103 protein-coding genes, 1 tRNA gene and 1 pseudogene (2 of these 105 running past the window's edge) are annotated in these 115343 nt (G+C 57.6%); 33 read left to right on the top strand and 72 right to left on the bottom strand.

Features of this window, described 5'->3' with window-relative positions:
• The 8 genes from BXY39_RS07365 to BXY39_RS07400 form a co-directional block, all read left to right on the top strand.
• Nucleotides 1–554, top strand: the final stretch of a protein-coding gene (locus tag BXY39_RS07365; RefSeq protein ID WP_121938183.1) for a DEAD/DEAH box helicase. 778 nt of this gene lie to the left of the window's left edge; only the last 554 of its 1332 coding nucleotides appear in the window; its start codon lies off the left edge, out of view; the stop codon is at nt 552–554.
• Nucleotides 555–705: 151 nt separating this feature from the next.
• Entirely contained in the window at nt 706–1497 is a 792-nt protein-coding gene (locus BXY39_RS07370; protein ID WP_121938184.1) for an enoyl-CoA hydratase-related protein, read from the top strand.
• Nucleotides 1498–1602: 105 nt separating this feature from the next.
• Nucleotides 1603–2394, top strand: a complete 792-nt coding sequence (locus BXY39_RS07375) for an MlaE family ABC transporter permease (RefSeq protein ID WP_425458907.1) — start codon at nt 1603–1605, stop codon at nt 2392–2394.
• A 5-nt stretch (nt 2395–2399) separates the two neighbouring features.
• A complete protein-coding gene (locus tag BXY39_RS07380) occupies nt 2400–3179 on the top strand; it encodes an ABC transporter ATP-binding protein (RefSeq protein WP_121938185.1) in 780 nt (259 codons plus the stop codon).
• Nucleotides 3180–3181: 2 nt separating this feature from the next.
• Nucleotides 3182–4552, top strand: a complete 1371-nt coding sequence (gene radA, locus BXY39_RS07385) for a DNA repair protein RadA (protein ID WP_121938186.1) — start codon at nt 3182–3184, stop codon at nt 4550–4552.
• A gap of 42 nt (nt 4553–4594) precedes the next feature.
• Entirely contained in the window at nt 4595–5257 is a 663-nt protein-coding gene (locus BXY39_RS07390; protein ID WP_121938187.1) for a CvpA family protein, read from the top strand.
• Nucleotides 5238–6740 (top strand): amidophosphoribosyltransferase, encoded by a 1503-nt coding sequence (gene purF / locus BXY39_RS07395; RefSeq protein WP_245998997.1) that lies wholly within the window; start codon nt 5238–5240, stop codon nt 6738–6740. The genes BXY39_RS07390 and purF overlap by 20 nt, the downstream gene beginning before the upstream one ends.
• A 28-nt stretch (nt 6741–6768) precedes the next feature.
• A complete protein-coding gene (locus tag BXY39_RS07400; RefSeq protein WP_121938403.1) occupies nt 6769–7518 on the top strand; it encodes an SDR family NAD(P)-dependent oxidoreductase in 750 nt (249 codons plus the stop codon).
• A 3-nt stretch (nt 7519–7521) separates the two neighbouring features.
• Here the strand turns inward: BXY39_RS07400 and meaB are convergent, their stop codons facing one another.
• From meaB to BXY39_RS07420, 4 genes are all read right to left on the bottom strand, one after another.
• On the bottom strand, nt 7522–8541 hold the full coding sequence (gene meaB / locus BXY39_RS07405; RefSeq protein ID WP_121938404.1) for a methylmalonyl Co-A mutase-associated GTPase MeaB: 1020 nt from the start codon (nt 8539–8541) through the stop codon (nt 7522–7524).
• 14 nt (nt 8542–8555) lie between these two features.
• Nucleotides 8556–10715 (bottom strand): methylmalonyl-CoA mutase, encoded by a 2160-nt coding sequence (scpA, locus tag BXY39_RS07410; RefSeq protein ID WP_121938189.1) that lies wholly within the window; start codon nt 10713–10715, stop codon nt 8556–8558.
• On the bottom strand, nt 10712–12598 hold the full coding sequence (locus BXY39_RS07415) for a methylmalonyl-CoA mutase family protein (protein ID WP_147453503.1): 1887 nt from the start codon (nt 12596–12598) through the stop codon (nt 10712–10714). The genes scpA and BXY39_RS07415 overlap by 4 nt, the downstream gene beginning before the upstream one ends.
• 108 nt (nt 12599–12706) lie before the next feature.
• Complete coding sequence (locus BXY39_RS07420; protein ID WP_121938191.1) at nt 12707–13519, bottom strand: sulfite exporter TauE/SafE family protein; 813 nt, start codon at nt 13517–13519, stop codon at nt 12707–12709.
• 463 nt (nt 13520–13982) lie between these two features.
• Here BXY39_RS07420 and BXY39_RS07425 point away from each other — a divergent pair, with 463 nt between their 5' ends.
• The 3 genes from BXY39_RS07425 to BXY39_RS07435 all read left to right on the top strand — a co-directional run bounded on the left by BXY39_RS07425 (nt 13983) and on the right by BXY39_RS07435 (nt 20672).
• Nucleotides 13983–16052 carry a S9 family peptidase gene (locus tag BXY39_RS07425; RefSeq protein WP_170163690.1) on the top strand — a complete coding sequence of 690 codons (2070 nt, stop codon included), beginning with the start codon at nt 13983–13985 and terminating at the stop codon, nt 16050–16052.
• Nucleotides 16053–16593: 541 nt separating this feature from the next.
• The gene (locus tag BXY39_RS07430; protein ID WP_121938193.1) at nt 16594–19698 is read left to right on the top strand and encodes an autotransporter outer membrane beta-barrel domain-containing protein; all 3105 of its coding nucleotides are present in this window, start codon (nt 16594–16596) and stop codon (nt 19696–19698) included.
• Nucleotides 19699–20144: 446 nt separating this feature from the next.
• Entirely contained in the window at nt 20145–20672 is a 528-nt protein-coding gene (locus tag BXY39_RS07435) for an outer membrane beta-barrel protein (RefSeq protein ID WP_121938194.1), read from the top strand.
• Nucleotides 20673–20755: 83 nt separating this feature from the next.
• On the opposite strand, the gene katG is transcribed toward BXY39_RS07435, so the two are convergent.
• From katG to BXY39_RS07470, 7 genes are all read right to left on the bottom strand, one after another.
• Nucleotides 20756–23008 (bottom strand): catalase/peroxidase HPI, encoded by a 2253-nt coding sequence (gene katG / locus BXY39_RS07440; protein ID WP_121938195.1) that lies wholly within the window; start codon nt 23006–23008, stop codon nt 20756–20758.
• Between the two features lie 318 nt (nt 23009–23326).
• Nucleotides 23327–23403 (bottom strand) — tRNA-Pro (locus tag BXY39_RS07445).
• Between the two features lie 284 nt (nt 23404–23687).
• Nucleotides 23688–24239: a MerR family transcriptional regulator gene (locus tag BXY39_RS07450; RefSeq protein WP_121938196.1), complete on the bottom strand. Its 552-nt coding sequence runs from the start codon at nt 24237–24239 to the stop codon at nt 23688–23690.
• 197 nt (nt 24240–24436) lie between these two features.
• Complete coding sequence (locus BXY39_RS07455; protein ID WP_121938197.1) at nt 24437–24727, bottom strand: integration host factor subunit alpha; 291 nt, start codon at nt 24725–24727, stop codon at nt 24437–24439.
• A 156-nt stretch (nt 24728–24883) separates the two neighbouring features.
• Nucleotides 24884–25954: a phosphate acyltransferase PlsX gene (gene plsX, locus BXY39_RS07460; protein WP_245998999.1), complete on the bottom strand. Its 1071-nt coding sequence runs from the start codon at nt 25952–25954 to the stop codon at nt 24884–24886.
• A 155-nt stretch (nt 25955–26109) separates the two neighbouring features.
• Nucleotides 26110–26682: a DUF177 domain-containing protein gene (locus BXY39_RS07465; RefSeq protein ID WP_121938198.1), complete on the bottom strand. Its 573-nt coding sequence runs from the start codon at nt 26680–26682 to the stop codon at nt 26110–26112.
• Entirely contained in the window at nt 26679–27257 is a 579-nt protein-coding gene (locus BXY39_RS07470) for a ubiquinol-cytochrome C chaperone family protein (RefSeq protein WP_170163691.1), read from the bottom strand. Before BXY39_RS07470 ends, BXY39_RS07465 begins: the two co-directional genes overlap by 4 nt.
• Before the next feature lie 225 nt (nt 27258–27482).
• On the opposite strand from BXY39_RS07470, the gene BXY39_RS07475 reads away from it, so the two are divergent.
• The gene (locus BXY39_RS07475; protein WP_121938200.1) at nt 27483–27998 is read left to right on the top strand and encodes an outer membrane protein assembly factor BamE; all 516 of its coding nucleotides are present in this window, start codon (nt 27483–27485) and stop codon (nt 27996–27998) included.
• A gap of 117 nt (nt 27999–28115) precedes the next feature.
• Here the strand turns inward: BXY39_RS07475 and BXY39_RS07480 are convergent, their stop codons facing one another.
• From BXY39_RS07480 to rpiB, 11 genes are all read right to left on the bottom strand, one after another.
• A complete protein-coding gene (locus BXY39_RS07480; protein ID WP_121938201.1) occupies nt 28116–30203 on the bottom strand; it encodes a sodium-translocating pyrophosphatase in 2088 nt (695 codons plus the stop codon).
• Between the two features lie 231 nt (nt 30204–30434).
• Complete coding sequence (locus tag BXY39_RS07485) at nt 30435–30935, bottom strand: hypothetical protein (RefSeq protein WP_121938202.1); 501 nt, start codon at nt 30933–30935, stop codon at nt 30435–30437.
• Entirely contained in the window at nt 30925–31938 is a 1014-nt protein-coding gene (gene thiL, locus BXY39_RS07490; RefSeq protein WP_121938203.1) for a thiamine-phosphate kinase, read from the bottom strand. Before thiL ends, BXY39_RS07485 begins: the two co-directional genes overlap by 11 nt.
• 45 nt (nt 31939–31983) lie before the next feature.
• A complete protein-coding gene (gene nusB / locus BXY39_RS07495; RefSeq protein WP_121938204.1) occupies nt 31984–32466 on the bottom strand; it encodes a transcription antitermination factor NusB in 483 nt (160 codons plus the stop codon).
• Nucleotides 32463–32918 (bottom strand): 6,7-dimethyl-8-ribityllumazine synthase, encoded by a 456-nt coding sequence (locus BXY39_RS07500; protein WP_121938205.1) that lies wholly within the window; start codon nt 32916–32918, stop codon nt 32463–32465. Before BXY39_RS07500 ends, nusB begins: the two co-directional genes overlap by 4 nt.
• A 69-nt stretch (nt 32919–32987) precedes the next feature.
• Nucleotides 32988–34091: a 3,4-dihydroxy-2-butanone-4-phosphate synthase gene (ribB, locus tag BXY39_RS07505; protein ID WP_121938206.1), complete on the bottom strand. Its 1104-nt coding sequence runs from the start codon at nt 34089–34091 to the stop codon at nt 32988–32990.
• 3 nt (nt 34092–34094) lie between these two features.
• Complete coding sequence (locus tag BXY39_RS07510) at nt 34095–34709, bottom strand: riboflavin synthase (protein WP_121938207.1); 615 nt, start codon at nt 34707–34709, stop codon at nt 34095–34097.
• 9 nt (nt 34710–34718) lie between these two features.
• The gene (ribD, locus tag BXY39_RS07515; RefSeq protein ID WP_121938208.1) at nt 34719–35846 is read right to left on the bottom strand and encodes a bifunctional diaminohydroxyphosphoribosylaminopyrimidine deaminase/5-amino-6-(5-phosphoribosylamino)uracil reductase RibD; all 1128 of its coding nucleotides are present in this window, start codon (nt 35844–35846) and stop codon (nt 34719–34721) included.
• A gap of 5 nt (nt 35847–35851) precedes the next feature.
• A complete protein-coding gene (nrdR, locus tag BXY39_RS07520) occupies nt 35852–36328 on the bottom strand; it encodes a transcriptional regulator NrdR (RefSeq protein WP_121938209.1) in 477 nt (158 codons plus the stop codon).
• 21 nt (nt 36329–36349) lie between these two features.
• Nucleotides 36350–37645, bottom strand: a complete 1296-nt coding sequence (gene glyA, locus BXY39_RS07525) for a serine hydroxymethyltransferase (RefSeq protein WP_121938210.1) — start codon at nt 37643–37645, stop codon at nt 36350–36352.
• A 108-nt stretch (nt 37646–37753) separates the two neighbouring features.
• Entirely contained in the window at nt 37754–38197 is a 444-nt protein-coding gene (gene rpiB, locus BXY39_RS07530) for a ribose 5-phosphate isomerase B (RefSeq protein WP_121938211.1), read from the bottom strand.
• Between the two features lie 358 nt (nt 38198–38555).
• Between rpiB and BXY39_RS07535 the strand changes: the two genes are divergently transcribed.
• Nucleotides 38556–38975 carry a Ros/MucR family transcriptional regulator gene (locus tag BXY39_RS07535; protein WP_121938212.1) on the top strand — a complete coding sequence of 140 codons (420 nt, stop codon included), beginning with the start codon at nt 38556–38558 and terminating at the stop codon, nt 38973–38975.
• A gap of 174 nt (nt 38976–39149) precedes the next feature.
• On the opposite strand, the gene BXY39_RS07540 is transcribed toward BXY39_RS07535, so the two are convergent.
• The 3 genes from BXY39_RS07540 to BXY39_RS07550 all read right to left on the bottom strand — a co-directional run bounded on the left by BXY39_RS07540 (nt 39150) and on the right by BXY39_RS07550 (nt 41397).
• Nucleotides 39150–39374 carry a DUF6898 family protein gene (locus tag BXY39_RS07540; protein ID WP_121938213.1) on the bottom strand — a complete coding sequence of 75 codons (225 nt, stop codon included), beginning with the start codon at nt 39372–39374 and terminating at the stop codon, nt 39150–39152.
• Between the two features lie 20 nt (nt 39375–39394).
• Nucleotides 39395–40612 carry a 5-aminolevulinate synthase gene (hemA, locus tag BXY39_RS07545; RefSeq protein ID WP_121938214.1) on the bottom strand — a complete coding sequence of 406 codons (1218 nt, stop codon included), beginning with the start codon at nt 40610–40612 and terminating at the stop codon, nt 39395–39397.
• Between the two features lie 308 nt (nt 40613–40920).
• A complete protein-coding gene (locus tag BXY39_RS07550; RefSeq protein ID WP_121938215.1) occupies nt 40921–41397 on the bottom strand; it encodes a MarR family winged helix-turn-helix transcriptional regulator in 477 nt (158 codons plus the stop codon).
• A gap of 313 nt (nt 41398–41710) precedes the next feature.
• On the opposite strand from BXY39_RS07550, the gene hemB reads away from it, so the two are divergent.
• Nucleotides 41711–42700: a porphobilinogen synthase gene (gene hemB / locus BXY39_RS07555; protein WP_121938216.1), complete on the top strand. Its 990-nt coding sequence runs from the start codon at nt 41711–41713 to the stop codon at nt 42698–42700.
• Between the two features lies 1 nt (nt 42701).
• Here hemB and BXY39_RS07560 read toward each other — a convergent pair whose 3' ends face one another.
• From BXY39_RS07560 to BXY39_RS07585, 6 genes are all read right to left on the bottom strand, one after another.
• Entirely contained in the window at nt 42702–43289 is a 588-nt protein-coding gene (locus BXY39_RS07560) for a C-type lectin domain-containing protein (protein ID WP_121938217.1), read from the bottom strand.
• Nucleotides 43290–43414: 125 nt separating this feature from the next.
• The gene (locus BXY39_RS07565) at nt 43415–44173 is read right to left on the bottom strand and encodes an RNA methyltransferase (RefSeq protein WP_245999000.1); all 759 of its coding nucleotides are present in this window, start codon (nt 44171–44173) and stop codon (nt 43415–43417) included.
• A gap of 4 nt (nt 44174–44177) precedes the next feature.
• Nucleotides 44178–45545 (bottom strand): cysteine--tRNA ligase, encoded by a 1368-nt coding sequence (gene cysS, locus BXY39_RS07570; RefSeq protein ID WP_121938219.1) that lies wholly within the window; start codon nt 45543–45545, stop codon nt 44178–44180.
• Nucleotides 45542–46879 (bottom strand): glutamate--tRNA ligase, encoded by a 1338-nt coding sequence (gene gltX, locus BXY39_RS07575; RefSeq protein ID WP_121938220.1) that lies wholly within the window; start codon nt 46877–46879, stop codon nt 45542–45544. The genes cysS and gltX overlap by 4 nt, the downstream gene beginning before the upstream one ends.
• 79 nt (nt 46880–46958) lie before the next feature.
• Nucleotides 46959–48635: an NAD+ synthase gene (locus tag BXY39_RS07580; RefSeq protein ID WP_121938221.1), complete on the bottom strand. Its 1677-nt coding sequence runs from the start codon at nt 48633–48635 to the stop codon at nt 46959–46961.
• A 93-nt stretch (nt 48636–48728) separates the two neighbouring features.
• Complete coding sequence (locus tag BXY39_RS07585; protein WP_121938222.1) at nt 48729–50102, bottom strand: class II 3-deoxy-7-phosphoheptulonate synthase; 1374 nt, start codon at nt 50100–50102, stop codon at nt 48729–48731.
• Between the two features lie 261 nt (nt 50103–50363).
• Here BXY39_RS07585 and gph point away from each other — a divergent pair, with 261 nt between their 5' ends.
• Nucleotides 50364–51065, top strand: coding sequence for a phosphoglycolate phosphatase (gene gph / locus BXY39_RS07590; protein ID WP_121938223.1), 702 nt, complete (start codon nt 50364–50366; stop codon nt 51063–51065).
• A 17-nt stretch (nt 51066–51082) separates the two neighbouring features.
• Here the strand turns inward: gph and BXY39_RS07595 are convergent, their stop codons facing one another.
• The 4 genes from BXY39_RS07595 to BXY39_RS19460 all read right to left on the bottom strand — a co-directional run bounded on the left by BXY39_RS07595 (nt 51083) and on the right by BXY39_RS19460 (nt 54248).
• Nucleotides 51083–52156 (bottom strand): nucleotidyltransferase family protein, encoded by a 1074-nt coding sequence (locus BXY39_RS07595; protein ID WP_170163692.1) that lies wholly within the window; start codon nt 52154–52156, stop codon nt 51083–51085.
• A complete protein-coding gene (locus BXY39_RS07600; protein ID WP_170163693.1) occupies nt 52149–53030 on the bottom strand; it encodes an HprK-related kinase A in 882 nt (293 codons plus the stop codon). Before BXY39_RS07600 ends, BXY39_RS07595 begins: the two co-directional genes overlap by 8 nt.
• 71 nt (nt 53031–53101) lie before the next feature.
• Entirely contained in the window at nt 53102–53425 is a 324-nt protein-coding gene (locus BXY39_RS07605; RefSeq protein ID WP_121938226.1) for an HPr-rel-A system PqqD family peptide chaperone, read from the bottom strand.
• 70 nt (nt 53426–53495) lie between these two features.
• A complete protein-coding gene (locus tag BXY39_RS19460; RefSeq protein ID WP_211332123.1) occupies nt 53496–54248 on the bottom strand; it encodes a hypothetical protein in 753 nt (250 codons plus the stop codon).
• 1029 nt (nt 54249–55277) lie between these two features.
• On the opposite strand from BXY39_RS19460, the pseudogene BXY39_RS20105 reads away from it, so the two are divergent.
• The 7 genes and pseudogenes from BXY39_RS20105 to phoB form a co-directional block, all read left to right on the top strand.
• Nucleotides 55278–55997, top strand: a pseudogene (locus BXY39_RS20105) (sensor histidine kinase); the annotation flags it as partial.
• Nucleotides 55998–56132: 135 nt separating this feature from the next.
• Entirely contained in the window at nt 56133–57362 is a 1230-nt protein-coding gene (locus BXY39_RS07620) for a substrate-binding domain-containing protein (protein WP_121938406.1), read from the top strand.
• Nucleotides 57363–57410: 48 nt separating this feature from the next.
• The gene (gene pstC, locus BXY39_RS07625; RefSeq protein ID WP_121938228.1) at nt 57411–58790 is read left to right on the top strand and encodes a phosphate ABC transporter permease subunit PstC; all 1380 of its coding nucleotides are present in this window, start codon (nt 57411–57413) and stop codon (nt 58788–58790) included.
• Nucleotides 58791–58861: 71 nt separating this feature from the next.
• Nucleotides 58862–60130 carry a phosphate ABC transporter permease PstA gene (gene pstA, locus BXY39_RS07630; protein WP_121938407.1) on the top strand — a complete coding sequence of 423 codons (1269 nt, stop codon included), beginning with the start codon at nt 58862–58864 and terminating at the stop codon, nt 60128–60130.
• A 46-nt stretch (nt 60131–60176) separates the two neighbouring features.
• Nucleotides 60177–60953 (top strand): phosphate ABC transporter ATP-binding protein PstB, encoded by a 777-nt coding sequence (pstB, locus tag BXY39_RS07635; RefSeq protein ID WP_121938229.1) that lies wholly within the window; start codon nt 60177–60179, stop codon nt 60951–60953.
• 25 nt (nt 60954–60978) lie between these two features.
• A complete protein-coding gene (gene phoU, locus BXY39_RS07640; RefSeq protein WP_121938230.1) occupies nt 60979–61683 on the top strand; it encodes a phosphate signaling complex protein PhoU in 705 nt (234 codons plus the stop codon).
• Between the two features lie 86 nt (nt 61684–61769).
• Nucleotides 61770–62459 (top strand): phosphate regulon transcriptional regulator PhoB, encoded by a 690-nt coding sequence (gene phoB, locus BXY39_RS07645; protein ID WP_121938231.1) that lies wholly within the window; start codon nt 61770–61772, stop codon nt 62457–62459.
• Here the strand turns inward: phoB and BXY39_RS07650 are convergent.
• The 11 genes from BXY39_RS07650 to BXY39_RS19995 all read right to left on the bottom strand — a co-directional run bounded on the left by BXY39_RS07650 (nt 62456) and on the right by BXY39_RS19995 (nt 76630).
• Nucleotides 62456–64357 (bottom strand): XrtA/PEP-CTERM system amidotransferase, encoded by a 1902-nt coding sequence (locus tag BXY39_RS07650; protein ID WP_121938232.1) that lies wholly within the window; start codon nt 64355–64357, stop codon nt 62456–62458. The two genes, phoB and BXY39_RS07650, sit on opposite strands and share 4 nt — an antisense overlap.
• Entirely contained in the window at nt 64333–65931 is a 1599-nt protein-coding gene (gene xrtA / locus BXY39_RS07655) for an exosortase A (RefSeq protein ID WP_121938233.1), read from the bottom strand. The genes BXY39_RS07650 and xrtA overlap by 25 nt, the downstream gene beginning before the upstream one ends.
• Nucleotides 65931–67136 (bottom strand): TIGR03087 family PEP-CTERM/XrtA system glycosyltransferase, encoded by a 1206-nt coding sequence (locus BXY39_RS07660; RefSeq protein ID WP_121938234.1) that lies wholly within the window; start codon nt 67134–67136, stop codon nt 65931–65933. The genes xrtA and BXY39_RS07660 overlap by 1 nt, the downstream gene beginning before the upstream one ends.
• A gap of 14 nt (nt 67137–67150) precedes the next feature.
• The gene (locus BXY39_RS07665; protein WP_121938235.1) at nt 67151–68197 is read right to left on the bottom strand and encodes a FemAB family XrtA/PEP-CTERM system-associated protein; all 1047 of its coding nucleotides are present in this window, start codon (nt 68195–68197) and stop codon (nt 67151–67153) included.
• Nucleotides 68194–69048: an XrtA system polysaccharide deacetylase gene (locus BXY39_RS07670; RefSeq protein WP_121938236.1), complete on the bottom strand. Its 855-nt coding sequence runs from the start codon at nt 69046–69048 to the stop codon at nt 68194–68196. Before BXY39_RS07670 ends, BXY39_RS07665 begins: the two co-directional genes overlap by 4 nt.
• 8 nt (nt 69049–69056) lie before the next feature.
• Entirely contained in the window at nt 69057–70151 is a 1095-nt protein-coding gene (locus BXY39_RS07675) for an XrtA/PEP-CTERM system-associated ATPase (RefSeq protein WP_121938237.1), read from the bottom strand.
• A gap of 6 nt (nt 70152–70157) precedes the next feature.
• Nucleotides 70158–71666 carry a TIGR03016 family PEP-CTERM system-associated outer membrane protein gene (locus BXY39_RS07680; RefSeq protein WP_121938238.1) on the bottom strand — a complete coding sequence of 503 codons (1509 nt, stop codon included), beginning with the start codon at nt 71664–71666 and terminating at the stop codon, nt 70158–70160.
• Nucleotides 71667–71773: 107 nt separating this feature from the next.
• The gene (locus tag BXY39_RS07685) at nt 71774–72847 is read right to left on the bottom strand and encodes an XrtA-associated tyrosine autokinase (RefSeq protein WP_121938239.1); all 1074 of its coding nucleotides are present in this window, start codon (nt 72845–72847) and stop codon (nt 71774–71776) included.
• A 27-nt stretch (nt 72848–72874) separates the two neighbouring features.
• On the bottom strand, nt 72875–74503 hold the full coding sequence (locus BXY39_RS07690; RefSeq protein ID WP_121938240.1) for an XrtA system polysaccharide chain length determinant: 1629 nt from the start codon (nt 74501–74503) through the stop codon (nt 72875–72877).
• A gap of 117 nt (nt 74504–74620) precedes the next feature.
• Complete coding sequence (locus tag BXY39_RS07695; RefSeq protein WP_121938241.1) at nt 74621–75262, bottom strand: XrtA/PEP-CTERM system exopolysaccharide export protein; 642 nt, start codon at nt 75260–75262, stop codon at nt 74621–74623.
• A 438-nt stretch (nt 75263–75700) separates the two neighbouring features.
• On the bottom strand, nt 75701–76630 hold the full coding sequence (locus tag BXY39_RS19995) for a glycosyltransferase (protein ID WP_342779430.1): 930 nt from the start codon (nt 76628–76630) through the stop codon (nt 75701–75703).
• Between BXY39_RS19995 and BXY39_RS19680 the strand changes: the two genes are divergently transcribed.
• Nucleotides 76535–76885, top strand: coding sequence for a hypothetical protein (locus BXY39_RS19680; RefSeq protein ID WP_245999003.1), 351 nt, complete (start codon nt 76535–76537; stop codon nt 76883–76885). The two genes, BXY39_RS19995 and BXY39_RS19680, sit on opposite strands and share 96 nt — an antisense overlap.
• A gap of 25 nt (nt 76886–76910) precedes the next feature.
• On the opposite strand, the gene prsT is transcribed toward BXY39_RS19680, so the two are convergent.
• From prsT to BXY39_RS07720, 3 genes are all read right to left on the bottom strand, one after another.
• Entirely contained in the window at nt 76911–79829 is a 2919-nt protein-coding gene (gene prsT, locus BXY39_RS07710) for an XrtA/PEP-CTERM system TPR-repeat protein PrsT (RefSeq protein ID WP_147453506.1), read from the bottom strand.
• Nucleotides 79826–81214, bottom strand: coding sequence for a TIGR03013 family XrtA/PEP-CTERM system glycosyltransferase (locus BXY39_RS07715; protein WP_121938245.1), 1389 nt, complete (start codon nt 81212–81214; stop codon nt 79826–79828). Before BXY39_RS07715 ends, prsT begins: the two co-directional genes overlap by 4 nt.
• Nucleotides 81215–81306: 92 nt before the next feature.
• Nucleotides 81307–81918, bottom strand: coding sequence for a uracil-DNA glycosylase family protein (locus BXY39_RS07720; protein WP_211332125.1), 612 nt, complete (start codon nt 81916–81918; stop codon nt 81307–81309).
• Between the two features lie 208 nt (nt 81919–82126).
• Here BXY39_RS07720 and BXY39_RS19465 point away from each other — a divergent pair, with 208 nt between their 5' ends.
• Both BXY39_RS19465 and BXY39_RS07730 read left to right on the top strand, forming a co-directional pair.
• Entirely contained in the window at nt 82127–84451 is a 2325-nt protein-coding gene (locus tag BXY39_RS19465; RefSeq protein ID WP_211332126.1) for a hypothetical protein, read from the top strand.
• A gap of 366 nt (nt 84452–84817) precedes the next feature.
• Nucleotides 84818–85402: a YceI family protein gene (locus tag BXY39_RS07730; RefSeq protein ID WP_121938246.1), complete on the top strand. Its 585-nt coding sequence runs from the start codon at nt 84818–84820 to the stop codon at nt 85400–85402.
• A 146-nt stretch (nt 85403–85548) separates the two neighbouring features.
• On the opposite strand, the gene BXY39_RS07735 is transcribed toward BXY39_RS07730, so the two are convergent.
• The 15 genes from BXY39_RS07735 to BXY39_RS07805 form a co-directional block, all read right to left on the bottom strand.
• A complete protein-coding gene (locus BXY39_RS07735; RefSeq protein ID WP_121938247.1) occupies nt 85549–85950 on the bottom strand; it encodes a helix-turn-helix domain-containing protein in 402 nt (133 codons plus the stop codon).
• Nucleotides 85951–86199: 249 nt separating this feature from the next.
• Nucleotides 86200–88872, bottom strand: a complete 2673-nt coding sequence (pepN, locus tag BXY39_RS07740; RefSeq protein WP_121938248.1) for an aminopeptidase N — start codon at nt 88870–88872, stop codon at nt 86200–86202.
• A gap of 3 nt (nt 88873–88875) precedes the next feature.
• Complete coding sequence (locus BXY39_RS07745; protein ID WP_121938249.1) at nt 88876–89367, bottom strand: Lrp/AsnC family transcriptional regulator; 492 nt, start codon at nt 89365–89367, stop codon at nt 88876–88878.
• A gap of 123 nt (nt 89368–89490) precedes the next feature.
• Complete coding sequence (locus BXY39_RS07750; protein ID WP_170163695.1) at nt 89491–89943, bottom strand: DoxX family protein; 453 nt, start codon at nt 89941–89943, stop codon at nt 89491–89493.
• A gap of 10 nt (nt 89944–89953) precedes the next feature.
• Nucleotides 89954–90721, bottom strand: a complete 768-nt coding sequence (locus tag BXY39_RS07755) for an HvfC/BufC N-terminal domain-containing protein (RefSeq protein WP_170163696.1) — start codon at nt 90719–90721, stop codon at nt 89954–89956.
• Complete coding sequence (gene bufB, locus BXY39_RS07760) at nt 90714–91619, bottom strand: MNIO family bufferin maturase (RefSeq protein WP_121938252.1); 906 nt, start codon at nt 91617–91619, stop codon at nt 90714–90716. The genes BXY39_RS07755 and bufB overlap by 8 nt, the downstream gene beginning before the upstream one ends.
• 53 nt (nt 91620–91672) lie before the next feature.
• A complete protein-coding gene (locus BXY39_RS07765) occupies nt 91673–91948 on the bottom strand; it encodes a BufA1 family periplasmic bufferin-type metallophore (protein ID WP_121938253.1) in 276 nt (91 codons plus the stop codon).
• A 329-nt stretch (nt 91949–92277) separates the two neighbouring features.
• Nucleotides 92278–95400 carry a tetratricopeptide repeat protein gene (locus tag BXY39_RS07770; RefSeq protein ID WP_147453507.1) on the bottom strand — a complete coding sequence of 1041 codons (3123 nt, stop codon included), beginning with the start codon at nt 95398–95400 and terminating at the stop codon, nt 92278–92280.
• A complete protein-coding gene (locus BXY39_RS07775) occupies nt 95387–96136 on the bottom strand; it encodes an OmpA/MotB family protein (protein ID WP_121938255.1) in 750 nt (249 codons plus the stop codon). Before BXY39_RS07775 ends, BXY39_RS07770 begins: the two co-directional genes overlap by 14 nt.
• Entirely contained in the window at nt 96133–96822 is a 690-nt protein-coding gene (locus BXY39_RS07780) for a hypothetical protein (RefSeq protein ID WP_121938256.1), read from the bottom strand. The genes BXY39_RS07775 and BXY39_RS07780 overlap by 4 nt, the downstream gene beginning before the upstream one ends.
• 37 nt (nt 96823–96859) lie before the next feature.
• Entirely contained in the window at nt 96860–97507 is a 648-nt protein-coding gene (locus BXY39_RS07785) for a protein phosphatase CheZ (RefSeq protein WP_121938257.1), read from the bottom strand.
• A 216-nt stretch (nt 97508–97723) separates the two neighbouring features.
• Complete coding sequence (locus BXY39_RS07790; protein WP_147453508.1) at nt 97724–98386, bottom strand: MotE family protein; 663 nt, start codon at nt 98384–98386, stop codon at nt 97724–97726.
• Nucleotides 98387–98642: 256 nt separating this feature from the next.
• Nucleotides 98643–99101, bottom strand: coding sequence for a DUF6468 domain-containing protein (locus BXY39_RS07795; RefSeq protein ID WP_121938259.1), 459 nt, complete (start codon nt 99099–99101; stop codon nt 98643–98645).
• Nucleotides 99098–100288: a flagellar motor switch protein FliM gene (gene fliM / locus BXY39_RS07800; RefSeq protein ID WP_121938260.1), complete on the bottom strand. Its 1191-nt coding sequence runs from the start codon at nt 100286–100288 to the stop codon at nt 99098–99100. Before fliM ends, BXY39_RS07795 begins: the two co-directional genes overlap by 4 nt.
• A gap of 115 nt (nt 100289–100403) precedes the next feature.
• The gene (locus tag BXY39_RS07805) at nt 100404–100991 is read right to left on the bottom strand and encodes a flagellar basal body-associated FliL family protein (RefSeq protein ID WP_121938261.1); all 588 of its coding nucleotides are present in this window, start codon (nt 100989–100991) and stop codon (nt 100404–100406) included.
• A 423-nt stretch (nt 100992–101414) separates the two neighbouring features.
• Between BXY39_RS07805 and BXY39_RS07810 the strand changes: the two genes are divergently transcribed.
• From BXY39_RS07810 to flgH, 4 genes are all read left to right on the top strand, one after another.
• The gene (locus BXY39_RS07810; protein WP_170163697.1) at nt 101415–102161 is read left to right on the top strand and encodes a flagellar hook-basal body complex protein; all 747 of its coding nucleotides are present in this window, start codon (nt 101415–101417) and stop codon (nt 102159–102161) included.
• Nucleotides 102162–102258: 97 nt separating this feature from the next.
• Nucleotides 102259–103044 carry a flagellar basal-body rod protein FlgG gene (gene flgG / locus BXY39_RS07815; protein ID WP_121938263.1) on the top strand — a complete coding sequence of 262 codons (786 nt, stop codon included), beginning with the start codon at nt 102259–102261 and terminating at the stop codon, nt 103042–103044.
• A 30-nt stretch (nt 103045–103074) separates the two neighbouring features.
• The gene (gene flgA, locus BXY39_RS07820) at nt 103075–104076 is read left to right on the top strand and encodes a flagellar basal body P-ring formation chaperone FlgA (RefSeq protein ID WP_121938264.1); all 1002 of its coding nucleotides are present in this window, start codon (nt 103075–103077) and stop codon (nt 104074–104076) included.
• Nucleotides 104077–104109: 33 nt separating this feature from the next.
• The gene (gene flgH, locus BXY39_RS07825; protein WP_121938265.1) at nt 104110–104898 is read left to right on the top strand and encodes a flagellar basal body L-ring protein FlgH; all 789 of its coding nucleotides are present in this window, start codon (nt 104110–104112) and stop codon (nt 104896–104898) included.
• 286 nt (nt 104899–105184) lie between these two features.
• On the opposite strand, the gene dksA is transcribed toward flgH, so the two are convergent.
• Together dksA and BXY39_RS07835 are read right to left on the bottom strand one after the other, a co-directional pair.
• Complete coding sequence (gene dksA / locus BXY39_RS07830) at nt 105185–105616, bottom strand: RNA polymerase-binding protein DksA (RefSeq protein ID WP_121938266.1); 432 nt, start codon at nt 105614–105616, stop codon at nt 105185–105187.
• Nucleotides 105617–105863: 247 nt separating this feature from the next.
• Nucleotides 105864–106286: a flagellar assembly protein FliX gene (locus BXY39_RS07835; protein WP_121938267.1), complete on the bottom strand. Its 423-nt coding sequence runs from the start codon at nt 106284–106286 to the stop codon at nt 105864–105866.
• 348 nt (nt 106287–106634) lie between these two features.
• Between BXY39_RS07835 and BXY39_RS07840 the strand changes: the two genes are divergently transcribed.
• From BXY39_RS07840 to BXY39_RS07850, 3 genes are read left to right on the top strand one after another with little or no spacing between them, the layout of a single operon-like run.
• On the top strand, nt 106635–107687 hold the full coding sequence (locus BXY39_RS07840; RefSeq protein ID WP_245999004.1) for a flagellar basal body P-ring protein FlgI: 1053 nt from the start codon (nt 106635–106637) through the stop codon (nt 107685–107687).
• A complete protein-coding gene (locus tag BXY39_RS07845; protein WP_121938269.1) occupies nt 107687–108031 on the top strand; it encodes a rod-binding protein in 345 nt (114 codons plus the stop codon). The genes BXY39_RS07840 and BXY39_RS07845 overlap by 1 nt, the downstream gene beginning before the upstream one ends.
• A 1-nt stretch (nt 108032) precedes the next feature.
• The gene (locus BXY39_RS07850; protein WP_121938270.1) at nt 108033–108515 is read left to right on the top strand and encodes a hypothetical protein; all 483 of its coding nucleotides are present in this window, start codon (nt 108033–108035) and stop codon (nt 108513–108515) included.
• 377 nt (nt 108516–108892) lie between these two features.
• Here BXY39_RS07850 and BXY39_RS19145 read toward each other — a convergent pair whose 3' ends face one another.
• Nucleotides 108893–109201, bottom strand: a complete 309-nt coding sequence (locus tag BXY39_RS19145) for a hypothetical protein (protein ID WP_147453509.1) — start codon at nt 109199–109201, stop codon at nt 108893–108895.
• Nucleotides 109202–109216: 15 nt separating this feature from the next.
• Here BXY39_RS19145 and BXY39_RS07860 point away from each other — a divergent pair, with 15 nt between their 5' ends.
• Complete coding sequence (locus BXY39_RS07860) at nt 109217–110047, top strand: flagellin (protein ID WP_121938272.1); 831 nt, start codon at nt 109217–109219, stop codon at nt 110045–110047.
• A gap of 133 nt (nt 110048–110180) precedes the next feature.
• On the opposite strand, the gene pseC is transcribed toward BXY39_RS07860, so the two are convergent.
• The 5 genes from pseC to BXY39_RS07885 all read right to left on the bottom strand — a co-directional run.
• Nucleotides 110181–111404, bottom strand: coding sequence for a UDP-4-amino-4,6-dideoxy-N-acetyl-beta-L-altrosamine transaminase (pseC, locus tag BXY39_RS07865; RefSeq protein ID WP_121938273.1), 1224 nt, complete (start codon nt 111402–111404; stop codon nt 110181–110183).
• Nucleotides 111401–112417, bottom strand: coding sequence for a UDP-N-acetylglucosamine 4,6-dehydratase (inverting) (gene pseB / locus BXY39_RS07870; protein WP_121938274.1), 1017 nt, complete (start codon nt 112415–112417; stop codon nt 111401–111403). Before pseB ends, pseC begins: the two co-directional genes overlap by 4 nt.
• A 180-nt stretch (nt 112418–112597) precedes the next feature.
• Complete coding sequence (locus tag BXY39_RS07875; RefSeq protein ID WP_121938275.1) at nt 112598–113836, bottom strand: glycosyltransferase; 1239 nt, start codon at nt 113834–113836, stop codon at nt 112598–112600.
• Between the two features lie 82 nt (nt 113837–113918).
• Entirely contained in the window at nt 113919–114818 is a 900-nt protein-coding gene (locus BXY39_RS07880) for a cytidylyltransferase domain-containing protein (protein ID WP_121938276.1), read from the bottom strand.
• A protein-coding gene (locus BXY39_RS07885; protein ID WP_121938277.1) for a hypothetical protein crosses the window boundary here: on the bottom strand, nt 114815–115343 show its 3' portion. Its footprint extends 455 nt past the window's final position; only the last 529 of its 984 coding nucleotides appear in the window; its start codon lies beyond the right edge, outside the window — the gene reads right to left on this strand; its stop codon occupies nt 114815–114817. Before BXY39_RS07885 ends, BXY39_RS07880 begins: the two co-directional genes overlap by 4 nt.

Below are 115343 nucleotides of genomic sequence, written 5' to 3' on the forward strand. Positions count from 1 at the left end.
CCTCGCTGTCGCGACATGATTTCAATGTGGGCCAGTTGCACGGCGACATGGCCCAGCCGGAACGGCTGAGCGTCCTGCAATCCTTCAAGGACAACAAGATTCAGCTTCTGGTCGCCTCGGATGTGGCGGCGCGCGGGCTGGATATTGCCGATGTCAGTCATGTTTTCAATTTCGACGTACCGTCCCACGCCGATGATTATGTCCACCGCATCGGACGGACGGGCCGCGCCGGACGTGAGGGCAATGCCTACACCATCGTGACCAAGGGCAAGGATGACCAGCGCTATCTGAAAGCCATCGAAACGCTGATCGGGCAGGAAATCCGCCGCGATGAAACGCTCGGCCTGGGGGACGACCAGGGCGACAGCGCCACACGACCGGCCGGCAAAACCGCTGCAAAGGCTGACAAGGCCCAGAAATCGGGCACCTCCCGCAAGCCCCGCCGTAGAAAAGCCGATGATGAGGCCGATGCCTGGCCAGAAGAGCCTGTCGTCGGGCTGGGGCCGAACATACCGGCCTTTCTGGCACGCCCGGTGAAACTGAAAAACCGGTAGGGACGTGTGCCATCCGGCCTTACAGCATGGCTTGCCGTCTTTCACCACACATTCTAAAGTCCCCGCGCCGGGTTGTGCATTGTGCTTATACTGCGCACGGGTCTCGGGAACTGACAGTCTTCTTTGACACGCAGGCAGGGAGGGGAATGCCATGAGCCGGTTCGAAACACTCATCTTCACCGTTGAAGACGGTCTGGCCACCATAACGCTGAACCAGCCGGACAAGCTGAATGCCATCAGCACGAAAATGAAGGCCGAGATGCTGACCGCCGTACGCGAGGCGGGCGCTCCCGGCAGTGGCGTCCGCGCCCTTATGATCACCGGAGCCGGGCGCGGTTTCTGCGCCGGCGCGGATCTGAGCGAGGGCGGTGTCGGCGGCACGACGGGCGATCCAGGCGCCAATCTGGTGGACAGCTATCATCCGGTTTTCCTGGAACTGGCGCATCTGGACATGCCTGTCATCACGGCCGTCAATGGCGTTGCCGCCGGTGCCGGCATGAGCCTCGCACTGACGGCGGATATCGTGATTGCCGCGCGGTCGGCCTTTTTCCTTCAGGCCTTTGTCAATATCGGTCTGGTGCCGGATGCAGGCAGCACATATCTGCTGCCCCGTCTTGTGGGAGAGGCCCGCGCCAAGGCCATGATGATGCTGGGCGAGCGTATTCCGGCGGAACAGGCCGCGGACTGGGGGCTGATCTATCAGGTGGTGGACGATGCCGCACTGACGGAAACAGCCACCACCATGGCCCAACGCCTTGCCAAGGGGCCGACACGGGCCCTCAGCCATATCCGCCATCTGGTCGCGGCGTCTGCGGGCAACGGCTATGAAAGCCAGCTTCAGGCCGAAGCCCTGGCACAGCGCGCGGCGGGACGGACAGATGACAGCCGCGAAGGGGTGCAGGCCTTTCTGGAAAAACGTCCGGCAGCCTTTACCGGCACATAAAACAGGCGGTCATTCGCCACCACCCGGCACGGGCCACACCTTTCAATACGGACAACACACGTGTCAACATCCCCTCCTTCGTCTGGAAAAACGGCTTCCGGCATTTTGCCGCCTGACAATCCCCTTGCCGCGATCGGTCGCGTGATTTTGGCCGGTCTGGCCGAGTTGGGGGCCATCGCCGCGTTTTTCGCCACAACGGTCACACACATGGTCCGCCCGCCCTTTTATGGACGCGCCGTGCTGCGACAGATGTGGCTGATCGGATACAACAGCCTGCCGGTCGTCGGCATGACCGCCCTGTTCACCGGGGCGGCCCTGGCACAGCAGATCTATGTGGGCGGCGGCCGCTTCAACGCTGAAAGCGTGGTGCCCGGTATTGTGGTCATCGGCATTGTCCGAGAGCTGGGGCCGGTGCTCGGCGGTCTCATGGTGGCGGGCCGGGTCTCCAGCGCCATGGCCGCCGAACTCGGTACCATGCGCGTGACGGAACAGATCGACGCTCTGGTCACACTGTCCACCGACCCGTACAAATATCTGATTGCGCCCCGTCTGCTGGCCTCTTTTTTGACCCTGCCCCTGCTGGTCATGGTGGCGAATGCCATCGGTGTGCTGGGCGGCTATATCATCGGTACGGAAAAACTGGGTCTGAATGCCGCTACCTATCTGCAGGTCACGGTGGATTTCCTGGAGCGTTCGGACATTGTTTCGTCACTGGTGAAAGCGGCGGTCTTCGGCCTGATTGTCGCGCTGATGGGATCATACCATGGATACCGCAGCCGCGGCGGTGCGCAGGGCGTGGGACGGGCCACGACAAATGCTGTGGTCTCCGCGTTTATCTCCATCCTGCTGGCCAATCTGATCATTACCGTGATTGTTTTCGGTGGCCCAGAAGGATGAGCGGCATGACGGAAGAGATACCGAAAATCCGCATGCGCGACGTTCATAAAGCGTTCGGGAAGAAGAAGGTTCTCAACGGCTTTTCCCTGGATGTGCCGAAGGGCGATTCCGTCGTGATTATCGGCGGATCGGGGTCGGGAAAGTCGGTGTCCATAAAATGTATTCTCGGCCTCCTGGAAGCCGACAGCGGTTCCATCCAGATCGATGGCCAGGAAGTCGCCCATCTGCACGGGTCCAAGCGGCAGAAAATGCTGTCCCGCGTGGGCATGCTGTTTCAGGGCGCCGCCCTGTTCGACAGCCTTCCAGTCTGGCACAATGTCAGTTTCGCCCTGATCGAGGGTCAGGGGATGTCCCGGCGTCCGGCACGCCTTAAGGCCATAGAAATGCTGGAGCGGGTCGGACTTGGAGAGGATGTCGCCGACCTGTCACCGGCCGAACTGTCGGGCGGCATGCAGAAACGGGTGGGACTTGCCCGTGCCATCGCCAATCAGCCGGAGATTATCTTCTTCGATGAGCCCACCACCGGGCTGGACCCGATCATGGCGGACGTTATCAACGACCTGATTGTCGAATGCGTGCGCGACCTGGGCGCTACAACCGTCACCATAACCCATGACATGGCCAGCGTACGCAAAATCGCCGATCAGGTCGCCATGCTGTATAAGGGTGGGATCATCTGGCAGGGACCAAGGGACGCCCTGGACCACTGCGGCAATCCTTATGTCGAGCAATTCGTCCATGGCCGGGCCCAGGGGCCGATCCGGATGGAGGTCAAACGGCGCTAGTCATGGCCAAAAGCAGTGCCACCTTTGTCTGCGCGGATTGCGGCGCCGTTTATCGCCGTTGGCAGGGCAAGTGCGAACAGTGCGGCGCATGGAACAGCATACATGAGGAAACACCGGCGGCGTCCGGTGCCCCCAAGGGATTAAGCGGCAAGAAGGGACGCACAGTTCCCCTTGTATCGCTGGACACACCCACACAGGCCCTGCCCCGGCTGAAAACCGGTATCGCGGAACTGGACCGCACCCTTGGCGGCGGCCTGGTGCCCGGCAGTGCCATTCTGATTGGCGGCGACCCCGGTATCGGCAAATCAACGCTGTTGCTGCAAGCCCTGGCCAAGCTGAGCCTGAACGGTACGTCAGCCGTCTATATATCGGGCGAAGAGGCCACGGCACAGGTACAGATGCGGGCAAAACGTCTGGATCTTGCCCAAGCGCCGCTGGAACTCGGCGCCGAGACCAATCTGCGCGATATCCTGACAACACTGGATACCGGCAAGCCGCCGGCCGCGATCGTTATAGACTCTATCCAAACCCTGTTCGCGGACCATATCGAATCAGCACCCGGAACCGTATCGCAGGTACGGACCTGTACGCAGGAACTGATCAGTTTCGCGAAGAAACGCGGCAGCGTGATGCTGATTGTCGGCCATGTGACAAAGGATGGGCAAATCGCCGGTCCGCGCGTGATGGAACATATGGTTGACACCGTCCTGTATTTCGAAGGGGACAGGGGACATCAGTACCGCATCCTGCGCGCGGTCAAGAACCGCTTCGGCGGCACGGATGAAATCGGTGTGTTCGAGATGACGGGCACCGGTCTGAGCGAGGTCTCCAACCCGTCCTCACTGTTTCTGACGGACCGCAACGCGCGTGCGTCCGGCTCGGTCGTCTTTGCCGGTGTTGAGGGAACGCGTCCGCTTCTGGTGGAAATTCAGGCCCTTGTCGCACGCACCAGCGCCGCCAACCCACGGCGTGCCGTGGTTGGTTGGGATGCCGGTCGCCTGTCGATGATTCTGGCTGTGCTGGACGCGCGTGCAGGCCTCGGCCTTGCCGGGTGCGATGTCTATCTGAATGTGGCCGGCGGTCTGAAAATAACCGAACCCGCCGCCGATCTGGCGGTTGCGGCCGCTCTGGTCTCAAGTCTGGGAGATGCCCCCCTGCCCCCCGGCACCGTCTGTTTCGGTGAAATGAGTCTGTCCGGTGACATACGCCCCGTCGCCCAGGATCAGGCCCGCCTGAAGGAAGCCGCCAAACTGGGCTTCGAAGCGGCCCTGGCGCCACGCCTTAAAACCGCCCCACCGAAAGCGATACTGGTCAAGACCATTGCCACTGTCGCCGATCTGGCGGCAACCATCATGGGCACGGATACGCCATGATGAAAGCTTGGTAACAGGCGGCGCAGGGAGTATAAGAACACCATGCAGGCAAGTGATTTTACAGCCTTCGACATCGGCATCCTGGTCATTGTAGGCCTGTCCACCATTTTCGCCTTCGCTCGCGGGTTTGCCACCGTGGCCCTCAGTTTCGCGGCATGGGCCGGAGCCCTTCTGGCAACCGTTTTCGGGTTTTCCCTGGCACAGCCTTATGGCCGTGACCTGATCAGCCCGCCGGAACTGGCCGATATTGCCACGCTGGCCATCATCTTTTTCGTATCGCTTTTCGTTCTGAAAGCGTTTGCCGACTGGTTCGGCACAAAGATCAAGGAAAGTCCCGTCGGCCTGTTGGACCGGTCGCTCGGGGCGTTGTTCGGTCTGTTGCGGGGAATGGTAATCGTCGGTGTTCTCTATTTGGGATTCATCAAGATATTCCCTGGCGAGGACGGACCGGATTGGGTACAGAATGCGCGCCTGAAACCCCTGGTCGCCTGGGGCGCCGAAATGCTGGAAGGTTTTGCCGCCAGTGCTCTTGGCCAGGATCCGACCGATGTGGGAACCGAATATTTACAGCGTGCGGCCGACAGTATTCCCAGCCAGTTTTCCGTAGAAGAACTGGAGAAGCTGGCCCCCGAATACGACCCGGCCATGCGCAGTGAACTGGAAGCCCTGATCAAGAAAAAAACGGATGAAGACGATGGCAATTGAGACGACGCTGACTCCCGCCCCTTTGGGCACCAATCCGTTTGATGACGATCATCTGCGCGAGGAATGCGGAGTATTCGGTATTTACGGCAGTCCGGACGCCACGGCGCATACCGCCCTTGGCCTGCACGCCCTGCAACACCGGGGGCAGGAAGCCGCCGGCATCACCGCCTTTGACGGCGAAGAATTTCACACCAAACGCGTCCTTGGCCAGGTTGCCGACAATTTCACCAGCCAGGGTGTGATCGACAGCCTGCCGGGGCACACGGCCATAGGCCATGTACGATATTCCACCACGGGTGAGACGGTCCTGCGCAACTGTCAGCCGCTGTTTGCCGAGTTTGCCTCGGGAGGGTTCGCGGTCGCGCACAATGGTAATCTGACAAATGCCATGCATCTGCGTCGTTCGCTGGTGTCAAGAGGGTCCATTTTCCAGTCCACATCGGATACGGAAGTCATCATCCACCTTATCGCCACCAGCCATTTTCGCACGCTTCTGGACCGTGTCGTCGATGCCCTGAGACAGGTGGAGGGTGCTTATTCCCTGGTCAGCCTGACACGCGAAGGCCTGATCGGCGTACGGGACCCCTTGGGTGTGCGCCCCCTTGTACTGGGCAAGCTGGACGGCGCGTATATCCTGTGTTCCGAGACCTGTGCACTGGACATCATCGGTGCGGACTATGTGCGCGATGTTGAGCCCGGCGAGGTGATCGTGATCACCGAAAACGGCATCGAAAGCCAGAACCCCTTTCCCGAACAGTCCCCCCGCCCTTGTGTGTTCGAACATGTTTATTTCGCCCGCCCCGACAGTTTTCTGGATGGTCAAAGCGTTTATGAGGTGCGCAAACGCATCGGCGCCGAACTGGCAAAGGAAAACCCCGTGGAAGCGGATGTTGTGGTCCCTGTTCCCGACAGCGGCACGCCGGCGGCCATCGGCTATGCACAGGCATCCGGGCTGCCCTTCGAACTGGGTATCATCCGCAATCATTATGTGGGCCGTACATTCATTGAGCCCAGTGACCAGATCCGCCATTTCGGGGTGAAACTGAAACACAATGCCAACCGATGGCATCTGGACGGCCGGCGCGTGATCCTTGTGGACGATTCCATCGTGCGCGGCACGACGTCGATGAAAATCGTCACCATGATGCGCGAAGCCGGCGCACGGGAAGTACACATGCGCATTGCCTCACCCCCGACGGCCCACAGCTGCTTTTACGGGGTGGATACACCCGAACGGGCCAAACTTCTGGCTGCCAAAATGGATGTTGAGAGCATGTGCCAGCATATCGGCGCAGACAGTCTTGCCTTTCTCAGCATCAACGGTCTTTACCGTGCCGCCGGACAGGGAGATGGCCGCAAGACCGCAAAACCTGCATTTTGCGACGCCTGCTTCACCGGGGATTATCCCACCTTTCTGACCGATCTTCAGGAACAGGAAGAAAAACAATCGCAGTTAAGCCTGATTGCCAACACAGGCGGATAATACACTTAATTTCAAAGGATTTTTCGACTTGGGCAAATTGCTTGAAGATCGCATCGCGCTTGTCACGGGTGCGTCGCGCGGGATTGGTCGGGCCGCAGCCCTGGCCCTGTCCGCAGAAGGGGCGCATATCGTGGCCCTCGCCCGTCCGCGCAGTCAGGGTGCACTGGAAGAACTCGACGATGAAATCCGGGCGGCCGGCGGTGCCGCCACGCTGGTGCCAGTGGACCTGACCGATGGGGCGGCCATCGATCAATTGGGGGCTGCCCTGTATGAACGATGGGGCCGAATTGACATTCTTCTCGGCAACGCCGGGATGCTGGGGCCCTTGAGCCCTGTCGGCCATGTGTCGCCAAAAGACTGGGACAAAGTGTTTCAGACCAATGTGACGGCAAATTACCGTCTGATCCGGTCCATGGACCCGCTTTTGCGCCAGTCCGGCAGCGGTCGGGCCATTTTCGTGACATCGGGGGCGGCACACAAGGCCAAACCTTACTGGGCGCCATACGCCGCCAGTAAAGCGGCACTGGAAGAACTTGTCCGGACATATGCGGCCGAAATGCAGGCAACACCGGTCAAAACCGCTTTGGTCGACCCCGGCCCCATGCGGACAGCCATGCGCAAAAAAGCAGTACCGGGTGAGAACGCGGATACATTGCCACCACCGGAAAGCATCGGTCCGTTGTTCGTGGAACTGGCCGGCGATGCGGTGTGGAGCGACACTCTCGAAACCGGTACGATCATCCGGTTCGCCGACTGGCAGCCCTTGAAAGCGGACTGAAGATTAAGGGCCGCCCGTCTCCTTGTCCGGCCGGGTCCATGCCGATAACAGGCTGTCCACAGCCGCTGACACGGTCCTGCGGCCAGCAAGGACGTCTTCCTCCAGATCTGACCGTATGGCTTTGACGGATGCATCCGCGTCGAAGTGTTCGACCAGACGGTCACGCAATTGGGTGTTCAGCCATGTCAGGCGCTGGGTGCGCCGCCTGTTGTCCCGTTCGCCACTGTCCGTGGTGATGCGGCGGTGCTTTTCCACAGTGCGCCAGAGTTCGGCCACCCCCTCGCCCGTCAGGCCTGAGCAGGCAACGACGGGCGGGTGCCAGTTGGGGCTGGCGTCAGTCAGAATGTGCAGGGCCGCCTTGTAGTCCCGCATGGACTGTTTCAGCTTGTCGGCGAAGACGTCCGCCTTGTTCAGGGCGATGATATCCGCGAGTTCCAGGATACCCTTTTTGATGCCCTGAAGGTCATCTCCCGCCCCCGGCAACATCAGCACAAGAAACAGGTCCACCATATCGGACACCATGGTTTCGCTTTGCCCGGTTCCCACCGTTTCAATGAGAACGACATCGAAACCGGCGGCTTCCAGTATAATCATGGCTTCCCGTGTGGCACGGGCCACACCGCCGAGTACACCGGCACTGGGCGATGGACGGATGAAGGCATTGGTATCGGTGGCCAATTTTTCCATCCGTGTCTTGTCTCCCAATATGGAGCCGCCCGTGCGTCCGCTGGATGGATCCACCGCCAGAACGGCAACCCTGTGCTCAACCCCTGTCAGATAGGTTCCAAGCGTTTCGATAAATGTGGATTTCCCGACGCCGGGCACACCGGAAATCCCGACACGCTGCGCTTTCCCACTGTATGGCAAAAGATGGTTGAGCAGACTTTGGGCCGCCGTCCAGTCATCGGCACGCCTGCTTTCAATGAGTGTCAGGGCACGGCCAATGGCAGACCTGTCCCCTTTCAGGACACCGGCGGCAAGCGCCTGCCAGTCACGCCGTCGGGGCGCCGGATCCGTGCGCACGCTCACAGGCGGGCTCAGGCCGCGAGAGGCGGATGACCGAGACTGGCGGCCAGACGGTCCACCAGATCCCCGGCCGCATCGGCAATCACCGTCCCCGGCGGGAATATGGCGGCAGCCCCGCTTGCGCGCAGTGCATCGTAATCCTGCGGTGGGATGACACCGCCGGCGACGATCATGATGTCACCGCGCCCTTCCCCGGCCAGGGCATCCCGCAGCGAGGGCACCAGCGTCAGATGACCGGCCGCCAGCGACGAGACACCGACGATATGTACGTCGTTTTCCACCGCCTGACGGGCGGCTTCGGCCGGTGTCTGAAACAGCGGCCCGATATCCACGTCAAAGCCAAGATCGGCAAAGGCCGACGCAATCACCTTCTGCCCACGGTCATGGCCGTCCTGTCCCATTTTGGCCACCAGAATACGGGGACGGCGCCCTTCGGCTTCAGCGAAAGCGTCGACCTTGGACCGCACGGCATCAATCTTTTTCTGATCCTTTGACATGCCGCGTGCATACACCCCTGTTACAGCACGAATATCGGCCTTGTGGCGGCCGTAGACCTTTTCCATAGCGGTTGTGATTTCACCCACTGTGGCCTTTGCACGCGCCGCAGCCACGGCAAGTGCCAGCAGATTACCCTCACCGCTGGAGGCGGCCGACGTCAAGGCATCGAGCGCCGCACGGGTCCCGTTTTCGTCCCGCATACCGCGGAGCTTTTCCAGTTTGGCAAGCTGGGCGGCGCGGACCGTGTCATTGTCCACCTTGAGAACGTCAACCTCCTCGGTTTCATCCAGGCGGAATTTGTTGACACCGACGACGGTTTGGGCACCGCTGTCAATCCGCGCCTGTGTGCGGGCCGCGGCTTCCTCAATCCGGAGTTTGGGCAGGCCGGCTTCGATCGCCTTGGCCATACCGCCCTCCCGTTCCACTTCATCAATGTGTTCCATCGCGCGGCCGGCCAATTCAGCCGTCAGACGTTCCACATAATAGCTGCCGCCCCACGGGTCGATCAGTCGATTGGTCCGCGTTTCCTCCTGAATGAAAATCTGGGTGTTACGGGCAATCCTGGCGGAGAAGTCCGTGGGCAGAGCCAAGGCTTCGTCGAAAGAATTGGTATGCAGGCTTTGCGTATGGCCCTGGGTCGCGGCAAATGCCTCTACCGCTGTCCGCGTCACATTGTTCATCACATCCTGGGCCGTCAGGGACCATCCCGATGTCTGGCAATGGGTTCGCAGAGCAAGGGATTTGGGATTTTTCGGATTGAATTGCCTGAGAAGGCGCGCCCACAATGCACGGGCGGCGCGCATCTTCGCCACCTCCATGAAAACATTCATCCCGATGGCCCAGAAAAAACTGAGACGCGGGGCAAAAGCATCCACATCCAGTCCGGCATCAATGCCCGCACGCACATAATCCAGCCCGTCGGCCAGCGTGTAGGCAAGCTCAAGATCGGCTGTCGCGCCCGCTTCCTGCATGTGATAGCCGGAAATGGAAATGCTGTTGAACTTCGGCATATTGTCCGCCGTATAGGCGAAAATATCGGAAATGATCCGCATGGAGGGCTGTGGAGGAAAGATGTATGTATTGCGGACCATGAATTCCTTGAGGATATCGTTCTGTATGGTCCCGCTCAGTTTTTCCGCCGCCACGCCCTGTTCTTCGGCTGCAACGATATACAGCGCCATGACAGGCAGAACAGCGCCATTCATGGTCATGGAGACTGACATTTGATCCAGCGGGATACCGTCAAACAGGGTTCTCATATCGAGAATGCTGTCAATCGCCACGCCAGCCATACCCACATCGCCGACAACACGGGGGTGGTCACTGTCATAGCCACGGTGGGTGGCCAAATCGAAGGCGATCGACAGACCCTTCTGACCCGCCGCCAGATTACGGCGATAAAAGGCGTTCGATTCCTCGGCTGTTGAAAATCCCGCATATTGCCGAATTGTCCACGGCCGGGTGGCATACATTGTGGGATATGGTCCACGGATATAGGGCGGCAGCCCCGGCCAGGTCTTCAGATGATCCAGATCCGTTACATCCCGAGGGCCATACTGCTCTTTCAGAGCAATCCCTTCAGGCGTCATGAACGACTGGCCGGTGCCCTGTGTAAGGGGTCCGATAGCGTCCGTCTCAAAACTGATCGTGCCAAAGTCAGGTATCCGGCTCATTGCGCTGTCTCCCCTTTTGATGCGGGAATGCCGGCACGGTCCAGTGCATCGCCAAGAACGGCGATGAAATCCATGCCTTCGTACAGACAGGCCGTCAGACCGAGACTTTTCAAATGTTCCTCGTCCTTCCTGCGGCCAGCGATATAAACGCCTTTTGCACCGGCACCCGCCAGAGCCGATATGACAGGACCGCCATCTTCGTCATAAAGGGTGTCCGGTCCGCTCAAAACAGCAATTGGCGCACCGGACGCTTTGAAAGCCCGGGCGATAGCGGCGGTGTTCATGCCGTCGCCGCTCTCCACCGTATGAAATCCGGCGGTGGCAAAGGCATTGGCCGTCCAGCGCGTGCGCGGTAAATGCCCGGTTTTGGGGCCCAGGGCCGCAAGGAAAACGGATGGTGCCGTCTCTTCCGCACGATGGCGCAAGCGTTCAAAGTCCTCCGCATCGCGGTGAAAGGGCAAAGGCTGCAACGTTTCCACCGCCGCAGGCAAATCATCCCGGCGAGGAGGTAATGGCGCAGGACCAAAACCCCGGGTTTTTTTCTCATCCAGCAGGGGAAAACTGGACACCCCTGTTACCGGGAGTGTCCGGCGGGCGACATCGCGGGCCCGGCTGGTCCAGCCTGCGATACAGTCGCGCGCAATCCTGCCGGACCGCAAAGCTGTCAAAGCCCCTCCTTCTTTCTCAATATTCTGAAAATATTCCCATGCTTTATGAGTTATTTTTGAAGTGATATCTTCAATTACGGACGCGCCGGCTGCCGGGTCGCGTACACGGTGCAAATGGCTTTCTTCCATCAGAATGACGGAAATATTGCGTGACAGCCGCCGCGCGGCAGCCCCCGGCAGGCCATGAAGCGTATCATGCGGTAACAGTGTCACACTGTCGGCACCACTCAAACCGGCACCGAAGGCGGCACTGGCCGAGCGCAGGATATTCACCCATGGATCGTATACCGTCATCATTCGCAGCGACTGGGTGGCGAACACACGCGCCGGGCCTGTATCCACACCGCACGCCTGAAGGACCCGCGTCCAAAGGCGCCGCAAAGACCGCCCCTTGGCCAGAGTTAAAACCCAATCCGCTTCAGCGACAAATCCCAGTTCGATCTGCGCCGATGCAGCGTCCAGGGACAGTCCTTCCGCCTCCATAGCCCGCAGATATTGAACCGCGGTGGCTATGGTCAGGCCGAGTTCCATCACCTCATCCGCGCCGGCGGTGTGATATACGGCAGGATCGACGGCAAATGCACGATAGCCCGGAACCTCATCCAGAAACCGTCGGGCAAAACCAGCTGCGGACGACAGGGCCTCTTCAGCCGATGTCAACAACCGTCCATTGCGGGCCAGCGCCGCCAACGGATCCGCGCCCAGGGCCCCTTTCGCCGCGCCCGTCAAGCCGCGCGCCTGTAAAATGGCCATCACCGCTTCGCCCGCAGATACGATTTCCTCGCCCGGCATCAAACGGAGATGGATCAGATCAAGCAAGACGTTCTCAAGGGCGCGATCCAGATCAACTGAAGCAATACCCGGAACCATCCCTGCCCTCAGGCGCAATTCCAGTGCTGTCGCACCGCCCTCAAGGTCGCTGAGGATTGCCGTATTGGCCTGTGCCGCGTCAGGGTCCCAGTGGCGTGCAACAATATCCCAGGCCCCTTGCCTGCCCGCCGGCTGCATTTCCGGGACAATCCGGCCCGGCACGCCGAGCGCATCAAAGGCTATGCCGCCGGGCGTCTCTGAGCGAAGCGCGCTTTCCACGCCGCGGCCTCTCAGCGCCTTTTCGGCAAGCGTGATCCAGTCCGGTTCGGCTTTTGTCTCAAAACCGGCTGACAGGTGCATGGTCCTGCCTGTCTTTTCGTCCGGGTCAGATATGGCCTCTGTCACGACAGCCTCCTCCAAACAAAGGGGTGATCTGCCGACCAGCCCCACAATTCCGCGCCCGCGACCCTATCCAATCACGGCAAAAATCGCAAATCCAATAGGGTCGGCGCTTTAGAGAACGGAGGACAGAAGCCGTGCCGTCGCGGCAACGAGGAAAAACCCGAAAACCAGGCTGAGCGCCCGTTGCGGCAGGCGGTGCGCGGCGGCAGCCCCATATGGCGCCGTCAATGCGGCAGCCGGTGCCACAATCAGTACGGACGGCACATGGATAAATCCCAAACTGCCCCAAGGTCTGCCCGCTACATCGCCGCCAATGAGATAACCGGCGCCACCGCTTAAACTGATGACAAACCCGATGAGCGACGCGGTACCCACTGCCCGCGTGATGGCCGTGCCATACAGGGTCATGTAAGGCACCGAAAAACTGCCGCCGCCGATACCAAGCACAGCCGAGAAAAACCCTATCAATCCCGGGGGAAGCATGCCGGAGAAACCACCGGGCAGTCTGGCCCCCAGGCGCCAGTGATCGATGGGCAGCAACATTTTTATACTTAAAAACGCCGCAAGACCGGCAAACAGAAACACCAGTTCGCGCGATTTCAACGAAGCGGCAAAAGCAGCACCGCACAGGCTGCCAAGTATGACCGCCGGCCCCCAGCGGCGGATCAGCGCCCAATCCACCGCACCACGGCGGTGATGCGCCCTGATGCTGGACAGGTTGGTCACGACAATAATGGCAAGCGAGGTGGCGATTGCCATATGCATGCGCCAGATATCCGGCGCGTCCGCGAGCGCACTGAACAGAACCGGCACGGTGATAATGCCGCCACCGATACCCAGAAGCCCGGCCAGAAATCCCGCCAGCAAACCGGCTACAAGCAGTGCGGCGATCACCGGGCCGTAAGACATAAGACTATCGATCATATAATGGTATCGCTATGAGCGTTCAGAACACTGCACTGCATTCGGCCCGCCGGGAACCCTCTGATGAGGAGGCGGAGCCGCAGGGTTCGACAGGCCGCAGCCCTCGGCGGTTGCCCCGTCACAGCAAGGGGCGACATTCATCTTGCAGTGGGCGCACTGGCCGTGACCATGGACCCAGATTATAGGAGCGACATGTCCGCAATTGAAGCACTGTGCCGGCTTTGCCATGATGGTTCCATCCTTTCCGGTCCGTTGAAAATGTCTCAAAATACCGTGTGGGTGTGGACAGGCCACATATCCGTCCAATGCAATACAGACCATGCTGACGGCTCATACGCCATCTGACAATATGAGACTTTTCAACTTCGACTGACAAGCTCGGCATCCTCAACTATAGTTACTCGCGCTCGCGCATGTGGTTTGAAACATGACGCAGCCCCGGAGGATCAAGTGGGAGGACACAATGAGGCTTTTGAGAATGATCGGCAGCGGCCTTGCTGCCGTCACTATGCTGACAGGCGGCATCCTTGCCGAAACCTTACAGCCTGAACACTGGCTGGACTGGGAGCGCGCCGGCGCTGCCCAGATTTCACCGGATGGAAACACCATCGTCTATACCCGATCCCGCGTCGATCAGATGAACGACCGCTGGGCATCGGAAATCTGGATGATGAATGCGGACGGCAGCAAACAGCGTTTTCTGACAAAAGGACGCGGTGTGCGTTGGTCACCCGATGGAACGCGTATCGCCTACATCGCAGATGGACATTGCAAAACCGATGGGCATTGCAAAAAGGAGGGTGCGCAGATTTTCGTACGCTGGATGGATGCCGAAGGCGCCACCAGCCAGGTCACTCATGTAAGACACGCACCGCGCATGCTGCGCTGGTCACCCGACGGGACCCGTATCGCTTTCCGCGCCCGGGTGCCGGCACAATCCGAATGGACCGTGAAAATCGCCACACCGCCCAAAGGCGCCGAATGGAACCGGAATGCCACGGTAATCGATACCCTGCACTACCGGCAGGACCGCGTCGGCATGATCAAGGGGTTCGATCATCTTTTCGTCGTCACGGCGGACGGCGGCACGGCCCGGGCCCTGACAGAAGGCCGCTGGCACACAAGCGCACGGTTTTCAGGCACGGTTCAAAGCTCTCCGTTCGCATGGACACCGGATGGCAGTCATATCGTTTTTGACGGCAACGGCCCGGACGGCGCTACGGACGAAGCCGCGCTGAGCAGTCATATCCATAAAATCAATGTCAACAGCGGCGACATCACGCAGTTGACATCAACGCCGGGCTTCTGGGCATCACCCGCCCTGTCTCCCGACGGGGAAACCGTTGTTTACGGCGGCAAGGTGGAGACGATTTCCACATATGGCCCGGATCAGATACGGCGTATTTCCGTCAATGGCGGCACGGAAACCGTCATCACCGCCGATTTACCGGCAGGCGCCGCCAACTTCCTGTTCACACGCCGTAACGACCGGGTTTATTTCAGTCTGAATGCCGAAGGAACGACGCAGATCATGCGGCTGAACATGAACGGCCGCATGGAGGCCGTGACCAGCGGCAACCACCGTCTAAGCCTGGACAGCATCACGTCGGACGGCGCCTTTGCCGGACGCGGCACCAATCCGTCACATGATTTCGATATCGTCACAGGGACGGTGACCCGTGGCAGACTGAGCCGCCTGACCGATCTGAACGCAGACATCCTGGAGGATGTCACCCTTGGCAATGTTGAGGAGTTCTGGACGGACAGCAGCGACAATACACGCGTTCAGGGTTGGGTCGTGACCCCGCCCGGTTTCGACCCCGACAAAAAATACCCCATGCTTCTGTATATCCACGGCGGACCGCATGCCATGTATGGGGTGAATTTCAATTTCGTGTTTCAAGCCATGGCCGCCAAGGGATATGTGGTGGTTTTCACCAATCCGCGCGGCTCTACCGGATACGGGGCGGCGTTCGCCAATGCCATCGACAATGCCTATCCGGGACGACGTGATTTCGACGACCTGATGGCCGGCGTCGATGCCGTGGTCAGCCGGGGCTATGTGGATGAAGACCACATGTATGTGACCGGCTGTTCCGGGGGCGGCGTCCTGACCACATGGGTAGTCGGCAACACCGACCGTTTCGCGGCAGGGGCAGCGCTGTGCCCAGTGATCAACTGGGTCAGTTTCTCGGGCACGGCGGACATTGTCGCCTGGTCCTACAAACGTTTTCACAAACCCTGGTGGGAGGATATGGAAACCTGGCTGAAACACTCCCCGCTGATGCGGGCGCCGCATATCACCACGCCGACCCTGTTCATGACCGGCGATAAAGACCTGCGGACACCGCTGGCCCAGGCTGAAGAGATGTATTCCGCCCTGAAAATGCTGGATGTGCCGACAAAGCTTGTCGTCATGCATGGCGAGTACCACGGCACCACGCGTATTCCGTCCAATATGCTCAGAACCATCGCGATACTGGATAAATGGTTCAAGGAATGGCCGGAAGCAGGTGGTGCGGAGCGCGAATAGATACATCCGACCCCACTAAAACGCATGACCCGCCAGTGCCATACTGGCGGGTTTTTTGTGACATAACCGGCGTTCGCGTAGCGCTGCCGCCGCTTTGTCGTATCGGTTTCCACAGGCACAAAAAAATTCGCAGGATTTTTCGTCAAACATCCGTATGATGGGAAAAGGGGCAGTATTTCAGTCAGGGCTTGTCAAAAAGCGAAACAAGGGTCAATTCAGGGAGAGATTTGTGACTCTGACATTTACCGGCGCGCCCACAGGACCAAGCCAGTGCGCGGCCTTTGACGTGACCCACGCGTTCAATACAGGCAGGCGGGGGACTTTTTGATGATTGTCCAGCGCCATTCCCATACAATCTGTCGCGTTCCACCGGGTGTCGGTTGCATTTTTTCCCCTGCTGCCCCAGAGGTTTCAGGACATATGTAGCTGCCCATCCCGGTGCCCTGCTCCATTCCCGCCGGAGGCACGACTGTTACGGACCGCTCATTCGGCGCGCCGCTTATCCACATCATTTTCCAATTATGAGACGATCGTTATCCGCATGATTCATTTATCCTATCGAACCGGCATCGCTGCCACCCTTGTCATGTCCCTGTTGCCGCAAAGCCATGCCCAGGATGCCACCATCGACGAAGAAGAAACGGCGTCCGTCTCGACCACGCAAAGGCTCGGCCAGGGTCCCGCCACCCTGACGATCACCAGTGAGGGCAGCATCAACGTGACCCAGGGAACGGCGCTGCGTATTGACGGACCGCATACACTGGACCTTAGCGGTGCACTGATCAGCAGCGCCGAGCGGGATGCAACCGGCCTTTTGATTGACGCGTCCGGTCAGGCCATAAACGCCGACCTGACCCTGTCAGGGTCCATGACTGTTGGAAATTCTGATTCAGACACGCGGGATTTGAGCATTTCGTCCCTGAATGTCGGGATCGACATTGCCGGAGGCGAAGGGTTTTTTGGCGACATAACGGCCAGCGGCAGTAACCGCGTGACAGTCTATGGCTCGGATGCGACGGGCATGCGCATAGGGACCGGTTTCAACGGTGATATCGTCATTGACGGCGCCCTCAGCGTTATCGGCAACCGCGGCATCGGTCTGGATATCCAGGCACCGGTGACCGGCGATATAAGATTGGATGGCACTGTTTCGGCCAATGACCTGGACAGTATCGGTGTACGGGTTGGCGGGCCGGTGACGGGAGCGGTGACCGTTGCCGGCACCGTTTCAATCGGTACCGCACCGCAGGTCGATGGAGATGGAAACAATGTCGATGGCATCTCCGGCCTCGCCGGGCTTCTGGTTGAACAGGACATCACCGGCGGGCTTCTGCTGGAAGGGGTGGGACGAAACAATACGGGCGTCGACGAAGACGGCGAGCGGTTCGGCCCCACGACCGACAGCGTTATCAACAGCAGGGGAAGCGGAACGGCGTTTCTGCTGGAAAATCGCAAAGCGGACACCAGCGATCTTGTCATCGGCCTCGTCAACGAAACCGACTATGGCCTGATCATGCGCGGCACCGTCTCGGCCACCCCGAGCGATCCCGGCGTGGACACCCTTGCCGCCCGTCTCACCGGGGGCGATGACGGCCGCCTGACGCGGGTCGAAGGGGGAATCTGGCTGGATACCGGGATTATCGACGCTGAATCCCTGGATGCAAACGCAACCGGGCTGATCCTCGGCAACGGATTTTCAACGCCCATATTGTTCAATGACGGCCGCATCCAGGGGGAGACGCTCCGCAGTGCCCAGCTGAATGACGACGGCGAAACCGTTTTCGGACCGGGCGGCAGTGCCTTCGGGCTGCTGATTGAGGAAACAGCAAGTCTGCCGGAGCTGGACAACAGAGGGTCGATTATTGCCATAGCGGCGGGGGACGACAGTTCCGCTGTCGCGCTGCGCGATCAGTCGGGAACACTGACGGAAATCATCAACAGAGGCACCATCGCCGCCATTATCCAGGAAGACGGCACGGGGAGCGCGATAGCGATTGACCTGGGTGCGAGCGATGCGGACTTACGGCTGGTCAACAACGGCGCCATCATCGGCGATATTTTCCTGGGGAGCGGCGACGACAGGGTCCGGTTCGCCAATGGTTCGCACGAAGGACGGCTGGATTTCGGGACGGGCAACGATACGCTAGTCCTGCGCGGCGAAACCGAACTGGAAGCGGTCGTCAGCTCCTCCGGCACGCTTCATCTGGATGCGGCGGAAACGTCCCTGACATTGCCGGCCTCGCAGCGGCTGACGGCGACCACCGGTTTCTTCGGCACGGACACGACGATAGAATTCCAACTGAACCCGCGCAGCGGCGAAAGCAGCCAGCTGGTTTTCACCGACACCCTGACACTGACCGATACCGTTGTGATCCGCCCCACTCTGAACAGCCTGTCACTGGACCAGCAATCTTTTGTGCTGATCGACGCCGGCACTATCGCGGGGGCCGGCGATATCACGGAATTTGTTGAAATCGATGCCCTGCCCTTCCTGTTCAATGTCGACTTTTCCCAGGAAACGGTCGACAGAACGCAACTGGTACTGGATGTGGAACTGAAAACAGCCGAAGAGCTTGGCCTGGACGCAAATTTCACCACGCTCTACAACGCGCTGACGACCGAGGGTATTCTTGAGGAAAGGCTGGATGAGGCTTTTGCCACGGTTGCGGATGAGGCGGCCACCAACATTGCGCTGACGAGTCTGCTACCGGATCTGACGAATGCCTCATTCGATCTGGAGGTCGAGCGGTTGCGGATCCATGAACAGAATATCAGCAACCGGCTGCGGACCTTTGTCACCGACCAGGCCTATGAAAGCGGGTTCTGGGCCCGGGAAACCATCAGCCTGTCCGACGTGAGCGACGCCAACAGCCTTCTGGACGGCGATATTCTGAATATCGATCTGTCGCTTGGCTATGACAGATCCATCAGTGACAGCCTTGCCGTTGGCCTGAGCGGTACGTTCACGCTTGCAGGGTTTTCACGCGACGAGGAGCTCGGCTCGGAGCTGAGCCGCATCGGCGGGGCCGTATCCGCCTATGGAATGTGGCGGAACGGCGGGCTGTATGCGGGTGTGGATGTAGGCGCCGCCTTCGCGACAACGGAGCGGGAGCGTCAGACCGTTGTCCAGTCGCAGGAAAGGCTATCCGAGGCGGACAATACCCTGTTCTCGGCACATGCCACAGCGGAAGTGGGCTACGATCTCAAGGTCGGCGGGCTGCATCTGGCCCCCTTCGGTCGGCTGACCACGATGATTGCAAACGAAGGCAGCTATACCGAGGAAGGCACCAACGCTCTCAACTATTCCGTTGAAAGCCGCGATATGACTTATATAGCGGCCACATACGGTGCCTATGCCGGCTATGATATCAAGTGGGATGCCAACAATATTCTGCGTCCGATGGTCTTTGCCCAGCGGACGGATCAGTTGAACAGCGATACGCTGGACCCGATCATCGCCACTGTTGTCGATACGGATGAAACCCTGACTTTCAATGCCGAGTTACTGGATGGAGGGTCCGAGAGCTTCGGCGGCGGCTTCTTCCTGTTTGGGGGCGCCTATTCAAGCTATATCGGGTATCGTCAGGACAAATTCGACACTCGCACGGTCCACAGCGGTACGATCAATTTCCGTCTGGAATTTTAGCCTGGACGACTGGTGGAGGCCTATAGGTTTTTCCATCAGTCGCCGCCTTGCGGCATCGCCGAAAAGGGGCAGACAAAAACGGCTTGTCGGGTTACAGACCGGCCCTGCTTTATAAAACATAAAACCGCTCGGTGACACTTGGCGGTTTTATGCTGGCGCCTCGTCACCATATCAGGAATAGCATGCCTTGTTGTCTCCGGCCCGGATGCGGATGCCGTTTCTTTATGGCTTTTCCTACCTTGCACTAAACATGACAGCGACAAAAACGGATCATGATCACGGGCGTCCTCTCCACGCGTCATGGTATGTAACTTACACCTAACTCATTGATTTAATGATATTAATTTAAAATAAGATCGCTTGACAGACGACCCGATATCTGTGCATGCCCTCGGTTTGACCACGCTAGTGTGGTCAATTCCGTATGGTTTTCAAAGGAATTCATTATGAAACACGCTCTTTTGGGTACTGTGTTGTCGGCACTGGTCGGTACAACCGCCATGGCCCAGGATACGCCAAAATATTTTGACGGATTTTTCGTCGGCGGCGACGCCGGCATCACCGATGATGGCGATTTTTATTACGGTGCTCATGGTGGCTACCGTGTCCAAACGGACAATGATTTCGTTTATGGCATTGAAGGAACGTTCGGCAGCATCGATGCCTCGGACTCGTTCGGACGGGTGAGCGCCGAAATCGACAATGTCTGGTCTGCCAGTGCTTTCGTCGGGCTGCCTTTCGGCAAGGACCGCAAGAATCTCTGGACCGTCGGCGGCGGATTTACCCAGATCAATGCAAGCGCCACCGCAGCCGGCATCGAGGTTTCGGAAGGGTTCAGCGGTTTTCGGGCCTCAACCGGGTATGAGCGCGTTCTGAGCGACACTGTACGTCTGCGTTTTCAGGGGAATTACGCCAATTACGAGCAAGGTGTCGATGGCCTGACCTTTACAGGCGGTTTTACCTTCGCCTTCTAGGGCGGATCGGGAAATTGTGGATGACCAATGGACTGAATGGCCGGGCACTGTGCCCGGCCATAACGTTTTTTGGAGGCTCGACCTTACATTTCGAAGCGGTCCAGTGTCATGACTTTGGTCCAGGCTTTGACAAAGTCCTTGACGAAGGTCTCCTGGCTATTGGCATAAGCGTAGTATTCCGCGACAGCCCGCAACTCTGAATTCGAACCGAAGACGAGATCCACTTCTGTCGCGGTCCACTTGAGTGCGCCGGACTGACGGTCAACGCCTTCAAAGACACCTTCGGCGGTCTCGGATTTCTTCCATGCCGTGGACATATCCAACAGGTTGACGAAGAAATCGTTTGAAAGCGCACCCGGCCGGTCGGTCAATACACCGTGCCTGGCGCCGCCGGCATTGGCATCGAGAGCGCGCATACCGGCAATCAATACAGACATCTCCGGAACGGTAAGCGTCAGCGTGTCGGCTTTGTCAATCAGCATTTCCGAGGGGGACCTGCGGGCAAGGTCACTCATATAGTTGCGGAAACCATCGGCAGCCGGTTGCAGATAGTTGAACGATTTGGCGTCTGTGTGCTGTTGGCCCGCATCGGCTCTGCCGGGAACGAAGGGTACGGTAATATCAACACCGGCCTTTTCAGCGGCGTCCTCGATAGCAACAGCCCCACCAAGTACGATCAGATCCGCCAGGGAGACCTTGCGGCGTCCCTTGTTGAAGTCCGCCTGAATTTCTTCAAGCGCCGCGAGAACACGCTCGAGAGAGGCGGGATCGTTCACTTCCCAGTCCTTTTGCGGCGCCAGCCGGATGCGGCCACCATTTGCCCCCCCGCGATAATCGGTATCGCGGAAGGTGGATGCGGACCCCCACGCGGCACGCACCAGATCGGCAGAGGCGATACCGCTTTTGCGGATGGCATCCTTGAGTTTTCTCGTATCACGGCTCCCGATGGTCTCGCCGTCAACTTCGGGAAGCGGGTCTTGCCACACGAATTCGTCGGCCGGCACTTCAAGGCCGACATAACGCGATTTGGGTCCCATATCCCTGTGCGTCAGCTTGAACCAGGCCCTGGCGAAAGCATCATCCATAGCCCCTTCCACTTCAAGAAAACGCTTGGTGATTTTGCCATATTCGGGGTCGTACCTCATCGCCAGATCGGTTGTGAACATGATGGGCTGATGCAATTTATCGGGATCAAAGGCGTCTGGAACGAACCGGGCGTCCTCGTCCTCGGGCACCCACTGTTTCGCCCCGGCCGGACTTGTCGTCAGTGTCCACTCAAAGGCGTACAGGTTTTCGACATAGTTATTGCTCCAAACCTGCGGGCTCGCGGTCCAGGCGCCTTCCAGACCACTGGTGACGGCATCAGGGCCGGATCCGGTACCACATTTGTTTTTCCAGCCAAGACCCTGCTCCTCGACACCGGCCGCTGCCGGCTCGGCACCGATACATTCGGATGCCTTGTGGGCACCATGCGCCTTGCCCAGGGTGTGACCGCCGACAATGAGAGCGGCGGTTTCTTCATCATTCATGCCCATGCGGCCGAATGTTGTGCGGATCGCCTCTGCCGCTGCCAGAATGTCCGGATTACCGTGCGGTCCCTCGGGGTTGACGTAGATCAGACCCATTTCGGAAGCAGCAAGGGGATTGTTCAGTGAGCCGTCCGCGTGGCGCTCTGATTCAAGAAATTTGGATTCCGGCCCCCAGTAGACGAGCTCCGGTTCCCAGTCATCGAGACGCCCTCCTGAAAAGCCGTACGTCTTAAAACCGGCACTTTCCAATGCGACATTCCCTGCGAGCACGATCAAGTCAGCCCACGAGAGACTGTGACCATATTTCTGTTTTACGGGCCACAGCAGCCGTCTCGCCTTGTCGAGGGAGGCATTGTCGGGCCAGCTGTTGAGAGGTTCGAAACGTTGTTGTCCCCCGTCAGCGCCACCGCGGCCGTCACCTGAGCGGTAGGTGCCGGCGGCATGCCAGGTCATACGAATGAAGAAACCCGCATACGTGCCGTAGTCCGCAGGCCACCAGTCCTGAGAGTCGCTCAGAACCGCCGTGATGTCCGCCTTTACGGCCTCCAGATCAAGCTGTGAGAATGCCTTGGCATAATCAAAGCCGTTGCCGATCGGATCACCGCTGTAGGCGTTTTTGCGAAGCTCGGAGAGGTCCACACGATCAGGCCACCAGTAATTCACAGACTTTGGTTTTTCGTCCCCGTGGGCACGCATCGGCACTTGTCCCATCGACGGCTCGTTAAACCCAGGAGGCGTCGCATTGGCGCCTCCGATGAATGCCAGTGACGATGTCACCAGCAACATAGTTTTCAGCGTTTTCTTCATTTCCTGCTCTCCTATATCTCTGACAGAAATATACCCGCTTTATCTGGCGCGATAACCGATATCGGGAACGATCCCGGCGCCAGTGACTTTCCCATTTATCCAGCGACTCTCACGGTCGGTGCGATATCGGTCCACCTGACCTGCCAAAACGGTGAATGCTTTGGCGCCATGAGGGAAATTGAATGACTCAATGTAAAAAATCGGGAAAACCAATCAGACGGAATTTCCCTGTTTCAGGCGGTCCGCCGCCCCGGGAAAACCCACAGGCCCTGAATCAGAAAGGCCCCGGCAGTGAAGCTGCCGGGGCCTTCATTTCATTGGTCGGGGAGACAGGATTCGAACCTGCGACCCCTGCGCCCCCAGCACAGTGCTCTACCAGGCTGAGCTACTCCCCGATGTTCGATAGATCGCTTTGGCCAAGGCCAATGGGGCGTCAGGCGGGCGCGACTATAGCCACAGCATACCGTGCACGCAAGCGGGCATTTCGCCTTTCTCCGCCCGTTTTCCCGTCGGTTGGGTCTGCCTGACGTACGGGAACCCTGATATGAGGCATGTGGCCGCCGACCAAGGCGGATGCTGCGGAAAGCAGTGGGGAAGATTGCAGGCGAGATGGGGCACGTCCGGCGGTAAAACCCAATGATGTCGCACCAATGCCGCAGTGGTGAAACAGACCCCGGCCTTAATCCAAACTGGCCCTGAGGGCCCTCAATTCGGCGAGCAGACGGATAAGAACGGATTTCTCATGACCATCAAGGAGCGGGATCCCATCCGCCTCTGCTTGAACGTCATGGTCGTTATCGGGACCGGCAGGGAGTGCGGTTTGCGTATCGGGACCGATAGAGGCCCCTTCCGGACCGGTGGCAGGGGCCGGTACCCGTCCGGCGTCAGCCGGAACGGCAGGAGCATGACCGCCGCCGCGCAACATGACGCCTTCATCCGCCTGGGCAAGCGTGGCCTTCAGGCCCTGTTCCTTGAACAGCTTCTGCACCCCACGGATCGTATAGCCGTCACCGTGCAACAACTGCTTGATAGATTTCAGGACCCGGATATCGGCCGGGCGGTAGTAACGGCGGTTACCGCCACGCTTCAAAGGCTTCACCTGAGGAAACTTGCTTTCCCAGAACCGCAGGACATGTTGTGGCAAATCGAGGGATTCCGCCACTTCCGAAATGGTACGGAACGCTTCCTGCGCTTTTGCCGCGCGTACCGGTTCGTCTTGCGTATCGTCCATAATTGCCCCGAAACTGCAAACCCGTGCCGGTGTCCCGCCCGCCATTCCTGAATGCGTTATCGTACCATATCCGATTGAAAAAGGCGGCCATGTCAGCCGGGACCGAGTTTCCCGTGAGAGTCCGGCCAGATTATGGCCAAACCGTAAAGCAGGACCAAAAACAGACCCCCGCCACAATGATGAAGGCGAAATACCGGTCAGGCGTTGATACGGTCTTTCATCACCTGGCTTGGGCGAAACACCAGAACACGCCGGGGCTCAATCGGCACTTCCTCACCCGTTTTCGGATTACGGCCCATACGACCGTTTTTATGGCGGACGAGAAAACTGCCGAAGGAAGAAATCTTCACATTCTCCCCGGAGACCAAGCAGTCGGAAATTTCATCCAACACGGATTCCACCAATGTCGCGGACTCATTGCGCGACAAGCCGACCTCGGCATAAACAGCCTCTGTCAGGTCCGCCCGGGTGAGCGTTTTATCAGTCATGCCCCTTGTCCTTTCCGGAACATTATGTCCATCAGCCCAAGAAAACATACTATGGGCATTACCGACCCATGTCAACGATGAGGGGCATTTTCAGTCTTATATTTAAAGGCTTATGACAATTTCTTGAAGCCGGAAACGCCGCCGTCCCCTGCCCTGTCAGGATGCCTGCGCGCTGCTTTGCACGGGCTCAGCCCCATCAAGGGTTTCATCAAGATGGGGAATGTTTTCCAGATCCTCGCGGATCAGGCGGATCAGGTCATTGCCCGCCATGTCTATGGCGGTGGAAATGGCCGTGGCAAAACCATTGGCATTGGCACCGCCATGGCTTTTCACCACAAGCCCGTTCAATCCCAGAAAAACGCCGCCATTGTGATTGTTCGGGTCCAGATGGTCCCGCAGTGACTGGAAACCCTGCCGTGACAGCAGATACCCCAGTTTGGATGAACGCGACGACCGGAAGGCCCGCTCGATCAACTGGCCGAGAAGTTTGGCCGTGCCTTCCAGCGTTTTCAGGGCCACATTGCCGGTAAAGCCGTCAGTGACGATCACATCGGCCTCACCCGCCATGATCCCGTCCCCTTCGACAAAACCGGTAAACTCGATGGGCAGGTGATCCGCCTGACGCAACAATTCCGCCGCTTCGCGAATGCTGTCCTTGCCTTTCAGTTCCTCGACCCCGACGTTCAGCAGGGCCACGCTCGGACGGCTTTGCCCGAGGACAGTGCGCACATAGGCAGACCCCATGACAGCGAATTGCGCCAGATTGCCGGCATCGCATTCCACATTGGCGCCAAGGTCCAGGACCACACTCTCCCCCTTCAGCGTCGGAACCGGAGAGATCAACGCCGGACGGTCAATGCCGGGCATGGTGCGCAGAATAAATTTGGCCAGGGCCATCAGCGCCCCTGTATTGCCGGCGGAGATTGCAACATCCGCTTCACCGTCCTTGACGGCCTGAATGGCAAGTCCCATGGACGAATCACGGCCCCGTCTCAACGCCTGGGAGGGTTTGTCGTCGCCGGCTATGCTCTTGTCGGTATGGCGCAGGTCAACGGCAGGCTTCAGGGCGTCATGCTCGTCCAAAAGGCCGTTCAGACAGGCTTCGTCGCCAAACAGCAGAAACCGCGTTTCAGGATATAAAATCCGTGCCTGGGCCATGCCAGCCACCACCATGTCCGGCGCTTTATCGCCGCCCATGGCATCAATGGCGATGGTAATCTTGCTCACAAACTAGTCCATTTTCCTAAAAATACGCGGTACCGCCATAGCAAAATGGCGTTTTGAACCCGCCGAAACCATAACGTTTTTTACCTGCCGCGCAAGGGACGCATCATGGTGCAGTGCACAGAGACCCTACGTTTTGCAAACCCTTGCCGGACCGACTAGTCCGCTTTTCCGGATCGTTTGCCATCCGGTGATTTCAGTCCCTCCAGAACGCTGAAAGGGTTTTTCTTTTGTAACGGCGGGGCATTAATCGCCACACCATGGGTTGAAACATCCAGTATGCCATTCTTGCGGGGATAGGGGTCCATTAAAAGCGCCACGGTCTGGGCCGCAATTTCCCCAACCGGCACAATGCCCTCATCATCGATCACATCATAATCGGCAACAGCGGGATCGGCATAAGCCTCTTCGGCGTCCAGCGTGTCCGCGACATCCGCCGTGACCAGATCCAAAGTAAAGGGCGCATCGATCTCTTCCGGCATTTCCTCCATGCTGGCAACGCAGACACGGGTCAGGGACGCCTTAACCTCCCCTGTGATGTGCACACTGCCAGGACTTTTCCCTGCCGTCAGGGCCACCGTAACGGTCAAGGCATTAACGGACGGTATATCAAGACGCCCGGCCAGAGCTTGCAGATCGGCCGGGTCGCATGCGAGCGTCATGGACAGGCCGCCAGCCGGGATATCGTCACGTGCGATCCGCGTTTCAAGTGCGAACTGTCTGCTGTTCATGTTCGTATCTTCCTCTCTGCCGGACGGGGCGGCGCAGGCAGCGCGATGCGCCAGGCCCGGATGTCCTGTGTCGCGGCACCGTCAATCGCCTGTTTCACATCCCGCACATATCCGGCCAGAAGCGCGATGACATCAGCCGGCACAGCGGTCCTGCCGTCCGTGTCGTCAACACCGGCGCCTTCCTCCTGGCGGTACAGGTTACGTGCAAGCACATCTTCCAGTGCCTGAGGCGCCGCGCCCCTCTCCAAGGCGGTTGAATAAGCGTCCAGACGTCCCAGCCAAGCAGCCCCCATCTTCTTGATCTGTTTGCCGACACTGAGATCCCCGACCCCCATTTCCCGAAGGGACCGGTCCATATCCTCGATCATCACTTCCTGCAGGCGCCGGGCGAACAAAAGATCATCATCGCCAACGTCCACCCCCTTGCGCAGGCGGTCCACCACCAGCGCCATGTGCAGAAGGATCAGGTCAAAACGGCCATCAAGCGTATCCGGCACAGCGAAACCGCTGTGAAATACCTCCTGCCGGGCCGCCCGGACAATAGAAGTATAGACCATATGAACAGCCGGCAACATGCGGCGTTCTCTTAGCCAACGCAGAATCATGAGATGATGCCTTATCTTCCATTCGTCCGGCCGCCCGCTTCATACCCGGCCAATCCGGTTGACGCCTGGCGGTCCGGACCATCGACAATCACAATTGAGCGGTGCCGTAACATGGAGGCTTGCCTGACGCAATGGCATGACGATACACTGCCGCGCCATATGGCACAGTTTTGCTTCATTTAAGGACGATCCGCCATGAGTGCGAAATCCGGACAGGTTTCCTGCAAACACCTGTTTCGCCTGGCCATCCTCGGGCTGGGCGTGGCCGCTGTCAGTGCCTGTGCCACAGGCAGAAGCGTGCGCGGCTATGTATTTGACCCCCAGCTTGCCGATGCCATTCAACCCGGTGTCGACAACCGGCGATCCGTCAACTCGACCCTGGGCACACCGACACTGAGCGCGACATTTTCCGATGATGTCTGGTATTATGTGTCGACCACGGTACAGATCCGCCCCGTTTTCTGGCCGGAGCCGCAAGAACACCGCGTTCTGGCGATTTCCTTCAATGAACGTGGCGTTGTCTCGAATGTCGAGAATTACGACCTGGCGGATATGCGCACGATCAACCCGGTGGGCGACAAAACGCCGACCCGCGGTCGTGAACTGGGCTTTTTCCAGCAGATTTTCCAGAATGTCGGCCGTTTTGCCGGTGCACAGCCCGGTGGCGGTCCCGGACCGACCGGCGGTGGCCCCGGCCCGAACGGCAGTTGACGCGCGGTCATCTTGTCCCATTGATACATCAGCAGATGAAAAAACCCCGGCCGGCAGCCGGGGTTTTCTTTTTCAGACTGTGAACCTGTATCCTGACGCAGAGCGCGCAGACAACAGTCAGTGGGCCAGCATGGCAAGAAGCAGCAGGGCGACAATATTGGTGATTTTGATCATCGGATTGACCGCAGGCCCGGCCGTATCCTTGTAAGGGTCCCCGACCGTATCGCCGGTCACGGCTGCCTTGTGGGCCTCCGAGCCTTTGCCGCCATGGTTGCCGTCTTCGATATATTTCTTGGCGTTATCCCAGGCACCGCCGCCCGCAGTCATCGAAAGCGCAACGAACAAGCCACCGACGATCACACCCAGCAGCAGAGCCCCCAAGGCCGCAAAAGCCGCTGCCTGCCCCGCAATCGCCTCAATCACAAAATAGATGACCACGGGGGCGGCAACAGGCAGCAGGCTCGGCACGACCATTTCACGGATCGCCGTTTTCGTCAGCAGATCGACGGACCGGGCATAATCCGGTTTGGCCGTTCCTTCCATGATGCCGGGATTCTCACGGAACTGGGCACGCACTTCTTCAACCACCTCGCCACCGGCACGACCGACGGCCGTCATCCCCATGGCCCCGAAAAGGTACGGCAGTAGCGCCCCGACAAACAATCCGACCACCACATAAGGATTGGACAAGTCGAAGTCGACACGGACGCCGGTGAAATATTCGCGCAAATCGGCGGTGTAGGCCCCGAACAGAACCAAGGCAGCAAGGCCGGCTGATCCGATAGCATACCCTTTTGTGACCGCCTTGGTGGTGTTGCCGACAGCGTCGAGGGCATCGGTACGGCTGCGCACATCATCGTCAAGACCGGCCATTTCGGCGATACCACCGGCATTGTCCGTCACAGGTCCGTACGCATCCAGTGCCACAACCATACCTGCCAGGGCCAGCATCGCGGTCGCGGCAAAGCCTAGGCCGAGGATGCCTGCAATCTCGTAAGATGCGATGATACCAATGCAGATGACCAGCGCCGGCAAGGCCGTTGCCTCCAGCGAGATGGCAAGGCCCTGAATCACATTGGTGCCATGACCGGTTTCGGATGCCTTGGCGATGGAACGCACAGGGCGATAATCCGTTCCCGTATAATATTCCGTGATCCAGATGATAACACCGGTCACGACAAGGCCGATGAGACCGCAATAGTAAAGATCCTGCCCTGTCACCATCATATCACCGGCGGCAAAACCGCGGTTCATGTCACCCCCGAGGGCAAAACTCATGGCGAACCACATGGCAATCGCCGACAGAACAGCGGTGACGATAAACCCCTTGTAAAGGGCGCCCATGATCGACTGGCTTTTGCCGAGACGGACGAAATAGGTCCCGATGATAGAGGTGATGACACAGGTCCCGCCGATGATCAGGGGCAATTGCATGATGTCCCCGGCACCTGAGGTGATAAACAGCGCCGACAGCACCATGGTGGCACCGACCGTGACCACATAGGTTTCGAACAGGTCTGCGGCCATACCCGCACAATCGCCGACATTGTCGCCCACATTATCGGCAATCACCGCCGGGTTTCTCGGATCATCCTCCGGGATGCCGGCTTCCACCTTGCCGACCAGATCGGCCCCCACATCAGCGCCCTTGGTAAAAATACCGCCGCCAAGACGGGCAAAAATGGAAATGAGTGATGCCCCAAACCCGAGGGCGACAAGGGCATTGATCACCTCGCGGCTCGTAGGATCAAACCCCAGGCCGGCGACAAGAATGGCAAAATAACCGGCCACCGCCAGAAGGGCGAGACCGGCCACAAGCATACCGGTGACAGCACCGGCCCGGAACGCAATGGTCAGCCCCTGCTGAAGGCCGCTGCGTGCGGCCTCGGTCGTGCGTACATTGGCCTTGACGGAAATCAGCATGCCGATATAGCCGGCGGCGCCGGACAGAACGGCACCGATGACAAACCCGAGAGCCGCCAGATAATCAATCGCCACAAACAGAGCAATGGCGACGATCAGACCGACAACGGCAATCGTCCTGTATTGGCGGTTCAAATAGGCTTTTGCGCCGGTCTGTATGGCATCGGCGATGCTTTGCATCGTCTCGGTTCCCGCAGCGGCGCTCAGTACGGATTGCCGGGTAAAAATACCATACAGAACGGCCAGAAAACCGCATGCTATGGCGATGAGTGTGACTGTCATTTACGTCCCCCCTGAAGGTGATTCCTTATGACCGGGGGCAAGTTCTCCCCAAAACACACTCCTGACACGGGCGTCCCCCGGCAACCGGCGGCCATTCCCGAATAAGCTGAACGGCACACCCGTGTCGATCACTCTAGGAAGCTCGCCATGACTTTACAAGCGTGAGGGTCAAGCGGCTTCAACGGAGCGTCAGGACCGAGAAACAGCCGGGAGACGGCTTTGAGGCGAGATTCAGTTGGGAACCCGGAGCGCACTGGAGACCAGAACACTGTAGACCGTGCCCTCGCCCAAGGTTTCGTTCGCAGCCTGTTTCAGGATGTCGGCGGCCTTGTCCAGATCCAGCTCCAGCGGCTGATCCTCACGCATCAGGTCGGTCTGACTGATGGCCCGGATAAAAGCATGACGCAGTCGTGGCAGGGACGCCTGAACGCGGCTCTGATTTTCCGAGCCGCTGACTTCGACCGTCAGATTGAGAAAATAGTTCCCGATATAAACGGAGCGTTCCTTGCGCCGTGCGTAAATCGGCACGGCAACCCTTTCAAGAGTTACCGTCGACAGGTTCGTCGGCATCGGCTCCGGGGCGGCTTCTTCCTCCATGGCGCTATCGGGTTTGCCGCCGCCGAAGCTGAGATAGCCGGCTCCGATCCCGAGACCGAGACCGACAAGCAGTCCCATCAACAGCAGTGCCTTGCCCGCCGAACCGCCTGTATCGTGCAAATCGTCATCCGTCATCGCTGCCCCCTTTGCCCGCGACCATGCCGGACGCAAAATGATCGTAGCCCATGCCTTCAGTTTGCACAGGCCGACCGGCCCGATCAACCAGGGTAACGCCGCTGCCTTGCACAATGCGACCGATCCGGTGAAACGGCACACACAGCCTGTCCGACAAACGCATGACGGCATCAAGCGCGGCAGGCGGTACGGTGAACACAAGTTCATAGTCATCACCGCCGAACCATATGCACGCCCGGCCTTCCGGCCAACGGTCAATCAGCGCGCGTGCGGCATCGCACACCGGCAAGCTCCCGTCATCGATCACGGCCCCGACACCGGACGCCGCGCAGATATGGCCAAGATCGGCGAGTAACCCATCAGAAATATCCGCGGCCGCCGATGCCAGACCGGCCAAGCCCTGCCCGACGGATATCCGGGGTTCGGGATACCGATACCGCTGCACCAGTATGGGATCGCCCTCGACCGCGCCGCGCCGGATGGCAAGCCCAAGAGCCGCAGCGCCCAAATCGCCCGTCACCATGACAATATCGTCTTCCCGCGCGCCGGAACGGCGTATCATACCGGCCCCGGGCGCATAGCCTATCGCCGTCACGCTGATCATGTACGGCCCCGGGCTGGCCGTGGTATCCCCGCCTGCAAGCCGGATGGAAAAACGCTGCTGAAAGGTGAATAAAGCATCCGTGAACCCGTCCAGCCACACTGGATCGATCGGTTTCGGCAACCCGAGTCCGAGAAAATAGCAAAAGGGTCGAGCACCTTTGGCGGCCAGGTCGGATAAATTGACCGCGAGCGCCCGGTGACCGACGCTGTCAGCCGGATCATCGGGGAAAAAATGCACATCCTCGATCAGCAGATCCTTGGTGACCACCAGATCGCCGCGGGCGGTGAGCAAGGCGGCGTCATCGATCAGGCCAAGTCCCTCCGGGCCGCTCAGAGGCGCGAAATAACGTGCGATCAGATCAAACTCACCAACGGGTTTTCCGGCTACTGCCCGAGGCATGGCGACACGCCTTCCGATCAGATATTAAAATTTCATTTCAATGATTTAACGAACGTCTTTCGCAATTTTGTCAAGAATGCCATTCGCAAAGGAAACTTCCGAGCGATCAAAAAACGCGTGCCCGACATCCATATATTCATTGATCACAACCGCCGTGGGCACATCTGGACGCGCGGCCAGTTCATAGGTACCGGCTCTTAGAATAGCCAGCAACACGGGCTCCAGGCGCTCCAGTGACCATTTCTCGCTGAGACGGGCGCTGATGTATCCGTCCAGTTCCTCACGGCGCCGCCAGGCGCCGCTGGCAATATCCGCAAACAGCGCCTTGTCGGCGGCCACATACTGGTCGCCTTCAATTTCGGCACCAAGACGGTGCTGCTGATATTCTTCAATAACCATGGGCAAAACCGCGTCCGCATCCATGGCAAGCTGGTACAATGCCTGTACGGCCGCCAGGCGCGCCGCGCTGCGGGGGCTGCCATCAGGCCTTGGTTTTGTCTTGGCCGCAGTCCTGTTCGGGTGCGTCATCGGGCAGCACTCCCGGCACGGGCAAAACCGTGTTTCAGCGCCACCATGGCAAGGGCCGCTTCCGCTGCACCGCCCCCTTTGTTTTTCTCTGACATGAGGGCACGGGCCATGGCCTGATCACGATTTTCCACCGTCAGGATACCGTTACCGATGCACAGCCCCTTGTGAACACTGAGGTCCATCAGACCGCGCGCGGATTCACCGCAGACATAGTCATAATGCGTGGTCTCACCCCGGATTACGCAGCCCAGGGCAACATATCCGTCGTACAAACCGTTGGCCTTACTATCCGCCAGGGCGATGGCGCCGGGAATCTCAAGCGCGCCGGGGACCGCAATCCGGTCCGCCGTGGCACCGGCAGTCTCAACCGCCGACAGAGCGCCGTCGGCCAATTCATCGGCGATATCGGTATAGAAACGGGCCTCGACTATCAGCAGGTGCGGAGCGGACATTGCGTAATCCTTTGGCTAGCGCCGCTGCAATCGGGCGCACATCGGGGATCGTAAGATTTGCCGTCAGCCCTAAAGGCTGTCCGGAATGGCGCGGTGTTCTACAATATTGAGGCCATATCCATCAAGGCCGACGACATGGCTCGGTGTTTTCGACATGAGAATCATATCCGCAACACCGATATCGCGCAGAATCTGGGCACCAATACCATATTCACGCAGGGTGCCCTGCTCCTTCTCACCCGAATGACGGTTGAGAAGATAGGATGGCCGCATTGCAACCAGTCCAGGAAACAAAACGACGACGCCGCGCCCTTCCTGCTCGATATGGCGCATGGCCCGTTCAAGCTGACCGGTGCGGGGGTGATCCATACCCAGAATATCCTCAAACGGATTAAGGGAGTGCATACGCACCGGCACGGGGGCGTCAGGGCCGATCTGCCCCAGCACAAGCGCTGTCGTCTCCCTACGGTCGGCTGGCGACGTGTAGACGATGGCTCTCCATTTGCAGCCGGTTTTCCGGGTGAATTCCTTTTCCGCCTCGCGGCTGACAAGAATGTCATGTTTCAGCCGGTAAGCGATAAGATCGCGAATCGTGGCGACTTTCAATCCGTGTTCACGGGCGAAAGCAACAAGGTCCGGCAGACGCGCCATGGTGCCGTCGTCATTCATGATCTCGCAAATCACAGCGGACGGATTGAGACCGGCCAGCCGTGCGATATCGACCGATGCCTCGGTATGCCCCGCCCGAACCAGCACACCGCCGTCCTGGGCGATCAATGGAAAGACATGCCCCGGCGTCGCAAGATCTTCGCGCGTTTTGGTGGGATCAATGGCAACGGCAACAGTACGCGCCCGGTCAGCCGCCGAAATCCCCGTGGTAATACCGGTCTTCGCTTCGATGGAAACGGTGAAGGCGGTCTGATTGCGCGCCTCGTTATTGTCCGTCATCGGGGCGAGGTTCAGGTCTTCCGCCCGGTCACGGGTCAATGGCAGACAAATCAGGCCGCGACCGTATCTGGCCATGAAGTTGATGGCATCCGGGGTTGCCATCTGCGCCGGAATGACCAGATCACCCTCGTTCTCGCGGTCTTCGTCATCGACCAGAATGAACATGCGTCCGTTGCGGGCTTCCTCGATCACATCTTCGATGGGGGACAGGGCGATTTCCGACATGGCTCAGCTCCGCTGCGCGAGACGGGCCACATAGCGGGCCATGACATCGAACTCAATATTGACACGGGCACCGGCGGCACTCTCGGCAAAACCGGTTACGGCACGTGTGTGTGGTATCAGATTGACCGTGAAAACCGTCCCATCGGTATTGTCACGTACCGAATTGACAGTCAGCGACACACCGTCGACGGCGACGCTGCCCTTCTGTGCCAGTAAACGGCCATGGCTGGGCGGCACGCGCACGGACATGGTAACGGAATCACCGACATCGTCCCAACCGACGATGTCACCCACGCAATCCACATGACCGGTCACGATATGGCCACCCAATTCGTCACCGACCTTCAATGACCGTTCCAGATTGACGGGCGCTCCCTCTCGCCAGTCTCCAAGGGTGGTGACGCGCTCGGTTTCAGCCGATGCGTCTGCTGCAAACCAGCCGCGCCCTTTATCCGCGGGCGCTTTGTCCACGACCGTAAGGCAGATGCCGTTGCAGGCGATGGATGCCCCGGTTTCAACCGTGTTCAGATCATACACCGTTTCAATGACGAGGCGCAGATCGCCGCGTCGTTCAAGGGACCGGAGACGGCCCACATCTGTGACAATGCCTGTAAACATGATGCTCTGTTACCCCTCCGACACATAGCATGCAAGCCTGTCGGTCCCGATGCGGCGCTCTGTCGCCAGTCGAAAACGCGGAGCCCGTTCCAGAGCGCCCAATTCAAGAGCTCCAAAAGCCGGTCGTGCATCCCCACCCAGCAGGCAAGGCGCGTGAATTTGTACCAAACGATCGGCCAGCCCCGCCTTTAAGAATCCGGCCATAACCGTTCCTCCCCCTTCCACCAGAACGCGGGTCAAACCACGAGTGGCCAGACTGTTGGCCACACCGGCCAAATCGTGCGGGTCCGTGACCGGCACCAGGGTGACGCCAGCCTCCGCCAATGCAGGATCGATCTCTTCACCGGCCGCATGAACAAGCCATACCGGAACGGTACGCGCACTCTGTACCAGACGGCTACCGGCCGGCAAACGGGCATGGGTATCCAGCACAACCCGAATGGGCGAACGGTTTTCCAAACCGGGGATACGGCAGTCCAAAAGAGGATCGTCGGCAAGGGCTGTCCCGATACCAACCAGGATGGCATCATGGCTGGCGCGCAGCCAGTGCCCGTAGATACGGGCATGGCTGTTCGTAATCCACCTGCTGGTCCCATTGGCAAGGGCAATGCGGCCATCCAGACTGGCGGCCGATTTCAGGGTAAAAAGAGGACGCTGCATGGTCACCCGGCTCAGGAAACCGGCTGTGACACAACGGGCGTCTTCTTCCATGACACCGGTCACAGTTTCAATGTCCGCCTGCCGCAATATTGCCAAGCCCTTTCCAGCAGTGCGCGGGTCTGGATCGTCAAGAGCAATGACGGCCCGCGCAATGCCCGCTTCGGCCAGCAAACGGGCGCATGACGGCGTCTCGCCTTCATGGGCGCAGGGCTCCAGCGTTACGTAGGCCGTTGCACCCTGGGCGTCCCTCCCCGCCTGTGACAGGGCGACAGCCTCAGCATGGGGACGGCCACCAGGCCGGGTATAGCCGCGAGCGATAACGCGCCTCTGCCTGACCAAAACGCACCCCACCGCAGGATTGGGAGCAACACGCCCCAAGGTCCGCCGGGCAAGAGACAGCGCGTGCCGCATATGGAGACGGTCTTCCGAAAGGCGTGCCCCGGCGCCCCACACCGCGCTTTTACCGGCGTCGGACATGAGGATCAGGCCTGGCCGGCAAGATCGCTTTCCTCGCCGCTCATCTTGCCGAGGAAACGCTCAAAATCCGATACTTCACGGAAATTGCGGTATACCGAGGCATAGCGCACATAAGCCACCTGATCGAGACTGGCCAGCCCTTCCATGACGAGCTGACCGATCTGTTCCGATGTCACATCGCCGTCACCCATGGATTCGAGACGACGCACGATCCCGTTGATCATCCGTTCGACCCGTTCCGGTTCCACCGGGCGCTTTCGCAGGGCGATATCCAGGGACCGCTCCAGTTTGTGACGGTCGAATGGCACACGACGGTTGTTTTTCTTGACCACCATGAGTTCACGCAGCTGGACCCGTTCAAACGTAGTGAAACGGGCACCACAGGCAGGACAGAAACGCCTGCGCCGGATCGCCGACTTGTCCTCGGTTGGCCGCGAATCCTTTACCTGGGTATCTTCATTCTGACAGAAGGGACAACGCATCTTTTCATCCGCCCTTCGACATCAAAACCCGTCCGGATAAATCGGAAAATCAGTGCATAATGCGGCGACCCGTTTGCGCACCCCGTCCTCAACCAAGTCATTGTTTTCCGAGCCATTCTCTTTCAATCCATCGAGAACCTCGGTGATGAGATCGGCGATCAACTCAAACTCGGTGACACCAAAACCACGTGTCGTGCCAGCAGGCGTCCCCAGACGGATACCGGACGTCACAAAGGGTTTTTCAGGGTCAAACGGCACACCATTCTTGTTGCAGGTGATGTGGGCCCGTTCGAGCGCTTCATCGGCCGCCTTACCGGTCAGCCCCTTGGGTCTGAGGTCGACAAGAACAACATGTGTATCCGTGCCGCCCGAGACGATGTCGAACCCCTGCCCCTTCAGACGGTCGGCCAAGGCCCGGGCGTTTTCCACAACACGGGCGGCATAGCCGGCAAAATCTTCCTGCAGGGCTTCGCCGAAGGCAACAGCCTTCGCTGCGATGACATGCATGAGAGGCCCGCCTTGCAGACCAGGGAAAACAGCGGAATTCAGCTTTTTGCCGATGTCCGTGTCGTTGGATAGAATCATACCCCCCCGGGGGCCACGCAGGGTCTTGTGCGTCGTCGTGGTGACGACATGGGCATGCGGCAACGGCGAAGGATGCACCCCACCGGCAACCAGACCGGCAAAATGAGCCATATCCACAAGGAGATAGGCCCCAACGTTGTCGGCGATTTCCCGGAAACGACGAAAATCGATCACACGGGGATATGCGGATCCGCCGGCTATGATCAGGCTGGGTTTATGCTGAGCGGCCAGAGCGGCGACCTCATCAAAATCGATCAGGGCGTCGTCTCGGCGCACACCATATTGAACCGCGTGAAACCATTTGCCGGACTGGGCCGGCGGGGCGCCATGGGTCAGATGGCCGCCGGCATCAAGCGACATGCCAAGAATGGTATCTCCGGGCTTGGTCAGGGCCAGCATCACGGCACCATTGGCCTGTGCGCCGGAATGCGGTTGCACATTGGCGTAAGCGCAATCGAACAGCGCCTTCGCCCTGTCGATCGCCAACTGTTCCGCCACGTCCACATGGGCGCACCCCTGATAGTAGCGGCGTCCCGGATAGCCTTCGGCGTATTTGTTGGTCAGAACCGACCCCTGTGCCTCCAGTACCGCGCGGCTGACGATATTTTCAGAAGCAATCAGCTCAATCTGGTTCCGTTGCCGGTCCAGTTCGCCGGCAATCGACGCATACAGCGCCGGGTCCTTGTCGCTCAAAGACTGAGAAAAGAAGGTTTCGGGATGCCCATCCAACATAATTGCTCCTCAAACGCCGCGCGCATACTTATGCGGTCATGATCCGCATCTGAAATCATGAATGAAAGTGCCGGCTCACCCTCATCCGGCACAACAGATTGTGTCACCCTATCGTGCCGCGCCCAATTTATCGACCCGTTTTTGATGCCGGCCGCCTTCAAAATCCGTTGCGAGAAAGGCATGCAGACAATCGAGCGCTGTTTCTTCGCCGATGAGACGCGCGCCCAACACAAGGACGTTCGCGTCATTATGCTGGCGGGCAAGTCTTGCAGAGAGATTATCATGACACAGGGCCGCACGAACAGCCGGGTTGCGATTTGCAGCAATGGAAATACCGATACCCGATCCGCAAACCAAAACACCCTTATCCGCACGCCGGTCGGCAATCATCTCGGCGACGGCGCGGCCATAATCGGGATAGTCGACAGACTGCGGCCCGTTCGTGCCAGCGTCAATCACCGACCAGCCACGGCGCTCCAATTCCTGACTGAGCTTTTCCTTCAACACGAATCCGGCATGATCACTGCCTATGGCGATCGTCTTTTCCGACACGGTCCCTTTTCCTTTTCCTTCCGGCCGCCTCGCACCGTCAGGGAGGCCAGCTTTCAAAATGTTCTTGCACATCTATATCTGGATTATGCCTGTTCTGCGAGGGGCCTTGGCAAGCGAACAGATAGCATATTGTTGTTTTAGCGGGATTTTACCCCAAAAACCGTAACGGGGGGAGACAATAGCGGGTTTGCAATATCTTAATTTTTTGGAAATACCTTAAGGTGAATACTTTAAAACCTAGCGTTCTAATCACATTGAATATGTTTAATAGAAAATTGACGGCCTTTTAATGTTGAAATTCCAACTCAATGCTGCAATAACCCTCTTAAAGTGTACAAGAAATCGGAGCGACAATTAAATGTCGGAAAATAGCGGAAATTTGCAGAACTCAGAAAACGTTCTAGGTTTGGCAGCTGACATCATCACGGCTTATGTCAGCAATAATACCGTTTCAGCGAATGAACTGCCGGATGTGATTAAAACTGTCTACACGACACTTAACACTATAAACGGCACTGAAGAGGTTGTCGAAGAACGGCAAAAACCTGCCGTACCCATCAAGAAGTCTTACACCAAGGACTATATTATTTGTCTGGAAGATGGCAAAAAGCTGAAAATGCTGAAACGCTATCTTCGGTCCCGTTACAATATGTCGCCCGATGAATATCGCGCCAAATGGGGACTGCCGGCCGATTACCCGATGGTGGCACCCAATTATGCCGCCAAAAGATCAGAGTTCGCCAAGAAAATCGGGCTTGGAAAGCGCGGCCGGGGCTAAGGCGTCCAACGTCGCGTTATTTAATACGGCTGATCCGGCAGATTTTTCGATACCCTCTGCTGTCTCCGGTTTTGTCAATGAGTTCAAAAAGGGGGTATTGCGACACCCCCGCACTTTTGCGGCATGGATTGCACATCCCTGCCGTTCCTCCGATAGCGGCGGGAACAAGAGCGATCAGGCGAGGATACCGCCGGAACCGTCACTTCCCTTATCCGTATCGGCTTTCTTTTGCCGGACATAATTGAGTTTACGCAGGGCGAGAGCTTTCAGAGCCGCATCACCCACGCGGGGGTCACCCACAATACTGACTTCAAGGCCCGTCCGCACGCAAATGGCCGACACCTTGGCGACAGTGCCGTGGGACACGACTTCAAAAATAACCTGATCACGCTCAGGCATCGGGAAAAGGCTCCGCCCGGTCAGGCAACCCTGCGCGCAAGGTCAAGCCGGGACCAAACATCGGTCAAGGCTTCAATCAGCGCATCCATCAGGCTGTCATCATGCATCGGTCCGGGAGTAAAGCGAAGGCGCTCGGTCCCCCGCGGTACAGTGGGATAATTGATGGGCTGGACATAGATGCCATATTCATTCAACAGCAAATCCGATGCCGCCTTGCACTTCACAGGATCGCCAACGAAAACAGGTACGATGTGACTGACGGAGGGCATGACCGGCAGACCTGCACTTGCCATACGCTCTTTCAAGATCGCGGCACGTTCCTGATGCCGCGTGCGTTCGGTGTTGCTGGATCTCAAATGGCGGATACTGGCCAAAGCGCCCGCCGCCAGAACCGGGCTGAGGGCCGTGGTGAAAATAAAGCTGGGGGCGCAAGACCGTACCACATCGACCAATGTCTTCGATGCGGCGATATAACCGCCCATGACACCGAATGCCTTACCCAGCGTCCCTTCAATAATGGTCAGCCGATCGGCAACACCGTCCCGTTCCGCGACACCGCCGCCCTGATGACCATAGAGACCGACGGCATGGACCTCATCCAGATAGGTCATCGCGTTATACCGGTCGGCGAGATCACAGATTTTGCCGATAGGGGCAATGTCGCCATCCATGGAATAGACGGATTCAAAAGCGATCAGCTTCGGCGCCGCAGGATCGGCCGCAGCCAGTAATTCCTCAAGATGTTCGAGATCATTGTGGCGGAAAATATGTTTTTTCGCACCACTTTGACGGATGCCCTGGATCATTGACGCGTGATTGAGCGCATCAGAAAAAATTTCACACCCCGGTAAGAGCCTGGCAAGCGTGGACAATGTTGCCTCATTGGAGACATAGCCGCTGGTGAACAAAAGCGCCGCATCCTTGCGATGCAAATCGGCCAGCTCACGTTCCAGCAGTACGTGATAGTGGTTGGTGCCGGCTATGTTACGGGTACCACCCGCCCCTGCCCCGGTTTCATCCAGTGCGCGGTGCATGGCATCCACGACCTTGGGGTGCTGCCCCATGCCGAGGTAATCGTTTGAACACCAGACGGTAATCGTCCGCGCATTGTCACCGGCGTCAAAGCGGGTCGCTCGCGGGAAAGCCCCGCGTTGGCGAGCGATATCGGCGAAGACGCGGTATCTGCCCTCCTGGCGGATGGTGTCTATCGCATCGGCAAATATTTTCTCATAATCCATCGGTGGCAACCAGTTTCCTGACGGAATCCCCATTATTACCTGACGACGATGCACATCATGTGACCTGGATGGCGTGAACGCCAAACACCCCTGTTTATTACGCAAATGCATGCGCGGCGTCCAGAGCACATATGTCGCAGTATTGATGGAATATTCAAATTGCCATGATCGATTTTGCCTTGATATCGATCAATGGTGGCCATTTTAGCGCATATAAATTCGCGGTACCCGCCACGAAACAGAAAGCCGAAGGCCCTGTTTCGCCCGTACCTCCGGAGATTGGAAGAGCAGTACGATCATTCCCGAGCTTACATGCCAAAATGCAGCTTGTCCGACCAGAAACGCTCCAGGTTGCGCAAATTCCGGCGCAAAACCTTCAAATCATCGTCTGACATCAGCTCATCGGCCAGAAGCTCATCCAGATGTTTTTCATACAAGCCGTCAATCATATTGCGGACTTCGTGACCCTTGTCGGTCAAACCGATCCGGACCGCCCGTCGGTCGTAATCGGACCGCTCGTGGCTCAGATAGTCCATTTCAACCAGTTTTTTCAGATTATAGGACACATTGGAGCCCTGGTAATAACCGCGGCTTTTCAGTTCGCCGGCCGTCATCTCATGTTCACCGATGTTGTAGATCAGCAAAGCCTGAACAGGGTTGAGGTCCTCGCTGCCGATACGTTCAAGATGATTCTTGATCACGTCCAGAAGACGACGGTGCAGACGTTCCACCAGCGACAGAATATCCAGAAACAGCACCTTGGGATGATTGAAATCGTAAGTCATGTTTTTTCACCCGCCAAGCATAGCCTGATGGCTAGTTTTTGTTGAAATTTTGCGAAAATCTTCTACAGGGCAACACCCTAACGAGGAGTTAAAGTTAAAATTTTTTATAAAAAGTGATCGTAACAGCAGATAATCTGTAAAACTCAGAGAACATGACGGAGAAAACAGGACCAGACACACCCTCTCTAAAGCCGATTTCATTGAGAAATATCGAAAGGGGACCGGTTGTTTTATCAGTATGACTGTGCTTCCCTACGAAGCAGGATACCATGATTGGTATAAACCGTAACACCATATAGAGACTGCCGTTATTATGACCGCACGTTTTCCGAATACCCGCCTGCGGCGCCCACGCGCCACCAACTGGTCCCGCCGTATGATACGCGAAACCCGTGCCACCCCGGATGACCTGATCTGGCCCATATTCATCTGTGAAGGCAGGGACACACGCGAACCCGTTGCCTCCATGCCGGGGGTGGACAGAATCAGTATCGACCTTGCCGTCAAAGCCGCCGATGAGGCCAAAGCCCTTGGTATTCCATGCCTTGCCCTGTTTCCGTCAACACCGCGTGACAGGCGTAACGAGCGTGGTGACGAGGCCCTGAACAAGGATAATCTGATAAACCGGGCCTTGACAGCCATCAAGGCAGCCTGCCCGGAGATCGGTCTTCTGGCGGATGTAGCGCTTGATCCTTACACCAGCCACGGGCAGGACGGCCTTCTTGAAGACGGCGAGATCCTGAATGACGAAACCGTCGGCATTCTCGTGCAGCAGGCGGTTCTGCAGGCTGAAGCCGGTGCGGACATCATTGCCCCGTCGGACATGATGGACGGGCGGATCGGCGCCATAAGAGACGAACTGGACAAAGCGGGCTACGCCTCTGTTCAGATCATGGCCTACAGTGCAAAATATGCGTCCAGCTTTTACGGTCCCTTCCGCGATGCCGTCGGCAGCAGCGGCGTGCTTCAGGGCGACAAAAAAACCTATCAGATGGACCCCGCCAACCGGCTTGAAGCCTTACGGGAAGTGGAGCAGGATATCGAGGAAGGCGCGGACAGCGTTATGATCAAGCCGGGTCTGCCTTATCTGGACATTATCCACGCCGTCAAGGGCCGTTTTGGTCTGCCGACCTATGCCTATCAGGTGTCCGGTGAATACGCCATGCTCATGGCTGCGGCCGAAAAGGGCTGGCTGGACGGCGATGCCGCCATTTGGGAAGCCTTTCTCAGTTTCAAGCGTGCCGGGTGCGACGGGGTTCTGACCTATTTCGCCCCGCGCCTGGCGCGGATGATGGGAGCATAGCCTAGTCCACAGACTGTTCGCTCTGCCCGTCAGGCGCCGGAAACTCCACCATCATATATTTCAGATTACCGCCGGGTGCCATGGCTTGCCAACGCACGCCAAACTCGCTCGGCTCATAAAAAACCGGCACGGGGCGACCGCTGGAACGATGTGTGCGACACAATCCGCGAATTGTACCCGGTGCCGTGTCAATCCAGGCCCGAAAGGGTTGGGCATCCAGAGCCGGACCTTCAACCCAATGCGTGGTGATACGCTCGCCGCAATCCACATAAAGGCCGATCCACATACGTTGCTGATTCATCAACTGAAAATGGCTGAGAAGGAAAAAGTGGGTTTCCAAATCCGGGACATGCGCCAAACGTCCGTCACGTCCTTCGACCCTGTATCCACGCACCATCCTGTTGGCATGTGCCCATGTATGCGGAGGTTTGCCAAAAAACTCGAAAACCTGGAAATAACTGTCACTGGCCGAAAAAAATTCCGCCTTGCCCAGCGGGCGGGCAATCGCCGTTCCGGTGGCATCGGGCGTTGCCTGCATCAATCCGGCCAAGATGGACATAACGGCACCGATAAACGCTCCGGACAGCATGGCATTCCCCTTTTTCCCGTCAGTGCACGATCAGCCGTATCCCGGTCAGATTAACGCCGGCCCCGCAGTTTGCAAACACCCGCATCTCTCAACACCATGAGACATCGTATTCCTTGCCGCCGGCTTCAGAACCTGTCATTTTCACTGCCCCGTTCAGGGCGTGTCAGTGCTTTGACAATGCCACGGAACGTACGCACCTCCTGCGCGGAAAAAGACCCGCTTTGCAACAGATTGCGCAACATGCGACGCTGTGCACCATATCTGTCTTCACTGCGGAAAAATCCACGGGCGGCCAATTCGTCTTCCAGGTGCTGCATAAGGCCTATAAGATCCTCTTTAGGAGCGAGGCCGTCTTCATGCGCGGGCCGAACAGACGGTGTCGCGTCATAGGACTGGGCATATTCATACGCCGTGACAACCACTGTCTGCGCCAGGTTCAAGCTGCCGAAATCCGGATTGACCGGCACCGAAAGCACACTGTCCACCAGGGTGACATCGTCATTGGTGAGCCCGGAACGCTCCGGCCCGAACAGGATTGCCGGTTTTTGACCGTCTGTCAGTGCACTACGCATGCGCCGCGCCGCCTCGCGCGGGGTCATGACGGGTTTTGGCATATCACGGCCACGCATCGTCGTGGCAAAGACAAGATGGCAGTCGGCAATGGCATCCTCGACGCGGTCGAAGACCGCTGCCTTGTCCAACACCACATCCGCGCCGGAGGCCGCGGGACCGGCCGATGGATTGGGCCAGCCGTCACGCGGGCTTACCAGTCTCATATCCGTCAGGCCGAAATTCAGCATGGCGCGCGCCGCCATGCCGATATTTTCGCCAAGCTGCGGGCGTACCAGCACAATGGCCGGTTGGCTGTCACATACCTGCGCCACGGCCCTACCCTTCCCGGCGCCACGTTGTGCCGTCGGGGCCGTCCTCAAGAATAATATTGCTGTCGGCAAGCACGCCGCGTATCCGGTCGGCTTCCTGATAATCGCGGGCATCGCGCGCGGCCTTGCGCGCTGCGATCAGTGCCTCAATCTCATCGCCCGTGGGGCCTTCTGCCCCACGCCCGGAGGATGCCTGAAACCAGTCGGTCGCCGGTTGCAGCAGAAGGCCGACAAAACGTCCTGCCGCCAGCAGGTCGTCCGCCCCATCCGGTGTGGCCAATGCATCCATTGCGGCCAGCGCTTTCGGTGTATTCAGGTCATCGCATAATGCCTGTAAAACAGCCGGGGGCACCATTTCCGACGGCTTTACACCGTCCGTCAGACGGTACCAACGGTCGAGCCGGCGCTTTTGCTCGGCCACGTGGTCGAGGGAGAAATCAATCGGCTGGCGGTAATGAGCCGTCATCAGTGACAGGCGCAACGCCTCACCGGGAAACTGCCGGCACAGATCGCGTACCGTGTGAAAATTGCCCAAAGATTTGGACATTTTCTCGCCATCCACGGTCAGATAGCCATTGTGCATCCATGTGCGGACAAAGGGCTTCCCATGACAACATTCGCTTTGCGCGATTTCATTTTCATGATGGGGAAAAATCAAATCCAGTCCGCCACCGTGAATGTCGATCGTATCGCCCAGATGCTCTTCAATCATGGCGCTGCATTCCAGGTGCCAGCCGGGCCGTCCACGTCCCCAGGGGCTGTCCCAGCCGGGCTGCCCGGCGTCGGACGGCTTCCATAATATGAAATCCGCCGCATCGCGCTTATAGGGTGCCACTTCGACCCGCGCCCCGGCGACAAGTTCATCACGGCCGTGCCGGGATAATGCGCCATAGGACTCCATTGCCGGAACATGGAAGAGTACGTGACCGTCAGCGGCATATGCCACGCCCTTGGCGATCAGGCCTTCGACCATACGGATCATCTGCGGCAGGTGATCGGTCGCCTTGGGCGTCAGGCTCGGCGGCAATGCACCCAGTTCACCCATGTCTTGTGAATATGCCTTGGTAAAATGCGCCGTCACATCGGAGATGGACGTACCGTCACGCTTGGCCCGGTCCATGATCTTGTCGTCGATGTCGGTAATATTGCGGACATAGGTCACATGATCCGCGCCATAAAGGCGGCGCAGCAGCCGGAACAGAATGTCAAATACCACGACAGGGCGGGCATTGCCGATATGGGCAAAATCATAAACCGTCGGGCCGCACACATACATTCGCACATTTGCCGGGTCCAACGGGGTGAAACGCTCTTTTTCGCGGGTCAGCGTATTGTGCACCCAAAGTACGAGACGGTCCGCCGGCTGACCGGTCATGCCTTGCGCCCTTCAAGGCGGGCAGCCGCCTTATCCCGTCCGATCAGCGGAAGCAGAACAGACATGTCCGGCCCATGGCTCTGCCCTGTCAGCGCCTGTCTGAGAGGCAGAAAAAGAGCCCGACCCTTGGCACCGGTTTCCGCCTTTATGGCATCGGTCCATATTTTCCACGTCTCGGTGGTCAGATCCCCGTCCGGCAGAAGAGCGCGCACTTTTACCATATGATCGGCATTTTCAATGACGGGCACAACCGGGCCGTCAACAATGCGCCACCAATCAGTAACATCGCTCAATTTGGTCAGATTTGGCCTGACCGCGTTCCAGAATGTTTCGTCAACACCATGAAGATCAATGCGATTGCTTACGGCTCCAAATGGCATTTCATGAAGAATTTTGGCATTCAGCTGATCAAGTTCGGCAGGGTCCAAACGCGCAGCCGCGCGTGAAAACTTACCGAAATCGAATTGGCTGACCAGTGGGTCAAGCGTGGTGAAAGCCTCAATCGGGTCACTGGAGCCAAGCCGGGCCAGAAGTGACAGGATGGACATAGGCTCCAGGCCGGCTTCGTCGCGCAGATCGGCAATGGCCATTGCGCCGGATCGCTTGGACAAACCCTCCCCGCCTTTGCCGGTCAACAAAGCAAAATGGGCCATAACAGGGGGCGTTCCGCCCACTGCCTTGAAAATCTGTGTCTGCACGGCTGAATTGGTTACATGATCCTCGCCGCGTACGATATGGGTGATGCCATAATCCACATCGTCCACGACGCTGGGCAGAGTATAAAGATAGCTGCCATCTTCACGGATGAGGATCGGGTCCGAGACGGAGCCGAGGTCGATGGACACATCGCCACGGATCAGGTCGGTCCAGTCGACGCGGGCCGGCACATCAAGCTTAAAACGCCAGTGGGGCCGACGGCCCTCCGCCTCAAGTTTTTGCCGCTCGTCATCACTGAGCGTCAGGGCCGCACGGTCATAGACGGGCGGCAACCCCCGCGAAAGCTGGATTTTGCGCTTGATCTCCAGCTCTTCCGCCGTCTCATAGCAGGGATAGAGCAGCCCCTGCTCTTTCAACGTCTCAACGACACTGTTGTAGCGGTCAAAACGTTCGCTCTGACGGAAATGCGCATCCCATTCCAGGCCAAGCCATGTCAGATCGTCACGTATGCCCTGCTCATATTCCGCCGTTGAACGTTGCCGGTCGGTGTCGTCAATGCGGAGTATGAAATCCCCGCCCTGCTGCCGTGCGAAAAGCCAATTAATCAACGCGGCACGGATGTTGCCCAAATGCAGGCGGCCTGTCGGCGATGGAGCAAAGCGAACCTTGATGGTCATCGATATATTCTTTCAACCAAATATGAATGCACAACCCACTGCGAAACCGGCGGTTCCGCAGGCATGCCCTGCCAGGCTGTCACTCAGGACGGCGAGCGCTGCGGAAGCCGTTCGTAATCGGATACCGGCGGTCCCGGCCAAAATGCTTCGACGTAATCTTGACCCCCGGCGGAGCCTGACGCCGTTTGTATTCGGCGATGTACAGCAGATGCTCCACCCGCGCAACCTCCGCCCCGTCATGGCCATCGGCCACAAGGTCGTGGACGGCACGGTCTTCATCCACCAGCCCCTGCAATATCGCATCCAGCCGATCATAAGGCGGCAGGCTGTCTTCGTCGCGCTGATCGGGTTTCAGTTCCGCCGTGGGGGGTTTGGAGATGATGGTCTGCGGAATGACCGACCCCGCCGGGCCGAGAGCCCCTTGCGGGACAGCCGCATTGCGCCAGTGCGACAATGCGAAAACATCGGTCTTGTAGATATCCTTCAGCGCATTGTAGCCGCCACACATGTCGCCATACAATGTGGCATACCCAACCGATACCTCCGACTTGTTGCCCGTTGTCAGCACCATGCCGCCAAACTTGTTGGACAGAGCCATCAGCAGAACACCCCGCAAACGGGACTGGATATTTTCCTCGGTCGTATCCGGCTCGCGGTCACCGAACAGGGGCGTCAACATATGGTGAAACGCGGCAACGCCCTCTTCGATACCGATGATATCATAGCGGACGCCGAGGGCGTCGGCGCATGCCCTGGCATCCGTCAGACTGTCGTCCGAGGTATAGCGCGACGGCATCATAACGCAGTGCACCCGGTCGGCGCCCAGCGCATCGACGGCAATGGCCGTGGACAGCGCACTGTCGATACCGCCGGACAGTCCGATGATGACACCGGGAAACCCATTTTTGCCGATATAGTCGCGCACCCCCAACACAGCAGCCTGATAAATGCACTCCAACCTGTCTTCCGGCAGATAGACATCATGCATATCGCCGGTTTTAAGGGTGCCGGTCGCGGGATCAAAACAGATCAGCCTGCCATCCGCCTGCCAGGCATGCAGACGCATCGACAGACTGCCATCACTTTGCAGGGCAAAGCTGCCGCCATCGAAGATCAGCTCATCCTGCCCGCCCCACTGATTACAGAAGACAAGCGGTCGTCCACATTCCCGCACGCGGTCTTTTGCCTGTTCCAAGCGCGACGAGGACTTGCCGACCTCAAAAGGGCTGCATGTGGGAACAAGCAGCAAATCCGCCCCTGCTTCGCTTAAAGCGCGGGCGGTCTCGGGCAGCCACATATCCTCGCAGATCATCAGACCAAGGCTGACACCGCGGAACTGAACCGGGCGCGGATGTGGGCCTGCCTGAAAAATCCTTTTTTCATCGAAGACGCCGTAATTGGGCAGTTGCTGCTTGTAGCGAACGGCTTCGACGCTGCCGCCGGCACACAGGATGACGGCATTGTACAGAACGCCGTCTTCCATCCAGGGTGCGCCAATCACCAGTCCGGGCATATCTTCGCCGGCCGTTAGACGGGCCAGACCCTCCACGGCCCGGCGCGCTTCCCTTTGAAAAAAGGGCTGGAGAACAAGGTCTTCCGGCGGATACCCAATAACGGACAGCTCCGGTGTGACCACCAAATCGGCGCCTGCATCCACACCGTCGCCGTAAACCTGGCTGATCAGCTCGCCATTGGCGGCTATGGCGCCAACCGTGGGATTGATCTGCGCCACGTAGATATTCAGAAGCTCGGACATTTCCGCCCACCCCGGTCGCGTTTGTTTCAGAATTCACGGTCAAGATGTCCACGCACTGGCGGACCGATTCCCGACCGCACCAACCGTGTCCGATCAGGCCGCCGCGCCGGCCGCAATGGTCAGACGTTCCTCCTTCAGCAGTTCAGCAATGAGGAATGCCAGCTCAATTGCCTGATCGGCATTCAGACGCGGGTCGCAATGAGTATGGTAGCGGCTGGAAAGATTGTCTTCCGTGACAGCAATGGCACCGCCCGTACATTCCGTGACATTCTGCCCCGTCAGTTCCAGGTGAATGCCGCCAAGATAGGTCCCTTCCGCCCTGTGAACGGCAAAAACCTGCCGCACCTCCTGCAAGATACGATCAAAGGGCCGGGTCTTCAGACCCGAGGCGGCCTTGATCGTATTGCCGTGCATGGGATCGCACGACCAGATGACCGACCGGCCCTCTTCCTTCACGCGGCGCAAAAGACGCGGAAGGTATTTGTCGACACTCTCAGCGCCGAAGCGGGAAATCAGGGTCAGGCGGCCCGGTTCATTCGCCGGATTGAGAAGGTCCATCAGGCGGATCAGATCGTCCGGGTCGGTGGTCGGCCCGACCTTGGAGGCAATCGGGTTGGCGATACCGCGCAGAAATTCCACATGGGCGCCGTTCGTCTGCCGGGTACGGTCGCCGCACCACAAAAGATGGGCGGACGTATCATACCACTGACCGGATGTGGAATCGACGCGGGTCAATGCCTGTTCATAGCCCAGCAGAAGCGCTTCATGCGATGTGTAAAAATCAGTGCCCTGCAACTGGCTGACATTGGCCGGATTGACGCCGCAGGCCTCCATGAAAGCAAGTGCTTCACTGATGCGGTCCGCCAGTTCACTGTATTTTTCGCCAGCACCGCTCTGACTGACGAAATCCAATGTCCACCGATGTACGGACATAAGGTTGGCATAGCCCCCCTGGGCAAAGGCCCGGATGAGATTCAGCGTGGCCGCCGCCTGACTGTAGGCACGCAGCATGCGTCTCGGGTCAGGCACACGGGCATCGGCCTCAAAGACGATATCATTGATGATATCCCCACGGTAGCTAGGCAGTTCCACACCGTCCCGCGTTTCCACGCCACTGGACCGTGGCTTGGCGAACTGGCCGGCCAAACGACCGACCTTGACCACGGGGCAACTGGCGGCAAAGGTCAGAACCACGGCCATTTGCAGAATCACGCGAAAGGTATCGCGAATATTATCGGGATGAAATTCCGCAAAACTTTCGGCACAGTCGCCGCCCTGCAACAGAAAAGCGCGGCCCTCGGCGACATCGGCCAATTGCGCTTTCAGCTGTCGTGCCTCGCCGGCGAACACCAATGGCGGATAGCCGGACAATTCCTTCTCGACATCTGCAAGAGTTGTTTCATCCGGATAGTCCGGGACCTGGATGATGGGCATATCGCGCCAGCTATCCGGTTTCCACGCCGTCATGGGCCGTCCTTTCCTCGTCTTCCCGTCAGACACACAAACATATAATACACAAACCACCTGACCATAGACCACTACGCCCGTCATATGGCAAGCAGTTAACGCTGCACCGCAACACTGGCGACGGTGTTCAATACCATATGGCGTATGACCATCCGTCAGCCCGGTGTTTACCGGTCGGACAGGACATCTCCAATATTTTGACTCCAAGCATAAGCATGACCTATGTGCGGGACATTGTCGCGGCGGCAGAAAGGCACACCCATGACAGCGTTGACAGTTCAGCCCCCCTTTCGCGTCGGAAAGATCATCTTCGATCTGGACGGCACACTCATCGATTCCGCACCGGACCTGCACGCCGCGACCAATCATGTGCTGGAAACCATCGGCCGGCCACACATCACCCTCGGACAAGTGCGCCACATGGTCGGCCAGGGCGCCCGCAGGCTTATTGAAAAGGGACTGACGGCAACAGGCGGCCGGCAGAACCACAGCATAGACGATCTGTTGCCGGTTTTTCTGGAATATTACGGAAACAACCTGACACGCCATGGAACCAGCCTGTTTGCCGGCGGGGCGGATCTCCTGGATACGCTGAGTGCGACCGGGTTCGGTCTCGGGCTGTGCACCAACAAGCCCGTCGCGCTGACAAAACCATTGCTGTCGGCGCTGAAGATCGATCATCATTTCGGCGCGGTTCTGGGCGGCGACAGTCTGTCCGTCCGCAAACCGGACCCCCGCCACCTGATCGAGACAGCCGACCGCCTGTCCGGTAGTACCGGTGCCGCCCTGATGGTGGGAGACAGCAGCAGCGATATCGATGCCGCCAAAGCAGCCGGCTGGCCGTCCATCGCCGTCACATTCGGATACAGCGCCCGTCCGGTGCAGGAGTTGGGCGCCAGTCATCAGGTCGACAGCCTGCGGGAGATTGCCGGTCTCGTCCTTTTAAAAACGCAGCCGGTTTGAGGCGCTGGGCCCGTCCTTTAAGGCGCAGAGACGTCGCGCTGCCTTTTCCTGGTCAGGAAAGCGGAAAGCGACACCCAGCCCTTTGCCAAAGCATGCCGGATCAGAAGCGGCAGCGGCATGCGCAGCCAATGCCCCCTCGCCCACAGGAAAAACCGGGCCAAACGGTAAAAGGGGGCTTCCGTCAGCACCACCATCATCGCCCAGCGGGTCAGCAACAACGCCGGGTGCATATCCTGTTTGCGCAGTGTTTCATAGAGCTCCCGCGCATGCTGGCGTCCCGGCCTGCGCGCCAGGATCCACATGGCTGTCGTCACCGCCATGGCACCACCGACCTGTTTCAGGCGGCCCGGCACCGCACCGCGTCCGGACGGGCCAAGGGCCGTGAACAGGGCATCCAGTTCCAGAAGGCTCCTCAGCGGCGTGGCAAACTCGCCATCGGCAAGCGCGTGCGTGGCGGAATGAATGAAAAGGTCCACCATGTTCAACGCTCTGAGCCCACTGCCCGGAATGGGGACGCTGCCGGCAATCATGCCGGCCGTATCCAACTGGTGTCGTGCAGTCGGGGGGATCAGAGCATGATGGACATCCATCAGGGTTTTGCGGTTCCGATGACGCAGTGGCGGCAGCTCATGCATCCAGTTGCGGTAATAGGCCCTGTCATAAGCGTTATCGGTCTTTTCATCCGGCCGCCATCCTGCGGCGTGCAGGGCTTTCTCAAAATCCGGCAAGCAGCTTTTTTCGATCAGGATGTCCAGATCGCTGACACGCCGGCCCCTGGCAACCGCCAGGTCCAATGCCACGTAGGCCCCTCCCTTTAAAAGGACGGGCCGTATATCAAGACCGTAAAGTGCCCGTTCCAGCCTGTTGATTTCAAATTTCAACATTCTGCGGTCCGCCTCTGCCGGTACCGTCGCATTGGCGAGGATATCAGCCCGCTTACCATCCCTCCTGTCCTGAACGGCAAGTGCCAGCGCGGCCAAAACATGATGGCGGTCCGCCATACAAAACAGCCGGTCACAGGCAGCCTCGTCATCCGGCAGGACAGCGCGGCCCAGCAGACAATCCAACAAAGTCCCGACGCCATCAGCCATGCGTTTCATCCATGGCGACAGGGACCGTTGCGGTCAAGTCCTCTTCAATATGGCGGGCCGCGGCAAGGGCATCGGAGAAAGACAGTTCATATGCGCGCGCAAAACCGGTCAGTCGTTTCAGTGCCTCAAATCCCGTCCGCCCCAGAAGGTGATAATTCGTCGAACTGGCAACCAAACGCAGGAAGGCGTCGCTGCGGGGCACGGGAACAGCCGCCAAATCGCTACCCTGTTCATACTGCGGAAAAACAATAGCCGCAGCCGTCACGGCCTGGCCCGCCCCGGTCACATCCTCGGGCCTGACCCGGCGATAGGCAATGCTGCCCTTTGGTGTGTCATGATATGTATTGCTGAGCGCGCTCTCCCCCAGCCAGGCATGGGCCAGCGCCACGGACTCGTTCTTCAGTGAGACCGGGCGGGGATATCCGAGAAGCAGTCCGTCCGGCAGACGGAAAAGCGCGAATTCATCCGACAACAACCGCCAGCCCTGCGTCATCAAGGCCAATGTCAGAGTGCTTTTCCCGCCACCGGAAGGGGCACTGATCACCACGGCGCGGCCATTCTTTTCCACGACACCGGCATGCAGGATACCCAATCGCCAGCATTTCAGGGCCACGGCGGCATTCATCGCCATTTCCATAACAAGCGGCGCCATCGATACGGGCAAAGGCAGGGACGGCAGCGCAAAACCGGGGTCTGCGACAAGCTGATCGCGGAGCCAAAATCCGCGCATACTGCGCGGCCGGCGTATCGCCACATGAAAATCCGACAGACCGGGCACCAGCGATACCGGTACGGGCGCATACTGGTGAAACAGAAAATCGACAACAGGTTCCGGCGGCGCTTTCAACGCCATGACGAAAGGCCCCAGGTTCATCCTGAGGTGCCCTTTACGAAGCGCCCGGCACACCGAAACACGCGAACATTCGCCAAGAGGGGTGTCAATGGTCATTCAGCGGTTCCGGCCGCAATCGATTGCGGCGGTAACATGGGCTGAACGAGGCCCGCATGGTCCAGATCGTCAAGCGTCGCATCGACAAGGCGGGCGGGACATTCCCGAATAGACAATCCAAGACGTCCGGGTACTGCCGTGCGCAATTCACCCCTAGAGGCCGGAGCGTCGCGGAGACAATCCAGAACGGCGGCGGCAAGGATATGCAAAATATGCGTTGTGCCGGACAAATCCGCATAGGCCATGACCGCTTCGTCTTCCGGCAGGTCTTCAAGAATGAGAGGACCGGGCGACAGATGCCAAGAGACATCGTCACCCACTTGCGGCCCTGCTGAATACGGATGTGTCACCCAGGCAGCCTTAACACGTCCAGGAAATCAGGGCAGCGGATTATCCGCCCTGCTGATCAAAATAATTCAAGACGGAAACGATACAGGAAATACCGGGGAAATTCCCGGAATTGCCATACACCTCGGCATAACGGGTTGCCAGCAGAATGTAGAAACCGCGCTTGCCGTTCAGTTTCCAGTTCCCCTGTGCATCGACGCGCCTGGAGATCGGAAACTCAATGTCTCTCTTGTTGACAATGATTTTGTAGTTGCAGCTGACATCCTTGTTGCCATTGCCACCATCATCGTCGTCATCGTCGTCATCATCGTCATCATCGCCGCCGTCATCATCGTCATCCCACCACCAGTAATGGCGGCTGTTCTGGTCCTGAAAGGCATTCATGACGGGACGCAGATCATCCTCGTCATCGTCCCACCAACCATCATCGTCGTCGTCATCGCCCCAACCACCATCATCATCGTCATCGTCCCCCCAATCGTCATCGTCGTCGTCACAGCCTTTCGGGCGGCGATTTTGCGGTGCGGTTCCGGCGGGAAAGATGAAACTGGCGCTCGACTTGATCTCGTCGACATGGCTCTGCTTCACCTTGTTCGGGGCACTGCTCCAGCCCAGGTCGGCCATCCAGACCGCACCGGCCGCATCCACCAGAAAAACATAGCCCGCCGGCATACGAAACAGGCATGTCAATTGCGAAACCAGCGCCTGACTGGCGGAAGCACGCAGTGTCAAAACCGTAGGCACGGCCGCGGTGCCGAGAGCCAGAACCTGACGGCGCGCGGCATCAACGTCCACACGCCCCTTTTTTTCCGGTGCCTGACCTGTCCGGTCTGTCTTTCCTGTCTTCAAGATCGCCTCACCTGCCTGACGTCAATTTTGCCGTATCCATGGATTTTTACGACTTTTTAAATCATCTTTTACCGAACGGATAACCGACAACATGATTAATTTATTATTTACGGTATTTTAAAGTGGCAGGTCCAGTGCCGACACGCGTCATATCCGTCAATGTGGATCACTTTCGCAAACTGCCATGACCGGAATTGACCGGGGACGTTCAAACGCGAGTTTATACACATATGAAAAACAACCTAATTGTGCAGGGTTTCAAAAAATTGAAACATATATGCCATTAAGTCGCCCCCTCTATGGATCAACACGGGATGATACCCAGAGTCACACGGCCCTATGTCGCCGTGAAGCTGTGGTATATCTTCACGATGGCCAAAACCCATATTTGCCAACGGAAATACAATGAGCGGTCCGTTTCGTCGATATCGCAGTCTCTTGAATGAACGTACCGCCGTACTGGCCGTCGGCCTGCTTCTTCTGTTTCTGCAACTGCTCGGTCAGGTCACCTTTCTCGGGCTCGTGCTGGTGCTTGGTCTGGTTTTCACCCTTCTGATTCAGCTGGAAATAAAGCGCCGGATGGAAAACCTGTCCAACAGGCGCAGCGAGGTTCAGCAGCACAAAAGTGAGCGCACGCGCGGACTGCAACTTTTGCGGGCACATGCCCTGAACAGCCTGCCCTCCCCCATTCTGCTGATCGGCCAGGATCACAAGATCGTGTTCGCCAACGAAGCCGCGCGTGGTCTGCTGGGTACCGGCATTGTCGGCGAGGATGTTTTTCTGTACCTGCGTCAGCCGCATGCGGTTCAGGCGATTGACCAGGCACTGGCGGGACAAGGCGGGTCAACCGACTCGATCCGTTACACCACCAGCAAGGACCGTTCCTTCGACATGACCATCGCGCCCATTTCGGCGGATTTGCCGGAAGAGGAAACCCAGGCCATGGTCTTTTTCTATGAAGTGACAAGCCTGCTGCGGACCGAGCGGATGCGGGTCGATTTCGTGGCCAATGCCAGCCATGAGCTGAGAACCCCGTTATCCTCGCTGATGGGCTCCATTGAAACATTGCTGGGGCCGGCGCAGGACGACCCCGAAGCCCAGCAACGTTTTCTGCAGATCATGCAGAAAGAAGCCGAACGGATGGCGCGCCTGATCGACGATCTTCTGTCACTGTCACGGATTGAAATGTCACGGCACGTGCCGCCGAGCACCACTGTCGATGTCTCTCTGATCGTGGGCAACGCCATCAGTACGGTGCTGCCCATTGCCCGGCGGCGGGATATGCAGTTCAGCGCCGAATTGCTCTCCGCCCTGCCGAAGGTGCGCGCCGATGAGGACCAGATCACCCAGGTGATGCTGAACCTGCTGGTCAATGCTTCCAAATATGCCGACCAGGGCACGATCGTTCACATCAGCGGAGCCCTCAGCAACACCGGAAAACATGTCATTCTGAGCATTCGTGACGAAGGCCCCGGGATCGCAGCGGAGCATCTGGCCCGTTTGACCGAAAGATTTTACCGCGTCGATACCGCCCGGTCGCGCAAAATGGGCGGCACCGGACTGGGGCTGGCAATCGTCAAACACATATTGCTCCGCCATGAAAGCCAGCTGGACATCCGCAGCCAGCTCGGCAAGGGGACAACGTTCAGTTTCCGTCTGCCCATTGCCGCCGAAAAAACGCCGTCCGCAGCCTGACGGCAGGCCACGGACGTGTCATCACCCTGTCATAATGGCAAAGTAACGCTGGCGGCAGTGGTGGGCGGCACATTATCCTGCAGTGTGATACCTTGCAGTTTCCGGGCGCTGTCTTCGCCGATGGAGTTTCGTTTCATGGTGCGCTTGTTGGCAATGGCTGCCCTGGCAGGTTTTGCCCTGCTGACTGACGGCGGGCCCCTGTCCACAGGCGGCCCTGCGTTGGCCCAGCCACGCGATCAGATCCGGGTGACCGGCTCTTCCTCCATTTATCCCTTTGCAACGGTCGTGGCCGAGGAGTTCGGACGCAGTAGCGATTTTCGCTCCCCCATAGTCGAGGGCATCGGTACCGGCGGCGGTTTTGAGCTTTTTTGCGCCGGACTGGGAACCAAACACCCCGACATCGTCAACGCATCCCGCCGGATAAAACAGTCTGAAATCGAACGGTGCGCGAGCAATGGGGTCAGCGGTATCATTGAAATCAAATTCGGCAAGGATGGCATCGTGCTCGCCAATACAAAGGCAAGCACCCAGTTCACACTAAGCCTGAGGGAAGTTTTCCTGGCATTGGCCAAACAGGTTCCGGCCGACGGCACAACAGGCGGCCCAGGCAACATGATGCCAAACCCCTATACCCGCTGGAATGAGATCAACCCGTCCCTGCCGGATGAGCCGATCACGGTCATGGGACCGCCACCGACGTCCGGCACCCGCGATGCCTTTAATGAAACCGCGATGGAAAACGGATGCGACAGCTTTGCCGGCATTGCCACCCTCAAGGAGACCAACCCGCGGCAGCATTTGCAATTGTGCCACGCCATTCGTGAGGATGGCCATTATGTGGAAGCCGGGGAAAACGATAATCTTATCGTTCAAAAGCTTCAGTCAAACCCTCGTTCTTTAGGCATTTTTGCGTTTAGCTTTCTGGACCAGAACAACGATGTTCTACAGCCGGCGCAAATTCTGGGAGAAGACGGCAGGCCGGTCGAACCCAGCTTCGATGAAATTCTCAACGAGCATTACCCGGTTTACAGAAATCTTTATTTCTATGTCAAAAAAGCCCATATGCGCATTGTACCGGGACTGCAGGATTATCTTCGCGCTTTCATGAGCGAGGAAGCGGTCGGTGAATTCGGCTACCTGACAGACCGGGGGCTGATCCCGTTAAGATCCGAAGAACGCAGCCGCTACCGCAGTGCCGCCGAAAACATGCTGGATATGAAAAGCATGCGCACCGGGGCCCCGGCAGATCGGGGCGACGGCTCTCCAGACACGCCGCGCCCCCCGGAAAACACCCCCCACCGTTCGGCGACGCCTGCCGGGAATGCCACAGCGGGTGACATGACAGGCGGAAAACGGAATGTCTGACATGAATGCCCCGATACATCCCGCTTGCCGCGCACAGGCCGTGTTGTCATGACAATCAGCACCATATTTACCGTGATCGCAGTTCTGGCGCTGATCGGTTTCAGCGCCGCAAGACAGCGTTCCGTTGCCCTTGTCGGGGGGGACACCGCCAAGCTCCATTCCCTTCCCCGGCACTATGGATATTTCGGTACCGCCTGTGTGCTTCTGCCCTCCATTACGGTCTTCGTTCTCTGGCTGGTGTTCGGTCAGACCGTGGTCGAGAGTCTCATGCTTTCCGGCCTGCCCGACAAGGTTGTCGCGGCTTATGACGGTGAAATCCATATTTTGCTCAACCGTATCCGGATCGCTGTCGAACAGGGCAGCAGGATTGAGAACGATCCCGATATTCTGAACGCGGCTGAACACTATTTCAGGCTGTACAAAACGGGCTTGTGGGCCACCTTCGGACTTTCACTGGCAACCGGCCTGATGGGAATGGCTTTCGCAGTCAACAAGGCACACCCCTCTTTTCGAGCGCGCAACCGCTTTGAAAGTATCCTGATGGTCTGTCTGATGGTCAGTTCGGGAATTGCGATCGTCACCACCCTTGGCATTGTCGCGTCGCTTCTGTTCGAAAGCCTGCGTTTTTTTGCGGAAGTACCCGTCGGTGAGTTCCTGTTCGGTCTTCATTGGAGCCCACAGACAGCCCTTCGTGCCGACCAGGTGGGGTCGTCCGGAGCCTTCGGAGCCGTCCCACTTTTCGCCGGCACCCTTTTGATCAGTTTTCTCGCCCTTCTGGTGGCTGGACCGATCGGTCTTCTCTCGGCGATATATCTTACACAATACGCCAATACGACTGTGCGCAGTATTGTAAAACCGGTGCTGGAAATCCTCGCAGGCGTGCCCACGGTCGTCTACGGGTTCTTCGCGGCCATTACGGTCGCCCCGTGGCTACGGCGGACCGGCGAGGGATTTGGCATTCCCATCGCCGCGGAAAGCGCACTGGCGGCGGGGCTGGTCATGGGCATCATGATCATTCCTTTTGTATCGTCTCTGTCGGATGATGCGATCACCGCCGTTCCCAAAGAACTGGAGGAAGGCTCGCTGGCTCTTGGGGCAACCCGCTCGGAAACCATTACCAAAGTCATTCTGCCCGCCGCCCTGCCCGGTATTGTCGGCGCCTTTCTGCTGGCGATCAGCCGTGCCGTCGGGGAAACAATGATCGTGGTCATGGCAGCGGGCATGCGCCCGAACCTCACCGCCAATCCGTTCGAGGCCGTGACAACCGTTACCGTTCAGATCGTCGCGCTTCTGACGGGAGACCAGGCATTTGACAGTGCGAAAACGCTGTCGGCCTTCGCCCTTGGCCTGATACTGTTCATCATCACGCTGGGGCTGAATGTCGCCGCCCTCCGCCTTGTGCGGAAATACCGCGAGATTTACGAGTAAAGGGCCGTGCAGTGACGAATACAGAAACCGGCCATACCCTTTCAAAACCGACGGACTGGCAATCGACGGCCATGTCTAGGCGTGTACAGGCGCGTTATGTGCGCGAACGCATATTCAAAGTTTTCGGGCTGTTGGCAATTCTGACGGGAGCCACGTTTCTGTTTGTCCTGCTTTTCAATATCGTTTCCGACGGGATGGGCGGCTTTTATCAGGCGCGGATAAAACTTGAAGTCTCCTTCGACCCCGATGTTCTGGGGGACCCGTCGGTTCTGAACGAAGAGGATTTTGAAAGGTCGGTATACCAGGCCAACATGACGCAGCTCATCCTTGGTGCCTTGCAAAGGCAATTTCCGGATGTAAGGACATCCTCCGATCTCAGGCGGCTTGTCAGACTTGTGAGCCGGGGCGCCCGCTGGCAGTTGCGGCATATGGCGCTGAAAAATCCCGATCTTGTCGGAACCACCCGAGCCGTCGACCTGCTGGCTTCGGACGATATTGATCAGGTGATCAAAGGAAACATCAATATCGACGTGCCCGAAAGCGACCGTCGGGTCAAGGACAAGGAACTCGGCTGGCTGACCAGACTGCAGGACGCCGGACTGGTATCGAAGAAGTTTCACCACCTGTTCCTGACCAGCGGGGATTCGCGGGAACCGGAACTGGCCGGTATCTGGGGTGCGGTCATGGGGTCGGCACTGACGCTGCTGGTGACGCTGGTCATCGCTTTCCCCATCGGTGTCATGTCGGCCATTTATCTTGAGGAATTCGCCCCCCAGAACCGACTGACGGACCTTATCGAGATCAATATCAACAACCTTGCGGCCGTACCGTCCATCGTCTTTGGACTGTTGGGTCTGGCGGTTTTCCTGAATGTTGTCGGCCTGCCCAGATCAGCCCCGATTGTCGGCGGGGTGACGCTGGCCCTGATGACCCTGCCAACGATCATCATCGCGTCCCGTGCCGCCATCAAGGCGGTACCGCCATCAATCCGGGATGCCGCCCGCGGCCTGGGGGCGTCGCCGATGCAGGTCGTCTTTCATCATGTATTGCCCGTGGCCATGCCCGGCATACTGACAGGAACCATCATCGGCATGGCACAGGCCCTGGGAGAAACGGCCCCCCTGCTGATGATCGGCATGGTCGCCTTTATCGTCGACATCCCGAACAGCATAAACGACGCCGCAACGGTTCTGCCCGTGCAAATCTATCTTTGGGCTGAAAGTCCCGAGCGGGCCTTTGTCGAAAAGACATCGGCGGCCATCATGGTTCTGATGTTTTTCCTCATTTGCATGAATGGCGTCGCCATCTGGCTGCGCCAGCGCTTTGAGAAGAACTGGTAACCCGTTCGGCCGGTAGCATCGAGGACAAGGATCAAGCGGAACGCTCATGAGCACATCCCAACCCCACACACCAAAGATGACCGCCCGTAACGTGCATGTGCATTATGGAACCACGCATGCCATCGACGACGTCGACCTGGACTTGCATAGCGATGAGGTCACGGCCCTTATCGGTCCGTCCGGATGCGGCAAATCCACCTTTCTGCGCTGTCTGAACCGGATGAATGATTCTGTCGCCGGCTGCCGCGTTACGGGGAAGATCACGCTGGACGGTGTGGATGTATATGAGCCGAAAATCGATGTTGTACAGCTGCGCGCCCGTGTCGGCATGGTCTTTCAGAAGCCCAATCCGTTTCCGAAATCGATCTATGACAATGTCGCCTATGGACCGCGCATTCACGGGCTTGCCGACAGCCGCACAGACCTGGACGAAATTGTCGCCACATCGCTGGATAAAGCCGGGTTGTGGGATGAGGTCAAGGACCGCCTGGAACAACCCGGCACGGCCCTGTCCGGCGGACAGCAGCAGCGCCTTTGCATCGCGCGGGCAATTGCCGTCAATCCCGAAGTCATTCTGATGGATGAACCCTGTTCAGCCCTCGACCCCATCGCCACGGCCCGCGTCGAAGCCCTCATCGAGGAACTCAAGGGCCGTTATGCCATCGCCATCGTCACCCACAGTATGCAGCAAGCGGCGCGTATTTCGCAGAAAACCGCTTTTTTCCATCTTGGCGTGCTCGTCGAGCATGGCGATACAACACAGATATTCACATCACCGCAGGATGATCGCACGCGGGATTACATTACAGGCCGCTTCGGCTAATAATGTGCGAAGAGGCACGGAATTCATGACTGAGCATATTGTACGATCCTACGACACCGAACTGAAAGAGCTGCGCAGCATTGTCAGCCGCATGGGCGGCATGGCGGAAGAGCAGTTGGCAGACGCCATGAAGGCTCTGAACGAACTTGACATCAACCTGGCGAACACGATCCGCAAACAGGATCATCATATTGACGATCTGGAACTGAAAGCCGAACAGGCATCAATGTCCATGTTTGCACGCCGTGCGCCCGTGGCCGATGATCTGCGCGAAGTGGTGTCCGTCCTGAAAATGACAACGATGATTGAACGGATGGGCGACTACGCCAAAAACATTGCCCGCCGTACCATCGCCATCGCAGAAGATGGTGCGGTCGAACTGCCCGAGACCATGCAGCGCATGGCGCAGGATGCCCGTCACATGATCCAGGATGTCATCGACGCGTATGTACACCGCGACCCGGATGCCGCTGTAGAGGTATGGGAGCATGACGAAACGCTGGACAATATGCACAATGCCGCCTATCGGCAGATCATCGCTGCAATGATGGAAAATCCAAGTCAGATCAATGCATTGACGCATCTCTTGATGATTGCGAAAAATCTGGAGCGGATCGGCGATCAGGCCACGAACGTGGCCGAGCATGTCTATTATGCCATCACCGGTTTGCAGCTTGAAGACACGCGCCCCAAGGGGGATGCCACAAGCGATGGCGGGGCGGATGTCTGAGCTGAGGAAGTCCCCATAACACATGACCGGATAGCCGGCACCGAACAGTAAAACGATGACTAGTTGAAGGCTTGGGAGAAAACGTCGTGAAAACCCGGATCTTACTGATTGAGGACGACGAGAACATCACCGAACTTGTCCGCTACAATCTGGAACGCGCCGATTATGAGGTTGACTCAACCGCCGACGGCGAGGACGGGCTGATGCGCGCCAGCGAAAAAACGCCGGACATTATCCTTCTGGACTGGATGCTGCCCAACCTGTCCGGCCTGGAAATCTGTCGCCGCCTGCGCCGGGACAGTGATACAGCCAATGTTCCGATCATCATGCTGACAGCGCGGGCCGATGAACCGGATCGTATCCGCGGCCTGGAAACGGGGGCGGACGACTATGTCACCAAACCTTTTTCGCCAAAAGAACTGATCGCCCGCATTCAGGCTGTTCTGCGCCGTGTGCGCCCGGCACTGGCGGGAGCGCAACTGAGTTTTGAGGATATCACGCTGGACAATGTGTCACACCGTGTGACCCGTGGCGATAAACAGATCCATCTTGGGCCGACGGAATACCGGCTTTTGAGGCATTTCATGGAAAATCCGGGCCGCGTTTTCTCGCGCGAACAACTGCTTGATTCCGTATGGGGGCACGATGTGTATGTGGAGCCCCGAACGGTCGACGTACATATCCGCCGGCTGCGCAAAGCGATGAATGTGGATGGACTGCCCGATTACATCCGTACCGTACGGTCGGCGGGATACGCATTGGACAGCAGGCGTTAGATCCGCGCATCCAAATGCCTTAGGCTGGTATCCAACATCATCAGTGACCATAAGGTGCCGCCGTGATCACGGCGGCCTGACATATGGTCCTGCGTCAGTCGGGACAATGCCTGCGGTGCAAAAAGCTTTGTATCAAGCAACGCCTCGGACCGGGCAAGCTGTTGGCATCTGTCGCCAAGCTCGGTGCGGAACCAGTCACTGAGCGGCACGGAAAATCCTTTCTTGGCCCCTGACAGGACGGATGGCGGCAGCAAGTCTTTCAACGCCTCGCGGAACACAGCCTTACCCTGCCCGTTTTTCAACCGCCCGGACGCCGGAACGGCAAGAGCCTTTCCCACGAAAACATGGTCAAGAAGCGGGACACGCACCTCAAGGCCGACAGCCATGGATGTCCGATCCACCTTGGTCAGAATATCCCCCGGGATATAGGTCAGCAGGTCGATATACTGCACCTGCGTCAACGGATCCGCATCAGGCACCTCGCCGGCCAGTCTTTCAAACAGGTGCGCGGGATGGTACCCGTCAAGTTCGTCCCGGAAACGGCCAGTATAAAGAGTGTAACGGTCCCGGTCCGGAATACGCGATACCGCATTGAAATACGCAGCCGGCGCGGACCTGGCAATTCCCTCAAGCGTGGCCTTGGCACGCAGTGGTCGGGGCGCCCAATCCATTTTCGGCCACATACGCGACAAAGGGCCAAAGACATGGCGGCGGATGGGGCACGGTATTGCACGGCGTATCCGTTCTTCCGCCATATGGAAACGATACCGCCGATACCCGGCAAACAATTCATCGCCACCATCACCGGACAGGGCAACCGTCACCCGCTCACGCGCCAGGGCACTGACCCGATAAGTCGGCAAGGCGGAAGGATCGGCAAAAGGTTCGTCAAACATGAACGGCAACCGGTTGAGCGTATCTTCATCGCGTGGACTGGCAACGGCGCTGCGGTGCCGGGTGCCAAAGGTATCGGCCACCAAGGCCGCCATATCCCTTTCATCAAAGGCAGCCGTATCGCTGCCTATGGTACAGGTTTCCACCGGACCGGCTGACAGAGAACTCATCAGTGCGACAACGGCGCCGGAATCCATGCCGCCGGACAGAAAAGCACCCAGCGGTACATCGGCAATCATTCTGTGCTCAATGGCATCCCGCAAAGCCGGTATCAGATTGTCACCAGCCATATCCGCACCGACCATCCCCTCACCGGTGCCAATGGGGGGACGCCAGTATCTGTGCGGTGTCAACCGGGCTTCCCCCTGCCCGATCAGGGCAGTGTGCGCGGGCGGCAGTTTATAGATCCCTTCAAGAAGGCATTTGGGATCGGGGACATAGCCAAGAGCCAGATAATCGTCCAAGGCTGTCAGATCAATATGGCGCCGGACCTGCGGGTGCGTCAGGAGGGCCTTGAGTTCCGAACCGAACAGAAAGGTCCCATCCTGCAAACACGTATAATAAAACGGTTTGATCCCCAATCGGTCCCGCGCCAGGAAAAGAGTGCATTTGGCAGGGTCCCAGATGGCAAAGGCAAACATCCCGCGCAAATGTCTGACGCAGTCCACCCCCCAAGCTTCGTAGGATGCCAGCAGAACTTCCGTATCGGAACGTGTTTTGAATACATGGCCGAGAGACCCAAGTTCACGTGCCAATTGCCGAAAATTATAAATTTCTCCGTTGAACGTGACGACGGGCCCGCCGTCCCCACGCATCATGGGCTGGGCACCGCCTTCAATATCAATGATGGAAAGCCGACGGTGTCCCAGCGCGACACCGTCGCCCCAGTAAAATCCCTCGCCGTCAGGTCCGCGATGCGCGAGACTGCGCGTCATCGCTTTGACCATATCCCTGTCCGGCGGCCTGTCAGGTGATGATGTCAGGAGACCCGCGATACCGCACATGGCCGGCCCCTTTCTTCGCTGAAACGGATGAGTTCCGCGCCATATGCCGCATGCAACCCGCTTGCAAAATCGGCAAGCGCCTGTCTGGCAGCATCGGGACGTCGTCCCAAATGGATATCGCCTTCGACGAACAGCGTCACGACGGCCGCACGGCCGCCCTGCCCGTTAAAACGTGACAGAACAGTCCCCAGACGCGCGCCTGTGCCACTTTGCCATTGCCGTCCGCCGACAATAACGGACTGCCAATACAGACGCTGCTTATTGCCTCTCCAAGCCAGAAACTCCCTGAAATCATGGGTGTCAGCATCCTTTGCGGGGTTCAGAACAGCGGGCAGTCCCCGCCAACCACGCGTGAAGACGCCACTACCGGGACTGTCATATCGTTTGATCCCACCCTGAAAGGCAAAAACATCAATCTGCAGAAAAACCACCATGTCATCGCGGCGAAAAGCCATGCGAAATGTGTGATCGGCCATGCCTTCATGCGGCCAGGTCACGCCGGTGCCCTCAGGCAATGGGCGCCACCACGCATGATCCAGGCGATCCGGCGGCGGTAAACTGACAGGACAATCCATGGTCACACTGTCCCCCGACACACCATGGACAGGCGGCAGGATGAAAGCGGCAAACAGGGCCGTCACCAATGGCGTGAACAGCCAGATCCTCGCCAGCATGGCAGGCGACCGGCTGTCCTTTACCGCATCGGGCTGTGTGTCCGGCCGCTGCGGCGCCTGCCGCATACGTCCATCCGCCATACGATAGGCAATCAAGATCAGCAGCAGTAACATCAGGTAAAAGGCAACCATGCCGTAGATATAGTGCTTTACCCCCTGGGCAAGCGAGGCATCCAGCCATTCCGCCAACATCAGGGTTGTATAGACCCGTCCCGCATTGCCGATCACCGGCAACAGAACACCAAGGCTGAAAATCACCACCCGTTTCCACCACCGACGGCTGACCAGATGTGCAAGAAGAAGACCGGCGACAGCCCCGGCGAAAAGGAATTTCACCCCGGCACAGGCCTGCGCCACCTCATATGTACCGGTCGATGTGGTGATGAGCACCCCTTCCGACCGGATCAACACACCGCTGGCGTCCAGGGCGGCAACAACGGAACGGGCCGTAACGGTCTGGAGGACCGGCACCAGGCTTTCCCCGAAGGGAACGGCAAGCAGCAGGAAAGCCACAGGAAATGCGAGGACCCGCACTATTCCCAAGCCCAGAACGCTGGCCGCCACACCCTGGAACCCCATGAATAGGGCAATATGCTGGATCAATCGCACTTCCGCGACCGTACCGGCAAACCATAAAAGACTGGCAATCAGTAAATACAGACCACCCAACGCGGAAGGGCGTGGCGTATGCAGGGCCAATACGTCTTTTTGCCGCCACACCAGCCAGATGGCGATCAACGGCACCAGAAGCGCATGGGAATATGTGACATTGGCGGATACAAGCGCCAGCCAGTGAAAAAATGTATCATGCCATGCAACCAGCAAAACAAACCAGCCTGCGGCCACACCCAACAATGCATGCCGCCAGACAGGTGAAAGCGATTGCCATGCTGTCGGCATTACAGCCACCCCGCCAGAAGCATTTCGACCTTGGCCAGAGAGGTGGACCAGCTGTGTGCACGCATGACCTGCCGCCGTGCAGCCTGCCCCAATTGACGGCGACGGACAGGATCATCCCCCAAGGTCAGCACAGCCGAGACAAAAGCATCCGAACCGTCCGCCACCAGAAGGTGCCTGTCGGGAACCGCATCGATCCCCTCAAAAGCCTGCGGGCTGGCAATGACAGGTTTTGCCATTGCCATGCCTTCCAGAACCTTGTTCTGGATGCCACGTGCCGTGCGCAAGGGGGCAACAACGCATTCGGCGCGCGCCAGTTCCAATTCCATATCCGCCACATACCCCAAAACGGTGATCCCGGAGTCATCTGCTGCCAGAGCGGCAACCTTCGCATCGACCGGACCGCCGGCGATCACGAAGCGCGCTTCGGGTCTCTGCGCCCTGACATGTGGCCAGACATGCGCGGCAAACCACAGGACGGCTTCCACATTGGGGGGATATGTCATGGCACCGGTGAATAGAATGCGACCGGCTTCGGGAAGCTGACGCAGTCTCTCAGGGTCAAAGCGGTTGGTATCAACGCCGTTTGTGACAGCATGAACGCGAACCGCCAGCAAGGACGGCAAACGGTCGCGGTAGAGGGCGGCTTCGGCTTCACTGACCAGCAGGGTCGCCCGCGCGTAAGAGGTGAAAGCGATTTCCGCCCGCGCCAGCAGACGCGCTTCACGCCTGTACAGCCAGGCCATGATTCCGCCGGCCGATTGCGCATACGCAGCCCATTTGGCCGAGTCCACATCCACCAGATCCAGCAGAACCGGAATCCGCAGCCAGTCGTCTCGTTCCAGCAGGGCCGCGCCGGCCCCCGAATAGGCAATGATGAGATCGTATCCCTTGCGCCGTTCGGCCCGGATAAAACGCCGTATCGCATGGACAGGATATGCCGACAGGCTCAACGCCCTGCCCCGCAACAGGCCGAGCGCCGCCCCGATCGCCTGCCGCCAGCGCGGCAGAGAAACCGCTTTGACGGTGTCCAGCCTGGATTCCAGATAAGGAATATGCTCCCAGTCCCTCGGATCATCGATAAAACAGCCAAGGGATATGGAATGCCCGGCCTTGAGAAGATGTTCGATCATAGCCCAGGCGCGTATTTTATCGCCTTTGTTGGGCGGATAGGGAATGCGATGCGACAGGAAGAGGATACGGGCCATAACCGGCGCTTTCCCTAACCTAGATGACGGGCAAATACAGGGCCCAGGCGATTTGTCAGCAGCAAAGGCAAGCGGCGCCAGACGGCACTGGCAAAACCATACCCGCCGGCGCCCGGTGTTACATTGGGGGCCTTACGGCCTGGCGCGGTTCGTATCTCATAACCGAGAGGTGTCGGGGCGAAACCCCAGTTTCGCTTGAATCTATATGGCCCGCTATCGACCCGGCTGCGGCCGAAATCAAATAATACGCACCCGCGATCCGCCGCCCGTTCCATCAATGAAAAATACATGCCGTCATGCGCCGCGACCATGCGGGCAGACGGCGTGCCCCCTGCATAATACGGTCTGACCGTATCACCGTCGTAGAAACTGACCAGACTGGCAACCGCTTCACCGGCTTGTGTCTCAATAACGGCGAATTCCGCCTCATCGGGAAAAAGGTCGGCGATACCGGCAAAAAGGGCCTTCGGAAAAACCGGTGTTCCCAAATTACGAACACTGATGGCATAAAGCGCGTATGCTTGGCGCCAATTGGCATGCCCCAAACGGGTTTTCAGATTATTTTTCAAGGCTTTGCGAACGACTGCCCTCTGCTTTCGCGGGATTGCCTGAAGACGTGCGTCGGCGGTCGGGGCGATGGGGGCCTGAAAAACAGCGGACTGCCCCTCCAGAAGGGTCCAGTCCGGGTCATGTGCGTGGCTTGCCATGAGGCTGCGATATTCAAGAGCGGAAGCCCCCAAATCTTCGGCCAGGCGCCATGCGGCGTCATCCAGCATTGAAGCCGCCGCCGCATCATCAACGAGTGGTCCTCCATATACGGCAAAACTTGTCGAAATGAGGCTGCGGCCGAATAATAGGCTTTTGCGCAAGGACAATGGCAGGACCCCTGCAACCTGCCCTTTTTTTTCAGCGATCAAATAGGGACAGACCTGCCGGGCCGTTCGCTCCACCAGTGTTTTCCACCGAAACCCGTGCAACAATGTCCCATCCGGATGCGCGGTTACATAAGCATCCCAGCGTTCCGCATCATGGGGTTCAGCCAATCGCACGCAATAACTCATGCTGCCTCCGCCAGGGACAGCAACGCCTCGTCACGTAGGGATGACATGGTCTGCCATTGATGCTGACGCAACAGGTCGGCTACCTGCCCCGCCATACGTGACAAGCCGACCCGGTGTCGAAAACGCGATAGCATGGGTGCATCCGCTACATCCGGCTGTTCCGGGTCCAGCTCCCAAGGATGCATATAGAAGATACCGGCACCCGATTGGCGTATCCCCGCACCGAATGCCCAGCGCCCGAAAGGTTTTGGCAGCAACCGGAAATAACCACCGCCCGCCACAGGCCACCGACGACCGAAAAGCTCCAGAGCCGTCAACGGCAACTCAACAAGATCATGGTCTTTGACCGGGCGATAAGGCCGGCGGGAAGCGGTATCCTGTCCATAATGATCCGTCTTTACGGGATAGATGCTCGAAGAATACAAAAAACCGGTTTCCGCTAAAATACGATGCGCCCAGGCTGTTTCATCCGTCAGAGAGAAACTGGGAGCACGATACCCGGTGACGGCATACCCGGAAACATCCTCGAGGCTTTTCTTTGACCGGGTGATGTCTTCGGCAAACTGACCTGGTGTCAAGGTGTGAACGCGGGCATGGTCCAGCCCGTGACAGGCGATTTCATGGCCGGAATCCGCAATCGTCCTGATCACGTGCGGCGTATGCCCGGCCACCCAGCCAAGGCAGAAAAAAGTGGCTTTCACCCGTGCATCGGAGAGGAGGGAGAGAACCCGATCCACCTGCAAGGCGACACGGCTTTCAAGACGGTCCCAGCCATGACGGTTCAGGACGGTCTCGTAGGCACCGACCTGAAACCATTCCTCCACATCAACGGTGAAGGCGGGACGAAACATGGCCGGTTTCAGTCCTTATCCTTTGAGACCGCCCCGGTCTCCTTGTCATCTTCGTCAGGCGGTTCCTGCCCCTTGACCAACTGTCCCATCAGACTGGTCAACTGTTTCAGGGTTTGATCCTGCGACTGCATCATCCCCTCAAGCTGGTTCAGTCGGGTCTCCATACTTGATACCTTGTCATTACGCGCAGCCGCTTCCATTGGAACGGTGGGATCGTTAAGCGGACTAACAGGCGCGGTGGATACCGGTCTGGGCTTTTCCGCAGGCTTGATCGCGGAAGCGCTGCCCATCACATCGGCCTCCACGTCGGCGATCACTTCCGCAACGATTTTTTCGTCAATGGTGTGCGCCATTTCCAGGGCACCATACAGCAGAATACGGGAACACAGTGTGTTCAAACGCCTGGGGATACCCCGGGAATAATTGTAAATGGCCTGATAGGCACCCTTGGTGAAAACCGGATCTTCATTCCAACCGACCAGGGACAGTCGGTGCGTGATGTAAGGTTCGACCTCTTCCTCGTCCATCGGATCCAGATGGTGCGTGGCGATGACGCGCTGGCGCAACTGTTCCAGTTCCGGTGCCGTGAAAACCCGTTCGCGGAATTCATTCTGGCCGACCAGAAAGCTTTGCAGCAAGGCTGCGTCGCCGTCCTGAAAGTTGGACAGCATACGCATTTCCTCAAGCGCCGCATTGGACAGGTTTTGCGCTTCATCGACCACGAGGAGTGCACGCCGACCCGCGTTGTATTGTTCCCGCAGATACCGTTCCAGTCTGGCAAGAAGCTCGCCCTTGTCATCCGCCTGGGGGTCCAGACCGAAGGCCGCGACAACGCTTTTCAACAGGTCTTCGGCACTGAGCTGGGTACTGACGATCATAGCCGCGACATAGGCATTGTGATCCAGAGTATCAAACAGGTGGCGCACCAATATGGTTTTACCCGTTCCCGGATGGCCGGTGACGATAATGAACCCCTCGCCCTGATGCATGCCATATACGAGATATGCCATCGCCTTTTTATGCGTGCGGGAACTGAAATAGAAACGCGGATCGGGGGTCAACTGAAACGGACGACCGGTCAGATTGTAAAAGGTTTCGTACATAACGTCTTAAAAACGTGCCCTGAGAAACAGCGTCACCGCATTTTCCCGAAGGTCACCCCCTTCTGCATTCGAAAACCGTTGACTATAATTATATGTAATATCACCGAAAACATTCTGGGAAAATGTTTTACGGTAGGAAAGCGATGCGAGAATTGTCTGATCACGCCGGTCTCCTCCTTCGAAGTCGTTACTTCTGTAGCTGGCTTCGGCACGAAAATCGGAATTCCGGGTGATACGATGGGAATATCCGGTCCCTCCGCTCCATGAGACCGAGACACCACTATCATCATCAAATGTACGACGCTCGTAACTCGAATTCAAAAATACTTGATTGCGTTTGTCGCGCCAGTTGAGTGTCACATTGCCGGCCTGACGTCGGAAATCAATATCGGACAGGGTGAAGGGCTGGTCCACCTGGGTGATGGGTTGGCCACTGGGATCGACAATCCCAAGATTGTCGTCCCTGCTGAACCCTTCCAGCCCCAGATTGCCGACAATCGTATTGGCCGAGATACGATCAACATAGGTGGCCCTTATATCGACGCGCCGCGTCAACTGGTGGTTCAAGCTGACATCCCATAAGGGGCGATTGCCAACCCGCCCATGGCGCGCCTCAAACGCCGTACGCCGGCTCGGCACCCAACGGAACCCGCTTTCCCAGAAAAACCCCTCTTCCGCCAGGTCACTGTTCTGAAGATTGTTGTCCGTATAGCCCGCTGATCCGATCAGCCAGAAGCTCCGGGCCAGCCGGAACCAAACTTCACCAGACCAGCGGTCATTCCGGAAGCTCGGCACATCAAGCGATCGTTCAACCCTGCGCACACGACCGTCAGCCCTGAAACGGAGCCAGCCAAACCGCTCACCCGTATCCACCGTGATGTCGCCTTCATGGGACGTCGTATCGGAAAACCGGGTTGTGAAACTGTCGTCATCCAAATCATCAGCGCCACTCAGCGATACGCCGAAGCGGTATCTCAGGGTGTAATCCGCCACATTGCGTATCCGGCTGGTGAATTCGGCGCTGGCTGTATAGGTCTGTATAAGCTGCCTGTTGTCGCTGCGGTTGCCGATATTTCCAGACAGGCTTTGCTGACGGTCGATAAAACTTTGCTGTAAACTGCCACGGCCCGACAGGCGAAGGCGGTCGTCCAACCCGATATAGTCGATCACGGCCACACCGTTGGGACGGCTTTCCGTTGTGCCGTCATTAAGGAAGACAAGGTAATCGACCCAATAATCGACGGCGGCATCAAGATGGGCGCCTCTGGCCTGATAATTCAATCCAGGCGACAGGATCAGTGCTGTATCCGTGATTGTGTCCGTTTCGGTGAGAAGCACATTGTCTGTGACCGTAAAGCGCGTTTCCACACGCGGCTGAAGATCGAAAGTGCCGGCCTGGGCCTCATTGCCACCACCCGACAGCAGGCAAGACAACAGACAGGGAAATGCCGCCCACCGGCCCGCACGCAGTTGGCGAGCGTTTGCGCCCCCCTTATCCCTGAGTTTTTTCTTCATAGACCGGCTTTTTATGGGCCAGGCTCTTAATCGGCTTGGCGCTTTATCATTATTGGCCGGTACCACCGACCGTTTCTTAAGAAAGCCGGCATCACCCGACCATCGTCCTAACCCCCGTATCCGTAGTAGGTCGCGAATTTCTTGTTGCTGCCGCTAAAGCGGGTTTTGTTCAGCAAAAGATTGATGTTGGGACAGGCATTGATCATCGTCAGGCTTTCTTTCACCTGAGGTTCCGTGGTTTTTTCAGCCTCGATCACAAAAACCGTCTGGCCGGCGTACAGCGCCAGAACCGATGCCGCAGAACTGGCGAGAACAGGCGGCGAGTCCAAGAGAACCATACGGTCCGGATAACGGTTGGCTATTTCACTGACAATCGCATCCATCCGGTCGCTGGCCAGAAGCTCGGTCGTCAGATTGGACGGCCGGCCAGCCGGCAACAGAACCAGATTGGGGATATTGGTCCGCACCAGGCAATCCCCGATATCCAGGGACTTATCCGCCACGACATCCATCAGTCCCTTACCGCCGGCGACCCCCAAGCGGTCCAGAACTTCCGGCTTTGAAAAATCGGCATCCACCAGAAGAACGGTCGTATCCTGCTCGGTGGCGATGGATAGCGCCAGATTGATGGTACAGAAGGACTTGCCTTCTCCCGGGTTGGAACTGGTAACCAGCACCATGTTGCCATTTTCAACACGCCCGTCCCCCTTGGAAAAAGCATTCAGCAGCAGAGCACGCTTGATGATGCGGAATTCCTCCGACATGAGATTGGGCGGCATGTCAGGCGTCAGATATCCTGCCTCGCGCAATGCGACGAGGTCGATTTCCTCTTTGCGGACTTTATAAGCCTTCTTAGGGCCTGAGGCATTTTCAGCAGGCGTTCCGCCGCCCTGAGGGTTTAATGTGCTCGGATCAATCCGGCGTGCGGACCTTTCAGCACCGTAGGCCTCGCTTGACCCCGGTGTTCCGATGATGGACGGCTTACGCTGAACGGGTTTCAACGTATTTTCAACGGCAGCCTCAAGAAGCGACGGCGTCTTGTCCGCACGCTTTTCCGATTGCTCTGGCGGTGCGTCTGAGACATCCGGCGTTTCAGCGTTTTCGACAGCACGCTCGACAAGGCTGGCGTCTTTCTTGCGTTTTTCCGCAAGCTGTTTCGCAGCCCTTTCAATCAGATCCATACCAGATGATCCCTTACACGCGTTTCGTCAGCCGAACTGCGGCGAACCGAAAATGTCGAGTGCCACGAATAGGCCATAAACCATCAAAAGAGCGACGGACATGAAGGCAAAAGCCAGTAAATCCATATTGCGACGGCGGATATCCTCTTCCGATAGAGCCCGGGTCACATTGCCGAGAACCGGCATATCGAAATGGGAGCGCAACTGCTCGACCGTGACAACGACAGGGCGTAATTGCGACACGATCAGCGCTACGGCAACACCCGCCAGAAGCGCCCCGACAAGAACGGCTGTCAGATACAGAAGGCGCGGCGGACCGCTTGGAAACTGGGGTGTAACCGGTTGCTCGACAACCCTGAGGGAAACCGCCTGATCCGTGCCCTCCACATCAGTGCGCAGATCCAGGTCCTGCTTTTCCTGAACCAGTTCCGTATATTGACGACGGATCGTCTGATAGTCGCGCTTCAACTGCTTTTCCTGCGCTTCGATTTCAGGGACCCGTTTTGCTTTCTGCTCCATATCGGCGACGAGACGCGTCTGTTCCTGAGACCGTTTTTCCAATGTCGCCATTTCCGTTTTTTTATTGATCAGTTCAAGCATCAGTTGCTCATAAAGACGGTTGGGAGTCTCGGTGGTCGCCGTCGACGTGGCACCGCTGTTGGCCGAATCCGCCAATTCCTGCTGAATTTGTTGGCGTTTCTGTTCCAACTCTTCTTCAAGGGCGGCAATCTGGCGGCGTACATTCTGCACGTCGGGGTGCTGTTCCTTCATGCCGAGAGATTTCAGATTGTCGTACTTTTTCTGAAGGTCCTCGATACGAACCTCCAGCGGGTCCTTGGCACCACCCCGCCGTCCGCCAAGGCTTGTTGTCGGCTCGCGAATGGTGGGGGGAACATTCTCCAACTGCTTTTGCAGCGTTTCGACCGTCACGCTCAGTTCGGAAATCTGATTGCGGGTCCTGCGCAAATTGGTCTGGGCTGTTTCCAGTTTGGACAGAAAACTGCCCTGCCCGCCCAAATACTCCAGATTATCCTGCTTGAACTGAGCATGAGCGCGCTCGGCGTCTTCCAGCTGCCGGGAATAATTCCCAATCTGCTGGTCCAGAAAGTCCACGGCGCCTTCCGCCTTCAGCTGTCCTTCCTCGGTATTCCGCTCAAAGAAGAACGCCAGGAGATTGGTCACAACGACCTTGGACACTTCGGCGCGCTGGCGATCGCTCAATCTTCCATCGTCGATCGCAAATTCAATACGGAACATGCCTCCGTCCAGTGACAGGACACGGATATTGCGCTGCATGTAGGCAACCAGTTCATCCATATCCTTGTCAGTGCGGGCAAGGCGGTCCAGATAGTCCGATCTGCGGATGATCTTTTCCAGATTGGGCCGTGTCACCAATGTACGGCGCACCAGATCAACCTGGCGCGTCACATTCACGTTGATCCCCAGGTTTTTGGCGATTACCGGCAACAGGGTTTCCGTATCCACGAAAACCTGAGCGGTGGCCGTATATTTGTAAGGCATGGTGGACACCAGCGCCCACCCCATAAGACCCACGACCCACGCACTGACAAGCATATACCAGCGCTTGCGCCATATGCCGTAAGCAAGCGTCAGAAACTGCTGGTATAATTCCGGCAAACCCAAAGTCTGTGCCATCGCTGTCTCCTCTCGGGAACGGCTGCCGTTCACCGCGAAACCTTTATTTCCCTGCCCCCTGTAGTGCCGATACCCTCAGTTTTCTTTATTGTGGCGCACCGGCAAATCACGGTTTTTTTAGAGAATACTCTCCGGAATAATCAGCACATCGCCTGGCAATATCCGGACGTTTTTACTGACATCCCCATCCTTGATCAGAGCATCGACCTTAACAGAATACTCTTTTTGTTCTCCATCGACAAATCGTACCAGCGTTGCCCTGTCACCGTCGGCAAATTCCGTCAATCCGCCAACGTCAATCATGACATCGAGAAGGGTCATGTTTGCCCGATACGGAATGGATTGAGGATTGGCGGCTTCCCCCACCACGCGCACCTGCTGCGAAAAAGGACCGGTAAAACCCTGAACGATAACGGTCACAATGGGCTGCTGAAGATAAACGCCAAGGCGTTCTTCAATATCGCGTGCCAGCTGACTTGGCGTTTTACCGGTTGCCGGCAAGTCATCGATAAGCGGCATCGACAGCCGGCCGTCGGGTCGGATGGTAACCCCCACCGACAATTCCGGATTGCGCCACACAAAAACCGTCAGATCGTCCAAAGGGCCCACCAGATAATCCGGACCGGGTCCTTCATCCGGCGGCACAAAAGGCGCAGGCGGCAACTCAGGACGGTGATTTCCACAGGCGGAAAGTGTGAAAAGCACTGTCAAGAGAATGGCAATTCTGAGAAGCACATTCCGTCCCTTCGTTACAAGCATGATTGCAGAAGCCAACCACGAATATGGCCGCCCCTCATCTTCTGGATCAATGAAATTTGCCAAAAACACAACATTTCTCTTGGCAAAGCGCGGAGAAAAAAGAAGAAATTACAAAAATGCAACTTTTGGCTATGAGTATCGCGCACCAGTGAACACCGTGCCGATTTTCCTCCCGGTATTCAGTCCGGGGCCTTATTCCCGATCCGGACCACGGTTTGGTGCGCTCGCGTCAGGCGCCTCAGATCTTTGCGGTTTTTGCACGCGGCTTTTCCTGCTTTTTTCCGCCGTGTCACTGCCGATACCGGCCAACTCATCAAAAGGACCCTGGTCATCCTGCCAGAGCGCCCACCCGATAACCCCTGCGATCACCACACAGAAAAAGACGTAATAGAGCGTTTCTATCATGACATGATATATAGCACGGCACCGGCCGAGCCGTTAAGCGCAACGATCATGGCAATCAACAAGGCCCTGGAAAATATTCCATTGCCCGGCGGAGGTTTCCTCCCAGCCGAAACCTTCGGCAAAACGTCTGGTGTCTTCCCGCCTGGGCGGATCCCGAAGAATTTTTCCGACGGCATCGGCAACGGCATCGGCCGTACCCGCTGCGGCAATCCTACCGGCGGTATCTGACGTCACCAGATCAGCCCCGGCTCCCACATCACGGGTCACAACGGGCGTGCCACAAGCCATGGCCTCAAGCAAAACATTGGCCCACCCTTCACGATCGGAGGGCAACAACAAAACATCCGCCGCACTGTACAGAGGGGCAAGCTCTGCCGGTTTTTTGGCACCCAAAAAATACACTCTGTCGGCAATATTCAGTGCCTGGGTCTGTTTCTCGAGACGACCTGCGTCGGGGCCAGTGCCAACAATCAGTGTTGTCACCTGCGTATGCGCGGCCGTCGCTGCCAGAACAAGATCCAGGCGCTTGCGCGGAATCAACCAGCCCACATACAGCAAAACAGGCCCCCGCAAACCCAATGCGGCGCGCGTCTCAGCTCTTCGGGTCGGAGAAAAGCGCTGCAAGTCCACGCCGTTTCTCAGAACCGTGACCGTGGCAGGATCAACCCCTTTCGTCACCAAAGCCCGTTTCAGCGAACGCGATACGGTTATCACCCTGCCCGCAGCCTTGATCGCCTGCCGCATCTGCTTCCAGGCAAACGGATAATCAGCAATCTCAGTCACATCACTGCCACGGGCCGTCAGAACGAAGGGCTTCCCGAAATGACGGGCCACCCGTGCCGCGGCTACCCCGTCAGGATAAAGATAATGCGCATCGATAAGATCGGCGTCGAACCCTTGTTGTCTCAACCGTTCCATGGCACGTATCCCGGCCTGCGCGAGTGTCAGGGGGGTCAGACGCATACCCACTTTCGGCACCGCCAGAAAACGGGGATGATCTATTGTCAGGCCGGCTCTTTCCTCTTGCAGCGCTATGGCAGCCATGCGGCCATAGCGCCCGAAAATCTCTCCTTTCAAGGGGAAAAAGGGGACCGGGGCAATCACCCTGCAGTCGACCGGAAAGTGTTGGATCAAATGCCGCAGCCGGTTTTCAACAAAAATGCCAAGCGACGGCTCCTGCTCATTTGGAAAAAGGCTAGAAAACAGTATTGTTTTTAAAGAACTGCTCACCACACTTACAGCTTTACATCAACTGCTCAAGCTGGGAGCGGGCCGCATCGGCACCGTCAAAATCCGGGTCCAGACTTAGGGCTTTCTCCAACTGACGACGCGCCCCTTCCCGATCTCCACGCGCCACCAGAGCCATGGCATAATGATATTTATACCGCGCTTGCGCCGGGGCCCTGCGTGCGGCCGCGGCAAGAGCGGCGACAGCTTCGCCAACATCGCGTTCTGCCTGCAACTTCACCCAGCCGTACACATTCAGTACATAGGGGTCATCCGGCATCAATGTACGCGCGCGTTCCGCATATATGACACTTTCCTTCCTTCCGAGGTCGAGATAAACCTCGGCAAGGCGCGCGGAGACATTGGCATCGGCCAATCCCGCCGCCAGTATCTCTTCCAGTTGGCGTGCCGCCGACTGGGGATCACCCTGACGGCGATATATCTCGCTGAGCGCCAGACGCAGACGGCGAACGCCAGGCATATCATCCAGTGCATCGCGCAGAACCCGGACCGCAGTCTGATGGTCACCCGTGGCTTCCAACGCCCGTGAGAGGCCGAGAGCAAGCTCTGGATTCCGTTCTCCCGCCTCTTCCGCCCGGCGATATGCCGCAACCGCGTCTGTAGGGCGGCCGCTGGTCAGAAACGCATCGCCGAGCACCGCCTGCGACACGTCGTCCGGCCGGGCCGCGATCCGCAAATCAGGATAGCGTCTCAACGCTTCATCCAAGCGCCCGCCGCGCGCATCCGCCGCGAAAAGATACCAATTGAGACGCTGGCGGTCTTCCTGACCGGCACGCTCATAGGCACGGGTGAAGGAAAATCGTGCACCCGTTGTCAGCCCGGCCGCCAGCAAAGCCCGCCCGTGCAACTCATTGGCCGCGGGGTCGTCAGGGCGATAGGCCACATAACGGGACAGAATACGGGCCCCACGCGCCGGATCGCCGACATCCATCATAATCGCGCCAAGGCGTGCCAACAGTTCCGGCCTGTCAGATGCCATGGATACGGCACGGCTTGCCTGATCCCGGGCAACCAGGGTCCTGCCAGCCCGTGACAGTGCATCGGCATAATCAACCCTGACCTCGGCATCGGCGGGACGGGCCCGAACCACTTCGCGGAAATATTCGACCGCCTCTTCGGCACGATCGAGTGCGAAAAGACTCCGCCCCAACAACGCCTTGGCGCGAATATCGCCAGGCACGGCATCCAGCAGGGTTTCAAGATCCCGTACAGCACCATCCAGATCACCAAGCGCGAAACGGGCCAGAGCCCTGTTGCGTCTGGCGGTGTGATAGTCATCACGCCTGGAAAGAGCCGTATCAAAACTTTCCAGCGATGCCTGGAAATCCCCCTGAACATACCGGACCGTACCGAGCAGATTGTGGCCGAGAGCCCTTTCAGGCGCCACGGCCAGCAAACGTCGCGCGGTTTCCGCGGCCGCGTCCAAGGCACCGCTTCTGATCTGCATGCTTGCCAGAAGACTAAGGCCACGCACATCCCCTTCAGATGAGCGCATGCTGTTTGCCAATGTGGAAAGACCGGCATCCGCCCCATCAGCGACAAAACGCACCAAAGCCAGCTTACGGGTCAGTCCTTCCAAAAGGACACTGCCATTGACGGCATCAGCGGCAATATCGGTATCGGCAATATCAGCCAGCAGTTCTTCTCCCTCGGCCACATCGCCAACGGCAATTGCGGCAGTAGCCGAGAGTGCGGCGGCGAGCGGGTCGCGCCGATCTTCAACTGTCAGAAGCGGTGCCAGAATCTGGCGGGCCTGTCCGGGCCGACCCTGGCGGATCAGACTTGCCGCCAGCGTCAGTCTGGCTTCCCGGTTATCCGGACGCGCCGCCAGAACGCGTGACAATGCCCTTTCGGCGGCCGTATCCTTGCCTGTGGCGTAAGATACAAAGCCAAACACGTAAAGGGCGGGTAAATACCGGTCTACCAGGGTCCGGGTGCGCAGCAAAAGGGCTTCCGCACCGGTATAATCCCCTCTTCGTGCCAGAAGAACCGCATTCAGATACTGTGCGATCGGGTGGCCCGGCGCCGAGGCATAGACAATGTCCAAGTGATTTTCCGCCGCATCGTCCTGACCAGCGGCAATTTTCAGCGCGGCCAGCTCCAACTGCGCCAAAATATTGCCCGGGAAAAGGGCAGCGGCCCGCTCAAAGGCCACTCTGGCATCGTCAGGCCGCCCCTGGTAACGGGATATCAGCCCCTGAGTATACACCACCATGCTGCTATCCGGCGAAAGCCTAGCAGCCTCCTGCGCCAACGTGGCGGCCTTGTCATAGTCTCGCGCCTGCAACGCAAGACGGGCAAGGCCCAGATAGGCACGGTGATCTTCCGGCGCCGCGTCCCGGGCCAGGGCATAATAACGCTGGGCGTCCTGCAACTGCCGGCCTGCGAAATGCGCGTCCCCTTGCACGACAAGGGCCTCGGTGCGCTGACTTTCAGGGATCGACACACCGCGCAGAGCCCCCAGCGCTTCCAGTGCACGGCCCTGCATCAGATATGCCTTGGCCAGCATCACGGACGTGGCCGCGTAATCGGCCCCCAAATCGCGGGCCCGTCCGATCGCGGCCTCGGCGGTCACGCCCGCGCCGCTTTCCAGATAAGCCCGCGCCATCAGCAAATAAAGCGGTACGGATGCCTCGTCCCGGTCCACCATCGCGCTGAGAATGTCCAGCGCATCCGCCGGGCGACGGTCCTGCAGGGCGGCCTCCGCCAATTCCAGTGTAGGCAGGCCCGCTTGCGAAGGGTTCCCGGCGGTCTCCTGCCCCAGCGCCAAAGGTGCAGTGCCCAAGGTACCGATCAGGATTAGAAAGCCGGCGGACAGAACACGCACCCTGGACCCTGACGATGGCCGGGGTGATGTGGCATCCACCATGCTACGTGTCTTGAAACCAGACTGCTGAAGATCAGGAACCGTCATCGAACCCCCTGCGGAAAGATCACCACCCGGATCGTTTGTAAAACAATCAGAAAATCCAGAAACAGAGAGTAATTTTTGATGTAATAGAGGTCATATTCAAGCTTGCGGCGCGCGTCTTCGGCGGAGGCACCGTAAGAATAGCGCAGTTGCGCCCACCCGGTAATACCCGGCTTGACAAGGTGACGTTCAGGATACAATGGCAGCGCGCGTGCCAGTTCCTCGACGAAAAAAGGCCTTTCGGGACGCGGGCCCACGATGCTCATATCCCCTTTCAGCACATTGATGATCTGGGGAATTTCATCAAGCCGGGTCCGCCGGATGAAACGCCCCACCGGCGTGATGCGGGGATCGTTTTTCTGAGCCCATTGCGGCCCGCCGGATGCCTCGGCATCCTCACGCATGCTGCGGAATTTCAGCAATTCGAAGTCCTGCCCATCCAGGCCGACACGCGTCTGTTTGTACAGAACCGGTCCAGGGCTGGTGATCCGCACAGCGAACGCCGTTACAAGTGCAAAAGGGGCCGTCACCAACAATAAAGTCAGGGCCGTGGCAATATCGAATACCCGTTTGCCGGTCTTTTCCAATGGCGAGGGCGCGCTGAACCCCGAAACCGCGAGCCAAAAGGGGGCCACCGCCTTGAGGTCGAGACACCCCTGTGTCCGCTCGATAAAACTGGCCATATCGACCAGCTTCAAGCCCTGCATTTTAACCCGCAGGAACTGTGAGATCGGCAAACTGTCGAAAATCGTATTGTCGGCGATCAGAATCATTTCCGCATCACGCGCGCGGGCGAAGCTGAGCAAATCGGGCATCAGGGGCGGACCGGCGGCATCAGCCCCGCCGGTTTCCTTCAAACGTCCGGGGTCAACCGCCCCAACCGGCTCCAGGCCGGCGTCTCCGGCCTTTGCGATCACATCCCTGGCAAGAGAGACAGACGCCGGATCACCGACGATAACCAGACGTGTGGCCAACTGCGTGGGCCAGATCAGGAAAATCAGAAATGCATGCCAAAACGATACGGCGATCCCGCTCAGCACAATGGCAATCACCAACACCGACCGCCAAAGCGCGATGGTCGGAATGAAATACAATACCGCGGAAACCAACATCATACCGGCGCACAAAGCAACCGCGACACGCAGTAGCAAAACACGAAAATCACGAATGGCATCAATTTGATAGGCACCAAAAGCCAGCATGCACATGCTGATCAGCACGGCAAAGACAATCGATGTCGCAAGGCTGGCGCTCATGGGATCGACAGCCAGTCCAAGCCCGCGATAGCGCAACCATCCAGCAGCCCATGAGGCAAGCAGCAACAGCAGAAAATCACCGGTGATCAACACCAGTTTAATCGGCGAGATATGGTGTCTAAAAATCCGCATATCTCATTCAATTTTTCAGATTTCGGCTATACATTTCCGCCATCAAATGCGTTGTTTGCAGATCAACTTATTCGATGGGGACGCTAACGCCGTTATGGGGACTTTACAATCCTGTTGGAGGCATCGAGCACCTGTCTTACCCGGTTTTGCAAAACCGGGATTACCTCGTCCTCGAACCACGGATTTCGTTTGAGCCAGATGTTATTACGCGGTGAAGGATGCGGCAGCACAAAGATTTGCGGTGCATAGTCACGCCACGCCTTGACCGTTTCCGTCAGGCTGGCCTGACGCCGGTTTCCCAAATGGTATGACTGGGCATATTGTCCGATGACGAGAGTCAGCTCCGGCGGGGGCAAGACACCAAACAACTTGTCATGCCATGCCTTACGGCAGGCGGGATCGGGCGGTTTGTCGCCACCTTTGGGAGCCCGGCCAGGATAGCAAAATCCCATGGGAACAATGTTGATGCAGTCCGCATTGTAAAACAGGCTCCGGTCAATTCCCATCCAGGTTCGCAATCGGTCCCCGGAGGGGTCATTGAAAGGAATTCCCGTGGCATGAACCTTTGTCCCCGGTGCCTGAGCCGCCACCAGAATACGTGCGGTCCCGGAGACCTGCAAAACCGGTCTGGGCCCAAGAGGCAAACGGCTCTCACATATGCGGCAGGACCGGATATCGCGAACCATGGTATTCAGAAGATGCATATGAGCGGCCACCCTGCGTGAGGATTCAATGCAAGACTTTTTTGTCCGGTTGGACAAATAAATGCATATCGCAGTATTATAATGATAATCTGTCTGAAATTTATGGATTTTCTGGCGGCAAGAGCCAAGCTCCGTTAAAATTGATCGGAATTTGGTTTAAGACATCGGTGGCGACGGATGTCCTAAGTATAAATATTGGGCGTAAAATATGATCGGCAGTTCCCGCGCATCCATCATTGCCATGTTACTTACCGGCACCGCGACAGCGGCCAGTGTCATGGTTTATGGCGCGCTGACGAAACAAACGGACCTTGATGTTCAGGGTGACGCGCTGCCGCCTTTAAGCGGTCGCACACTGTTGCCGCCGCCTGTGTCATTGATGATGCAGGAAGCGCCGCCGTCAGGCATACCGGGTATAAGACGATTGCGCATCGCCCGCCCGGCCCTGACCAGCAATCCGGCCCTGACCTCGTCCAACAACACGGCGGGCACTTCCGGTACTGTGACGTCGCAGCAAAACACCTCCTCCACAAGCGGCAACACGCCCTCTCCGTCAACTGCCGACTTTTACCTGACCGGAACACGCAGCGCCGAGTTGATCCGTACGCCGGTTGAAGCCCGCATCGAAACTTTTCCGACGGTATCGCTGGAACAGGCCATTGAAGGCGCACTGGCCGTGGATGAATGGGGATTTCAGGTCGTCCAAAACTACATCAATCAGGCGGTCGGAAATTCAGATCAGGTCAAACTGCGTATGGAAGCCCTTCTGCAAGGGCTTGAGGAAATCGCCGGGGATTATGACCTGACCACGCTGGCGGATGCCGCCAATCTCGTCATCGAGGCCGGCGCGCGCACCTATTGGAGTGCCTTCATGGCCCCCTTCGTCCTTGATGAGACCTTCACACTCACGGAAGGAGCGATCGGATGGGACCTGGGGCCGAGTTCGTCCGAACCCTACACCGAATTCGTCCGTGTGGGCGCCGAAAGCGAAATGCTGGTCGGCGACAACATGCAAAACCTGGAAGACATTGCGCAAGCCGATACACCGACCCTGCTCAGTGACGGGGTTCAGAATGTTGAACAATTCGTCGTCAACAATCTGCCGGACGGAAAATATCGCGTCGTCATACTGACCGCCCGCAAACCGGACGGGACTGAGCCTCTGTACCCGTTTGGCGTCGATGTCAAACGTAATGGCGCCAATGTCAATCTTGTAGACACACGTGCGACGGACGATCTGGTTCCGGTTATGAAACTGTCCACCGAGGGGCCGGGACGCCTCAGCGAAAGTGGCGGCTCGGCCTTTGACCCGAGCGGAGAACCGCCGGCCACCGGACATATGCTGGTCACCCGTGCCGACATCTCGGATGCAACCCTGCGGCTGAATTTTCGCCAGCTTGGCGGACAGGAAACCTATGTCACGGCTGTCATTGTCTACCCCGAGCCGGACGATGAGATCGAGGAGGAGCTGTCTGAAACCGTTGCCGATTTTCTGCAGCGTATCGCACCTGCCGCAGGTGCGAACTTCTCACCGCAGACCCAGGGCCCCACTCTGGCCAGTCTGGTTCCCATCGTGGATCCGGTTATTGTTTTCGACGACAATTCCGCAGGCCTGCCCACACAGGAAGCCGCCGCCGCGACACCGGATGCCGGACCGAATGTGGCACAGGGCGGTGACAACACCCCCGTCGACAGCGAGCCTGTGCCCGGTGTGAATGCCGGCGGCCCAAGTTCCGTACCGGAACCCGAACCGGAACCGCCCGTCCAGCCGCCCGAGCCGGAGCCGGAACCCCCGGTGCAGCCGCCGGAACCCGAACCGGAGCCCGAACCTCCCGTCCAGCCGCCCGAGCCGGAACCGGAACCCCCGGTGCAACCGCCGGAACCCGAACCGGAACCGCCCGTTCAACCGCCCGAGCCGGAGCCGGAACCCCCGGTGCAGCCGCCGGAACCCGAACCGGAGCCCGAACCACCGATCCAACCGCCGGAGCCGGAGCCGCCCATACAACCCCCGGCACCGGAGCCTGAACCAGAACCCGAACCGGTTCCGGAACTTGTTCCCGAGGCCGGCGTTTACGACCCGGTTCCTCTTGGCGAGGATTTTACACTGGACGGATGTGCCTCCACATTCGCCGACGAGGTTTTATGTGACCTGACCGATACATCGGGTTTTGTCCTGGAATGGCTTCTGGACGGCGAACTTCTAGGTACGGGAGAGTTGCTGCTGGTTCAAGGTACCGGCGACGGGACCGCATTCCCCGCCATGGGCCAGTATGAGGTCACGCTCCGTGTCCGGTATGACGGCAGTCTTTTCGGCGAAGATGGTGAATTTGTCGATCTTCTGTCTGGAGGCCGGGTCTTTCTGCCGGGCGATCTGGTCATCAGCAGCCTGGAAGACACCGCCATCATCAATGTGGTTGCGGCCATTCCCGAACCGGCCGGCGCGCTTATCCTGGCACCGGGAGTGGCGTATATGGCATTCCGCGAACGCCGGCGGAAATCGCGCAAAAAAGACAAAACAGGCAAAGACGAATAGGCCCTGCCCGACCTGTCCGTCATTATTTGTCCAAACGGTGGACGGCCCTGCCCCAGAACGCCCTGTTTTGGGACGTCATGATCGTGCCGTGCCTGTTCACGATATTGATATATGTCATGATCAGATCTTTTTTGATCTGCCATTTAACCCGAATATCGCCATGGCATTATACAGGTCTGTAAAAGGGCCTGCGGGTGCATAAATATCGTTTAAAAGCATATCGCCCGAAACCCGGCGTCAAAAAATCAGGCAACGTTTCAGGCATCGGACGGTTTTTACAGAACCGCAACCGGAACCCAAGCGCTGTAACGGGAACCAATCCTGGAAACGGTTCCGTCTATATTGGTATCAAATTGGAGAAACATTATGCGCTTTTTGGTATTGGCCATATGTTTATTTAGCCTGACTGCCTGGGCAGAGGCGCCTTCTGACGATGCATGGATTCTGAACACGGCAGAGTCACGGATAGTCTTCACATCCGTAAAAGCGGACGACATAGGCGAAACTCATTATTTCAAGGATTTCAAGGGCCATATCCAGCCAACGGGGGATGTTCATCTGGAAATTGCCCTGGAAAGCGTTGAAACGGGTATCGACATCCGCAACGAACGCATGCAGAAATTTCTGTTCGAAACGAACCTCTACCCACGGGCAACAGTCGCTGCCAAGGTGGATTTGGCCACCTTTGAAACCATGGCCATCGGCGAACGCCGCACCGCGCCGGTCATGCTGGAGCTCGATATCCACGGCATAGACGACAAATTCAGGCATGAAGTATTCGTGACACGTATCGCGGAAAATCGTGTTCTGATCGAAACACTGAAACCGATGATCCTGCACGCGGATGATTTCGATCTGGGCGCCGGCGTCATCAAATTGCGCGAACTGGTTGGACTGCCGTCGATCACCCCGGTCTTTCCCATCACGGTCTCTCTGGTTTTCGAGCATTGAGACAGGAACGCCCTGTGCCGATAAACCTGAACCAAACTGTATAAACCAAGAACGCGGCAGCCAAACCTGACTGCCGCGCCTGATCGTCGCGCCTTCTCTGCCCTTACCGGACAGTCCGCTGTTGACGTTTATCCCGAAACAGAATGTTAAAGGGAATATTCGTCCACACCGTTGGCAAGAAGCCGGGCGAGGCCCAGCACTTTCTTGCGAATACGCGGATCTGCAATACGGTAGTAGGCTTCAACCAATTCCTGCGTTTCTTCTTTTTCGAAGGTTTCGCCATCCACACCCTGCGGTGTGGGATTGTAGCCGGGCAGCTTTGTTTCCGCGCCTTCGAAGAAATAGGCAACCGGCACGTCCAAGGCCGTCGACATACGGAACAGCCTGCTTGAACCGATACGGTTGGTGCCGCGCTCGTATTTCTGTACCTGCTGGAAAGTGACGCCTAACTCGTTCCCCAACTGGGTCTGAGACAGACCCAGCATCTTGCGACGGGCGCGGACACGGTGGCCCACATGCACGTCAATTGGATCTGGTGTTTTATTCATCTGCTCTCTCATCTATTTAATCACCACGCTTAGAGTATAGGAGGAGTTTGCCTCTATCTCTAGTGCAAATTTTTCAACTTGCCCCGACTATCGCAAAACGGGAAGGCTTCTAGGTAGTGTTTCCTACCTGAGATGCGGCCTATCAAGTCGAAAACGAATACCGGCAGATTATTCCAAGCAGGCCATTGGCGACTTCTACACTTGCAAACTTTCTACCTCTCCCGGCGAAATTAAGATGATACAAGGCACTCAGGCCTGCAAGGACTTTTGCACCAGTTCCTTCACATCGCTGCTGATACTTTTGCAAGATAGAATTCGCTCCAGCGCCGCGCGCATCAGCTTCTGGCGGGTCGGCTCCAAACGGCGCCAGCGCCCAAGCGGAGCCACAAGACGTGCCGCCACCTGAGGGTTTATGGGATCAACCTCCATGATTGTTTCCGCCAGCAACTCGTAACCGGAGCCGTCGCCTGTATGGAAACAAGCCGGATTTGCCATTGAAAAAGTGGTGAAAACCGCGCGCACGCGGTTCGGGTTGTGCAATGTAAAGGCAGGATGCTCCTTCAGCTTGCATATACGCTGCAATGTATCACCGCGCCTGCTCTGTGCCTGAACGGCGAACCATTTGTCAATCACCAGCGGATACTCCTCATATCGCCGATAAAAATCATCCAGTAAATCCGTTGTCCCCCCGCCCCCGCCGTCGGCGGCATGATCCGGTATGTGAGCCGCTTCAACCAGTGCGGCCATACGTTCGGTCATGGTAAAGGCGCGTCTATAGTGCTCCCCGACATAACCGGCCCCGCCTTCAAGCCGAGCTACATAGGACAGAAGCAGGCCGCTCAGACGCCGTATGGCTTTGGCCTCACTGCTCAGGTCCGGCGTCTGTCTGTCCCTGTATTCCGTGTAAGAGGCCTGCAAGAGTTCCGCATCATTTGCAGCCAGTGTGTTTAATACGGCCTCCCGCGCCCGGTGCAGCCTTACCGGGTCCAACGCATCAACGGCATCGCCGATTTCCGTCTCTCCCGGCAGGGACAGTAGCTCGGCCGTCAGGGCCGCATCCTCTAGGGGACCGGAAAGCAGATGCGTGAAAAACGCCAAAAGAGCCTGCCCCGCTTCACCACTGCCGACCGGAACATCGTGCATGCGATCCAGCACCGTTTTCCGGCCCAATGTCTGTGCCGCCTCAAAACGAACAAAAGCATCGTCATCGTGCCGGGCCAGGAAAGACAGATCGTCCAGGCTTACATCCGTCTTCAAAATCACGGGGGCGGAAAAGCCGCGCAACAGGCTGGGAACCGCATCAACGGGTACATCGGCAAACACAAAACGCTCCACAGGTTTGCGGAGCTCCAGCAGAAACCCCTGCTCCAGCCTCTGGCCGGTGCCGTCCACGAGGCGTGGTGCGGAACGATCGCTTGCGTTTCGCGGCAGCCAATCCATGAGCAACGGCATATGAAACGGTTCTTTCACCGGCTGGCCGGGTGTGGGCGGGCAGGACTGGACGACCTCCAGCACCGTCATGCCGGTTTCATCCCGGGAACGGCGTATGTCCAAATGCGGCGTACCGGACTGGGCATACCAAAGACGAAACTGCGTCAGGTCCCTGCCGCCGGCATCCTCCATCGTCCGCACGAAATCCTCGCAGGTAACCGCCTGGCCGTCGTGCCGTTCGATATAAAGGGCCATGCCGGCCTGAAAAGCCTCCGTGCCGATCAGGTGGCGCATCATGCGGATCACCTCGGCTCCCTTATTGTAGACGGTCGCGGTGTAGAAATTATTGATTTCAACATAGCTGTCCGGTCTGACGGGATGCGCTAAGGGACCACTGTCCTCGGGAAACTGTATGGTCCTCAGCAGACGGACATCATCCAGACGCTTTAAAGCGCGCGAGCCCATATCGCTTGAAAATTCCTGATCCCGGAAAACAGTCAACCCCTCCTTCAGGCTCAATTGGAACCAATCCCGGCAGGTAATGCGGTTGCCTGTCCAATTGTGGAAATATTCGTGGCCAATGACCCCTTCAACATTGTCGAAGTCCCTGTCCGTGGCGGTCTCTGCCGCGGCCAGTACGAATTTGGTGTTGAAGATATTGAGGCTCTTGTTTTCCATGGCCCCCATATTGAAATCGGACACGGCCACGATGTTGTAGACATCCAGATCATACTCGAGACCAAAGACATCCTCATCCCAGCGCATGGCTCGTTTCAGAGAGGCCAGCGCGTGGCCGCACTGCCCGATATCATGGGGTTTGGCATACAGATGCAAATCCACGGGCCGGCCGCTGCGGGTCACGAAGCGCTCGCTCAGGCACTCCAGATCGCCGGCCACCAGGGCAAACAGATAACAGGGTTTGGGAAATGGATCGCGCCATACCGCGTAATGACGCCCGCCCGGCAGCATACCGCTCTCCACACGATTGCCATTGGACAGCAAAACGGGACAGTGTTCCCTGGAGGCCTCGATCCGTACATCATACAGGCTGAGGATATCGGGACGGTCCGGAAAAAACGTAATATGACGAAAGCCCTCGGCTTCGCATTGTGTGCAGAAACACCCCTCAGAAAGATACAGACCCTCCAGACGCGTATTCGCCGCCGGATCAAGAACCGTGTCTATGGTCAGCGTAAAGTGGTCGGGAACGTTTTTGAGAGACAGACCATCCACATCAAGGTCATAGAGGCTTTCGGCGACAGGCCTGCCATCAACAGCGAGCCCGGCAAGCCGCATGTGGGCAGATCCATCCAGCCTGATGGATGCTGCCGTTACATCCTGACGCACACAGTCAAGCGTGGCTTTCACACGGGTCTCATGCCGGTCCAGGCTGATGACGAGGGAAATACGGGGAATGGAAAAGCCTGGCGGTTTATAATCTGCAAGACGGATGGTCTTGTTTGCCGTGGAAACCGTCGGGCTTCGCTCCATATCCTATCCCCGTTTGCGTTTGGTGCGACCGCGCTGCTCGGCATATTCGAGCGGCAGTGCAGTGGTATATTTGATCCGTTCCATGGCGAAGGATGAACTGACATCCGTCAGCCGCACGTCACTGATCAGTTTCTTGTAAAACGCGTCATAAGCCGCCATGTCCGGCACAACGACCCGCATAAGATAGTCGATATCACCACTCATACGGTATAATTCGACCACTTCGCCAAAATCGCAGACAATCCCGGCAAAACGGTCCAGCCAGTCGATATTGTGTTCATCGGTACGCACCGCCACAAACACATCCAGTGGGACATTCACCTTGTTGCGGTCAACCAAGGCCACACGGGCGGTGATATAACCTTCCTGTTCCAGAATCTGGATACGTCGCCAGCACGGCGTGGTGGAAAGACCGACAGATTCAGCGATTTCCGCCGTGCTGAGCGTTGCATCCCTTTGCAGCAGGTCCAGAATCTTACGGTCGATTTCGTCCATGAGCGCTCCCTGCCTTCTTCGCACGCTTTATCCCGGTATAACCGGCGTTAGAATATCCGGCAGGGCCGGGACGGAAACGGCGTCTCCATTCCATAACGCAATTCAGAGCAGCCGCGATAGAGGTTAGGCGTATTTATGACGAATAATATGGTCGATTGACAGCTTGCCCGGGCCAAGCAGAAAGATGGGCAGCAGGGCCGCGAACCATGTAAGATGCTCGGCATAGGACGCCGGATACACGAAAAACTGGATCACGAAGGTCACACCGATCAAACCGGCGGCCCCGAAACGCGCGCCCAGGCCCAAGACCAGAAGAACCGGAAAGACCACTTCGGCATACATGGCCAGTCGCGCCATCACTTCGGCCCACGCCTCGGCGAAGCCATACTCATATTCGAAGAGCAACACGGCTGAGTCATCAAGGACAAACAGACCGTCACCCATCTTGGTCAGGCCGGATGTGAAAAAAATCTTGGCAATCCAGATACGTATGAAAAACAGAAACATATCCGTAGCCGCGAATGGCTTTTCCAATACACCAAGAACAGCCTTGGACAGACTGAGAAATCGTTCCATCGATCGTCTCCTAAAGAGGGGAGCGGTCATTCCGGCATGTGAAAACGCCGCGATCCGCTAAACCGGTAATTATATCAAGTGTCGCAGCAAAGTCGGTTCCATCCGTCGACAGTGCCGAGAGAAGAGTGAATTCCGCGTCATCAAGCGGGAACAGCCTGACAGCTCCCTGCTGTTTGATCGCAAGAGCCGTCTGGCCGCCCATATCCAGATGTACGGCTTCGGCCCGCATTTGGCCGGTGCCTGCCATCCACAGACTGATGATGGGATACCGGCTTTCCACCAGACACACATGCGGTGCCAGAGCGAGCCTTCCCTCTGCCAGAGCCGTATGCGCGGCGGCACCGTCCAGTGTGGTTGTTTCATCGATATTCTGCAAAATGTGGATGGCCCACTCCAGGCGGGCAAGGTCGGCAATATAAGGCACGCTCCGTGCCGGTTCGAAGGCTTCAAGAAAATCGGCAAAATCACCGCCATACGCGCCAAGGCGGGCTTCCCTGGGGGGATTATCATCTATGAAACGTAAAGCAGCACCCTTGACAAAAGGCCGTCCCACAAAAGCCGTGATAATGGGGAAAACGCCCAAAAGAGCATTGCTCAGAGATTCTCTGTAATTATTGCGGTGGATCTGCAGCCGTTGCTCAGGCTGCAATCCGTTCGGCGCCACCAGCGCGGTCAGCATACCGTCGGGCTTTTCCGCACCGAGAATAACGGCACGCATGCTGCGCTGTATCTCCGACAGACTGGCAGGTTTAACCGCTGTGTCAGACTTTTCAGACATTGGCCGGCTCTTTCCGAGCGGTGTCATGTGAGACGGCCATTTCGTCCATATGGTGCCGGAGAACTGCACGGGCCTTCATCGCCTCACCGACAAGCGTGTCAAGCGGTGGAATATTGGTATCCCACTCGACCAAAGTCGGCACAGGTCCGGTATGGGCAAGTGCGGCGGTAAAAAGCGCCCAGACATCATCCGTGACCGCGCTGCCATGATCATCGATATGCAGGTGAACGTCATCGACCTGACGGATCAGATGCCCCGCCAAATGAATTTCCCGAACCGCCTCAACCGGAAAATATCCAAGATACTCCAGTGCATCCCAACCCAGATTGGCCGCCGAAACATAAACATTGTTCACATCCAGGATCAGGCCGCAGCCGGTCCGGGATGACAAGGCGGCCAGAAAATCGGGCTCGGCAATGGTGGAATGGGTGTATGCGAGATAGCTGGACGGATTTTCCACAAGGATCTGCCGCCCCACCGCCTGCTGCAGGCGGTCCACATTGACCGACACCACCGCCAGGCTTTCTTCCGTCAATGGCAGTGGCAGAAGATCATTCAAATAGGTCCCGGCCACGCCGGTCCATGCCAGATGCTCCGATACCAGGGCAGGACGGTAACGCTCCACCAGTGCCTTGAAACGGGTGATATGACCGCTGTCCAGACCATCCGCACTGCCAAGCGACATACCGACGCCATGCAAAGAAAGAGGATAATGCCTGGAAATCGCGGACAGGAACGCATGATGCGCGCCCCCATCGACCATATAGTTTTCAGCATGGACCTCGAAAAAGTCGACGGCCGGCAACAGATCCAAAACATTTTGATAATGCTGGCTCTTCAAGCCAACGCCCACCGCCGGAAGGCCAGCAGGAAGCGCCTGCATATCATTGCTGGACATATCATCCTGTGGGGACATGAGTTGCTACCGGCCGTTACAGTCAATCGCCTGTTTTATACTTTTGGTTTTTGCGTGCTGCCGCCGGCGATTTTTTCGCACAGGCCTGCCGGCACGTAGATCCATTCTTCCTTGTGGTTATCAACGCTCGCCTGTCCGGCGCATGAATGGGTCGAGGTGCCGCAGTCATTCTGGCCCTTGGCGACGATACCATAGCATTTTTCCATTTTCTTCTTGTCGGCTGCGGCAGCTTCGCCGGCAACCATCGTCATGGCAAAAGCAACGGCACCGCTGGTGGCGATGGCGGTTTTGGTGAAGCGGTCGAATTTCATCTCTCTTACCTCTCTTGTCAGTGATCGTGCACCCAGGTTTTTCAAAGTGTCAGCCTGATTGGGCGCGGGTTCATAGTCTACCAACGCAAGAGGAATAAAAAATCATATAGCTGTCACGACTTGGTGAAAATCGGAAAACGTTGAGAAACCCTAGCCCAAAATGGGAAACGGCTGGTCCATGACAGCGGACAAACCCGCCTCGGCACCGATCGCGGCACATGAGGTCACGCAGTCCGTGAACATATGTGAAATCCGATACCTTATGGATATCGGTTGTTCTTTATGCCGAGCGCCCCGCCCGCCGGAGCAGAGGGACAATCATCCGGCAATCATCTGCCCGTGAAGTCGCTGCGATAATCCCGCATGAAAGACTGGAGTTTTTCCACACTGGCAATCTGACTTGCAATCGCGCCTATTTCCCGGCCGCTGAGTTCCTGATTGTTCGTCAGCAGATCAAAGGCATTGGCAAAATTACCGTCCCGCATGGCATTGCCATACAAACTCCGCACATCGATCAAACCCTGGCGATCCTCGAGAAAAGTCATGGCAATCGCCATACGGATCAGATGCAGACGCTGCCGGTCGGATAGAGGGGAACCGTTGCGCCAGGCATCCCCAAGAAGACGGCGGTTCGTACGCACAAGACGCTGCCAGTCCTGCGCACCCCAGTAAATATCCGAGCGCAGCAATTCAGCCTCACCGCTGTCATCCTGTTCCAGAAGAACTTCCGCCTCCTCGAAGCGGTCAAGCTCGATCAGGGCACGGCTTTCGACCCATCGCCGACTGGCGGAAATATCCGCAGGCAATTGAGGTTCACGGGTTGCCCTCAGAATTTCTATCGCCTTGTCGGGATGCTGATCCAGAATATAAACCTTTGCCAGATTGGAAGCGATCAATGCACGGGCGGCGCCCTCCGTGCGTACACGCACCTGATAATCCAGCAGCTCGGCGGCACGGTCCAATAGATCGACAGACACCAGCCTGTCCGCCAGGCGCCGGATCATCAGGTCCCCGTCCGCGCCAAGCGGCGTGAGTTCACGGAACTGGTAAAAGAGCCCAATCGCCTGCAACGGCGACAATGAATCCGCTTCGCCTTCAAGATACAAATCGCGGAAAGTTTGCCCCATGCGCGCGGTAAACCGTTTTTCCCGGGCAGCATCCGGATAATAGGCAACACCCTGGCGCAGACTTTCCAAGCCGCTGGCGTATTGTCTCTGCATGAAATACAGATCCGCCAGAATATCGATCACCTGCACTTCAAATGCATTGCCCCGCCATGCGTACCGAAGGCGTTCCAGTTCCTCGATCGCGCTGTCCGGCGTCATGCTGCCGTCGGACAGCGCACGCTGAACGGCGGCATAGCGCGCCCGGGCGGCCACACCCCGCTGCGGAGACATGGCGAGATCGGCGTATTGCACTGCCGCCTGTTCGGTCAGGCCTTCGCGTTCCGCCAGTCTGGCACGCTGAAAGACGGCTTCGGTGACCTGCTTCGGCGTCAGGTCCAATCCAGCGAGAAGAGACAGTTCCTCACTGGCAAGGACATAGTCCTCTTCGGCAATTGCTGCACGTACCATGGCCAACTGCATGTCCGCACGCGTTACGGCATCATAGGTCCCCATGACATCGCGGCCGCGCCGATAATGATCCAGCGCATCGCCGTAGCGACCATCGCTCTCGGCCACCATGGCAAGCCACAACTCAGCGTCCTGGTCGGATAAAAGGCTGCGGTGGGTCAGGTCTTCATACGCCGCGGGCAACTGTCCCATTCCAAAGCTGGCTATACCGCGCGCAATACGGAAATCGGCGCGTGATTCACGGGACGGGTCTTCCTCAAGAAGAATTTCCAAAAGGCCCATCGCCTCGGCATCACGTCCGTGCGCCACAAAAAAGCGGGCCAACCGCCAACGGGCTTCATTACGCTCTCCGGGCTGCGCGACAGACAATTCATACTGCAAAAGGGATTTGCTCTCCCGATACCGCCAGGCTTCTCCGGCGCGCCACGCATCAAAATCAACAAGGCGCCCAGCCCCGGCCGCAACACCGCGCCGGGCAATCTGTGAAACGCCGGCTGACGCTGAAAACAGCGGAATGCCGTCGGCCTGAATGGCGACACCGTCCGGAAAGCGTGAAACCTGAACACGGTCCGAAAAGGGTACAACAGCAATTCCCTGCGCAGTTTCCGGCAGTTCAGCAGCCGCGAATGAAAAACGATTGGCAAGACCGCGGCCCTGCGAATTTGTGGGAAAAATGACAACTTCATCGCCGACCAGAGGGTCCTCGACAGCGACCTTACGGCCCAAATCCGCCGCCGGAATGAATATCTGTTGTCGCTGGGCTTCATCCAGGCGACGTTCGGGCACGAGAGGAAAACGCGGCTTGGCAAGAGACTGCTTCATTCTGACGACCCAGTCGAGACCGACCTTCTCCAGCACCACGCTGATTTGCCGCCGTAACACCAGACGCATGACCAAGGCATCCGGGTGCGGCAGGACATCGACCTCCCTCATCCAACGGGTAACGGCTTGTTCATTGGCCCCAAGGTCGCCTGCATCCAGATCATAGGCCCGGTCAAAAACAAGCCAGGCCACCCCACCGCGTACGAAAGCAGCCCCTGCGACCGTATCCCGCCACGGAAATGTCAGCGTCAGTTCCTGATCAAAAGCTTCCACCACGGGCCGGATCAGGGACCGGCCTCCATCCTCACCGGATACGGGCATGACAGGCAGAATAAGATCGCCGATCACTTCACGCCTGGCTACAAGCTCAATATCGGTGCGTCCTCCTCTCTCACTGTCCGGACGGCCCGCACCGTCGACACCGCGCTCCGGCAGCGGCCCCTCGTCCGGCTCTTCTCCAGGGTTGACAATGGGCTCCACCTCGCCCGTGTCGGCGGCGACAAGACCGGCGGAAGAAGGGGGCTGAGGCTCATCCTCCTGGGATTGCGGTATGGTTTCGGCCGTGTCCGATGACGAAACAGGCGGCGATGAAACCGCTGGCGGTACAGTCGCCGGTGCACGCGATGGATCGGAAAAGACATCCAGGACCACGGATTGGCCCGACAGGAAATCCCGTGTCCTCGCATTCTCGGCGACCGTGAAAGCCATGATGGTACGGCCATCATTTTCAATCAGGCGCGGAGATTGGATATCCCGTAGAGAAGCGGCATCCAGGGTCCCGAAATCCGCTGACAGGCCGCGCTCAAAAACAATGCGTAATTCGGTACCGGTTCTCTCAAGGCGGTAGTCGGGGGCGACAGTGAAATCAAAAACCACCCTGGAATAGTCCGGATGCAGGCCGGTACGAATGCGTACCTGGTCCCGCGCCGATACAGTTCCGCTGTCCTGCGCATACGTCACCTTGACGGTCGCAAGCACGGCACCAAGAGCCAGACCGGCAACCATGACCGACCGTAGAGCAGAAGCGGTCAGGTGTTTGCGCTCAGAACAAATCATAGAAATCACTCTCCCTGCCTTCTGCAATTATGGAGATTTCTATCCGTTCCGCCAGTCTGTAGCGCTCCGCCGGCAAAAGTGAGGGGGCAAAACTTCCGAACCGGCTGTCGCCATACCCGATCGCGCTGAGCGGTGCCGCATAACCGTTTTCCGCCAGAAGGCCGGACACCAGACGCGCCCGCGCCAGTGACAGCTCCCAGTTCGAGCGATACCGGCCCCTGACAACCGGTGTAGGATTGGTATGGCCCGCCACCACGATCCGATTGCGCAAATAGACAAGCGTGGTCGAGATACGCGCAATGGCCGATGCGGCGGCGGGTTTCAGCTCAGCGGTTTTATCTTCGAAAAACCGATCGGCCGGCAAAACGAGACTGACACGCGCCCCGACGCGGGTGACATACGCATCCGCCAGCAAAGGCTCGGACGCAACATCGTCAGCAAGCAAGGACTGAAGATAATTGAGATTCATTCCCGCGGGACGCCGGACCATGATATGCGGCGTTTCCGGATGTGGTTCAGGTTGTACTTCGGCCCTTTCAGGATTGAACTGATGCGCCATGGTTTCCACGACCGAGGACCAGTGACGGAATTCAATCGTATTCATGGAATATAACAGAACAAAAAAGGTCAGCATCAGCGACAGCAGATCTGCAAATGTGATCATCCAAGGAGTATGGACCTCCTTTTCAACCGGAAGACGGTCATAACCGGTGTCCCTGTCGCCAGAACCGGTCATGGGGTTTGCACCGCAGAACCGGGACTGGCGGAAGCCGGATCACTTTTGAAAATCGCTATAATCTGCGCGGGGTCGCCCGGGATCATCCCGGTCGTATACCGGCCTGTCGGCAGGCCGAACTCGCCCAAAAGGCGTGCCAACGCCCCCGCACGGCGTAATGCCGTATCCTGGCTTTCCGTGATCTCGGCCGTGATCGGCTCCATACCGGTGCCAAACAGAAACGTAATATCGTTCTGGCGTCCCCTTGTCTCGGTGCGGGCCATGGCCGCAAGCTGCGACAGGAGGGTATGCCGATTACGGCGCACTTCCAGACTATCGGCTTCAAAGAAATATTCCAGTGGAAAAGCAATCTCGAGAACGTGGCCACGTTCTCCGGCAAAGCGGCCTTCTATACCCAGTTCCGCCAGAAACAGGTCCTGGACCCCATCAAGATAATTATCAGCGCCTATTTCTTCCGGCTGCTCCCGGTCTCTTGCCGGGGCCGTACCCTCAACACCGGTTTCCGGAGCATCAAAGGCGGTCTGTACACCTTCCACTGCTTCAAGGGTCCGGATCGATTGCGGGGATGAAATCGATGCCAAAACGATAAAAAAGGCCAGAAGGATAAGGTAAAGGCCGATAAACATACCGCTCGTGCGGTCATCCCCATGGCAGGTGCGGATATGAAAATCTGATTCATGGCGCATGGCTGGCGCCGCTCACGGCCTCCCTGTTACCGGCTTTTCAGTCAAAAGAGGCGAGCAAGGCATCGATCTCGTCCTGGGAATTGCCCTCACCTTCCAATTGTGGTCCATGGAGCAATTCCTCATCATTCATGACGATACCCTCGCTATCTTTTTCGGGGTCATCCTCGGGTTCGATATAATCATCGCCGATAGCATCCGCCAGGGCATTCAAACGGCCTTCCAGATGCGCCAACGTCCGGGTTACCTTTGTAATACGCTGTCCCGTCAGGTCCTGAAAACTTGATGCTTCGAAAAGTTGCGTGGAAACCTCTGTCAGGCGCTCTCCCTGATCTCCGCCGATTTGCGTCCCCACCTCGGATGCCGTTTCCGCGGCATTCATAATGATACCGGCGGCATCTTCGGTCGCCTTGACAATGGCATCAAGATGATCTGTCGCATGAGGAATATCCCGATTTGAAAGGGACTTCGGCTGCATTCCAACCAATTCATCCTTTGCCGAGCCGATAAATTGCAGCAGTTCCCGCAACTCAACAGCCACTTGATGCAGATCGGCAGAGGGTGTCGTCCCTTCGACAAGACTGCCCACAACCTGGCGAATATCATCTATGGCGACGGTATCACCACGATCCTGGCGAAGTGCTTCCGCCCGGTCTTCCAAACTTACAGCAGCCATCTGATTGCCCATTTCAGCATGTCTCCTTCATCTTGGACAGCAGGGGCCGGCGAACCCTCCACAGAATGACCAAGAACCTGATGCATATTTCTTGCCGTTATTTTTTTCGCCGTTTTCAAAGTCCATTCAGCGGACAGTTTATCTTTTTATAGCGGTCAGTGCCTGACGGGGTGCCTGTTGCCGTCAAACGCCTTTGATCACGACCATGGCGCTTAATATTTATACTTATCAGCGTCCACCGCCCTGCACTTCTTCAAGGCTGGGTGGCTGCGCCAGGGTCGCAAGTTCCGTTGTCAATCGCGAAGCCGCCGCAGGGGTCATCTGGGACATCAAATCGGCGACCTTGCTCGGCTTCATCCGCGTGACCAGATCAAGCTGAACCTGCAGGTTCAGGGCCTCAAAACGGGGGGCCGCTTCTTTCGCCTTCATCTTCTCATATACCTGCACAATGCTTTGCAATTGTGCGGCCTCCCGCTCTTCAAACAGGCGAAGATGGTCCTTAATCCGCGCCTCCAGAACCTCAAGCTGGACGATTTTGTCGTTGATCCGCTTTTCCGTACTGGCAAGCAGCTGTGTTTGCAGATCAAGGCTTTGTTCCCGGCGGTCAAGCATTTCACGCCGTTCACGCAACTGGGTGATCAGTTCCAGTTCTTCATTACTGGGCAAACCGATGACGATCGGTTCCTGTCGCGCCGGATCGGCAGCCTCGACCGGTTCGGCACCGGCCGCCTCGCCCTCCTGACGGCTTTCCTGATCGTCCTGGGCTTCAACAGGCTGTGTCAGAACCGAGAGACCCGCATAGATATCGACAGCACGCAGTGCAAAGGATGCCGCCGCCACAAGAATCAATAGCGGCAGCAGCTTCACCCTGGGTTCCATAGCCTGTTCCATATGGGCCATCCCATCACCCCTGTTATCCAGCGCCGAAATCGTCACATCCTACCGGCATCAAGGTTTCGGCGTATCAAACCTGTTCCGCACATCAGCAAAAGCCCGTAAGCTTTTTCTCATCCCAGCCCCACCGCGGCAATGTTTCGATGTGAGAAACCGTCCATCCGTGAAGCAATTTCCCCACTTCGCACAATTGTACGCGTTCACGGCCACTCCCATACAAACACCACGACGCCGGCGGCCAGGGATTATGATCTCAACGCGCCTCCCTGAGGGCGGCGAGCAGAGACTTCTGGTCTTTACCGCCATCCGCCGAAGTCCGACCGCCCGCCTTTGAGCCATCATCCTGAACGGCGTCGGACGATACTGTATTAGGCGCCGATGCCGGCCTGTTTGTCAGACCCTTTTCGATCCGGTCGGCAAGATTATTGCCGGCTTCGGTAATCAGCGTCAGTTCATCGGAAAGGGCTTGTGCCTTTCGTACAGAAATACCAAGCGTACTCTCCGCTTCCTTGGCAGCCTGACGCAGTTGCGTTACACTTTGCTGCGCCTGTACGACCGACTGGTTCAATTCAGACACCAGTTTCTGCATCTCGGCCTGACCGTTGCGGATAATGTCCAAACGCCGATAGACCATCCAGCTTACCACCATGGCCCCCACCAGCAGAACGGCCAAAACAGTATCCACCACGATCGGTACGAGGGTCGATGTCATCCCTGCCCCTCCTGCTGTCGCGCGGCATCCTGCACGACCTGAAGGCGCTCGGCGGTACGACGTACCTGAACGGCCACATGCTGGCCAGCGCGCCCCATGGCACCACTGACCATGGGGACGCCACCGCATTTCAGGACAATTTCGTCTCCAGGCGTTTTGTTAAACAATATGGTCTGCCCGACCTGGAGATTCATCACATCGCGCAGAGACATGCTGGTTTCATCGATTATCGCCTGAAGATCGACGTCCGCCTGCCACAATTCCGTCGCCAGATGGGTTTCCCAGATGGTATCGCGCCCGAATTTCTCCCCCATGAAACGCTGTAGCAGCAGTTCGCGAATTGGCTCAAGCGTGGCATAGGGAAACAGGATTTCCAGCCGTCCGCCCCGGTCTTCCATATCGACACGCAGCTTGATCAGAACCGACGCGTTGGGCGGACGGGCAATGGTGGCAAAACGCGGATTGGTCTCCAGCCGATCAAAGGTGAAATTGACAGGCGACAGCGGTTCAAAGGCGCCACACATGTCCTTCAGGACAACGGAAATCATCCGTTCCACCAGCGTCTGCTCGATGGTTGTGTAGGGACGTCCCTCGATCCGCATCGCAGCCGTCCCCCGCCGCCCGCCAAGAAGGACATCAACGATGGAATAAATCAGGCTGGAGTCAACGGTAATCAGACCGTAATTGTCCCATTCTTCCGCACGGAAAACGGCCAGCATGGCCGGCAAGGGTATGGAATTGAGATAGTCGCCAAAACGCACCGATGTAATATTGTCGAGAGAAACCTCGATGTTGTCGGAGGTAAAATTACGCAACGAGGTGGACATCATCCGCACCATGCGGTCAAAAATGATGTCCATCATCGGAAGCCGCTCGTAAGAGACGAGCGCGCTGTTGATCAGGGCATGGATACCCGTTGTCTCACCGGTGTCGGAATCCCCGTCAAAACCAAGCAGACTGTCAATCTCATCCTGATCCAGCACACGTCCGGGTGACGGCGAATCCATGTCCTCATCGCCATCTTCGGCAGCACCTTCACTGGCCATGGCCTCCCACTCGGCGGCCATGGCGTCCTGATCATCCGGATCGGCGGAACCCTCATCGCCGTCATCGCCGTCTCCAGCCATTGCGGCCCATTCCGCTGCCAGGGCGTCGTCGTCTACCGGTTCGTCGTCGTCTTCAGCCATTGATCATTCACCCATGGGCATGGACTGCCGGTCCGTGTGACGCAGTCCCATCGCTATGCGACAGGCCTCATCGGCTTCCTGTTGCCAAATTGTCCTTGCCACTTGCCGCCACACATTAACCGCCCTGAATCAGAAATTCCTGAAAAAGGATATCCTTGACCCGCGTCGGAGCAACCGCTTGATTGATGCGCATAAGCAGTTCCTCCTTGAGACGGAATATGCCCGCGGCACCGTCCAGGTCTTCGGGCCGCAATTCACGCATATAGGCATTGAATTCATCCAGTATGCGGGGCAGCTTTGTCTCAAGGTCGGCAAGATAGCTTTGCCTGTCCACTTCAAGGGTAATTCTGGCCTTGAGAAAGCTGGCACCCTGTCCACCGGTATTCAGGTTATAAAGCTGGTCGGGCAAGGGGTAGAAAAGAAGCTGCAATTCCTCAAGCGGGACGTCTTCTTCCAACTGCGCGCGGCGTTGGGCCGCTTCATCCGCCAGGCGCTCCAGTTCCTGCTCAACCGAGCCGGAGGCATCTTCGGGGACCTCTTCCTCGCTTCCGCCCGAGAACAACGAAATCAGACCGACAATACCAAGCAGCACAACAAATACAGCGCCGCCAATCATGGCGATCTGTTTGCCGCCAAGCCGCTTGCGCTCGAGACCTTCAACGAGGTCCGCTTCATCAAGTACCGGCGCTTCGGTATCCGTCATAGCCTGCCTATTCGTATTCTTCTTTTACGCCGCTTTCCACCGTGCACAGCGAAACCAGGCAGAGCCGACGCCTGCCTGACTGCATTGGAACATCGTTGTGTCACACTGCGCGAAGCTAAAGATATCTTTAAACTCGTATAGTTAACAAGCCATGAAGGCCTTGTGAGAAGCAAACATGTGCCAAAATGCATTTTGTGGTGAAGAAAAGCTTGCCGCACCGGCAGGCTCTACCCGGCAAACGATAGCTCTCCCCTGTAGCCACACCGCGATATATCAATTTAATATATTGATTTAAAAAGAAAAAATTTTTGGCACACTTTCTGCTTCGGTGTCGATGGCAATATGCCGGACCAACCGGCAGCACACCGGCATCAGATCAGAATACATGCCGGACCCGGTTGACCGATGAGCTGGAGAAAACACATGGACACAACACTTTTTCTGGGCATGTCAAATCAAGCCGCGCTTCGGCGCAGGATGGATATCATCGCCCACAATGTTGCCAACATGTCGACGACAGCCTTTAAAAAGGAACGTGTTGTTTTCCAGCAGCATCTGATGGACGCCGCAGGGGCCCAGGCCACCCAAGGGGGCCGCATCTCATATGTTCTCGACCATGGCATCATCCGCAATCTGGATCAGGGCACCATGATCGCAACGAACAATCCCCTGGACGTTTTCATTGACGGACAGGCATATCTGAGTGTCCTCAATCAGGCCGGCGAAACATTCTACACCCGCAACGGCCGCATGACACTGGACAATGAAGGCTTTCTCTCCCTGCTCTCGGGAGAGAGGGTGCTCGGCGTAAATGGTGATACCATACAGACCACCGCCGCCGATGGCACGCCGACCATTTCAGAAAATGGCGGGGTCATCGGAGATCTGGGTGCAATAGGCCAGCTACGCCTTGTCACATTCGACAATGAACAATTGATGTCGCGCGAAGGCGGCAGCCTTTACAGCACCACGCAGGCACCACAGGAAGTGGATGACCTGACCATCGCCCGGGTTGTCTCCAACGGATATGAAAGCTCGAATGTCAATGCCGTCGAAATGATGGCCGAGATGATCAAGGTCCAGCGCAGCTACCAGTCCGCACAGCGTAACAGCAATACCATCAATGACCTGCGCGAAGACAGCCTTGACCGGCTGGCGCGCGTTCAGTGACCGGCGATGGCCTTGAAAGGGATGACCCCATGACACACGGCTCTCGCAAAACCCGGTTTCTTACAAATCCTGATGACCGCACAGGGAAGGACGTGACATGAAAGCCCTTGCAACCGCAGCCACGGGGATGCTGGCCCAACAGCTCAATGTTGAGGTTATTTCCAATAATATCGCCAATATGAACACGACCGCTTTCAAACGGCAACGGGCGGAATTTCAGGACCTGCTTTACCAGAATATCGAGCGGGTCGGTACAAACTCCTCGGATGCGGGCACGGTCCTGCCAAGCGGGATTCAGGTTGGCGTGGGCGTACGCACAGCAGGCATTTACCGTATTACCGATCAGGGCAGCCTGCAAAACACCGGAAATGTTTTTGACCTGGCCATCAACGGCCGCGGTTATTTCCGTATGTTGCTGCCCGACGGTCAGGAAGCCTATACCCGCGCAGGTGCGTTTCAGATCGATCAGAACGGTCAGCTCGTCAATCCGGACGGTTTCATCATCCAGCCGGCTGTCAATATTCCCAATGATGCTGTTGGTGTGACCATCAACGAGCAAGGTCAGGTTCAGGCCACTATTGACGGTCAGGTCCAGCCCCAGATCGTCGGCCAGCTGGATATCGCCACTTTTGCCAACGAGGTTGGCCTGGAAGCCATAGGCGGCAACCTTTTCCTGGAAAGTCAGGCAAGCGGCCCGGCCGTCATCAGCACCCCCGGTCAGCCGGGTTTCGGAAATATTCTGCAAGGCTTTCTGGAGCAATCCAATGTGAACGCGGTGCAGGAGATCACATCGATGATCACGGCCCAGCGGGCCTATGACCTGAACTCACGCGTGATTTCCACGGCGGATGAAATGCTGAACTCGGCCAATAATCTCCGCTAACACCGGTTACGGCCCGATGAGGATATCGACATGACCCGCGCCTCTCACACGACGAAACGGATGCACCGGAAACCGGTACGCCACGGCATAACAGCCCTGGTGTTGACAAGCATGGCGGCCATGTTTGCCGCGACGCCGGCCTATGCCGTCACAATCCGGCAAAACATCGTGGTGTCAGGGTCCACCATACGTCTTGGCGATCTTTTCACCGATATCGGCGACAAAGCCGAAGATACCGTTCTGGATGCTCCCGTACCGGGCCGCACAATCAACCTGACCCAATTCGACCTGATACGGATCATCAAGGACAACGATATTGACTGGACGCTGCCGGGCCATATCCGCCGTGTGACCATCCGGCGTGATGGTATTCCCGTTGAAGAACGGGATCTTGAAATGCTGATTGCAGACCTCGCCATATCGGAAGGCGCGGCCCCGTCCCTGAATGTTCGGCTATTCGGACGGTTCGATAATTTATATCTGCCCCATGGCGCAACCTTGTCGGATATTGAAATTGACCGCTTCAGCCTTTCGAGCCGGCGGGACCGCTTCAGTGCCGTTTTGCGGTTTCCAACGGGAAAAAGCACCCAGGACATATCGATCACGGGCCGGCTCGAGGAAATGCACAGCGTTCCTGTTCTGGCTCGCCAGATCAGGCCAGGAGATGTCGTGCGGCAAGGTGACATTACGTGGATGGATATCCCTGTTCAGCGTGTAAACGCCCGTGTGATCCAGACCACCGACCAGATCATCGGCATGACCCTGCGTCGCCCCTTGAGGACAGGGTACCCCCTGATGACAACTGACCTGACACGTCCCCTGGCCGTGGAAAAAGGGCATGCCGTCAGCATCACATACAGCGCCGGAGCCCTGAAACTGGCCGCAGCCGGCCGGGCCATGCAGGACGGTGCGAAGGGTGACACGATCAGAGTCATGAACAGCGCATCAAACCAGGCACTTGATGCGCGTGTCATCAGCACCAATCAGGTGGAAGTCATCAGTATCCGGTCTCTCCTGACGGCAAACAGATAAGACCAACAGGGCAGTCCATTTTGGAGACAGACAATGCGGAAGCACGTTCAACAACTTGTTACCATATCGGTTCTCGCCGCCAGCCTCGGGGCGTGCTCCAACCTGAACAGACTTGGCTCTATCGGTCAGGAACCGCCCATGAGTGCCATCAAGGATGTGGTCGCCCCCGTAAGGGAAAGCACGATCAGCGTGCCCCAACCCGACCCCAATCGTAAACATGAGGCGAATTCCCTGTGGCGAACAGGTGCCCGGGCCTTTTTTGAAGACCAGCGCGCCAGTCAGGTGGGCGATATTCTTACGGTACAGATCGCCATTGCCGACCAGGCCCAGATCGGCAATCAGACATCGCGCAGCAGGTCGTCAAGCGAGGAAGTGGGGCTGGATAATTTCGGCGGCGTGGAAACAGCCATTCCGTTTCTGTATACGAACAATGACGCCCCGGACGGCAGCATTCACGATGGCATTCGGGATGCGTTCGATCCCGGTTCTCTTGTCGATGCGGACTCGGCATCGAACTATACCGGCAACGGGGCTGTAAACCGCAGCGAAACCATCAATCTGACAGTCGCCGCAATCGTCACAGACGTTCTGCCCAACGGCAATCTGGTCATTCAGGGCCGGCAGGAAGTCCGCGTGAACTTCGAAAAGCGTGAGCTGCTGATTGCCGGGATCGTACGGCCTGAAGATATCTCCAGCGCCAATATCGTCCAGCATACACAGGTTGCCGAAGCCCGCATTGCCTATGGCGGCAAGGGCCAACTGACAGACGTACAGCAGCCGCGCTACGGCACCCAGCTGTACGACATCGTCTTTCCCTTTTAACAGCATTCGGAAGAAAGGAGGTGCACTGAGGAAATTTGTTGGAACGCTTATCGAAAAAGCCAACTTCAATCTGCTGAGATCTTCATGCAGTGGCCGGACGTCCGCAAAGTGGCGCCCGGCCCTTTTCTTTTGACCGGCATTTCTATGCAGCGGTCTCAGTCCAAAGCGGTTGATAATCCGGCATTGGAGCATTTCGAAAGCACCAGTGCACCCAAACCATGATCGGCTGCTATACCGTCAACCTGGCTACAGACACAGTGTAAAACAAATGGAAAACTACAGTCGGTCAGTCGTCGCGGTGGACTTTTTCGGCGCGCTCATGCGCTTCCTGAGCCTCGATCGTCATTGTGGCAATAGGCCGGGCATCGAGGCGTTTCAAGCTGATGGGTTCCCCGGTGACTTCACAATATCCATATTCACCGGTTTCAATCCGGCGAAGAGCGGAGTCAATCTTGGCCACAAGCTTGCGCTGGCGGTCACGCGTGCGCAGTTCCACAGACCAATCCGTCTCGGATGAAGCCCTGTCGGCAATATCCGGCTCCCTCAGGTTATCTTCCTGAAGGTTTTGTAGGGTCTCGGCAGACTCCCGCAGAATTTCCTGCTTCCAGTTGAGAAGTTTCCGGCGAAAATATTCAAGCTGGAGAGGATTCATAAAGTCCTCGTCCGCACCGGGATAATAGTCTTCAGGCAATTCGATAGCTGACGAAGTTTGCGACATTGTCACTCTCTACCCCACTGTCTTTTTCCGACTGTCTTTATTTCTGCACCCGGCCTTGTACCATGCGGAGCCAGCATCATGGGCAAGGTGCGGATCAAATCCGTATATGACAGGTTTTACGGCTGATCGAGTTCCGTTCCCTCCAAACACGGATTTCAGCAGCCGTTATATAGAGATTTATAGAGACTGGCACAAGCGCTAATAATATGGGATTTCCATCTTGAGGAAAACATTATAAAGACTTGTATTAAAACCCATATTTGGCAAGTTCGACTTCCGCTCTAAGCTCGATTTCACCCAATATGTCATCAAGACGGGTATCATCGGCACGGGTGCGATGGTCGCGTGCCAGCCCGGCGAGGGACCGCAACTGCACCGCCGGAATTGCGCCCAACAAAATGGCCCGCCGGATACCTTCCAGAACATCCAGCATATCCTCGGCCCGGCGCAAGCCTTTTGACCGCCCGGCCGCTGCGTCGGGCACTTCCTGAAGACTTAGCAAAGCGTCAAGCTGCGCGAGAGGCGCTGCCCCGCTGACAGGGGCGCTACCACCCTTCTGTTCAGCTTCGCCAAGCGCTTCGCTGAATGCCGTTCCACTGCCCGCAGTGCGCCTGCGGCCAGCTTTCTGAACAGATTTCGGACTGATACGATCTGGGCCGGTGATCTTCATAAGGACAATTTAGGCCGCCGAATAAAAACGGGCAAGTCCCGCCAGCCGTCACGGCAATATTTTCCCGCATTACGGCAAGCGCTTAATGCGATCTGTCCTCTTCAAACCATCCGAAGCCATTCGGGCAAGGCCGTCGGCGATTTCAAGCACCTCCAGGAAAACTGGCATGCATATCGCATTAGAGGTCAATGACGATACTGCCTTTGCCATCCTTTAAAGGACGGCGGCAGAAAAGCGGCTTTTGAGACAAGGATGAATTCCGTGCATAAATCTGGCCATACATATACAGCCCGAGTGTGTTTTTTCCTTTTGATGGCCGTATCCGTTTTGCTGCCGGTGTCAACCGCCATGGCGGTGCCCACACGCCTGAAAGACATCATATCAATAGAAGGGGTGAGGGATAACCAATTGGTCGGGTACGGCCTTGTCGTCGGATTGGACCGGTCCGGGGATATCATCCTCAATACACCTTACACCGAGCAAAGTATCAACGCCATGCTGGAACGGCTTGGTATCAATACAAAAGGCCGCATCCAACGTGGGCAGAATGTTGCCGCCGTGATGGTCACGGCCACCCTGCCCGCCTTTGCCCGCCAGGGGACGCGCATTGATGTCTCAATCGGGTCCATCGGCGATGCACAGGATCTCAAGGGCGGAATTTTGCTTGCCACGCCGCTCCTGGGCGCGGACGGCGAGGTTTATGCCGTCGCGCAAGGCGGGGTTGCCGTCGCCGGTTTCTCGGCACAGGGCGATGCCGGCAGTATCACGCAAGGCGTTCCCACCTCGGGCCGGATTGCAAATGGTGCCATTGTGGAACGCGAGGTCGAATTCGAGCTGAGCGATTTAAACACCATCAAGCTTTCATTGCACAATCCGGACCTGACCACCGCGCAACGCATCGCGGATAAGATCAACGATCACCTCGGCATGTTTTTGTCGCTGCCTCTTGATCCCGCCACGGTCCAACTGAACCGGCCTGTCGGGTACGAGAAATCCCTTGTCCAGATGCTGATCGATATGGAGCGGCTGGAAATCGAGCCGGACCAAAGGGCCCGGGTGGTCATCGACGAACGGACAGGCATTATCGTCATGGGCTCGGAAGTCCGCATTAACTCGGTCGCCATCGCCCAGGGCAATCTGACAATTACCATTTCCGAAACACCGCTGGTTTCTCAGCCGGCACCATTCTCGGAACAGGGCCAGACGGCGATTGTCCCACGCACAAATATTGCGATCGACGATGGCAGCGACCGCCAGCTTGGCATTCTACCGCCCACGGTCACCCTTCAGGAACTGGTTGACGGACTGAACGCCCTTGGTGTCGGACCGCGCGATATGATCTCGATTTTACAGGCCATAAAAGCCGCCGGCGCGATGCAGGCCGAACTGGAAGTGATGTAATGTCCGAGGCGTTGTTACATTCTGCCCCATATGCCGCTGTGGACACGCGGCTTTCTCAGGCACGAGCGGCTCTGGACAAGGCAGCGCAAGGTACGCCCCGAAATGGCGAAAAAGATCCGCAAGCCTGGGATGCCGCCGTTCAGTTCGAAGCCGTTTTCCTGTCACAGATGCTGGGCCCGATGATGGAAACGGTTCCGACCAACGATCTTATGGGGGGCGGCCATGCAGAAGGTATCTATCGCGGCATGATGGTGGATGAGATCGGCAAGGTGATGGCGCGCACCGGCAGCATCGGCATAGCCGATAAAGTCTATCAGGAACTTATCAAACTTCAGGAGCATTGAGATGACGGACGCACAAACAAAGCTCCCCCAAACGGATGCTGAAAATGCCCCCCTGCTGACAGGCGATGCCGCCCGTTTGGTCAAGCTGACGCATGCATTGAACGATTTGCTTACACAAGAGACCGAGCTGCTGCGTTCGCAGCGGCCGCGCGAAGCCGGGCAGTTTCATGGCGAAAAAAACCGCCTGATGTCAGAGTATCGCGAAACCCTGAACAGGCTTCAGATCAACCGCGAACAACTGGGCGGCGATAATTCAGAGGTCCGCAACCATATCAAATCGGTCACCGGTACTTTCCGCGAAACATTGCGCGACCATGCGCGGATCGTTCTGCGCCTTAAATCCGTGGCGGAAGGTCTGATCAAAACGGTCAGCGAAGAAGCCACCCGGCAGACCCAGCCGGTGATCGGCTACGGCAGCAGTGCAGCCCCCAATGTTCCCAAGACACTGCGCCCGACCTCTCTCAGCCTGAATCGCACCATTTAAGGCGTGTGAAACACGTCGCACGCTGGATATTCCGGCGATTTGCAAATGATTTCGCGCTGTACCAGTATCCATAAGCGACGCTTTCACACATGGTCGCGGCCAGGATTTACGACACAGCGTTCATAGTGCAGCCCGTAACAAACACATGAGGCAAAAGGACAGCGGCAAATGCGCTGTCCTTTTGCGTTCGGGTTCCGGCAGAACATGGTTCAGAAAAAGCTGTCAAAGACACCGGTATCTCTCCTGAAAGCCTCTATAATGTGGATCACATAGCCTCTGCCCGCGTCCGGTGAGGGAATTGTGGACACCCTGGCACAAAAGCCGTTTCCCACATTGGATGGTGGGCATCACTGTTATTCATTTGAGCCGCACGGCTATCACAGCCGCGCCCGGAATCCGCTCAGCTTCGAAGGCGATAACGGCATGTCCGCCTCCATCCGTACAACGACAAAGCATGAAACACCGCCATTATGCCGTCTGGCCCTGGGCAGCAAGTGCCTCACCCCCGCCGCCCATGGGAAAAATATTTCCTGAATCCGGCACGGCATAATTTGCCAAAATTTTTCAAAATTTCTCACGCCATAATTTTTCTTATTATTTTTCAATGAGTTATGGCGTAAAATTTCTGGCACACCCTTTGCTTTAACACATTCCGGCTGGGCTATCCGGCCATCAAGGAACGTCATTGAAGGAGAGGGTCTATGGCCTTTTCAATTAACGTCAACGCCGGCGCTCTGAGTGCCCTGCGAAATCTGACACAGACTAATGCCGACCTGGAGGCAAACCAGAACCGGATCAATACCGGTCTGGCGATTTCGTCCGCCAGGGATAACGCGGCTGTCTTTGCAATCGCACAGAATCTGCGCGGTGATCTGCGGGGCCTGAACGCTGTCAAGCAATCGCTCGACAGAGGCATTTCCTCCATCGATGTCGCGTTGGCCGCGGCAAATGCCATCGGTGATCTTCTTCTGGAGATGAAAGAGCGTGCCGTGTCCGCCGCCGACGAAGGGCTGGATGACGAAAGCCGGACAGCGCTGAACCTGGATTTCGAGACTCTGCGTGACCAGATCACCACGATTATCAACAATGCGGAATTCAACGGTACCAATCTGATTGACGGCGGTACCGATAGAATCGTCGCCATCACCAATGCCGATGCCACACAGACCTTCAGTGTGGCCCATGAAGACCTGACACTCGGCGGTACCGTCATCACCCTCGGTGCGTCAGACGGAATTTCGACGCAGGCCGACGCAGCCACAGCCGTGACCAGCATCAATACATCCATAGAAAATTTGAACGCCGCCCTGACACGGCTAGGAACCGGTGCGACCGGTCTAGAACAAAACCGGCTGTTCGCCGACCAATTGTCCGATGTGATCGAAGTCGGTATCGGCAACCTTGTCGATGCCGACATGGCGGAAGAAAGTGCGCGCTTGCAGGCCTTGCAGGTTCAGCAGCAGCTTGGCATCCAGGCCCTGTCGATTGCCAACCAGGCACCGCAATCAATTCTGTCACTGTTCCAGAACTAACGGCGGCTGCCTGAAAAGGGCATCTGCATCACGGATATCCAATGACGTTCCACGAAAACGCCCCGGATGCCACATCCGGGGCGTTTTGATACATTCCATCGCAAGCAAAACCGGCCGGAATTGCCAGCGGAACTCATGGCGCCAATTTGGCAAATTCATCGACAACCCGTGTTACATCGCTGTCCGTCATGGCCGGAAACAACGGCAGGCTAAGAACGCGGTTATAATAGCGTTCCGCTCCGGGCAAATCGGACTGACCATACAGGTCGGTATAGTAAGGCTGTCGGTTTACAGGAATATAATGCACCTGTGTGCCAATACCCCGGCCCGCCAAAAAGCGCATCACATCGGCACGACCAACCCCCAAAGCGGCAAAGTCGATCAAGACCGGATACAAATGATAAGCGTGATCGGCAAATCCTGCCGCATTATGGTGCGCAAGCGGTACCGGCCGTACCCAATCGGCATCCAGTTGATCGAAAGCGGTATCATAAGCCGCCGCCAGTTTTCGCCTGCGGGCAATGAAGCTATCCAGTTTATCAAGCTGACTGAGGCCGAGTGCACAGTGAAGACTGGACGCCCTGTAATTCCAGCCCAGTTCATGCATTTCATAATACCAGGGATTTGTGCGGCCATGACCGTCATCCGCCATGCCGGGTTGCAGCCAGTGTTCGGTGTCACGGACAAGACCATGGGCCCGCATACGGCACAAACGGTCCGCCATATCCTTTTCCCGTACCGTGATCACCCCGCCCTCCCCCATGGCGATGGCCTTGACCGGGTGGAGGGAAAAGGTACCCATACTCTCAAATGTACCGTCCCCCGGACCTCCGCCGCCAGGATAATGGCAACCAAGGGCATGGCAGCAATCCGTAATGATGTTCATGCCATGGGAACCGGCGAGAGGCCGGATCGCCGCCATGTCGGCACACTGCCCGCTCAGATGCACGGGAAAAACCGCACGCACGGGACCGGACGCAGACCGGATCGCCCGTTCCAGCGTTTCAGCCGTCATCAGGCCCGTATCCGCATCCACATCGGCAAAGATGACATCGGCACCGGCCATGCGTACGGCATTGGCCGTGGCAGCAAATGTAATGGCAGGAACAATCGCAAAGGACCCGGGCCGCAATCCGCCAGCCACCGCCGCCAGATGCAAAGCCGCCGTACCGCTTGACACCGCCACCGCATATTCTGCCCCAACGGCACGGGCAAAAGCCGCCTCAAACGCCCCTACGGCCTTGCCGCCGCTTAAAGGCTGGTGGCGGAGCGTACTGACAACGGCAGCGATATCCGCTTCATCAACACTGTGCCGGCCATAGGGCAGGAAGGACGGATCATCGGCCCCATTGTTCATTGGACATCCTGTCCGTCCATGTCATCGGAGCCCCTTGTCAGAATAGACCGCAAATCCTCGGACGTCAGCCAGTGGCTATTGTTATCGCTGCTGTATGCAAACCCTTCCGGAGTGACATCCCAACCTTCTTTGGCGAAAGCGCGTCGTCCCCAAAATTCCCATTCGGGTTCAATGACGTAACGGTCGTTCATGTCCACTGTATGACGGGCGGAATGTTCGGTGATCATGACCTCATGCAACTTTTCTCCCGGGCGAATGCCGATCACCTCGGTCTGCATACCGGGGGACAGAGCCTCGACCAGGTCGGTAATACGCATGGACGGGATTTTCGGTACGAAGATCTCGCCACCGCGCATCAGGGGCAAGCAGGACATCGTAAAGGCGACAGCCTCTTCCAGTGTGATCCAGAAACGGGTCATACGCGGATCGGTAACCGGCAGTGTCTTCGCGCCCTTCGCGATGAGTTGGCGGAAATAAGGAATAACACTGCCGCGTGAACCCAAAACATTTCCATAGCGCACAACGGAAAAACGGGTATCCGTACCGGCTCCGAGAGCATTGGCCGCAACGAAAATCTTATCGGATGCCAACTTGCTCGCCCCATAAAGATTTATGGGATTTACCGCCTTGTCCGTGGACAGTGCGACAACCTTGGAAACACCGCTGCGGATGGCGGCCTGAACCACGTTCTCGGCGCCGATCACATTGGTATGGATACATTCAAAAGGGTTGTATTCCGCCAAAGGCACCTGCTTCTGCGCTGCCGCGTGCACAACCACGTCAACCCCGCGAAAAGCCATTAACAAACGGTCTATATCGCGGACATCGCCGATGAAGAAACGGACACGTTCCAGTTCTTCGGCGGTGAGGGCGTTTTGAATTTCAAAGTGGCTGAATTCACCCCTGGCAAAAAGAATGATGCGCGAATATTCGCGTCTATCCAGACAATAACGCATCAACTGCCGGCCAAATGAGCCTGTGCCCCCCGTGATCAGGATCGAGCGGTTCTGCATTCCCTATCCCTGCTGCCCCCGTTTTCCGCCGGGGCCTATATTGTGGAACCCGCTTGCACGGTAAAATAAATATACCTGTTCGCCAAATACCTTAGAACCCGATGACAATTTTATATCCCAATTTAGGGGCGCGGGCGTGCATGCAAGACACGCCTTTGCAAGCCCCCTGCCGTTACACCATCATCCATATTCGGCACGGTCGGGAACCGGCCTGAGCGGCAGCAGAGTGAAGCGGGCGTCGTCTCCATCCCCCTCACCATGACTGTCAAGATTGTACCTGGCATCACCATAATCAGGGTTTTCCAGTAAAGCGCGGGCAAAACAGATTTCCGCATCCGTTCTGTTGCCGATTTTCCGGTAAGCGACCCCCAGATTATTCTCCACCTCGGCCCAGGAACAGTCAGCGGCGAGAGGCCGTAAAAGAGATACAGCGTCGTCCGCACGCCCCACCAGAAGACGCGCACTGGCCCTGAGAAATATGGCGAGATCACGGGCCGGCCGACCATATGGCGGAATTGCGGCCGCCTCCGTCATACTCGCAGTATGACGCTCAACAGCATCCCGGTCACGCCGCCAAAGCGCTGTCGCGGCCAGTGTATAATGCGCCTCGGCCCTCGGCAGCCGGGAAGACAGTATTTTTCTTTCAAGTGCGGATATGGCGGTCTTGGCAAGTACGCGCCGTGTATTGGCGAGGGACATTTTCAGATTGCGCGACAGACTGTTATTTCTGTGATGATAGCGGTATCCGGCCTCATCACAGAAACGTACGGTCGCACCGTCCAGAAGGGCCCGCAGCAAAAAGTCATAATCCTCACCGGTTTTCAGGGTGGTGTCGTATCCTATACGCTTGGCAAATTCTGTCCGGAACCCCCCTGCGATCATGGGAATCCAGTTACGCTCAAAGCAACGCAACACCCCGTCCGGGCGCCTCAAAAAGTCGGGCACGGGCAGCAGCCGGTCCCGCGATACCGTTTCGTCATCCACCAGAATGACAGGATCGAAGACCAGATCCGCCCCCGCCTCCAACTGCGCAAGCATACTATCTGCGCGACCTGGCAACATTTCGTCATCCGCATCCAGCCATAACGCATATGGGGTTTCAACAAGGTCAAGGGCGACCTGTCTTGCATCGCCGATGCCCCGGCTGAACGACCGTTTGGAAAGTTTGACAGGCCCTCGCCCGCACGCCACGGCGACCCCTGCCGTGTTATCCACACTGGCATCGTCAACCAGAACCACCGGCAGCCCCTCCGGCACTGACTCCATCGCGCGTCGTATGGTATGCGCCGCGTCCCTGGCACAAATGGCAACGGATATGGCAGCCTTATAGGACATATGCGGGTTTAAGAATTGACTTTGCCATACGGCAATGCGGACAGCCTTCGGCCATTGCAACGACATGAGGGATAGCCGTGCCATAGCGCATATGGCGCAAACTCAGTCGGTAAATCCGCAGCCGTTTCCCCATTGAAACGTTACCGGCCATCCCGGTAAACACCGCCTACAGGTCCATCTTGGCGATCAGATCCAAAAGACGCTTTTTCCCTTCCGGATGCATATCCGTCCAGAAGCAGGTATGATAAGGCCGTTCCACCTCTTCATATGCAAAGCGTTTTGTCTCATCAATCGACCGCACCAGGGTTTTGTTGACGCTGCGCCAATGATCCGATTGCGCTCTGTTCATGTCCATCAGGTCCGGATTCACACGCATGAGATTGAGAAGCGACAACCAGTCCACCGTGCCCATATCCGTGCCGAGAGCTGCGGCCATCGCTTTCAGAAGCGTCAAATCCTCAGGATAGTCCAGCACCCAGCGAAACGGATTTCTCAAATCGATGTAGGGGTGCGGCTGTAAATAGACTTTGTTCAGATCACGGCATTCACGGATCCAGGGGGTCACATGTTCCCGGTGATACGTCTGATCGGCACGGGCTTCCGCGAGAAGAAGCAGTTTTCCGCTCGTAACTTCACAGTCCATGCCATGCGGCCACGCCCCCAATACTGCGAAGTCAGCCATATGCTGACGATAAACGGTCAAAAGGTCGGAACACAAAAAAGGATCCAGAAGCGGGCAGTCAGCGGTAACGCGCAATATCGTCTGCGCACCGGTTTGTCGCACGACCCTGGCGAACCGGGACAAAACATTGTCCGCGTCCCCTGCGATAACCGTCGCGCCGGCGGCCCGGGCTTCGTCATGCAACGGTCGTTCATACGGGTCGTCGACAAGGGCCGCCACCACTTCGTCGACGCCTTTGATCCGTGCACATCGTTCAACCACATGGGAAATTGTCGTCTTGCCCGCGATCGGCTCCAGAACCTTGTCCGGTAAACGCGTTGAACGCCGGCGCGCCTGAATAATACAAACCGTTTTACCGCTTGTTCCGCTGGTCCCAGGCGTCATAAGGCTGTCCTCAACACAATATCCGCCACCCGTTCGGCACCGGCAAGCAGCTCGGGGCGTGCACGTCTTGTCCGGGTTTTCACATCTCCGACAATGGCAGGAAGGTCGTCAAGCTTTTCAAAAGGCAAAACGGCGTACCCGTTATTCTCCAACCAGGTTCCGGCCAGATGCTGATCCGCCGAGACCGGGATCGCGACAAAAGGCGTTCCACCTGCCATCGCCTCAAGACAGGTGACACCGGCACCGCAGATCAGAACGGCGGCCTTTGACATCAAAACCGCCAAATCCTTACCCGCGCATATGTCGACGTTTTCAGGGAGAACCGGTGCAGACGGAAACGATCTCGGCACCGCCCAAACAATCCGCTCAGCCTGCCCCACTCGTCCGGCAAGACGATCAATAACCGCGCCGGCGAAGCGGCCGTCGTCGGCCCCGCCAAAGCTGACAACAATGGGACCGGCGTCGGGTTTAAAAGCCGCAGCCGTATCATCGGCCATAGCTGAAACGGCCGTAGCCGGATTGGTG

This window comes from Eilatimonas milleporae (assembly GCF_003688555.1).
GTDB lineage: Bacteria > Pseudomonadota > Alphaproteobacteria > Sphingomonadales > Kordiimonadaceae > Eilatimonas > Eilatimonas milleporae.

Bases quoted from the DNA above. Each gene is read 5' to 3' on its own strand.
- BXY39_RS07370 (WP_121938184.1), top strand. From the start codon at position 706: ATGAGCCGGTTCGAAACACTCATCTTCACCGTTGAAGACGGTCTGGCC.
- BXY39_RS07380 (WP_121938185.1), top strand. From the start codon at position 2,400: ATGACGGAAGAGATACCGAAAATCCGCATGCGCGACGTTCATAAAGCG.
- radA (WP_121938186.1), top strand. From the start codon at position 3,182: ATGGCCAAAAGCAGTGCCACCTTTGTCTGCGCGGATTGCGGCGCCGTT.
- BXY39_RS07390 (WP_121938187.1), top strand. From the start codon at position 4,595: ATGCAGGCAAGTGATTTTACAGCCTTCGACATCGGCATCCTGGTCATT.
- purF (WP_245998997.1), top strand. From the start codon at position 5,238: ATGAAGACGATGGCAATTGAGACGACGCTGACTCCCGCCCCTTTGGGC.
- scpA (WP_121938189.1), bottom strand. From the start codon at position 10,715: ATGAGCCGGATACCTGACTTTGGCACGATCAGTTTTGAGACGGACGCT.
- BXY39_RS07420 (WP_121938191.1), bottom strand. From the start codon at position 13,519: ATGATCGATAGTCTTATGTCTTACGGCCCGGTGATCGCCGCACTGCTT.
- BXY39_RS07425 (WP_170163690.1), top strand. From the start codon at position 13,983: ATGAGGCTTTTGAGAATGATCGGCAGCGGCCTTGCTGCCGTCACTATG.
- BXY39_RS07430 (WP_121938193.1), top strand. From the start codon at position 16,594: ATGATTCATTTATCCTATCGAACCGGCATCGCTGCCACCCTTGTCATG.
- BXY39_RS07435 (WP_121938194.1), top strand. From the start codon at position 20,145: ATGAAACACGCTCTTTTGGGTACTGTGTTGTCGGCACTGGTCGGTACA.
- katG (WP_121938195.1), bottom strand. From the start codon at position 23,008: ATGAAGAAAACGCTGAAAACTATGTTGCTGGTGACATCGTCACTGGCA.
- BXY39_RS07450 (WP_121938196.1), bottom strand. From the start codon at position 24,239: ATGGACGATACGCAAGACGAACCGGTACGCGCGGCAAAAGCGCAGGAA.
- BXY39_RS07455 (WP_121938197.1), bottom strand. From the start codon at position 24,727: ATGACTGATAAAACGCTCACCCGGGCGGACCTGACAGAGGCTGTTTAT.
- BXY39_RS07465 (WP_121938198.1), bottom strand. From the start codon at position 26,682: ATGAACAGCAGACAGTTCGCACTTGAAACGCGGATCGCACGTGACGAT.
- BXY39_RS07470 (WP_170163691.1), bottom strand. From the start codon at position 27,257: ATGTTGCCGGCTGTTCATATGGTCTATACTTCTATTGTCCGGGCGGCC.
- BXY39_RS07475 (WP_121938200.1), top strand. From the start codon at position 27,483: ATGAGTGCGAAATCCGGACAGGTTTCCTGCAAACACCTGTTTCGCCTG.
- BXY39_RS07480 (WP_121938201.1), bottom strand. From the start codon at position 30,203: ATGACAGTCACACTCATCGCCATAGCATGCGGTTTTCTGGCCGTTCTG.
- BXY39_RS07485 (WP_121938202.1), bottom strand. From the start codon at position 30,935: ATGACGGATGACGATTTGCACGATACAGGCGGTTCGGCGGGCAAGGCA.
- thiL (WP_121938203.1), bottom strand. From the start codon at position 31,938: ATGCCTCGGGCAGTAGCCGGAAAACCCGTTGGTGAGTTTGATCTGATC.
- nusB (WP_121938204.1), bottom strand. From the start codon at position 32,466: ATGACGCACCCGAACAGGACTGCGGCCAAGACAAAACCAAGGCCTGAT.
- BXY39_RS07500 (WP_121938205.1), bottom strand. From the start codon at position 32,918: ATGTCCGCTCCGCACCTGCTGATAGTCGAGGCCCGTTTCTATACCGAT.
- ribB (WP_121938206.1), bottom strand. From the start codon at position 34,091: ATGTCGGAAATCGCCCTGTCCCCCATCGAAGATGTGATCGAGGAAGCC.
- BXY39_RS07510 (WP_121938207.1), bottom strand. From the start codon at position 34,709: ATGTTTACAGGCATTGTCACAGATGTGGGCCGTCTCCGGTCCCTTGAA.
- ribD (WP_121938208.1), bottom strand. From the start codon at position 35,846: ATGTCCGACGCCGGTAAAAGCGCGGTGTGGGGCGCCGGGGCACGCCTT.
- nrdR (WP_121938209.1), bottom strand. From the start codon at position 36,328: ATGCGTTGTCCCTTCTGTCAGAATGAAGATACCCAGGTAAAGGATTCG.
- glyA (WP_121938210.1), bottom strand. From the start codon at position 37,645: ATGTTGGATGGGCATCCCGAAACCTTCTTTTCTCAGTCTTTGAGCGAC.
- BXY39_RS07535 (WP_121938212.1), top strand. From the start codon at position 38,556: ATGTCGGAAAATAGCGGAAATTTGCAGAACTCAGAAAACGTTCTAGGT.
- BXY39_RS07540 (WP_121938213.1), bottom strand. From the start codon at position 39,374: ATGCCTGAGCGTGATCAGGTTATTTTTGAAGTCGTGTCCCACGGCACT.
- hemA (WP_121938214.1), bottom strand. From the start codon at position 40,612: ATGGATTATGAGAAAATATTTGCCGATGCGATAGACACCATCCGCCAG.
- BXY39_RS07550 (WP_121938215.1), bottom strand. From the start codon at position 41,397: ATGACTTACGATTTCAATCATCCCAAGGTGCTGTTTCTGGATATTCTG.
- hemB (WP_121938216.1), top strand. From the start codon at position 41,711: ATGACCGCACGTTTTCCGAATACCCGCCTGCGGCGCCCACGCGCCACC.
- BXY39_RS07560 (WP_121938217.1), bottom strand. From the start codon at position 43,289: ATGCTGTCCGGAGCGTTTATCGGTGCCGTTATGTCCATCTTGGCCGGA.
- cysS (WP_121938219.1), bottom strand. From the start codon at position 45,545: ATGACCGGTCAGCCGGCGGACCGTCTCGTACTTTGGGTGCACAATACG.
- gltX (WP_121938220.1), bottom strand. From the start codon at position 46,879: ATGACCATCAAGGTTCGCTTTGCTCCATCGCCGACAGGCCGCCTGCAT.
- BXY39_RS07580 (WP_121938221.1), bottom strand. From the start codon at position 48,635: ATGTCCGAGCTTCTGAATATCTACGTGGCGCAGATCAATCCCACGGTT.
- BXY39_RS07585 (WP_121938222.1), bottom strand. From the start codon at position 50,102: ATGACGGCGTGGAAACCGGATAGCTGGCGCGATATGCCCATCATCCAG.
- gph (WP_121938223.1), top strand. From the start codon at position 50,364: ATGACAGCGTTGACAGTTCAGCCCCCCTTTCGCGTCGGAAAGATCATC.
- BXY39_RS07595 (WP_170163692.1), bottom strand. From the start codon at position 52,156: ATGGCTGATGGCGTCGGGACTTTGTTGGATTGTCTGCTGGGCCGCGCT.
- BXY39_RS07600 (WP_170163693.1), bottom strand. From the start codon at position 53,030: ATGAACCTGGGGCCTTTCGTCATGGCGTTGAAAGCGCCGCCGGAACCT.
- BXY39_RS07620 (WP_121938406.1), top strand. From the start codon at position 56,133: ATGGTGCGCTTGTTGGCAATGGCTGCCCTGGCAGGTTTTGCCCTGCTG.
- pstC (WP_121938228.1), top strand. From the start codon at position 57,411: ATGACAATCAGCACCATATTTACCGTGATCGCAGTTCTGGCGCTGATC.
- pstA (WP_121938407.1), top strand. From the start codon at position 58,862: ATGTCTAGGCGTGTACAGGCGCGTTATGTGCGCGAACGCATATTCAAA.
- pstB (WP_121938229.1), top strand. From the start codon at position 60,177: ATGAGCACATCCCAACCCCACACACCAAAGATGACCGCCCGTAACGTG.
- phoU (WP_121938230.1), top strand. From the start codon at position 60,979: ATGACTGAGCATATTGTACGATCCTACGACACCGAACTGAAAGAGCTG.
- BXY39_RS07650 (WP_121938232.1), bottom strand. From the start codon at position 64,357: ATGTGCGGTATCGCGGGTCTCCTGACATCATCACCTGACAGGCCGCCG.
- xrtA (WP_121938233.1), bottom strand. From the start codon at position 65,931: ATGCCGACAGCATGGCAATCGCTTTCACCTGTCTGGCGGCATGCATTG.
- BXY39_RS07660 (WP_121938234.1), bottom strand. From the start codon at position 67,136: ATGGCCCGTATCCTCTTCCTGTCGCATCGCATTCCCTATCCGCCCAAC.
- BXY39_RS07665 (WP_121938235.1), bottom strand. From the start codon at position 68,197: ATGAGTTATTGCGTGCGATTGGCTGAACCCCATGATGCGGAACGCTGG.
- BXY39_RS07670 (WP_121938236.1), bottom strand. From the start codon at position 69,048: ATGTTTCGTCCCGCCTTCACCGTTGATGTGGAGGAATGGTTTCAGGTC.
- BXY39_RS07675 (WP_121938237.1), bottom strand. From the start codon at position 70,151: ATGTACGAAACCTTTTACAATCTGACCGGTCGTCCGTTTCAGTTGACC.
- BXY39_RS07680 (WP_121938238.1), bottom strand. From the start codon at position 71,666: ATGAAGAAAAAACTCAGGGATAAGGGGGGCGCAAACGCTCGCCAACTG.
- BXY39_RS07685 (WP_121938239.1), bottom strand. From the start codon at position 72,847: ATGGATCTGATTGAAAGGGCTGCGAAACAGCTTGCGGAAAAACGCAAG.
- BXY39_RS07690 (WP_121938240.1), bottom strand. From the start codon at position 74,503: ATGGCACAGACTTTGGGTTTGCCGGAATTATACCAGCAGTTTCTGACG.
- BXY39_RS07695 (WP_121938241.1), bottom strand. From the start codon at position 75,262: ATGCTTGTAACGAAGGGACGGAATGTGCTTCTCAGAATTGCCATTCTC.
- BXY39_RS19680 (WP_245999003.1), top strand. From the start codon at position 76,535: ATGCGCATCGATAAGATCGGCGTCGAACCCTTGTTGTCTCAACCGTTC.
- BXY39_RS19995 (WP_342779430.1), bottom strand. From the start codon at position 76,630: ATGCGTCTGACCCCCCTGACACTCGCGCAGGCCGGGATACGTGCCATG.
- prsT (WP_147453506.1), bottom strand. From the start codon at position 79,829: ATGACGGTTCCTGATCTTCAGCAGTCTGGTTTCAAGACACGTAGCATG.
- BXY39_RS07715 (WP_121938245.1), bottom strand. From the start codon at position 81,214: ATGCGGATTTTTAGACACCATATCTCGCCGATTAAACTGGTGTTGATC.
- BXY39_RS07720 (WP_211332125.1), bottom strand. From the start codon at position 81,918: ATGCATCTTCTGAATACCATGGTTCGCGATATCCGGTCCTGCCGCATA.
- BXY39_RS19465 (WP_211332126.1), top strand. From the start codon at position 82,127: ATGATCGGCAGTTCCCGCGCATCCATCATTGCCATGTTACTTACCGGC.
- BXY39_RS07730 (WP_121938246.1), top strand. From the start codon at position 84,818: ATGCGCTTTTTGGTATTGGCCATATGTTTATTTAGCCTGACTGCCTGG.
- BXY39_RS07735 (WP_121938247.1), bottom strand. From the start codon at position 85,950: ATGAATAAAACACCAGATCCAATTGACGTGCATGTGGGCCACCGTGTC.
- pepN (WP_121938248.1), bottom strand. From the start codon at position 88,872: ATGGAGCGAAGCCCGACGGTTTCCACGGCAAACAAGACCATCCGTCTT.
- BXY39_RS07745 (WP_121938249.1), bottom strand. From the start codon at position 89,367: ATGGACGAAATCGACCGTAAGATTCTGGACCTGCTGCAAAGGGATGCA.
- BXY39_RS07750 (WP_170163695.1), bottom strand. From the start codon at position 89,943: ATGGAACGATTTCTCAGTCTGTCCAAGGCTGTTCTTGGTGTATTGGAA.
- BXY39_RS07755 (WP_170163696.1), bottom strand. From the start codon at position 90,721: ATGTCTGAAAAGTCTGACACAGCGGTTAAACCTGCCAGTCTGTCGGAG.
- bufB (WP_121938252.1), bottom strand. From the start codon at position 91,619: ATGTCCAGCAATGATATGCAGGCGCTTCCTGCTGGCCTTCCGGCGGTG.
- BXY39_RS07765 (WP_121938253.1), bottom strand. From the start codon at position 91,948: ATGAAATTCGACCGCTTCACCAAAACCGCCATCGCCACCAGCGGTGCC.
- BXY39_RS07770 (WP_147453507.1), bottom strand. From the start codon at position 95,400: ATGATTTGTTCTGAGCGCAAACACCTGACCGCTTCTGCTCTACGGTCG.
- BXY39_RS07775 (WP_121938255.1), bottom strand. From the start codon at position 96,136: ATGACCGGTTCTGGCGACAGGGACACCGGTTATGACCGTCTTCCGGTT.
- BXY39_RS07780 (WP_121938256.1), bottom strand. From the start codon at position 96,822: ATGCGCCATGAATCAGATTTTCATATCCGCACCTGCCATGGGGATGAC.
- BXY39_RS07785 (WP_121938257.1), bottom strand. From the start codon at position 97,507: ATGGGCAATCAGATGGCTGCTGTAAGTTTGGAAGACCGGGCGGAAGCA.
- BXY39_RS07790 (WP_147453508.1), bottom strand. From the start codon at position 98,386: ATGGAACAGGCTATGGAACCCAGGGTGAAGCTGCTGCCGCTATTGATT.
- BXY39_RS07795 (WP_121938259.1), bottom strand. From the start codon at position 99,101: ATGACATCGACCCTCGTACCGATCGTGGTGGATACTGTTTTGGCCGTT.
- fliM (WP_121938260.1), bottom strand. From the start codon at position 100,288: ATGGCTGAAGACGACGACGAACCGGTAGACGACGACGCCCTGGCAGCG.
- BXY39_RS07805 (WP_121938261.1), bottom strand. From the start codon at position 100,991: ATGACGGATACCGAAGCGCCGGTACTTGATGAAGCGGACCTCGTTGAA.
- BXY39_RS07810 (WP_170163697.1), top strand. From the start codon at position 101,415: ATGGACACAACACTTTTTCTGGGCATGTCAAATCAAGCCGCGCTTCGG.
- flgG (WP_121938263.1), top strand. From the start codon at position 102,259: ATGAAAGCCCTTGCAACCGCAGCCACGGGGATGCTGGCCCAACAGCTC.
- flgA (WP_121938264.1), top strand. From the start codon at position 103,075: ATGACCCGCGCCTCTCACACGACGAAACGGATGCACCGGAAACCGGTA.
- flgH (WP_121938265.1), top strand. From the start codon at position 104,110: ATGCGGAAGCACGTTCAACAACTTGTTACCATATCGGTTCTCGCCGCC.
- dksA (WP_121938266.1), bottom strand. From the start codon at position 105,616: ATGTCGCAAACTTCGTCAGCTATCGAATTGCCTGAAGACTATTATCCC.
- BXY39_RS07835 (WP_121938267.1), bottom strand. From the start codon at position 106,286: ATGAAGATCACCGGCCCAGATCGTATCAGTCCGAAATCTGTTCAGAAA.
- BXY39_RS07840 (WP_245999004.1), top strand. From the start codon at position 106,635: ATGGCGGTGCCCACACGCCTGAAAGACATCATATCAATAGAAGGGGTG.
- BXY39_RS07845 (WP_121938269.1), top strand. From the start codon at position 107,687: ATGTCCGAGGCGTTGTTACATTCTGCCCCATATGCCGCTGTGGACACG.
- BXY39_RS07850 (WP_121938270.1), top strand. From the start codon at position 108,033: ATGACGGACGCACAAACAAAGCTCCCCCAAACGGATGCTGAAAATGCC.
- BXY39_RS19145 (WP_147453509.1), bottom strand. From the start codon at position 109,201: ATGACGTTCCTTGATGGCCGGATAGCCCAGCCGGAATGTGTTAAAGCA.
- BXY39_RS07860 (WP_121938272.1), top strand. From the start codon at position 109,217: ATGGCCTTTTCAATTAACGTCAACGCCGGCGCTCTGAGTGCCCTGCGA.
- pseC (WP_121938273.1), bottom strand. From the start codon at position 111,404: ATGAACAATGGGGCCGATGATCCGTCCTTCCTGCCCTATGGCCGGCAC.
- pseB (WP_121938274.1), bottom strand. From the start codon at position 112,417: ATGCAGAACCGCTCGATCCTGATCACGGGGGGCACAGGCTCATTTGGC.
- BXY39_RS07875 (WP_121938275.1), bottom strand. From the start codon at position 113,836: ATGGCACGGCTATCCCTCATGTCGTTGCAATGGCCGAAGGCTGTCCGC.
- BXY39_RS07880 (WP_121938276.1), bottom strand. From the start codon at position 114,818: ATGACGCCTGGGACCAGCGGAACAAGCGGTAAAACGGTTTGTATTATT.